The 105,979-nt window shown below is 62.4% G+C and carries 90 protein-coding genes and 1 pseudogene; 32 read left to right on the forward strand and 59 right to left on the reverse strand.

Translation table 11 applies throughout. From position 1 onward, the window contains the following. Positions 1 to 63: 63 nt before the first annotated feature. The 23 genes and pseudogenes from ureC to cbiE all read right to left on the reverse strand — a co-directional run bounded on the left by ureC (position 64) and on the right by cbiE (position 22,685). Entirely contained in the window at positions 64 to 1,764 is a 1,701-nt protein-coding gene (ureC, locus tag V7773_RS18275) for an urease subunit alpha (protein ID WP_092147020.1), read from the reverse strand. A 141-nt stretch (positions 1,765 to 1,905) separates the two neighbouring features. Then, positions 1,906 to 2,214 carry an urease subunit beta gene (locus tag V7773_RS18280; RefSeq protein ID WP_003186307.1) on the reverse strand — a complete coding sequence of 103 codons (309 nt, stop codon included), beginning with the start codon at positions 2,212 to 2,214 and terminating at the stop codon, positions 1,906 to 1,908. Further along, entirely contained in the window at positions 2,211 to 2,744 is a 534-nt protein-coding gene (locus V7773_RS18285; protein WP_072340210.1) for a GNAT family N-acetyltransferase, read from the reverse strand. The genes V7773_RS18280 and V7773_RS18285 overlap by 4 nt, the downstream gene beginning before the upstream one ends. Positions 2,745 to 2,749: 5 nt before the next feature. Beyond that, on the reverse strand, positions 2,750 to 3,283 hold the full coding sequence (locus tag V7773_RS18290; protein ID WP_336074359.1) for a GNAT family N-acetyltransferase: 534 nt from the start codon (positions 3,281 to 3,283) through the stop codon (positions 2,750 to 2,752). Positions 3,284 to 3,292: 9 nt separating this feature from the next. Then, a complete protein-coding gene (gene ureA, locus V7773_RS18295; protein ID WP_003197350.1) occupies positions 3,293 to 3,595 on the reverse strand; it encodes an urease subunit gamma in 303 nt (100 codons plus the stop codon). Between the two features lie 89 nt (positions 3,596 to 3,684). Then, positions 3,685 to 4,536 carry an urease accessory protein UreD gene (locus tag V7773_RS18300; protein ID WP_336074360.1) on the reverse strand — a complete coding sequence of 284 codons (852 nt, stop codon included), beginning with the start codon at positions 4,534 to 4,536 and terminating at the stop codon, positions 3,685 to 3,687. A gap of 30 nt (positions 4,537 to 4,566) precedes the next feature. Then, entirely contained in the window at positions 4,567 to 5,265 is a 699-nt protein-coding gene (gene urtE / locus V7773_RS18305) for an urea ABC transporter ATP-binding subunit UrtE (RefSeq protein WP_063323142.1), read from the reverse strand. Positions 5,266 to 5,398: 133 nt separating this feature from the next. After that, positions 5,399 to 6,268: an urea ABC transporter ATP-binding protein UrtD gene (gene urtD, locus V7773_RS18310; RefSeq protein ID WP_092347260.1), complete on the reverse strand. Its 870-nt coding sequence runs from the start codon at positions 6,266 to 6,268 to the stop codon at positions 5,399 to 5,401. Next, complete coding sequence (gene urtC, locus V7773_RS18315; RefSeq protein WP_336074361.1) at positions 6,265 to 7,344, reverse strand: urea ABC transporter permease subunit UrtC; 1,080 nt, start codon at positions 7,342 to 7,344, stop codon at positions 6,265 to 6,267. The genes urtD and urtC overlap by 4 nt, the downstream gene beginning before the upstream one ends. Beyond that, the gene (gene urtB / locus V7773_RS18320) at positions 7,344 to 8,846 is read right to left on the reverse strand and encodes an urea ABC transporter permease subunit UrtB (RefSeq protein WP_063323139.1); all 1,503 of its coding nucleotides are present in this window, start codon (positions 8,844 to 8,846) and stop codon (positions 7,344 to 7,346) included. The genes urtC and urtB overlap by 1 nt, the downstream gene beginning before the upstream one ends. A 158-nt stretch (positions 8,847 to 9,004) precedes the next feature. Further along, the gene (urtA, locus tag V7773_RS18325; RefSeq protein ID WP_063323138.1) at positions 9,005 to 10,270 is read right to left on the reverse strand and encodes an urea ABC transporter substrate-binding protein; all 1,266 of its coding nucleotides are present in this window, start codon (positions 10,268 to 10,270) and stop codon (positions 9,005 to 9,007) included. Positions 10,271 to 10,652: 382 nt separating this feature from the next. Continuing rightward, complete coding sequence (locus V7773_RS18330) at positions 10,653 to 11,663, reverse strand: FecCD family ABC transporter permease (RefSeq protein WP_092222474.1); 1,011 nt, start codon at positions 11,661 to 11,663, stop codon at positions 10,653 to 10,655. After that, positions 11,660 to 12,607, reverse strand: coding sequence for an ABC transporter substrate-binding protein (locus tag V7773_RS18335; protein ID WP_336074363.1), 948 nt, complete (start codon positions 12,605 to 12,607; stop codon positions 11,660 to 11,662). The genes V7773_RS18330 and V7773_RS18335 overlap by 4 nt, the downstream gene beginning before the upstream one ends. Next, the gene (locus tag V7773_RS18340; protein WP_336074364.1) at positions 12,604 to 13,392 is read right to left on the reverse strand and encodes an ABC transporter ATP-binding protein; all 789 of its coding nucleotides are present in this window, start codon (positions 13,390 to 13,392) and stop codon (positions 12,604 to 12,606) included. The genes V7773_RS18335 and V7773_RS18340 overlap by 4 nt, the downstream gene beginning before the upstream one ends. A 115-nt stretch (positions 13,393 to 13,507) precedes the next feature. Further along, a complete protein-coding gene (locus tag V7773_RS18345; protein ID WP_336074365.1) occupies positions 13,508 to 14,887 on the reverse strand; it encodes a PepSY-associated TM helix domain-containing protein in 1,380 nt (459 codons plus the stop codon). Between the two features lie 203 nt (positions 14,888 to 15,090). Continuing rightward, positions 15,091 to 17,217, reverse strand: coding sequence for a TonB-dependent copper receptor (locus tag V7773_RS18350; RefSeq protein ID WP_336074367.1), 2,127 nt, complete (start codon positions 17,215 to 17,217; stop codon positions 15,091 to 15,093). 162 nt (positions 17,218 to 17,379) lie between these two features. Continuing rightward, positions 17,380 to 17,829 (reverse strand): DUF2946 domain-containing protein, encoded by a 450-nt coding sequence (locus tag V7773_RS18355; RefSeq protein WP_256572774.1) that lies wholly within the window; start codon positions 17,827 to 17,829, stop codon positions 17,380 to 17,382. A gap of 12 nt (positions 17,830 to 17,841) precedes the next feature. Next, entirely contained in the window at positions 17,842 to 18,321 is a 480-nt protein-coding gene (locus tag V7773_RS18360; protein ID WP_336074368.1) for a copper chaperone PCu(A)C, read from the reverse strand. A 47-nt stretch (positions 18,322 to 18,368) separates the two neighbouring features. After that, positions 18,369 to 18,767: a DUF2946 domain-containing protein gene (locus V7773_RS18365; protein ID WP_336074370.1), complete on the reverse strand. Its 399-nt coding sequence runs from the start codon at positions 18,765 to 18,767 to the stop codon at positions 18,369 to 18,371. Positions 18,768 to 19,078: 311 nt separating this feature from the next. After that, positions 19,079 to 19,189, reverse strand: a pseudogene (locus tag V7773_RS30515) (addiction module antidote protein); the annotation flags it as partial. Positions 19,190 to 19,664: 475 nt separating this feature from the next. After that, positions 19,665 to 20,387: a cobalt-precorrin-6A reductase gene (locus V7773_RS18370; RefSeq protein ID WP_336074371.1), complete on the reverse strand. Its 723-nt coding sequence runs from the start codon at positions 20,385 to 20,387 to the stop codon at positions 19,665 to 19,667. Further along, a complete protein-coding gene (locus tag V7773_RS18375; protein ID WP_336074372.1) occupies positions 20,384 to 21,481 on the reverse strand; it encodes a cobalt-precorrin-5B (C(1))-methyltransferase in 1,098 nt (365 codons plus the stop codon). The genes V7773_RS18370 and V7773_RS18375 overlap by 4 nt, the downstream gene beginning before the upstream one ends. Further along, positions 21,474 to 22,685: a precorrin-6y C5,15-methyltransferase (decarboxylating) subunit CbiE gene (cbiE, locus tag V7773_RS18380; RefSeq protein ID WP_336074373.1), complete on the reverse strand. Its 1,212-nt coding sequence runs from the start codon at positions 22,683 to 22,685 to the stop codon at positions 21,474 to 21,476. Before cbiE ends, V7773_RS18375 begins: the two co-directional genes overlap by 8 nt. Positions 22,686 to 23,024: 339 nt before the next feature. On the opposite strand from cbiE, the gene cobG reads away from it, so the two are divergent. From cobG to V7773_RS18405, 5 genes are all read left to right on the forward strand, one after another. Next, positions 23,025 to 24,344 carry a precorrin-3B synthase gene (gene cobG / locus V7773_RS18385; RefSeq protein WP_336074374.1) on the forward strand — a complete coding sequence of 440 codons (1,320 nt, stop codon included), beginning with the start codon at positions 23,025 to 23,027 and terminating at the stop codon, positions 24,342 to 24,344. Continuing rightward, positions 24,337 to 24,963 (forward strand): precorrin-8X methylmutase, encoded by a 627-nt coding sequence (locus V7773_RS18390; protein WP_092147054.1) that lies wholly within the window; start codon positions 24,337 to 24,339, stop codon positions 24,961 to 24,963. The genes cobG and V7773_RS18390 overlap by 8 nt, the downstream gene beginning before the upstream one ends. Further along, entirely contained in the window at positions 24,963 to 25,694 is a 732-nt protein-coding gene (locus tag V7773_RS18395) for a precorrin-2 C(20)-methyltransferase (protein WP_060739361.1), read from the forward strand. Before V7773_RS18390 ends, V7773_RS18395 begins: the two co-directional genes overlap by 1 nt. Continuing rightward, complete coding sequence (cobJ, locus tag V7773_RS18400; RefSeq protein ID WP_336074375.1) at positions 25,694 to 27,382, forward strand: precorrin-3B C(17)-methyltransferase; 1,689 nt, start codon at positions 25,694 to 25,696, stop codon at positions 27,380 to 27,382. The genes V7773_RS18395 and cobJ overlap by 1 nt, the downstream gene beginning before the upstream one ends. Positions 27,383 to 27,803: 421 nt before the next feature. Next, entirely contained in the window at positions 27,804 to 34,874 is a 7,071-nt protein-coding gene (locus tag V7773_RS18405) for a TcdA/TcdB pore-forming domain-containing protein (RefSeq protein ID WP_336074376.1), read from the forward strand. A gap of 132 nt (positions 34,875 to 35,006) precedes the next feature. Here the strand turns inward: V7773_RS18405 and V7773_RS18410 are convergent, their stop codons facing one another. Next, positions 35,007 to 35,657 carry a hypothetical protein gene (locus tag V7773_RS18410; RefSeq protein ID WP_336074378.1) on the reverse strand — a complete coding sequence of 217 codons (651 nt, stop codon included), beginning with the start codon at positions 35,655 to 35,657 and terminating at the stop codon, positions 35,007 to 35,009. A 217-nt stretch (positions 35,658 to 35,874) separates the two neighbouring features. Here V7773_RS18410 and V7773_RS18415 point away from each other — a divergent pair, with 217 nt between their 5' ends. After that, positions 35,875 to 36,714: a hypothetical protein gene (locus tag V7773_RS18415; RefSeq protein WP_063323122.1), complete on the forward strand. Its 840-nt coding sequence runs from the start codon at positions 35,875 to 35,877 to the stop codon at positions 36,712 to 36,714. A gap of 3 nt (positions 36,715 to 36,717) precedes the next feature. Here V7773_RS18415 and V7773_RS18420 read toward each other — a convergent pair whose 3' ends face one another. Further along, positions 36,718 to 37,314, reverse strand: a complete 597-nt coding sequence (locus V7773_RS18420) for a MarC family protein (RefSeq protein ID WP_014336378.1) — start codon at positions 37,312 to 37,314, stop codon at positions 36,718 to 36,720. A gap of 234 nt (positions 37,315 to 37,548) precedes the next feature. On the opposite strand from V7773_RS18420, the gene V7773_RS18425 reads away from it, so the two are divergent. The 3 genes from V7773_RS18425 to V7773_RS18435 all read left to right on the forward strand — a co-directional run bounded on the left by V7773_RS18425 (position 37,549) and on the right by V7773_RS18435 (position 39,813). Continuing rightward, entirely contained in the window at positions 37,549 to 38,358 is an 810-nt protein-coding gene (locus V7773_RS18425; RefSeq protein WP_336074382.1) for a hypothetical protein, read from the forward strand. A gap of 64 nt (positions 38,359 to 38,422) precedes the next feature. Continuing rightward, positions 38,423 to 39,139: a hypothetical protein gene (locus V7773_RS18430; protein ID WP_336074384.1), complete on the forward strand. Its 717-nt coding sequence runs from the start codon at positions 38,423 to 38,425 to the stop codon at positions 39,137 to 39,139. Beyond that, on the forward strand, positions 39,136 to 39,813 hold the full coding sequence (locus V7773_RS18435; protein WP_092147066.1) for a hypothetical protein: 678 nt from the start codon (positions 39,136 to 39,138) through the stop codon (positions 39,811 to 39,813). The genes V7773_RS18430 and V7773_RS18435 overlap by 4 nt, the downstream gene beginning before the upstream one ends. Before the next feature lie 15 nt (positions 39,814 to 39,828). On the opposite strand, the gene V7773_RS18440 is transcribed toward V7773_RS18435, so the two are convergent. The 7 genes from V7773_RS18440 to prmA form a co-directional block, all read right to left on the reverse strand. Then, entirely contained in the window at positions 39,829 to 42,618 is a 2,790-nt protein-coding gene (locus V7773_RS18440) for a hybrid sensor histidine kinase/response regulator (RefSeq protein ID WP_336074387.1), read from the reverse strand. A 99-nt stretch (positions 42,619 to 42,717) separates the two neighbouring features. After that, positions 42,718 to 44,013: a phosphoribosylamine--glycine ligase gene (purD, locus tag V7773_RS18445; protein ID WP_063323117.1), complete on the reverse strand. Its 1,296-nt coding sequence runs from the start codon at positions 44,011 to 44,013 to the stop codon at positions 42,718 to 42,720. A gap of 140 nt (positions 44,014 to 44,153) precedes the next feature. Next, positions 44,154 to 45,761: a bifunctional phosphoribosylaminoimidazolecarboxamide formyltransferase/IMP cyclohydrolase gene (purH, locus tag V7773_RS18450; protein ID WP_336074389.1), complete on the reverse strand. Its 1,608-nt coding sequence runs from the start codon at positions 45,759 to 45,761 to the stop codon at positions 44,154 to 44,156. Between the two features lie 82 nt (positions 45,762 to 45,843). Beyond that, complete coding sequence (gene fis / locus V7773_RS18455; RefSeq protein WP_003186237.1) at positions 45,844 to 46,164, reverse strand: DNA-binding transcriptional regulator Fis; 321 nt, start codon at positions 46,162 to 46,164, stop codon at positions 45,844 to 45,846. Then, entirely contained in the window at positions 46,161 to 47,168 is a 1,008-nt protein-coding gene (gene dusB / locus V7773_RS18460) for a tRNA dihydrouridine synthase DusB (RefSeq protein WP_092147068.1), read from the reverse strand. Before dusB ends, fis begins: the two co-directional genes overlap by 4 nt. A gap of 185 nt (positions 47,169 to 47,353) precedes the next feature. Next, entirely contained in the window at positions 47,354 to 48,580 is a 1,227-nt protein-coding gene (locus tag V7773_RS18465; RefSeq protein WP_092147070.1) for a DUF3426 domain-containing protein, read from the reverse strand. A 30-nt stretch (positions 48,581 to 48,610) separates the two neighbouring features. Then, positions 48,611 to 49,489: a 50S ribosomal protein L11 methyltransferase gene (prmA, locus tag V7773_RS18470; RefSeq protein ID WP_336074396.1), complete on the reverse strand. Its 879-nt coding sequence runs from the start codon at positions 49,487 to 49,489 to the stop codon at positions 48,611 to 48,613. A gap of 193 nt (positions 49,490 to 49,682) precedes the next feature. Between prmA and V7773_RS18475 the strand changes: the two genes are divergently transcribed. Next, on the forward strand, positions 49,683 to 53,651 hold the full coding sequence (locus V7773_RS18475; protein WP_336074397.1) for a dermonecrotic toxin domain-containing protein: 3,969 nt from the start codon (positions 49,683 to 49,685) through the stop codon (positions 53,649 to 53,651). A gap of 81 nt (positions 53,652 to 53,732) precedes the next feature. Here the strand turns inward: V7773_RS18475 and accC are convergent, their stop codons facing one another. From accC to V7773_RS18500, 5 genes are all read right to left on the reverse strand, one after another. Beyond that, positions 53,733 to 55,088 carry an acetyl-CoA carboxylase biotin carboxylase subunit gene (gene accC / locus V7773_RS18480; protein ID WP_003197421.1) on the reverse strand — a complete coding sequence of 452 codons (1,356 nt, stop codon included), beginning with the start codon at positions 55,086 to 55,088 and terminating at the stop codon, positions 53,733 to 53,735. Positions 55,089 to 55,105: 17 nt separating this feature from the next. Next, positions 55,106 to 55,570 (reverse strand): acetyl-CoA carboxylase biotin carboxyl carrier protein, encoded by a 465-nt coding sequence (accB, locus tag V7773_RS18485; protein WP_003197423.1) that lies wholly within the window; start codon positions 55,568 to 55,570, stop codon positions 55,106 to 55,108. A gap of 47 nt (positions 55,571 to 55,617) precedes the next feature. Beyond that, complete coding sequence (gene aroQ, locus V7773_RS18490) at positions 55,618 to 56,070, reverse strand: type II 3-dehydroquinate dehydratase (RefSeq protein ID WP_063323112.1); 453 nt, start codon at positions 56,068 to 56,070, stop codon at positions 55,618 to 55,620. Positions 56,071 to 56,306: 236 nt separating this feature from the next. Beyond that, positions 56,307 to 58,253 (reverse strand): methyl-accepting chemotaxis protein, encoded by a 1,947-nt coding sequence (locus V7773_RS18495; RefSeq protein ID WP_336074402.1) that lies wholly within the window; start codon positions 58,251 to 58,253, stop codon positions 56,307 to 56,309. A gap of 52 nt (positions 58,254 to 58,305) precedes the next feature. Beyond that, complete coding sequence (locus V7773_RS18500; protein WP_092147078.1) at positions 58,306 to 59,976, reverse strand: GGDEF domain-containing response regulator; 1,671 nt, start codon at positions 59,974 to 59,976, stop codon at positions 58,306 to 58,308. 284 nt (positions 59,977 to 60,260) lie between these two features. Here V7773_RS18500 and V7773_RS18505 point away from each other — a divergent pair, with 284 nt between their 5' ends. From V7773_RS18505 to V7773_RS18530, 6 genes are all read left to right on the forward strand, one after another. Next, a complete protein-coding gene (locus V7773_RS18505; RefSeq protein WP_003197431.1) occupies positions 60,261 to 61,328 on the forward strand; it encodes a DUF2333 family protein in 1,068 nt (355 codons plus the stop codon). Between the two features lie 3 nt (positions 61,329 to 61,331). After that, complete coding sequence (locus V7773_RS18510; RefSeq protein WP_336074404.1) at positions 61,332 to 61,889, forward strand: NUDIX hydrolase; 558 nt, start codon at positions 61,332 to 61,334, stop codon at positions 61,887 to 61,889. A gap of 168 nt (positions 61,890 to 62,057) precedes the next feature. Further along, a complete protein-coding gene (locus V7773_RS18515) occupies positions 62,058 to 62,429 on the forward strand; it encodes a translation initiation factor Sui1 (RefSeq protein WP_003197435.1) in 372 nt (123 codons plus the stop codon). 211 nt (positions 62,430 to 62,640) lie between these two features. Then, positions 62,641 to 64,554, forward strand: a complete 1,914-nt coding sequence (gene speA, locus V7773_RS18520; RefSeq protein ID WP_014336393.1) for an arginine decarboxylase — start codon at positions 62,641 to 62,643, stop codon at positions 64,552 to 64,554. A gap of 373 nt (positions 64,555 to 64,927) precedes the next feature. Continuing rightward, positions 64,928 to 66,235 (forward strand): type VI secretion system Vgr family protein, encoded by a 1,308-nt coding sequence (locus tag V7773_RS18525; protein ID WP_092413218.1) that lies wholly within the window; start codon positions 64,928 to 64,930, stop codon positions 66,233 to 66,235. Further along, positions 66,232 to 67,029 carry a DUF4123 domain-containing protein gene (locus V7773_RS18530; RefSeq protein WP_092147082.1) on the forward strand — a complete coding sequence of 266 codons (798 nt, stop codon included), beginning with the start codon at positions 66,232 to 66,234 and terminating at the stop codon, positions 67,027 to 67,029. The genes V7773_RS18525 and V7773_RS18530 overlap by 4 nt, the downstream gene beginning before the upstream one ends. A gap of 3 nt (positions 67,030 to 67,032) precedes the next feature. Here V7773_RS18530 and V7773_RS18535 read toward each other — a convergent pair whose 3' ends face one another. Both V7773_RS18535 and V7773_RS18540 read right to left on the reverse strand, forming a co-directional pair. After that, positions 67,033 to 68,382, reverse strand: coding sequence for an MATE family efflux transporter (locus tag V7773_RS18535; RefSeq protein ID WP_336074407.1), 1,350 nt, complete (start codon positions 68,380 to 68,382; stop codon positions 67,033 to 67,035). Between the two features lie 277 nt (positions 68,383 to 68,659). After that, positions 68,660 to 68,953 (reverse strand): hypothetical protein, encoded by a 294-nt coding sequence (locus V7773_RS18540; RefSeq protein WP_018607618.1) that lies wholly within the window; start codon positions 68,951 to 68,953, stop codon positions 68,660 to 68,662. A 164-nt stretch (positions 68,954 to 69,117) separates the two neighbouring features. On the opposite strand from V7773_RS18540, the gene V7773_RS18545 reads away from it, so the two are divergent. From V7773_RS18545 to V7773_RS18560, 4 genes are read left to right on the forward strand one after another with little or no spacing between them, the layout of a single operon-like run. Beyond that, positions 69,118 to 69,423 (forward strand): MazG-like family protein, encoded by a 306-nt coding sequence (locus V7773_RS18545; protein ID WP_003186192.1) that lies wholly within the window; start codon positions 69,118 to 69,120, stop codon positions 69,421 to 69,423. Beyond that, complete coding sequence (locus V7773_RS18550) at positions 69,420 to 70,169, forward strand: methyltransferase (protein ID WP_063323105.1); 750 nt, start codon at positions 69,420 to 69,422, stop codon at positions 70,167 to 70,169. The genes V7773_RS18545 and V7773_RS18550 overlap by 4 nt, the downstream gene beginning before the upstream one ends. A gap of 12 nt (positions 70,170 to 70,181) precedes the next feature. Beyond that, complete coding sequence (locus V7773_RS18555) at positions 70,182 to 70,799, forward strand: DUF4136 domain-containing protein (RefSeq protein WP_336074410.1); 618 nt, start codon at positions 70,182 to 70,184, stop codon at positions 70,797 to 70,799. A 20-nt stretch (positions 70,800 to 70,819) separates the two neighbouring features. Further along, positions 70,820 to 71,374: a DUF4136 domain-containing protein gene (locus V7773_RS18560; RefSeq protein ID WP_092147088.1), complete on the forward strand. Its 555-nt coding sequence runs from the start codon at positions 70,820 to 70,822 to the stop codon at positions 71,372 to 71,374. A 77-nt stretch (positions 71,375 to 71,451) separates the two neighbouring features. Here V7773_RS18560 and V7773_RS18565 read toward each other — a convergent pair whose 3' ends face one another. Both V7773_RS18565 and V7773_RS18570 read right to left on the reverse strand, forming a co-directional pair. Beyond that, positions 71,452 to 72,306 (reverse strand): MaoC family dehydratase, encoded by an 855-nt coding sequence (locus tag V7773_RS18565; RefSeq protein ID WP_336074412.1) that lies wholly within the window; start codon positions 72,304 to 72,306, stop codon positions 71,452 to 71,454. A gap of 2 nt (positions 72,307 to 72,308) precedes the next feature. After that, complete coding sequence (locus tag V7773_RS18570; RefSeq protein ID WP_336074414.1) at positions 72,309 to 73,661, reverse strand: 3-oxoacyl-ACP reductase; 1,353 nt, start codon at positions 73,659 to 73,661, stop codon at positions 72,309 to 72,311. A gap of 194 nt (positions 73,662 to 73,855) precedes the next feature. Here V7773_RS18570 and V7773_RS18575 point away from each other — a divergent pair, with 194 nt between their 5' ends. Further along, a complete protein-coding gene (locus tag V7773_RS18575; RefSeq protein WP_063323100.1) occupies positions 73,856 to 75,133 on the forward strand; it encodes an acetyl-CoA C-acetyltransferase in 1,278 nt (425 codons plus the stop codon). Here the strand turns inward: V7773_RS18575 and V7773_RS18580 are convergent. Next, positions 75,120 to 76,148 carry a bile acid:sodium symporter family protein gene (locus V7773_RS18580; protein ID WP_092347207.1) on the reverse strand — a complete coding sequence of 343 codons (1,029 nt, stop codon included), beginning with the start codon at positions 76,146 to 76,148 and terminating at the stop codon, positions 75,120 to 75,122. The genes V7773_RS18575 and V7773_RS18580 overlap by 14 nt on opposite strands. Positions 76,149 to 76,227: 79 nt before the next feature. Here V7773_RS18580 and V7773_RS18585 point away from each other — a divergent pair, with 79 nt between their 5' ends. Both V7773_RS18585 and V7773_RS18590 read left to right on the forward strand, forming a co-directional pair. Beyond that, the gene (locus tag V7773_RS18585; protein WP_336074416.1) at positions 76,228 to 77,019 is read left to right on the forward strand and encodes an AraC family transcriptional regulator; all 792 of its coding nucleotides are present in this window, start codon (positions 76,228 to 76,230) and stop codon (positions 77,017 to 77,019) included. A 239-nt stretch (positions 77,020 to 77,258) separates the two neighbouring features. Then, positions 77,259 to 78,152, forward strand: a complete 894-nt coding sequence (locus V7773_RS18590; RefSeq protein WP_109752290.1) for a PA4780 family RIO1-like protein kinase — start codon at positions 77,259 to 77,261, stop codon at positions 78,150 to 78,152. 292 nt (positions 78,153 to 78,444) lie between these two features. Here the strand turns inward: V7773_RS18590 and cueR are convergent, their stop codons facing one another. The 3 genes from cueR to V7773_RS18605 all read right to left on the reverse strand — a co-directional run bounded on the left by cueR (position 78,445) and on the right by V7773_RS18605 (position 81,736). Beyond that, a complete protein-coding gene (gene cueR / locus V7773_RS18595) occupies positions 78,445 to 78,858 on the reverse strand; it encodes a Cu(I)-responsive transcriptional regulator (protein WP_063323097.1) in 414 nt (137 codons plus the stop codon). Beyond that, positions 78,855 to 81,248, reverse strand: a complete 2,394-nt coding sequence (locus tag V7773_RS18600) for a heavy metal translocating P-type ATPase (protein WP_336074419.1) — start codon at positions 81,246 to 81,248, stop codon at positions 78,855 to 78,857. The genes cueR and V7773_RS18600 overlap by 4 nt, the downstream gene beginning before the upstream one ends. A 104-nt stretch (positions 81,249 to 81,352) precedes the next feature. Then, positions 81,353 to 81,736, reverse strand: coding sequence for a hypothetical protein (locus tag V7773_RS18605; RefSeq protein ID WP_336074421.1), 384 nt, complete (start codon positions 81,734 to 81,736; stop codon positions 81,353 to 81,355). Between the two features lie 148 nt (positions 81,737 to 81,884). Between V7773_RS18605 and V7773_RS18610 the strand changes: the two genes are divergently transcribed. Next, positions 81,885 to 82,082: a heavy-metal-associated domain-containing protein gene (locus tag V7773_RS18610; protein WP_092413210.1), complete on the forward strand. Its 198-nt coding sequence runs from the start codon at positions 81,885 to 81,887 to the stop codon at positions 82,080 to 82,082. A 95-nt stretch (positions 82,083 to 82,177) separates the two neighbouring features. After that, positions 82,178 to 83,380, forward strand: coding sequence for a multidrug effflux MFS transporter (locus V7773_RS18615; RefSeq protein WP_336074423.1), 1,203 nt, complete (start codon positions 82,178 to 82,180; stop codon positions 83,378 to 83,380). Between the two features lies 1 nt (position 83,381). On the opposite strand, the gene V7773_RS18620 is transcribed toward V7773_RS18615, so the two are convergent. Both V7773_RS18620 and V7773_RS18625 read right to left on the reverse strand, forming a co-directional pair. Beyond that, positions 83,382 to 83,552 carry a hypothetical protein gene (locus V7773_RS18620; RefSeq protein ID WP_170845930.1) on the reverse strand — a complete coding sequence of 57 codons (171 nt, stop codon included), beginning with the start codon at positions 83,550 to 83,552 and terminating at the stop codon, positions 83,382 to 83,384. Between the two features lie 174 nt (positions 83,553 to 83,726). Continuing rightward, a complete protein-coding gene (locus tag V7773_RS18625; protein WP_092147105.1) occupies positions 83,727 to 84,740 on the reverse strand; it encodes a zinc-binding alcohol dehydrogenase family protein in 1,014 nt (337 codons plus the stop codon). A gap of 113 nt (positions 84,741 to 84,853) precedes the next feature. Here V7773_RS18625 and V7773_RS18630 point away from each other — a divergent pair, with 113 nt between their 5' ends. The 3 genes from V7773_RS18630 to V7773_RS18640 all read left to right on the forward strand — a co-directional run bounded on the left by V7773_RS18630 (position 84,854) and on the right by V7773_RS18640 (position 88,146). Next, positions 84,854 to 85,783: a LysR family transcriptional regulator gene (locus V7773_RS18630; RefSeq protein ID WP_092147108.1), complete on the forward strand. Its 930-nt coding sequence runs from the start codon at positions 84,854 to 84,856 to the stop codon at positions 85,781 to 85,783. Positions 85,784 to 85,924: 141 nt separating this feature from the next. After that, on the forward strand, positions 85,925 to 86,659 hold the full coding sequence (locus V7773_RS18635) for an ArsR/SmtB family transcription factor (protein WP_092147111.1): 735 nt from the start codon (positions 85,925 to 85,927) through the stop codon (positions 86,657 to 86,659). Between the two features lie 110 nt (positions 86,660 to 86,769). Then, positions 86,770 to 88,146: an MFS transporter gene (locus V7773_RS18640; protein WP_092347192.1), complete on the forward strand. Its 1,377-nt coding sequence runs from the start codon at positions 86,770 to 86,772 to the stop codon at positions 88,144 to 88,146. A gap of 170 nt (positions 88,147 to 88,316) precedes the next feature. On the opposite strand, the gene V7773_RS18645 is transcribed toward V7773_RS18640, so the two are convergent. From V7773_RS18645 to V7773_RS18655, 3 genes are all read right to left on the reverse strand, one after another. Beyond that, entirely contained in the window at positions 88,317 to 89,270 is a 954-nt protein-coding gene (locus V7773_RS18645; protein WP_003197486.1) for an adenosine deaminase, read from the reverse strand. 83 nt (positions 89,271 to 89,353) lie between these two features. After that, positions 89,354 to 90,319 carry a 2-oxoglutarate and iron-dependent oxygenase domain-containing protein gene (locus V7773_RS18650; protein WP_336074428.1) on the reverse strand — a complete coding sequence of 322 codons (966 nt, stop codon included), beginning with the start codon at positions 90,317 to 90,319 and terminating at the stop codon, positions 89,354 to 89,356. A gap of 84 nt (positions 90,320 to 90,403) precedes the next feature. Continuing rightward, the gene (locus V7773_RS18655; RefSeq protein ID WP_063323087.1) at positions 90,404 to 91,486 is read right to left on the reverse strand and encodes a BMP family ABC transporter substrate-binding protein; all 1,083 of its coding nucleotides are present in this window, start codon (positions 91,484 to 91,486) and stop codon (positions 90,404 to 90,406) included. Positions 91,487 to 91,800: 314 nt separating this feature from the next. Here V7773_RS18655 and V7773_RS18660 point away from each other — a divergent pair, with 314 nt between their 5' ends. Then, a complete protein-coding gene (locus V7773_RS18660) occupies positions 91,801 to 92,892 on the forward strand; it encodes a calcium:proton antiporter (RefSeq protein ID WP_336074431.1) in 1,092 nt (363 codons plus the stop codon). A 243-nt stretch (positions 92,893 to 93,135) separates the two neighbouring features. Here V7773_RS18660 and V7773_RS18665 read toward each other — a convergent pair whose 3' ends face one another. The 3 genes from V7773_RS18665 to V7773_RS18675 all read right to left on the reverse strand — a co-directional run bounded on the left by V7773_RS18665 (position 93,136) and on the right by V7773_RS18675 (position 95,804). Beyond that, positions 93,136 to 94,494: an 8-oxoguanine deaminase gene (locus V7773_RS18665; RefSeq protein ID WP_336074433.1), complete on the reverse strand. Its 1,359-nt coding sequence runs from the start codon at positions 94,492 to 94,494 to the stop codon at positions 93,136 to 93,138. 247 nt (positions 94,495 to 94,741) lie between these two features. Continuing rightward, entirely contained in the window at positions 94,742 to 95,428 is a 687-nt protein-coding gene (locus V7773_RS18670; protein ID WP_063323084.1) for an SDR family oxidoreductase, read from the reverse strand. A gap of 25 nt (positions 95,429 to 95,453) precedes the next feature. Next, positions 95,454 to 95,804: a MerR family transcriptional regulator gene (locus V7773_RS18675; RefSeq protein ID WP_053118143.1), complete on the reverse strand. Its 351-nt coding sequence runs from the start codon at positions 95,802 to 95,804 to the stop codon at positions 95,454 to 95,456. Between the two features lie 81 nt (positions 95,805 to 95,885). Between V7773_RS18675 and V7773_RS18680 the strand changes: the two genes are divergently transcribed. After that, entirely contained in the window at positions 95,886 to 96,323 is a 438-nt protein-coding gene (locus V7773_RS18680) for a hypothetical protein (RefSeq protein ID WP_063323082.1), read from the forward strand. Positions 96,324 to 96,375: 52 nt separating this feature from the next. On the opposite strand, the gene V7773_RS18685 is transcribed toward V7773_RS18680, so the two are convergent. From V7773_RS18685 to V7773_RS18710, 6 genes are all read right to left on the reverse strand, one after another. Continuing rightward, positions 96,376 to 97,302, reverse strand: coding sequence for an ABC transporter permease (locus V7773_RS18685; RefSeq protein WP_063323081.1), 927 nt, complete (start codon positions 97,300 to 97,302; stop codon positions 96,376 to 96,378). After that, positions 97,302 to 98,408, reverse strand: coding sequence for an ABC transporter permease (locus V7773_RS18690; RefSeq protein ID WP_063323080.1), 1,107 nt, complete (start codon positions 98,406 to 98,408; stop codon positions 97,302 to 97,304). The genes V7773_RS18685 and V7773_RS18690 overlap by 1 nt, the downstream gene beginning before the upstream one ends. A gap of 12 nt (positions 98,409 to 98,420) precedes the next feature. After that, a complete protein-coding gene (locus V7773_RS18695) occupies positions 98,421 to 99,974 on the reverse strand; it encodes an ABC transporter ATP-binding protein (protein WP_336074439.1) in 1,554 nt (517 codons plus the stop codon). 532 nt (positions 99,975 to 100,506) lie between these two features. Further along, complete coding sequence (locus tag V7773_RS18700; protein WP_336074440.1) at positions 100,507 to 101,088, reverse strand: IMPACT family protein; 582 nt, start codon at positions 101,086 to 101,088, stop codon at positions 100,507 to 100,509. A gap of 7 nt (positions 101,089 to 101,095) precedes the next feature. Beyond that, positions 101,096 to 101,746, reverse strand: coding sequence for a TetR/AcrR family transcriptional regulator (locus V7773_RS18705; RefSeq protein WP_063323077.1), 651 nt, complete (start codon positions 101,744 to 101,746; stop codon positions 101,096 to 101,098). A gap of 197 nt (positions 101,747 to 101,943) precedes the next feature. After that, the gene (locus V7773_RS18710) at positions 101,944 to 102,864 is read right to left on the reverse strand and encodes a LysR family transcriptional regulator (protein ID WP_092147139.1); all 921 of its coding nucleotides are present in this window, start codon (positions 102,862 to 102,864) and stop codon (positions 101,944 to 101,946) included. A gap of 122 nt (positions 102,865 to 102,986) precedes the next feature. Between V7773_RS18710 and V7773_RS18715 the strand changes: the two genes are divergently transcribed. Both V7773_RS18715 and V7773_RS18720 read left to right on the forward strand, forming a co-directional pair. Continuing rightward, the gene (locus V7773_RS18715; RefSeq protein WP_003197518.1) at positions 102,987 to 104,336 is read left to right on the forward strand and encodes an aspartate aminotransferase family protein; all 1,350 of its coding nucleotides are present in this window, start codon (positions 102,987 to 102,989) and stop codon (positions 104,334 to 104,336) included. A 71-nt stretch (positions 104,337 to 104,407) separates the two neighbouring features. Continuing rightward, positions 104,408 to 105,901, forward strand: a complete 1,494-nt coding sequence (locus V7773_RS18720; protein ID WP_336074443.1) for a CoA-acylating methylmalonate-semialdehyde dehydrogenase — start codon at positions 104,408 to 104,410, stop codon at positions 105,899 to 105,901. Positions 105,902 to 105,979: the final 78 nt, after the last annotated feature.

Consider the following 105,979-nt stretch of genomic DNA (forward strand, 5'->3'; position numbering starts at 1 on the left):
AGCGGGAGCAAGCTCCCTCGCCACAGGTTCAAGTGTTTGGCCAGGTATGCTTTTTGATTCACCTCAAAACAGAAAATACCGCTGCGCCATCGGCAGCACCTCAGCCGGTTCACACCACAGCAACACCCCATCGGCCTTGACCTGGTACGTCTGTGGATCAACGTCGATGCTCGGCAGGTAGTCGTTGTGGATCAAGTCGGTCTTTTGCACATCGCGACAGCCCTTGACCACGGCGATTCTCTTCTTCAAGCCCAATTGCTCCGGTAGCCCAGCCTCGGCGGCGGCCTGGCTGATGAAGGTCAGGCTGGTGGCGTGCCGCGAGCCGCCAAAGCTTGCGAACATCGGTCGGTAGTGCACCGGTTGCGGCGTCGGGATCGAGGCGTTGGCGTCGCCCATCAGGCTGGCGGCGATGGCCCCGCCTTTGAGGATCAGGGTTGGCTTGACGCCGAAGAACGCCGGCCGCCACAGCACCAGGTCGGCCCACTTGCCCACTTCGATGGAGCCCACTTCATGGCTGATGCCGTGGGTGATCGCCGGGTTGATGGTGTACTTGGCGATGTAGCGCTTGATGCGGAAATTGTCGTTGCCTTCGCCGTCGTCGGGCAGGGCGCCGCGTTGCTTCTTCATCTTGTCGGCGGTCTGCCAGGTGCGGGTGATGACTTCGCCGACGCGGCCCATGGCCTGGCTGTCGGAGCTGATCATCGAGAAGGCGCCGAGGTCGTGGAGAATGTCTTCGGCGGCGATGGTCTCGCGGCGGATGCGGCTTTCGGCGAAGGCCACGTCTTCGGCAATGCTCGGGTCCAGGTGATGGCAGACCATCAGCATGTCCAGGTGTTCGTCGATGGTGTTGCGGGTGAACGGCCGGGTCGGGTTGGTGGAGCTGGGCAGCACGTTGGGGAAGCCGCAGGCCTTGATGATGTCCGGTGCATGACCGCCGCCAGCGCCTTCGGTGTGGTAGGTGTGGATGGTGCGGCCCTTGAACGCGGCGAGGGTGGTTTCGACGAAACCGGACTCGTTGAGGGTGTCGGTGTGAATCGCCACCTGGACGTCATACTGGTCGGCCACGCTCAGGCAATTGTCGATGGCCGCGGGCGTGGTACCCCAGTCTTCGTGCAGTTTCAGGCCGATGGCTCCGGCCTTGACCTGTTCGATCAGCGGCTCCGGCAGGCTGGCGTTGCCCTTGCCGGTGAAGCCGATGTTCATCGGGAACGCGTCGGCGGCCTGGAGCATGCGCGCCAGGTGCCACGGCCCGGAGGTGCAAGTGGTGGCGTTGGTCCCGGTGGCCGGGCCCGTGCCGCCGCCGATCATGGTGGTCACGCCGCTCATCAATGCTTCTTCGATTTGCTGCGGGCAGATGAAGTGGATGTGGGTGTCGATACCGCCGGCGGTGAGGATCATGCCTTCGCCGGCGATCACTTCGGTGCTGGCACCGATGGCGATGGTCACGTCGGGCTGGATGTCCGGGTTGCCGGCCTTGCCGATGGCCGCGATGCGCCCGTCCTTGAGGCCGACATCGGCCTTGACGATGCCCCAGTGGTCGATGATCAGCGCGTTGGTGATCAAGGTGTCGACGACCTCGGCGGCCAGCAGCTGGCTCTGGCCCATGCCGTCGCGAATCACCTTGCCGCCGCCGAATTTCACTTCTTCACCGTAGGTGGTGAAATCCTTTTCCACTTCGATCCACAACTCGGTGTCGGCCAGGCGGACCTTGTCACCGACGGTGGGGCCGAACATGTCGGCGTAGGCTTGTCTCGAAATTTTCATGTGCTTGCCTTGGAATTCAAAATCGAAATGTGCGATCCACTGTGGCGAGGGAGCTTGCTCCCGCTGGGCTGCGCAGCAGACCCCAAAAACAGGGCCGCTACGCGCCCCAGCGGGAGCAAGCTCCCTCGCCACAAGAGCGTGTCAATCCAGGTCGCCCATCACCCGCCCGGCAAACCCGAACACCCGCCGATGCCCGGCCAGGTCCACCAGCTCTACCTCGCGACTCTGGCCCGGCTCGAAGCGCACCGCGGTGCCGGCCGGGATGTTCAGGCGCATGCCACGGCTGGCGGCGCGGTCGAAGGTCAGGGCGTCGTTGGTCTCGAAAAAGTGATAGTGCGAGCCGACCTGGATCGGCCGATCGCCGCTGTTGGCAACGTTCAGCGTGAGGGTGCGGCGGCCGACGTTGAGTTCGATGTCGCCAGGCTGGACCTGGTATTGCCCTGGAATCATTGCGGTTGCCCCAAAGTCTTGTAGTAGATGGCGGTCGGTGTGTAGGTCCCGTCCGGGCTCTGGCAGTAGTCCGGCAGTTCACCGACGCGGGTGTAGCCCATGGCCCGGTAGAACGCCTCGGCCTCGGAACCGGCCTCGGTGTCGAGGTACAGCAGGCCGCGCTTGTGCTGACGGGCGCCGAGTTCCAGGGCATTCATCAATTGCTGGCCGAGGCCCCGGCGGCGCGCCTCGCCGCGGACCAGCAGCTTCTGCACTTCGGCGCGATTGAGGCCGTTGGGCTTCTGGCACAGGGCAAGCTGGACGCTGGCCTGCACCTGTTCATCCTTGACCACCACCCACAGCAGCAAGTGGCCCTGGTTGAGGCTGGCCTGGACCTCGTCGAAATAGGCGCGGGCCTGGACCGCATCGAGGTCGGCCATGAACCCCACGCTGGCGCCATAGCCGACGGCATCGAGCAACAGATCGATCAGGCCCTGGCGATAATGCGCAAAGCTTTCAGCGTGGACTCGACGCAACTGGGCGGGGTTCATAGGCATCACTCCTTGTCAAAGGCAGGCGGTTGCGCCCCGGGATCGAGGACCAACTGCATGAAAGTCAGGTCCAGCCAGCGACCGAACTTGGTACCCACCTGGGGCATTTGCCCGGTGGTGATGAAACCGGCTCGCTCGTGCAAGCGAATCGAGGCGGTGTTGCCGCTTTCAATGGCGGCGACCATGACGTGTTTGGCGCAGGCCCTGGCGCGCTCGACCAGCGTGGTCATCAGGCGTGGACCGAGGCCGTTGCCGCGCTGATCGCTGCGTACGTACACCGAATGCTCCACGGTGTGCCGGAAACCGTCGAAAGGCCGCCAGTCGCCGAATGAAGCGTAGCCGAGCACGTTCTCCTCGGCGTCGACCACCACCAGCACCGGGTAGCCTTGGGCTTGCCGGGCGCTGAACCAGGCCTGGCGATTGCCCAGGTCCACGGCCTGTTCGTTCCAGATCGCGGTGGTGTTCAGCACCGCGTCGTTGTAGATGTCGCGGATCGCTGGCAGGTCGGTCGGCTGGGCGTCGCGCACGAGATAGGTCATGGCATGGCCTCAGGCGATCGGTTGATGGACGGTGACCAGTTTGGTGCCGTCGGGAAACGTCGCCTCGACCTGGATCTCGGGGATCATTTCCGGGATGCCTTCCATCACCTGTTCGCGGCTCAGCAGCGTGGTGCCGTAGTGCATCAGCTCGGCCACGGTCTGGCCGTCACGGGCGCCTTCGAGCAGGGCCGCGGAGATATAGGCCATGGCCTCCGGGTAATTGAGTTTCAAGCCACGGGCCAACCGTCGTTCGGCGACGAGGCCGGCGGTGAAGATCAGCAGCTTGTCTTTTTCGCGTGGGGTCAGGTCCATGTGCAATCCATAAGGGCAGATAAATAGTTTTCGCTGTAAACACATCCCCCTGTGGGAGCGAGCTTGCTCGCGCCCACAGGAAAGCAAATTCAGGTGCTCCAGATTCTCGGGGGGACGGCCTCCCGACCGAGCAGCGCCGGGCGCAGGAGCCGCCACAACGCAATCAACCACCCCCGCGCCAGCAACGCCTCGCTCGCCAGGCACCGCGCCACGACCAGGCCGGGCAACTGGGTCAGGTCACCGCGCACGGCATGGCCCAGGGAGCGGCACTGCTCCAACAGCTCGCTGTCGATCTCGCCGGTCACCCATAACGTGGCAAACACCGGATCCCCGCCCAGGCCGATGGGCGAGTTGAGCAAGCCATCACCGCCCACAATGCGCTGGCGCTCATGCCACAGCAACTGGCCGTCGCGACGAATGTCCAGCCGCGACTGGAAATGCCCCAGGTCGAACCGCTCGCCGCTGGCCGGTCGGCCGAGGGCAACCATGTCCCAGTAGAACAAACGCCCGTCGCCCTGCAGGTCTATGCAGGTGCTGAGTTCGGCCTGGGCCGCGCTGAAGACGATGGTTTCCTGGGGCAGCCATTCCAGGGTCGCGCCGGGAGCCACGCTCAGGGTCAACTGCTGGTACGCCGGGCCGGCGGCGCGATACCACTTGGCTGCGCCGGGGCTGGTTAACTGCGCCCAGGCGTCCGGGCCGACGTGGGCCGAAATGTCCAAGCGGTCACCGCCGGCTATCCCACCGGGCGGGTGGACGATGATGTGCTGGCACACCTCGGGGCCTTCGGCATACAAGTGCTTCTGCACCCGCAGCGGGCCTTTATGGCGGCGCTGTACCGGGCGTGTGCAGTCGCCAAAACGGGCGTAGCTCAGTTCCAGCTCGGCATGCCAGCTAGGGGTGAACACGCCTGAAGGCGCCAACGAAGAGACAGGTAGATTCATGATTTTCAATGATCGTCAGGACGCTACAGACTAGATCGTAACCAGGCCGCGCACACCCTCGGCTTCCATATTTTCTCCACGCCCTTGCTGCACGATCTCGCCCCGGGACATCACCAGGTATTGATCGGCCAGCTCGGCGGCGAAGTCGTAGAACTGCTCCACCAGCAGAATCGCCATGTCGCCCCGGGCCGCCAGCTTCTTGATGACCGCGCCGATCTCCTTGATCACCGACGGCTGGATGCCTTCGGTGGGCTCGTCGAGAATCAGCAGGCGCGGACGGCTGGCCAGGGCCCGGCCGATGGCGAGTTGCTGCTGCTGGCCGCCGGACAGGTCACCGCCACGGCGCTGCTTCATCTGCAGCAGCACCGGGAACAGTTCGTAGATAAACGCCGGTACCTCCTTGGCCTCGGAGCCGGGAAACCGCGACAGGCCCATCAGCAGGTTTTCTTCCACCGTCAGCCGCCCGAAAATCTCCCGGCCCTGGGGCACGTAGGCGATGCCGGCATGCACCCGCTGGTGCGGCTTGAACGTGGTGATGGCTTTGCCTTCCCAATTCACCGCACCTTCCTTGGCCGGCAACAGGCCCATCAGGCATTTGAGCAGGGTGGTCTTGCCCACGCCGTTGCGACCCAGCAGGCACGTCACCTCGCCGACCTTCACGTCGAACGACAGGCCCCGAAGGATGTGGCTACCGCCGTAGTACTGGTGCAGCTTGTCGACTTGCAGCATCTTCCAGAATCTCCTCAAGTTCCCTGTGGGAGCGAGCTTGCTCGCGATAGCGTTGGGTCAGCTTGCTTAGGTGCTGAATGTGTCGCCGCCATCGCGAGCAAGCTCGCTCCCACAGGGAACAGCATTTGTCGCCCTAGCGACCGAGGTACACCTCGATTACCCGCTCATTGTCCTGCACCTGTTCCAGCGACCCTTCGGCCAGCACGCTGCCCTGGTGCAGCACGGTGACGTGGTCGGCAATCGCGCCGACGAAACCCATGTCGTGTTCCACCACCATCAGCGAGTGCTTGCCCGCCAGGGACTTGAACAGCTCGGCGGTGAACTCTGTCTCGGCGTCGGTCATGCCCGCCACCGGTTCGTCGAGCAACAGCAGTTGCGGGTCCTGCACCAGCAGCATGCCGATCTCCAGGAATTGCTTCTGCCCGTGGGACAGCAACCCGGCGGCGCGGTTGACCGAGTGGGTGAGGCGGATGGTCTCGAGCACTTCGCTGATGCGATCGTGCTGCTCGCCAGTGAGTTTCGCCCGCAGGCTGGCCCACACCGATTTGTCGGTCTTGAGCGCCAGCTCCAGGTTTTCGAACACGCTCAACGCTTCGAACACCGTGGGTTTCTGGAACTTGCGCCCGATGCCGGCCTGGGCGATCTGCACTTCGCTCATGCTGGTCAGGTCCAGGGTCTCGCCGAACCAGGCCTTGCCGTGGCTGGGGCGGGTCTTGCCGGTGATCACGTCCATCAACGTGGTCTTGCCCGCGCCGTTGGGGCCGATGATGCAGCGCAATTCGCCGACGCCGATGTACAGGTTCAAATCGTTCAAGGCCTTGAAGCCGTCGAAGCTGACGCTGATGTCTTCCAGGGTCAGGATGGTGCCGTGGCGGGTGTTCAGGCCAACGCCTGCCGCCTGGCCGAGGCCGATGGCGTCGCGGCTGCTGCCGGCGTCCTGGTTGGGTTCCGGCGGAAAGAAAGCAGGTTCGAGCATGAATTCGGCACTCGCTGTGATTCTCATTGTTCACCTCGTTTCTTCAGCAACCCGATCACGCCCTTGGGCAAGTACAGGGTCACGACGATGAACAGCGCACCGAGGAAGAACAGCCAGTACTCAGGGAAGGCCACGGTGAACCAGCTCTTCATGCCATTGACTACGCCGGCACCCAGTAGCGGTCCGATTAGCGTGCCGCGCCCGCCAAGGGCGACCCACACGGCGGCTTCGATGGAGTTGGTCGGCGACATTTCGCTGGGGTTGATGATGCCCACCTGCGGCACGTACAAGGCCCCGGCCAGGCCGCACAGCACCGCGCTCAATACCCAGACGAACAGCTTGAAGCCACGGGGATCGTAACCGCAGAACATCAGTCGGTTTTCCGCATCGCGCAGGGCGGTCAGCACCCGGCCGAATTTGCTGCGGGCCAGGCGCCAGCCGATGAACAGGCTCGCCACCAGCAGCAACACCGTGGCGAAAAACAGCACGGCCCGGGTGCCTGGCTCGGTGATGCCAAAGCCCAGGATCGAGCGGAAATTGGTGAAGCCGTTGTTGCCACCGAACCCGGTTTCGTTGCGGAAGAACAGCAGCATCCCGGCGAAGGTCAGGGCCTGGGTCATGATCGAGAAATACACGCCCTTGATCCGCGAACGGAAGGCGAAGAAGCCGAACACCAGCGCCAGCAGCCCCGGCGCGAGCACCACCAGGCACAGGGCCCAGAGAAAACTGTCGGTGCCGGCCCAGTACCAGGGCAATTCGGTCCACGACAGGAAGGTCATGAACGCCGGCAAACCATCACCGGCGGCCTGGCGCATCAGGTACATGCCCATGGCATATCCGCCCAGGGCGAAGAACAGGCCGTGACCCAGGGACAACAAACCGGCGTAGCCCCAGACCAGGTCCAACGCCAGGGCGACGATGGCGTAGCAGAGGATCTTGCCTACCAGGGTCAAGGTATAGGCCGAGACGTGCAGTGGATGGTCCGCCGCCAACAGCGACAGCAGCGGCAGGCTCAGCAGCACCGCCAGGATTACCGCGCCGACGGCGAGGGTGAGTTTGGGACCGGCCTTTTGCGTGGCCGTGAGCATCAGGGGCTGGTTCATCAGTCGATTACCCGTCCTTTGAGCGCGAAGAGGCCTTGCGGACGCTTCTGGATGAACAGAATGATCAGCGCGAGGATCAGGATCTTGCCGAGCACGGCGCCGATCTGCGGTTCGAGGATCTTGTTGGCGATGCCCAGGCCGAACGCGGCGAACACGCTACCGGCCAACTGGCCGACGCCGCCGAGCACCACCACCAGGAACGAGTCGATGATGTAGCTCTGGCCCAGGTCCGGACCGACGTTGCCGATCTGGCTCAGGGCCACGCCACCGAGCCCGGCGATGCCCGAGCCGAGGCCGAAGGCGAGCATGTCGACCCGGCCGGTGGGCACGCCGCAGCAGGCGGCCATGTTGCGGTTCTGGGTCACCGCGCGCACGTTCAGGCCCAGGCGGGTCTTGTTCAGCAGCAGCCAGGTCAGCACCACCACGAACAGTGCGAAGGCAATGATCACGATGCGGTTGTATGGGAGCACCAGGTTCGGCAATACCTGAATCCCGCCTGAGAGCCAGGCCGGGTTGGCGACTTCGACGTTCTGCGCGCCGAACACCAGGCGCACCAGTTGGATCAGCATCAGGCTGATGCCCCAGGTGGCGAGCAGGGTTTCCAGTGGGCGCCCATAGAGATGGCGGATCACCGTGCGCTCCAGGGCCATGCCGATGGCGGCCGTGATGAAAAACGCCACCGGCAGGGCGATCAGCGGGTAGAACTCGATGGCGTTCGGGGCGAAGCGCTGGAACAGCATCTGCACCACATACGTGGAATAGGCGCCGAGCATGAGCATCTCGCCGTGGGCCATGTTGATCACCCCCAGCAGGCCAAACGTGATGGCCAGGCCGAGGGCGGCGAGCAGCAGGATCGAACCCAGGGACATGCCGCTGAAGGCTTGGCCCAGCAGCTCGCCCACCAGGAGTTTGCGTTTGACTTGGGCAAGGCTGGTTTCGGCGGCGGTGCGCACGTTGGCATCGGTTTCGACGCCGGGCTCAAGCAAACCTTCCAGGCGTGTACGGGCCAGCGGATCGCCGGTTTCCCCCAGCAGGCGGACGGCGGCCAGGCGCACGTTCGGGTTGGTGTCCACCAGTTGCAGGTTCGCCAGGGCCAGGCTCAGGGCGGCATGCACATCTTCGTCCTGTTCGCCGGCCAGTTGCCGATCGAGAAACGCCAGTTGCGCCGGGCGGGCAGTTTTTTGCAGCTGCTGCGCGGCACCCAGGCGTACGCGGGCATCCACGGCGAGCAGTTGATGGCTGGCGAGGGCGGTTTCGATCAGCCCGCGCAAGCGGTTGTTCAGGCGCAGGGTCTTGGGTTGGCCGTCGACGGTCAACTGGCCCTGTTGCAGGGCATTGATCAGTTCGACGCGCTCAGGCTCCGGCTGCGCGGCCCAGGTTTCCAGGAGCTTGGCTTGCTGGGTCGGGTTGGCGGCGACGAAGTCTTCGGCGTCACCGGCATGGGCCTCCAGTGGCAACAGCAGCACCAGGGCGAGGATGAGGCGGTAGAGGGCGGTGGGCATATGCTAGGCCTTGCGCAGTGCTTTTTGTGGGAGCGAGCTTGCTCGCGATAGCGGTGTGTCAGTCACTGTTCTTCTGGCTGATCCACCGCTATCGCGAGCAAGCTCGCTCCCACAGGGGTTGTGTGTCGGCCCGGGGATTGGGGCCGACACCCATGGGCTCAGTTGCTCTTCACCGCATAGTCAGGCTTCTTGTCGTTGCCGGCGATGAACGGGCTCCACGGCTGGGCGCGGATCGGGCCTTCGGTCTGCCAGACCACGTTGAACTGACCGTCGGCCTGGATCTCGCCGATCATCACTGGCTTGTGCAGGTGATGGTTGGTCTTGTCCATGGTCAGGGTGTAGCCCGACGGTGCGGCGAAGGTCTGGCCGGCCAGGGCTTCGCGGACTTTGTCGACGTCGGTGGACTTGGCTTTTTCCACGGCTTGCGCCCACATGTGAATGCCGACATAGGTGGCTTCCATCGGGTCGTTGGTCACCGCTTTGTCGGCGCCTGGCAGGTTCTTGGCCTTGGCGTAGGCTTTCCAGGACTCGACGAATTTCTTGTTCGCCGGGTTATCCACGGACTCGAAGTAGTTCCACGCCGCCAGGTTGCCCACCAGTGGCTTGGTGTCGATGCCGCGTAGTTCCTCCTCGCCCACCGAGAACGCCACGACCGGCACGTCGGTGGCTTTCAGGCCCTGGTTCGCCAGTTCTTTATAGAACGGCACGTTGGAGTCGCCGTTGACCGTGGAGATGACCGCAGTCTTGCCGCCGGCCGAGAACTTTTTGATGTTGGCCACGATGGTCTGGTAGTCGCTGTGGCCGAACGGGGTGTAGACCTCTTCGATGTCTTTGTCTGCCACGCCTTTGGAGTGCAGGAACGAGCGCAGGATCTTGTTGGTGGTGCGCGGGTAGACGTAGTCGGTGCCCAGCAGGAAGTAGCGCTTGGCACTGCCACCTTCTTCGCTCATCAGGTATTCCACCGCCGGAATCGCCTGTTGGTTCGGCGCCGCGCCGGTATAGAACACGTTTGGCGACATCTCTTCGCCTTCGTACTGCACGGGGTAGAACAGCAGGCCGTTGAGTTCTTCGAACACCGGCAATACGGATTTACGCGACACCGACGTCCAGCAGCCGAACACCACCGCGACTTTGTCCTGGGTCAGCAGTTGACGGCCCTTCTCGGCGAACAGCGGCCAATTCGACGCTGGGTCCACGACCACCGCTTCAAGCTTCTTGCCGTTCACACCGCCCTTGGCGTTGATCTCATCGATGGTCATCAGCGCCATGTCCTTGAGGGACGTCTCGGAGATCGCCATGGTGCCGGACAGCGAATGCAGGATGCCGACCTTGATGGTTTCGGCGGCCTGGACGGTCCAGGCCATGCCCATCGCGGCAATGCTTGCCGAGAGTGTAAAAGCCTTGATCAAGCTACGACGCTTCATTGTGCGATCTCCGTGGACTTATGAATTTTTTTTGAGGGCAGATGCAAACGCTGAAAGCGCTTTTGCAAGGGGTGTGCCCGGTCGGAAAAAAGGCCCGGAAACAGGGGGGTGGTGGGGGGAGGGCAAAGCCTGGTGCACCATGAGTGATCGCGTCATGGGGTTTGGTGCGAGGGATGCGCCACATTGGAGCGTGGGGTTGAAGCCTTGCCGAGACTCTGCTTGTGAATACACCCTGTGGCGAGGGAGCTTGCTCCCGCTGGGCTGCGAAGCAGGCCCATTCGGCAAGTCATCAGCGAACACCTCAGGACTCAGAATCCGGGGGGGCGCTTCGCACCCCAGCGGGAGCAAGCTCCCTCGCCACAGGTTGGAGTCAGTCTCCTTTTTATCGGCGGCGCATCAGGCCGATGAAGAACAACCCGCCGATGGCGGCTGTCGCCACACCGATCGGCAAGTCTTCCGGCGCGATCAAGGTCCGGGCGGCCACATCCACCCACACCAGGAACAGGCTGCCAAGCAGCACACAAACCGGCAGCAACCGACGATGCTCTGCACCCACCAGGCGCCGGGCAATGTGCGGCACCATCAGCCCGACAAAACCAATCGAACCGCTGATGGACACCAGCACACCGGTCATCAGCGAGGCGATCAAGAAGATCCACAAGCGCACCTTCGCCGCGTTCAGGCCCAGGGTCACGGCGGTCTGTTCGCCGGCCATCAGCGCGTTCAGCGGCCGGGCCATGCCCAGCAGCAACACCAGCCCCAGCACCACACTGGCCGCCGGCACCGCCAGCAGCTCCCAACGGGCCAGGCCCAGGCCGCCGAGCATCCAGAACATCACCGCCGAACTGGCGCGATGGTCACCGAGGAACAACAACAGGTTGGCCGCCGCCATCATCACGAAGGACACCGCCACGCCGCACAACAACAGGCGATCACTTTCCAGACGACCCTGGCGGGCAGCGATGGTCAGCACCAGCAGCATGCTCAACAGCGCACCGATGAACGCCGCCAGCGGCAGGGTCAGCAGGCCGACAATCTCGCCGACATGCAGCACCACGATGACCGCCCCCAGCGTCGCGCCAGAGGTGACGCCCAGCAGGTGCGGGTCCGCCAGCGGGTTGCGCGTGACTGCTTGCAGCACTGCACCGATCAACGCCAGCCCGGCGCCCACCAGGGCACCGAGCAGCAGGCGCGGCACGCGGATCAGCCACACGATGTGTTCCTGGCCAGGCGACCAATAGGCGCTGCCGACACCGAAGGCCTTGTTCAACAGGATGTCCCAGACCACGGCCACCGGCACCCGCGCCGGCCCGAAGCCCAGGGACACCACGCACGACACCAGCAGCAGTGCACCGAGGAACATCAGCAGGGCGCCGTAGCGACGACCGTTCATTGGCCGTGAAAACCCTGCGCCAGGGTTTGCACCGCCAGCACGTTATCGATGCCTGGCGTGGCCTGGACGTAGGGGATCACGATGAAGCGCCGATGCTTGATCGCCGCCACCGATTGCAGGGCCGGGTTGTTCAGCAGGAATTGTTGCTTCTGCTCGGCGCTGACTTCGCCGTAGTCGACGATCACGATCACCTCGGGGTTGCGCTCCACTACGTTCTCCCAGTTCACCCGCGTCCAGCTGGTTTCCAGGTCATCGAGAATATTGCGTCCACCGGCCGCGTCGATCAGCGCCTGGGGCATGCCAAGACGGCCGGAGGTCATGGCGCGGTCTTCGCCGCTGTCGTAGAGGAATACGCGGGGTAGACCGGGCGGCAGGTGCTTGCGCACTTGCGCCACTTGGGCCTGCATCTGGGCGATCAGTGCGTTGGCACGATCCTGCACGTCGAAGATCTTCCCGAGGTTGCGCAGGTCGTTGTAGGTATCCTCCAGCGAGGCCGCTGGACGCTTCATCACGAACGCACAGGATTCGGTCAGTTCGTAGACATTGATGCCCAGCGGTTGCAGGGTCTGCGGCGTCAGGTCGCCGCCCACGCGCATGCCGTAGTCCCAACCGGCGAAGAAGAAATCCACATTGGCATCGAGCAGGGTTTCCACCGACGGGTACTTGGCGGCCAGTTCCGGCAGGCCATCAAGGATCTTCGCCATCTCGGGCGTCACCGATTTCCAGCCACTGATGCCGCTGTAGCCGACCATGCGCGGCTTGAGGCCCAGGGCGAGCATCATCTGGGTCATGTTGATGTCATGGCTGACAGCGTGCCGAGGTGCCTCGTTGAACACCACCTGGCGATTGCAGCTCTGGACTGTCAATGGATAGTGGGTGGCTTCGGCCAAGGCATGGGCGCTGCCCAGCAGCAGGGGCAGCAACAGCAGGGAACGCAAGGTCATGGTTGGGTTATCCAGGTGATTCGTGGGTAGCCGGACAGCGGGTGTTCATCCACCAGGGCTTCGATGCCGAACACCTCGCGCAACAGCTCGACGGTCAGGACGTCCCTGGGCGTGCCGCTGGCGACAATGCGCCCGTGTTCGATCACGTACAGGCGGTCGCAGAAGGCGGCGGCCAGGTTCAGGTCGTGAAGGCTGGCAAGGGTGCCGATGCCCAGGCCCTTGATCAGTTGCAGCAATTGCAATTGATAGTGGGGATCGAGGTGGTTGGTCGGTTCATCGAGGATCAACAACTGCGGTTGCTGGGCCAGGGCCCGGGCCAGGATCACCCGTTGCTTTTCACCGCCCGAGAGGGTCGCGAATGCATGGTCGCCAAAGCCTTCAAGGCCTGCCGATGCCAGGGCTTGGCGCACAAGCCGTCGATCTTCGTGATTGTCGCCGTCGAACAGGCCTTTATGCGGTGTGCGGCCCATGGCGACCACTTCTTCCACCGTCAGGCCGAAGGCGTCGGGAAACTCTTGCAGCACCACGGCGATGCGTTGGGCGCTCCAGCGCGAGGACTGTTGCCAGACGTTGTGATGGGCAAGCTTTACCTCGCCCTGTTCCGGCCGGCTGAAGCGATAGGCGCAGCGCAACAGGCTGGTCTTGCCACTGCCGTTGGGGCCGATCAATCCGACAAACTCCCCGGCCGCCACCTGCAACGTCACGTCACGCAGCTGGAACTGGTGATGACAATGGCCATGGCCCAGGGGTGTCCAGGCGAGGTGGGAGAGGGTTAGAGAGGTCATGCGTACACTCAATTATTGGGCCGAAACACAATCCCATTGTGGGAGCGGTGTTCACCGCTCGAAAGGCGGGCGCGATTGTAGAGGTTTCGCGCCGCCTTCCGTTAACGCACTGTCTTCAGTTTGAAGATGAGGCAATCTCAGGCTGACGATTGAGCCGGGTGACGAGCCGATCCAGCAACCACACCACCACCAGCGACGCCCCCACCATCGGAAACACCACCGCCAGGGCCAGCATGATGAACACCCCGGTCTTCCACGTCGGCAAGTCGTGACGCAGCGGCGGTACGCCGAACTTGCCTTCTGGCCGGCGCTTCCACCAGATCACCAGGCCACTCACGGCGCTGAGCAGGATCATCAGGCAAATCAGCAGCACGATGATCTGGTTCAGCGGGCCGAACATTTTGCCTTCGTGCAGCATTACCCCGGTTTCGGTGGCGCGAGCCACGACGCCGTAATGCTCCCAGCGCACATCGGCCAGGACCTTGCCGGTATATTGGTCCACGTGCAGGGTGGCATCGTTGCGCGGGTCGTCGGCAAACACGGCGACGGTGAACACGCCGGTGGCCGTGGTCGGCAGGGTGATGCTGTAGCCGGGCGTGACCTGGCGTTCGGTGGCGATGTCCTGCACCGCTTGCAGGCTGACAGCCGGGGCGGCGGGGCCTTCGTGCATACCGCCGTGGCCCATGTGCTCGGCATGGTCGCCGGACATCGGCATCGGTGTGTTTTCCACGGCCCACGGCACGGTCTGGCGATGGGCGTTGTTGAGGCTGCCGGCCTCGACGTCGGACTTGGGCACGTCATTCCACATCGCCGCCGGGAAGCGGTTCCAGAGGTTGGCGTATTGCTTGCCCCAGAAACCGGTCCAGGTCATGCCGCTGAGCAGCATCACCAGCAGCAAGGCTGCGCCCCAGAAACCGACGACCACGTGCAGGTCACGCCAGAACAGCCGACCGCGCGCGCTCCAGCGCGGCCACAGCACGCCGGCTGACGATTGCCCACGGGGCCACCACAGGTACAGCCCGGAGACCACTAGCACCACGCCCCAACCGGCGGCCATTTCCACCAGCCGGTCACCGACGGTGCCGATCAGCAGTTCGCCGTGGATGGCCCGGGCCATGGCTTGCAGGTTGTTCTTCGCATCCTGCTCGCCGAGGACATCGCCATGGTACGGGTCGATGAACACGTTCAGTTCCCGGCCTTTGTCGATCACCACGAACTGCGCGCTGCGCTCGGCGTTGGCCGGTGGCAGGTACTGTTTGACCTGGCCTTGGGGGTAGGCCTGGTGGACCTGCTTGAGCAAGTCGTCCGCCGCCAGGGTGTGATGCCCGGCGGGTACATTCAGCAGGCTGCCGTACATCAGGGGATCGAGTTGTGGCTTGAACAGATAGATGATGCCGGTCAGGGATAGCATCACCATGAACGGCGCCACGAACAGCCCGGCATAAAAATGCCAGCGCCAGGCCAGGTTGTAGAAATTCGGTTTCGGTTGGCTCATCAGAAAGCGCTCCGCAGGGCAAATGTGATCGTTATGTTTTTTGCGGTTTGGGCAAAGCCTTGTTTGGACACAAAACCTGTGGCGAGGGAGCTTGCTCCCGCTCGGTTGCGTAGCGACCGCATCAAAGAAGGACTGCTGCGCAGCCCAGCGGGAGCAAGCTCCCTCGCCACAGGGTCAGGTGTCAGGCCTTGCCTGCGATGGTGTTAGAAACTCATGTCCACCTTGGTCCAGAGGGTGCGCCCCGGTTCGTTGATGGCTTGCGGGTCGCTCGCCGGGTAGCCGAACCCGGCGTTGCCCGCCAGGTTCAAGTGCTCGGCGTAGGCTTTGCCGAACAGGTTGTCGACGCCGCTGCTGACCTTCCAGTGCTTGTTGATGCGGTAGGCGCCGTTGAGTGAGAACACGCCGAAGCCCGAACTCTTGCCGTAGTCTTTGCCGACCACGTTGCCTTTGTTCTCGTCGACCCGGTGCTGCGCTGCCACCACACGCCACAGGGCGCCGGCGCTCCAGCGATCTTCGCTGTAGGTCAGGCCCAGGCGTGCGTCCAGCGGCGGCATTTGCGCCAGGGCGCTGCCGTCGCTGCTGTTCTTGCCCCAGGCGTAGGCCAGGGTGGCGTCGGCTTTCCAGCGCTCGCTCAGCTTGTAGGCCGCACCCAATTCACCGCCCATGATCCGCGCATCGATGTTCTCGGCCCGGGAGGTGGTGCCCATCATCCCGGGGGTGTAGTCGAACAGGATGTAGTCGCGCACCTGACCGACATAACCCGACGCCCAGGCTTCGAGGGTTTCGGTCTTGTACTGCAGGCCGAAGTCGAGCTGGGTGGTTTTTTCCGGCTTGATCGCGTCGAAGGCATTCAGCGAGCCGCTGGGGCCGACGTTCGCCGAGAACAGCTCCCAGTAGTCCGGGAAGCGTTGTGCGTGACCCACGCCTGCATAGAGGGTAGCGGGGCTGTCGTCCAGGTCGTGTTCGTAGCGGACGAAACCGCTGGGCAGCGTGTCGGCGCGAGTGTCATCGGCGGTGGGATTGGGTCGGGCCGACATGCCGGAACCGGTGCTCTGGCGGTAGTCCTTGGCCGAGGCACGGTCGAGCCGGGCGCCGCTGATCACTCGGTCGCGGTCGGCGGCGTACCAGGTCAACTCGCCGAACACCCCGTAATTGTGGAAGTCGGCGTCTTTGGTGTACGGCAGGTCCTTGTAGGTGTCGACGCCCATGCTGCTGCGCTGGCGATGCTCGTTGGTCTGGGCGTCCAGGCCGCTGATCAACTGCACATCGGCCCAGCGCCAGGTGGCCTTGATACGCGCACCCAGGGTGCGGCGGTCGACGTTGGAGGCCATGGGCCCGGCCATCATCCCGGTGCCGGACGGCGTGCGCAGGGTGTAGTTGTCCATCACATGGTCGGCGTAGTTGTAGTAGACCTGGGCCTCGACCTTGTCCAGCACCTCGCCGATGTTCGAGCGCTCGAAACGCAGCCCGAGGCTTTCGCGCTTGAACTGCGAGCCGTCCATGCCGCGCCCGGCGTAGCGCGCTTCACCGTCGCCCTTGCCGGCCGTCAATTCCAGCAGGGTATCGGCGTCCGGGGTCCAGCCGAGGGTGACGTCGCCGTTCCACTTGTCGTAGCGCGACGGCACGCTGTCGTTGTTGCCATCGCGGTAATCGTCCGAGTGGGCGGTGTTGCCGATCACTCGTACATACCCCAGCGGCCCACCGGCGGCGGCATCCACCACTTTGTCGAAACGGCCGTTGGAGCCGGCCAGCACACTGGCGTTGACCCGGGTGCCCAATTCGCCGAACTGTTCCGGCTCGCGCTCGAACAGCACGGTCCCGGCCGATGCGCCGGGGCCCCAGAGCACGGTCTGCGGGCCTTTGATGACAGTGAGCTTGTCGTAGGTTTCCGGCGATATATAGGACGTCGGCGCGTCCATCCGGCCAGGGCAAGCACCCAACAGCATGCTGCCGTTGGTGAGGATGTTCAGCCGCGAGCCGAACATGCCGCGCAACACCGGGTCGCCATTGGTGCCACCGTTGCGCACCAGGGCGAAGCCGGGGATGGTCTTGAGGTAGTCGCCGCCGTCACTGGCCGGCACCGGTTGACGCGGGTCCTTGGGGTTGGTGACGACAGTCAGGGGGGAACTGGGGGCGATGGCGGTGATGACCGTCGGGCTCAGTTCTTCGACCTGATGGTCGTGATGCTCGTGCTCGTCGGCCAGCGCGAGAGGAGTGAGCAGCAGGCCGCACAGTGCGGCAATGGTTTGGCGTAAACGAACCCGTGGTTCGTTCAGGGGGCAGCGAACCTGGGCAGAGCCCAAAGCGGTGCCAGCAGAAAACCTGGACATGATGATTCCATCGAACAGACGTAGACGACACGGTCGGGCAGCCTAGTGGCATGTGTGGCTAGTTTGTTAGCTCAAATTCGGATGCCAGAAGTTGACTAACACAACTAGCTACACATGCCACTGAGGCTGTCTTGTGCGACCGGGTTGGGTAAGTGTCGGGGGTTACGCGTCGAGGGGCGGTGCGCGGGTACGGGCACCCGGGAAAAACGCGGGCCGGGCATGGCCCAGGCGTGGGGAAGGACTGGTGTAGGTGTTGGTGTGGGGTGTGACGAAGACCGCGAACGTGTGACCGCCAGGCAGCGCGGGGCAATTGAACAGCAGGTTGCAATAGCCGCACTTTTCCCACAGTGCGTGGTGTTCGCTCTGGGGCGGGCAGTGTTCGTCGGCTGATGCCTCATGTTCGGCTTGGGCTCCCGCCGGCATGTCCATGCTCATGTCCATCGACATGCTCATGCTCATGCTCACAGGCATGCGCTGATCCATCGGCATCGACTGAGAAATCAGTGGACCGATAAAGATCATCAACATGGCGAACAGGCTGATCCAACTGCCGCGTGCCAGGCTCAAGGGCTGGCGGCGGGGTATGGCGGACCTGTTGCGAGGAAGACCCATGGGCAGGTGCTATCAGTGCATGTGCATTTGGGTTTTGCTGCCGTCGGGGGCTTTTTTCTGCACCGCAACGTCGACCGTGACATCCCCCGCTTTTTCAAAATGCAGGGTCATGGAGAAGCGCTTGCCATCGCTGAGCAGGCTGCGGTCTTTCAGGTCCAGCAGCATCACGTGATACGCCATCGGCGCGAAGGTGACGGTCGCACCGGGGGCGATATCCACGACGGGCACCGGTTGCATTTTCATCAGGTCGTTTTGCATCACATGCTCATGGAGCTCGGCCTTGCCAGCAATCGGCGAGTCGACGCTGAGCAGCTTGTCGGCGGTCGTGCCGCCGTTGTGAATCACGAAATACGCGGCCACGGTCGGTGCGTTGGGCGGCAACTCCTGGGACCACGGATGGGCGATCTCAAGCTCGCCCACCTTGTATTGGTGCGCTTGGGCAAAGCCGACGGGAAGCAGCAGGGCAGCCAGCAGGATAAGTCTGTTCAACATGGGTGATTCTCCAGAACGATTCGAGGCGCAGTCTTGTGCGGAAAGAATCAGGCCAGAGGCGAGGCGCGGGGGTTGAGGCTTGGCCATTGCTGGCGTGGCGTGGGGCTGTCGAGCTTCGAATGGGCAATGCCGCGATGATGGGGCCGAGCATCCAGATACAACTGCGGGGCATGGCCGGTGAGCGCCACCAGCGACGCGGAGCCGGCGCAGCACCAGCAATGCTGCATCGTCGAGTGAGTGTCCTTCTGCGGCGTGCCCTGTTCGAGCTTGCCCAGGGACACCGCGACCATTTTCGTGCCGCTGGACGAGCAGAAACTGCCCCACAGCAGTTGCTCGGCTGGCGAATTGGCAGCCGCGCCACCGCTGTTGGAAAGCGGCATGGCAAGCATGTTGAACAGCACTGCGAAGCAGGCGATCCAGGCAAATGCAAGCCGTTGTCGGGACATGGGCGAATCCGCTCGGTTGGGCGATCAAGTGGCGGTATTTAGCCTGATCGGGGTTGAGAAGTAAAAAAGGCGCATGCGGTATAGGGTCGCAGGGTTTGCACTAACAGTAGCAACAGTTTTTGTAAGTGGATGCTTTCGTGGCGAGGGAGCTTGCTCCCGCTGGGGCGCGAAGCGGCCCTGAATATCAAGTTGCGAGGTGTGTCAGGAGAATGGCGGCGATCCTTTTTGGGGCTGCTGCGCAGCCCAGCGGGAGCAAGCTCCCTCGCCACGGAGAATGTTGTTGATCAGTCGATATTCGATTGTTCCCAATCTGCATCGTAGTCCATCTGTGTCATATCTTTTGCCCGAGCGATATCGTCAAAGGATGCTCGAATCAGTACCCCGTCCCCCGTGTCTTCTTCGAGACAAGCATCTAGATAAGCCTGCGTAGTTTTTGTGGCGAGGGGATTTATCCCCGCTGGGCTGCGAAGCAGTCCCAAAAGCCGGCACCTCGCAGCATCAGCCTAACCCCGTGCTGTCGTTCAGGGGCTGCTATGCAGCCCAACGGGGATAAATCCCCTCGCCACAGGGCGGCGGCTGTACGCAGGTTAGTCGACCGGGGAGTCCAGCATTACCGGCGCGCCCGAGGGCGCCCTGCGCACAACCACCATCAAGTGCAGGAGTGGATACCTGACTGGACGGAGCTTGTGAACCTGCTGAAACCACCGAGCGACTAAACCCGATCACTGAAGGGCAGTGACGGGAATCAAGTTACCGGCGGCCTCCAAGGCGCACAAGCCGGCGGATTCTGGCGAAGTTGTAGGCTGCGGCGCAAGACGATGTAGCCTGCTGTCGTAGTTCCTACGGGACAGGGCTGTAGGGATATGTAGGCCTTCAGCGTTGCAGCAAAAAAGACTGTCAGACCAGATGTCGCAAGCCCTGCAATACCTCATCCACGGTCCCAAACTCCCGATCCACCTCCGCCAACACCGGCCGCTGCAAAATCAACACCGGCACCCCCCGCTCCCGCGCCACCTCCAGCTTCGGCTCAGTCGCCGTGCTGCCGCTGTTCTTGCTGACCAACACATCGATCCGCCGACGCTCGAACAGCTCGCGCTCGCCTTCGATGTGGAACGGCCCGCGGGCGCCGATGACTTCGCAGCGTTCATTGCCGGGATAAATGTCCAGGGCGCGCAGGGTCCAGAATTGCTCTGGCGGAATTTCGTGCAGGTGTTGCAGTGGTTCGCGGCCGAGGGTGAACAGCGGGCGGCGGAAGGGTTTCAGGGCTTGGATCAGTTCGGCCCAATCGGCCACTTCGCGCCAGTCATCCCCGGCCTGGGGCTGCCAGGCCGGACGGCGCAGGGCCCAGCAGGGGATGGCGCAGGCGCGGGCGGCGTGGGCGGCGTTGTGGCTGATTTGTGCGGCGTAGGGGTGAGTGGCGTCCAGCAGCAGGTCGATGCCTTCGGCGTGGATGAAGTGCGCCAACCCTTCGGCGCCGCCGTAGCCGCCGACGCGCACCTGGCAGGTCAGGTCGGTGGGGACGCGGCCGATGCCTGCCAGGCTGTAGATGTGTTGGGGGCCGAGGGTGCGGGCGATGGCCAGGGCTTCGGTGACGCCGCCCAGCAGGAGGATGCGTTTCATCGAAGCTCTCCGGCGTGGCCGACGATCCCGCCCTGGCGATCGATGGCGAAGACTTCGACCTGGACCTGGGCCGGCACCACGCTGCGGGCGAAGGCCAACGCGTGTGCGCACACCGCGTTGCCGAGGGCGATGCCAGCGGCGCTGGCCATTGCCAGGGCTTGCTGGCTGGTGTTGGCCGCGCGGATGCCTTGCTGCAACGCCTCATCGGCACCGATAGCGGCGGCCCACTCGGCCAGTTGTGGCAGGTCGATGCTCGAGTGACGGCTGTGCAGGTCCATGTGGCCGGCGGCGAGTTTGCTGATTTTGCCAAAGCCGCCGCACAGGCTGAGTTTTTCCACCGGGACCTTGCGCACATGCTTGAGCACGGCACCGACGAAGTCGCCCATTTCGATCAGGGCGATTTCCGGCAGGTTGTAGACCCGACGCATGGTGTCTTCGCTGGCGTTGCCGGTGCAGGCGGCGATGTGCAGATAGCCGTTGGTTTTTGCCACGTCGATGCCCTGGTGGATCGAGGCAATGTAGGCCGCGCAGGAGAACGGCCGGACGATGCCGCTGGTGCCGAGGATCGACAGGCCACCCAGAATCCCCAGGCGTGGATTCATGGTTTTCAGCGCCAGGGCTTCGCCGCCCTCGACATTGACCGTGACCTCGAAGCCGCCAGCATATCCGCTGTCTTGCGCCAGACGGGCCAGGTGATCGTTGATCATCTTGCGCGGCACCGGGTTGATCGCCGGCTCACCGACCTCCAGCACCAGGCCGGGGCGCGTCACCGTACCGACGCCACGACCAGCGACGAAACGTACACCGGGCTCGGCGATCAAGCGTACCTGGGAAAACAACAGGGCGCCGTGGGTCACGTCCGGGTCGTCGCCCGCGTCTTTGATCGTCCCGGCTTCGGCACCTCGTTCGGTCAGCCGGCAGAACTCCAGGCGCATCTGCACGTGCTTGCCCTTGGGCAGTACGATTTCCACGGCATCGGCTTCGGTGCCGCGCAGCAGGAGTCGAGCGGCCGCCAGGCTCGTGGCCGTGGCGCAACTGCCGGTGGTCAGGCCGCTGCGCAAGGGGGCGGGTTGTTCGGCGGTTTCGTCACGCATCGAGAGGCTTCGTCAGGTCGAGCAAGGTGATCGGCAAGGCCTGGCGCCAGGTGTCGAACTCGCCCAAGGGCTGGGCCTGGGCGATGTGGATGCGGGTCAGTTCACCGCCGTGACGTTCGCGCCAGTGCATCAGGGTCGTTTCGCTTTGCAGAGTCACGGCGTTGGCGACGAGCCGGCCGCCGGGCTTGAGTTGGGCCCAGCAAGCCTCAAGCACTCCTTCACGGGTGACACCGCCGCCGATGAACACCGCGTCGGGCCGCTCCAGGCCTTCCAGTGCCTGTGGGGCTTTGCCGCGAATCAGTTGCAGGCCGGGCACGCCGAGGCTGTCGCGGTTACGTTCGATCAAGGCCTGGCGACCTTCGTCGGCTTCGATGGCCAGGGCCCGGCAACTGGGGTGGGTGCGCATCCATTCGATGCCGATGGAGCCGCTGCCGGCGCCGACATCCCAGAGCAGCTCGCCAGGGGTTGGCGCAAGACGGGCGAGGGTGATGGCGCGCACGTCGCGTTTGGTCAACTGGCCGTCATGTTCGAACGCGCTGTCCGGCAAACCGGCCAGACGAGACAGGCGTAACGTTGAAGGTTCGGCCCGGCATTCGATAGCGATCAGGTTCAGGTCGGCGACGGTGTCATCGGACCATTGCGCGGCGCAACCGTCGATCCGTCGTTCTGCCGCACCGCCCAAATGTTCCAGCACGGTCATGACGCTCGGGCCGAACCCCCGCTCGCGCAGCAACGTCGCCACGGCGGCAGGGCTGTGGCGGTCATTGCTCAGCAGCAACAGCCTGACGCCTGTGGATAAATGAGCGCTGAGTGCCGCCAGGGGGCGCGCCACCAGCGACAGCGTGACCACCTCCTGCAACGGCCAGCCCAGGCGCGCCGCCGCCAGTGAACAGGAGGATGGCGCCGGTATCACCAGCATCTGGTCGCCAGGCAGCTGTTTCGCCAGGCTCGCGCCCACGCCATAGAACATCGGATCGCCGCTGGCCAGTACACACACCGACTCGCCCTGTCGCGCCAGCAGCGGCTCCAGGGAAAACGGGCTGGGCCACAGTTCCCGTTCGCCGCGGATGCACACCGGCAACAATGCCAGTTGCCGGTCGCTGCCGACAATGCGCGACGCCCGCAGCAAGGCATGGCGGGCCGTCCGGCCCAGGCCCTTGAAGCCGTCTTCGCCGATGCCCACTACGGTCAGCCAGGGTGTCATCTGTGTTCCTCGAATCGATGGGGTTGATTCCCGGGGGCCTATGCCCGCGAACCGGGCCGCCATCATACCGCGCCCCTTCACTTAAGACTTGTGTGAGTCATTGTGGCGAGGGAGCTTGCTCCCGCTGGGCTGCGCAGCAGCCCTTTTGGTGAGCGCTTCGCCTGGAGCGCCAGCCCGGTCAAGCGGGAGCAAGCTCCCTCGCCACGGGCTCATCTACTTTCAGTGAACAACATTGCCTGTCGTCCGCAATCCGACCGGCAAGCTTTTCATGACCCCCGGCAAAGCAGGCATAATGGCGCTCCTTCGCCGTCGTGGCGTGCCTTGTCTAGCGGTTATCCCTTGAACGAACGTCCATCAACCAACGTCATACGCCCCTCGGGTTGTCCGGGTTTGTTGCGTGTCGTCCAGGCATTGGACGGTGGGATCTGCCGGATCAAGCTCGATGGCGGTTCCATCCGGGCGGACCAGGCCGACGCCGTGGCGGCCGCAGCCGAGCGGTTTGCCGGTGGCGTGATCGAGGCGACCAACCGCGGCAACCTGCAAATCCGCGGCATCGGTCCTGAGCACGGCGCGCTGATCGAACAATTGCTGGCCGCCGGGCTTGGGCCCCGAACCCCGGCTGGCGATGACGTGCGCAACCTGATGCTCAGCCCCTCAGCCGGGACCGACAGGCAGATGTTGTTGGATACTCGTCCGTTGGCCGCGCAGATCCTCGTCACCCTGCAAACCCATGAGCGCTTCCATGAACTGTCGGCCAAGTTCGCCGTGCAACTGGACGGTGGGGAAGCGTTGGCGATGCTCGAACATCACCACGACTTGTGGCTCTCGGCCCTTGTCCGTAACGGCGAGCCCTGGTTGGCCTTCGGCTTGGCCGGTTCCCCATTGGATAAACCGGCAGGCAAGGTGCCCCTGACCCAGGGGCATGCCTTGGTGGTGGCGGTGCTGGAGTTGTTCCTCGACTTGGCCCGCCCGGACCAGATCCGCATGCGCCACTTGCTGGCTGAAGTCTCTGTGGATGAGTTCATGACCCGGCTGGCCCGTCGTGTGCCCCTGCAAGCGTGCCTGGATTGGCAGCGGGACGCGTCCATCGATGGACTGCACCTCGGTGTTCATCCCCAGCACGACGACCGTGTCTACGTCGGCGCGGCGGCGCCCCTGGGGCGGCTCGATGCGGTCATGCTGCGGGGAGCGGCGCAATTGGCGCGGGAGAAGGGCGACGAAAGCCTTCGTTTCACCCCTTGGCAGAGCTTGCTGCTGCCCAATGTGCGCAGCGAGGACGCCGACCAAGTGCTGGCGCGGCTTGAAGGATTGGGCCTGTTGTGCTCGCTCGATCAACCCCTGGCGCAGCTCATCGCCTGCACCGGCTCCAGTGGCTGTGGCAAAGCCCTGGCCGACACCAAGGCCGATGCCCGCCAACTGGCCGAGCTGCTGCAACGCCAGGGCCAGACCCTGAAAGTCCATCTGTCGGGCTGCTCGCGTTCCTGTGCGGCAGCCCATGTCGCGCCTGCCACCTTGCTGGCGGTCGCCCCCGGTCGTTACGACCTGTATGTTCGCGATGCCACGCTGCCGGGTTTCGGCGCGTTGCAGGCACACAATCTATCTATTGAAGCGCTCGGCCACTGGCTCGACGCTCGCCCCCGGAGCCCCCTTGATGCTTGATTACATCCGCGACGGTCAGGAGATCTATCGCAACTCCTTCGCGATCATTCGCGCCGAGGCCAACCTGGCGCGTATCCCGGCCGACCTGGAAAAACTCGCGGTGCGGGTGATCCACGCCTGCGGCATGGTCGAGGCCGTCGACGGCCTGCAGTTTTCCGAGGGCGCAGGCACGGCCGGGCGCCAGGCGCTGGCCGCCGGTGCGCCGATCCTGTGTGATGCGCGGATGGTCTCCGAAGGCGTGACCCGGGCTCGCCTGCCGGCCAACAACCCGGTGATCTGCACCCTGCGCGACGAAAGCGTGCCGGCGTTGGCCCTTGAGCTGGGCAACACCCGTTCGGCCGCCGCCCTGGAGCTGTGGCGCCCGCACCTGGAAGGCAGCGTCGTGGTCATCGGCAACGCACCGACCGCGCTGTTCTATCTGCTGGAAATGCTCGATGCCGGCGCACCGAAACCGGCATTGATCCTCGGCTTTCCGGTGGGTTTCGTCGGGGCTGCCGAGTCCAAGGCGATGCTGGCGGCCGACAGCCGTGGTGTGCCGTTCGTGATCATGCAAGGCCGTCTCGGCGGCAGCGCCATGGCCGCCGCGGCCGTCAATGCCCTCGCCACGGAGATTGAATGATGCAGCAGCCTGGACGTCTGATCGGCCTCGGCGTGGGCCCCGGTGACCCGGAACTGATTACGGTCAAGGCCCTGCGCCTGCTGCGCGAATCGCCCGTGGTGGCGTATTTCGTCGCCAAGGGCAAGAAGGGCAACGCCTTCGGCATCATCGAGGCCCATTTGCAGGACGCGCAGACATTGCTGCCATTGGTCTACCCGGTCACCACCGAGGTGCTGCCTGCGCCGCTGTCCTATGAACAGGTGATCGCCGATTTCTACGACACCGCCGCCGAGCAGCTGGCCGTGCACCTGGATGCCGGTCGCGACGTGGCGGTAATCTGTGAGGGCGACCCGTTCTTCTACGGCTCCTACATGTACCTGCATGATCGCCTGGCCGAGCGCTATGAGGCCCAAGTCATTCCCGGCGTCTGCTCGATGCTCGGCGGCGCTTCGGTGCTCGGCGCGCCGCTGGTCTATCGCAACCAGAGCCTGTCGGTGCTCTCCGGTGTCTTGCCCCACGACGATCTCAAACGCCGCCTGGCCGACGCCGACGCGGCGGTGATCATGAAGCTGGGGCGCAATTTCCCCAAGGTTCGCCAGGTGCTTCAGGAACTGGGCATGGACGGGCGAGCGCTGTACGTCGAGCGAGCGACCATGGCCAACCAGAAAATCGTGCCGTTGGATGAAGTCGAGCCGATGTCTTCGCCGTACTTCTCGTTGATCATCGTGCCGGGCGAACGGTGGCAGGGTTGATGGCCGCCAAGACGCCGGCCATCGTCATCCTCGGCCCCGGCAGCCTGGCAACCGCCCGACGGATTCAGCAGCGTTACCCCGACGCCCTGATCCATGGCCTGGCCGGACGGGTCGAGGGTGATCGGCAATACCTTGAGTTTGGCGCGACGATGCGTGAACTCTACCAACAGGACACACCGATCATTGCCTTGTGCGCGGCGGGTATTGTCATCCGTACCCTGGCGCCGCTGCTGCTGGAAAAAGGCGCCGAGCCGCCGGTGCTGGCGGTGGCCGAGGACGGCAGTGCCGTGGTGCCACTGCTGGGCGGCCTGGGCGGGGTCAATGTCATGGCCCGCGAGATTGCGCAGACGCTGCATGTCGCGCCGGCGATCACCACCAGTGGTGAATTGCGGTTTGGTACTTGCCTGCTCAATCCGCCGAGCGGCTACAGCCTTGGCGATCTGGAGCAGGGCAAGCGTTTCGTGTCCGATCTGCTCGCTGGCGAATCGGTACGCATCGAGGGGGCCGCGCCGTGGCTGGACCAGGCGCAGTTGCCCGAGGATGAACAGGCCCGGCTGGCGATCCGCATCGACAGCGCCGCGGGCACGCCTGCGGCGGATGAGCTGCGTATTTATCCGCGCAATGTCGTCGTGGCGATCAGCGCGGGGGCGTCGCCGGCCATTGGCGAGACTCTGCGTGAAGCCGGCCTCGCCATGCAGTCGCTGGCATGCCTGTTGGCGGCGGACAGCGACATGGCCCGGCCAGAGTTGCATGAAGCCGCATCGGCCTTGAACGTGCCGCTGCGTTTCGCGCCGGTCGTTGGTGACGTCGGCCAATGGCTGAACGAAGCCCTCGTCCAACCCGGGTCAATTCGCATATTGGGCGAGCATGCCGTCGCTGTGACCGAGCAGCCCCTCGACCCTCGACAGGTCGGCCGCCTGCGCGGGCGCCTGGCGGTGATCGGTCTTGGTCCCGGCGCTGCCGAGTTGATGGTGCCGGCGGTACGCGCCGAACTCGACCGCGCCACCGATGTGCTGGGCTACGAAACCTACGTGCGCATGGCTGGGCCGTTCCGGGCCGATCAGGTGCAGCACTGCACCGACAACCGCGAAGAAATGCAGCGCGCCCGCCATGCCTTCGAACTGGCGGCCCAGGGCCGCTCCGTGGTGGTGGTGTCCTCCGGTGACCCAGGGGTATTTGCCATGGCCGCCGCTGTGCTCGAAGCGTTGCACGAATCGACGGATGCCCAATGGCACGCCGTCGACCTGCAAATCCTTCCCGGCGTCTCGGCCTCCCTGGCCACCGCCGCCCAGGCTGGGGCGCCGCTGGGCCATGACTTTTGCGTGATGTCGCTGTCGGACAACCTCAAGCCCTGGTCGATCATCGAAAAACGCCTGGACCTGGCCGCCGAGGCGGATTTGGCCCTGGCGTTCTACAACCCGATCTCGCGCTCTCGACCCTGGCAATTGGGGCGGGCGCTGGAAATCGTCGCGCACCATCGTACGGCGCAGACGCCGGTGGTGTTGGGACGCGACATCGGACGCCCGGGCCAGACGCTGCGCGTCACGACGCTGGGGCAGTTGACCCCGGATCAGGTGGACATGCGCACCATGGTGCTGATCGGCTCTTCCACGACCTGTGTCTTCCCTCGTGCCGAAGGCGGCGACTGGGTGTACACACCGCGCTGGTACGGCAGTAAACCGCTCTGATGAACTCCGGTGGCCTGCCTGGGCCACCGCTTCCTGATTCCCGCCCCTGACTGCACCCGGGTATTGGTCTGCGTGCCTGTATCCGGTTTTTTCGGAATGTAATAAGTCCTGACGTTAGTTGGCTGATTTATTGGCAGCAGGTCGAAAGTTCTAATGTTTCGAATGCCAAGTTGTGAGGAAATAAGATGAACGTTCACCGTTGGACATTTATTGAATTCCTTAGTGGTTGAGCGCGGTCTTGATGAGGGTTATGTTCGTTTTGACTTTGCGGGTCGTCACGGCCCTGGATAAGGTCAGTTAATTAATCAGACCACTGATTCATGGGTTGTCAGCGCATGGATGCGTGTCGTTCAACTTGTTGATGTTCAGGCGCCTGAGGGCTGTCCTGGCTATTTACATACAATAAATGGAAGTGTTGTTCATGAGTGAATCTGGAATTTCATCGACGGGCAGCTACGTCGATTTTGTGGGGTTGTTGAGGCTTAAGGATCTTGAACAGGCATTAATAACCCACAAGGGCACCGATGAATATGAAGCGGTGTTGCGCTATTACTTCGGTTGTATCGCCTTGCTCGATTCTCCACAAATGTTGGAGCCATTAGGGTTGCTCAAACAGGCCGTGGGGGCCTTGCGGGGAAACAGCAGGCGGCGGCGTACGCCTGAGTTGCCGGAAGTTGCCGAGGCTACGGATCTGGCGCACGCCTACAACAAGATAGAGGGTTTCGAAACGCGCCTGCGCAATAGCGTCGAACAATTGAAAGTGCCCGCCACCGAGGTGCCAAAAAAACTGCATTTGGTCTGGCTGGGCGGCGGCGTCGGAGCGATCCAGCGTGACTACATCAATGTCTGGAAACAGGTGCTGGGCCCGGAGGGTTATCGCATCAGTCTCTGGTATGACAGCGATGCACTGCTGGCCTATGAAACCAACCGGATCATTGTCGAAGCGGCCAAGGCTGATGCCATGCTCAATGGCGCAGAAAACAGTGTCGATCCATTCATGTTGGGCGACCGTTACGAAGAACGCGCCATCGTCCTGAAGCAGCAGATGTACGCCCATATCACCGAGGCGGTGAAAAACGGCGGCAGCGCCGATGACGCGAGAATCGATCTGCTGGTTCGGGCTTACGGCCAGGACAAGGCACGACTGGTGGCCCTGAGGCGCGATAACCGGCTCAGCCTTGAAGCGTTGGCCGAGGGTAGCCTGGCATTGCGCGATCTTGCCAGCGGTGAATTGCCACTGCATCTGCAGGATGCCTACGAACGCGAGATCAGTCTGCGTGGCATGCTTGCCGGGGGCTCCGATATCGTGCGTGTCGAAGCCTTGTTCGCCGAGGGTGGCAGCTACGCTGATGTCGATGGCCTGCCGCCCTTGGCGGAAAAGCTGGGCGAGGTGGACATCCGGGCGTTCCAGACGGATGCGCGGCTGGGCGTGCTGCAGCTGCTGCTGGATCGAAACCCCGAATGGATGCCCGGCCGTCAGGCCCAGCGCAATAAGTACACGGACTACGTCAACGAGATTCCAGCCGAGCATCGCGAAGCGCTCGAGCGTTTCGCTAAAAGCGGACCGGCGTTGAACCGCGTCTTTCGCCCCCCGGTGGAGCGCCTGGCCCGACCGGACGAATTGCGTGCTGTCGTCGAACAGCACTTGGTGAGCAACGCATTCCTGATGGCCCACCCTGGGGCGGCGATGCTCAAGAGCGTGATCGAGCGTTTGCGGCTCAACTATGAAATCGTCGACGCCACCGCGCGCCTGGCCGATGAGCAAAACGTCAGCCTGGTCGACGTCGAGGCCATGAGCGATCTGGCGGGCCAGGCCGCGACGCAGGCGTTCGGTGCGTTTCATGAGCTGCCACCGGAAATTGAACTGGCCGTGGCTTTTCTGGTGCAGGCGGCCGCCGCCTACTACAGCGATGGCATCCGCCCCCAGAGCGAAGGCACGATCTATCTCACCGGTCCCGCCGCCATGCGCCAGGGAATGGCGGACTACCAACGCACCCACTTCACCCCTCAAACCGCCGAACAGTGGCAGGCTGAGGTGGCGATCACGGCCGTCGCCACGGTCAACCGGGCGACGGAGGAGGAGCTGGATCACTCCTGGAAAGAGAACGCGCGTGACACCGCGCAATGGCTGATCGACGAAAAAAAACGCTGGCAGGAGGGGCAGTTCAAGGCCCGTTATGCGGGTGATATGGCAGAGCTGCTCAAATACCGCGCCCTCCAGTTCGATGAAGGCTGGCCGGTGATCGAGGGGCGGCATGTACTGTCTACCGAGCTGTTGCAGCATCTGGCCGATGAGCTGGGTGAGCCGTTCATGCAGATGATGAGCCAGCGCCATAACGGTGAGGTGATCTTCGATAAGCCCATCCCGCTGGGTTTTGATGAGCGTCAGTCGATCCGCGATCAAAGCGCCTATGCGTTGCCGCCCGCATCGGTGAGCGATTCGCGGACGCGACAGCTGTCGATCGCTGAACTGCTGGAGCGCCTGGCCAGCGACCGTTTCGAAGTCGCTCGGCTGAGCCCTTTGCAGCGTCTGCTGCTGGGAGGCTTGAGTGGCGCGAAGGCGTTGGATAACCGCAGCTTCGACGCGGCTCGGCCATCATTGGACAACCTGGCCAACAACCTCGCCACGCACGGAACCGCTGGCCGTTATGCGGCGATCGAACAAGCGTTGCTCCAGCGTCAGGCGCCGGCCTTCCTGGCCGGGTTGGCCAGTGCTACCGATGCGTTACCGAGGCATGGCGAAACCGCCTTGAGCTTGAAGAAAACCGCGTTGGAGCAGCCGTTGACGTTGCGCCAATGGGGCCAGCACGTGGCCCGGATTCGTCAGGTGGCGCAGCTTGAGTATCGCGTCCGGATCATCGAACGCCTTGGTACTGTTCTGAACGGTTTCGAGGCCGCCACGAACAAGCTTGTACCGCAGGATCTGCTGCTCCAGGGTGAGGGTGACAGGGTCGGCGGACGTTGCTATCCCCTGGCCCTCGCCATGGCGGCGGCCGTGTCGCAAGGCAAGGCTGCGGTCAACACCTTGCGTGAGCGTTTCTACCTCGCGGTGCTCGAACCGGGTGCAAGCGATTCGGTGGCCTTCCTCAACAGCGTGGAGGCGTTGCGCGATGTGCAGCTCGGCGATGTGGGCAGTGCGCTGGCGCGCTCGGACCTGAGTGAGGTCGTGGATATCCTGCAAGCCAGGACAACCACCAGCACGCTGATGCTCAACTCCGATAACCACGCCATGCTGGTGGCCAAGACCGTGGAGGGTGAGCGCAGCACCTATCACTTTTACGATCCGAATTTTGGTGTGTTTGAGTTCGAGCATTCGACCCTGTTCAGGCAGGCGCTGGAGCGGTTTTTTCTCCAGCAGGACATGGCCAGCCATTACGCGGCGTATGGCGATGCGGCGCGGCCGACTTTCGACCTGGTCGAACTGGAAGGTGCACGGGTGTCGAGGCAGGTATTGCCAGGCGCGATTGAGGTTTCGAAACTGCTGCAACCCGGCGCCTTGCCTGGGCAGTCGCAACGCCCTGTGAGGCAGCGGTTGGCCAGCGCCCGTGGACAGTCGCTGCAAAACAATCCTCGACTGGGCAGCTGTCTGCTGGCGCTGGATGGCCATTGGTGGAGCCAGCAGATCGAGCAAGCGACGAGCCGCCTCCAGCAGGAAAACCAGCTGGCGGCGCACCTTGTGCCGTTGTTCGATACCCTGGAGGTCTCACCGGACGGGGCGTACCGGGTGAGCCTGATCGATCCGGCCAATCCTGAGCAACTGGTACGGGTGGTCACGGATGACCATCGGCTCCTGCGGATAAAAAGCTACCTCTCGGAACAGTTTTCAGCCTTGGCCAACAAACCTTCCGTGCCGAGCGACCCCACCGAAGTAGGGGGCGTCCACACGCTGAACGCCGGCTTCGCCATACAAGCCTTGATGAACGCGTTGCGCGGCCAGGAAGGATCGGGTCGGCCCCTGACCCTGGCGGTGCGCTTGCACGCCTATGTCAACTACGCGCAGTTGGTGCATGGCGTCGTGGCGGATATCGCCGGCCTGGTCGGCCTGGTTCGGCAGGCGCTGGCCGAAGAGAAACTGATTGCCCGTACCGTCGCGCCAGTGGTCAAGGCGGCGCTGGGGTCCAGTGTCAGTGAAGCCACAGGGGGGCTGCTGCAACTGGCCAATGTCGGGTTTGACATCTACCAGTTGGCGACGGCCCACAACGACGTCGAACGCGCTCAGTTCGGCACCCAGCTGGCTTTCGACTCCGCCAGCCTGGTGTTGTCGGTGAGCGCCTATGCGGTTGGCGCCACGACGGCCGGCGCAATGCTGGGCGGCGCCGCGGTGATGCTCGGTGGGTTGGCGGTGGGGGTCGCGGCATTGGCCCGGGGCTTCGCCACCATTGCCGAAGAAGCCAAAGAGGTCGGGTTGTTATTCGATGAAATCGCCAAGGCTCATCTGCAGGCGTACCACTTTGATGCCAGGCAGGGTGCATGGCTGCCGCGCTCGTCGTTGATCGTCCAGGCGCTGGATCTGACTCGGGGCGCATTGATGTTGGACAGCCCCAAGCTCTATCCGCAACGCGATCACTTTGGGGTGCCGACGATAGAACTCGATTACGACCGGGCCATTAACATCCGTCGAGATCTAGGTCTGCCGGGTCAAGTTGCATTCAAGCCACCCGCCGGCCAAGTCATCGTACTGCCCTGCACACCGCAAACCTGTTACCGCTATGAGTACATTGCCCTGCCATTCGCGACATCGCGTCATGACACCGGGTTCGACACGGCACGGCGCCTGGAGAAAAGAAAAGCGGACGGCAGTTGGCAATTTCAGTTTTCCTTTTATTCGTTTCCCAGTGAATACATCGTCCGTCGCATGGTTCCCGATTATCGGCCAACGGTGATCGACGTGTTGCTCGATAGTGCTGACCGTTCACTGGTGGTGCCACTCATTCCCCCGATTTGGCACAACATGATCGCTTATAAAATCCAGGGGGCCGGCAAACGATGCGCATTGGTCGTTCATCCCGGCGTGAAGCTGAGCCTGGAGTCGACGAGCCTGCAGGTGTCCACTTGGTTTATGGACGCCTCTTGGGCCTCGGAGAAAGAGATCAGGATTGAGCGTCACGATCAGTTCTTCATCGACGACGTTCAGGTAACGATCATTGGAGGGTGGCGTCACGAAATTTTACTCCGGCTTGCCGACAATCAAGTATTCAAGGTTGATGTGGCCAACCGCACGCTCGTGCTTTTGGAACTGGACGCACCGCCCGACATGGATCAGCAAACGTTGCAGGATCATTTCAAGGCCCTGGCTCGAGACCACCGTCTAGCGATGGCGTACACACCGATTCACCACCACCTCATTCCGTTTGAGGACCCGGACGAGCCTCGCTACGTCACGGCCTGGTATGACGCGAAGGAGGACCGCTTTCTTTACATTCGCGACGATCTGCTGGGTGTCGAGGACGCGGTGCTGAGGGCAGTGGTCGGCGACTCTTGCTATTTCTACGACCCGCAGAACGTGATCATCTGGCAAGTCGATGCAGTCACTGGGTTGGTGAGCCATCGTTACTGGTTGCGCAGTACGAGCAACCTGGCAAGCACCATCAAGAGCGTCGAGGCGGACGCGCAGGGGGTGATTCATGTCGTCCAGCAAAACACCCGCGCGGACCAGAGCGTCGATGTGCTGGTGTATCTGATCCATGACGGGCAACTGCTGCTCAGTTCGATTACGCGAGAGTTGGATCTGGCGATGGAACCGATCTTGAGTGCCAGCGAGACGCTGGCCGACTGGTCGCAGGTACTGGGTGACAGGCTGCCCTTCACACCGAGTACCCATTCTGAGGACTCGTTCGTCACCGTCAATTGGCAACCGGCCCCCTTCGTTTCGATCTGCTGGAAGTCCGATGCGCAGTGGCGGGACATGGCCTGGGTTCGCCGCAGTGACTGCTTGATCATTCGTCCTTCGCCGCGACGAGACCAGCCACGTGGATGGCCCGACTCGATCAAGAACATGACCGACTTGACGCTGCTCGCACCGCCGGACGACAGCGATGTGTTTGTCATCTATGACCGGCTCAAACAGGAACTGTGCGGCAGGTGGCGTACGCTGGTAGAGGGCCGGGGACATTGGGCCAACCGGTGGGCGCGTGTCCCCGGCCTGGAGGATGTCATCGCCGTTGACGGTGGCTACGTGGCGCTGACCTCGGGTGGCGTGTTCTACAACCTGAGTGGCCGAGGCGACCTGGCGCTGGGCGGCGTCAGGGAGCAGTGGTTCAAGGACCGGGCACAATGGTGGACGGCCCTGGATGCGCTGGTCCTGCAGCACAGGAACAAAACGCTTGCCCTGATCGGTTTGACCAACCTCAGTGGTGACGAGCGGTTGTGCGCCTGGTACGTCGGCAACCGGTTGCTGCTGGCTGACCTGGGCAGCACCAAGGAGCTGCGGTTGCTGGGCGCAACCCCGGACGGCGAGGCCGCCTGGTTGCTCGACGTGGCGAGCGGCGAGGTCTATCGCCAGGCCTTTATCGATCCGCAGAAGCTGGACGCTGCCTTTGGCCAGGGTTCGCAATTATTGAAGGCTGACGTACTGCCCCACCCCCAGCGTGAGTGGTCGCCCTGGCAGTTTGTCGAGTTGACGGCCGATGGCGCGGGCCTGCGCGGCGTGACATTCGAAGGCGTGGAGGTCCTGCTGCGTGACCAGGCGCCGGCGCTGGTGACCGGTGTCACTCAGGAATGGGTCGTCACTCAAGGGGGGCGGGAGATCGAGGGGCTCAGGCAATTGACCGCCCGTGCGTTCTCCAGCCCACTGCTGTCGGTGGGCGATCCCGATGACCTGAAGTGGTATGTCGCCGGGACTGAACGTGTCATCCGGGTTCCCAAGGCCGCCATCCCTGAATCTTTCGAGGTACTGGGGACCCAGCGGCAGACCAACGTCCTGTTGCACGAAAGCAGGAGCGGAACGCTATTGTCCTTGCCAGGCATGGGGCATGGCGGACCGCTCAGCTATGTCCAGCGTGAAGGCGAGGTGATGGTCGTCGAGGGGCACGAAGCGAAGATCGATGATCTGCTGCCGTTGATGCCGGATGACGTCAAGATCCTGATCCTGCGCATGGGGCAGGGCGCGGTGAGTTACCGGTTGTCAAAAGCAGCCTGGTTGAGAGTCAAGTCGGTGGTCCTCGACTGCCGACATCCCCTGGGCAACGCGGTGACCATCCCCGGCAAGTTGATCTGGGAGCTGGATGAGCCGGACCAGTTATGGCTGAGCAAGGTTCATGAGCACTTGGTGATCATCGATCCGAACAGCGGTCACAGTGTGATTTTTCGAGAGGTGTATGCGGCCGATGTCAATTTGCGTGGCGACGTGTTGCTCAGCTTCGGCGGGGGGCAACACTATGCCGTTTCGACACTGATGCAGCGCCTGGATGCCCTGCCGGATCTCCAGAATGGTGTCCTGCTGCAAGCGTTGTCGGATGAAACGTATGCGGTGGAGAGCAACACGGTGGGTTGAACCAAGGCCGTTATCCAGGGTTAGGTTTTAAGTAAAAAAGGAGTTGTCGGTGTGTTAGTCGACAACTCTTTTTTGATTGGCCGTCATTCCGTAAAGACGTTGCGCCACGCCAGGCCTGGAAGTATCAATGTTTCACGAGACGTTCCTTCTCAAGGTAAAACGTCTCATCAAGTGTTCATCCAGGACTTTGTTGATAAGTGTCCTTTTGTTGTCGAGTTCGCTTCGGTCCAATTTCAGGAACGCTTTGCGTTGAACGATCCTGGCTGAACGCTCCCCCCAGTTCCAGAACAGGAAGCTGCGCCTCTTTACCTCGACGCTCAGTTCGAGTTTGAACAGGGCGATATGAAGGTTGCCTTGTGAGTCGTAGCGGGCCGGGACGACTTGAAAGGTCTCGCCTTCCTGGGTTTCGTTGTCAAAGGACAGGATGGCCGGGTGATTGGTTTTTAGTGTGTCGAGAGTATCGATCATTGCGTTGGCCTGCTGTGCATCCCTCATGGCGTGGGCGCTCTGCACCAGGAAATCCGCCACGGAGCCCGAGACGAGATGTTGTGTGCGTGTATGGATGGCGTCGCCATACAGCGACCAGCCGAGGAAACTCAAGGTGCGGGCATATTCTTCGAACCAGCCCCTGGGATTTACATAGCGATGATGGCCGAGGTCGGCTGATCGGGTAGCGATATTGTTGCAATCGGCGATGTCATCGTGGTCTTGCAGGGAGGGTGCGCCGATATACGAAAACAGGTTAGGGCCGGTGACCAATCCGGTTAATAATTCATTGCTCATAATATTTCCGCCAAGAGTAAGTGTGTTGTTTGGCTTGTTGGAAGTGCAATGATGAACGTGGGTCTTGATTAAGTCGGCAGTGGAATTGAGTCTGGATATTTGAAGGTATGCGCGGGTTAATATTCTGCAATCAGTCAGTGTTGTTGTTCCTGAAAATAATAAATTAGATTGAAGCCGGTCCGCAGGAGCGGGCTTATATATAACCAAGGAGGTTTTTATGGAACAGTTCGAAAGTGGAGCCAGTGTGGCGCAAAGTGTTGAGTTGATCCAGGCACGTATCAACAAGCGTAAGGCGCTGGCCACTGCGGGTCGACGTGTACGCAGGTCCGTGGTGCAGATGCATGACAATCCGAACAAGGACCTGGATGCACTCATGTTGGGGGATGCGCTCGTGGGCTATGGCAACAACATGTCGCTCAACAATATGGCGATCATGGAGAACCTGATGACCATGGCGATGATGGAGGCCAACTTTGAAGTTCCTGGCGGCAAAAATACGCGGGCGTGGTACGACGCGTTTATCCAATGCCTGCAAGACCTCGGGTGTTTCGTTGCCGATGACGGTTACACCCGTTACTCCGAGAGTTCCCGGCGGGTGGACATGGACTTCGTGATCAGCGATATCGTCAAGGGCATCATCGATGGCGTGAAGGCCAGCGTTCCGGCGGCGACGGTGCTGGGTACCGTGGTGAGCACCACGATTGACGGTTTGAAGCGGGATGAGGAGACCATGCGTCTGTTCAACAGCCAGGTCAAGGTGGCTGAAGGCGCGCGTTTGTCGGTCATTCCTTGCGAGCAGTTGGCCAACGGAATCCTGATCGCCTCGTCCGCCTCGATCAAACAGTCCGGTACTTCGAGTAACGGCGGTGTGGTTTTCGTGAACTGGCAATCTTCGGCGCGGGAGATCTTCCGCGGAAAATCGTTCGTGACCTTCAACCCCGCGCGTTATGAAGCGTTCAGGCAGGACATCGAGGAATATCTGGGCGTACATCGCCGGGAGGTGCTGAGCAGGAGGTTCAGCCGGCGCAAGCCCAAGGTGCGCTTGAGCATGCCGTGATGGCTACGGCACCAGGTAGCCTCTCACGCCGGTAAAGATGATCTGCGCCGCCAGCGCACAGACAAACAAACCCATCAGCCGGCTGACGATCTGCAAGCCCTGGTCACCCAGGATCCGCTCGATGCGGCTGGACAGGTAAAGCACCACGCCGACGGTGAAACTGGCCAGGGCGATGCTGATGATGGCCATGAGTTTGTCGTCCCAGTGCGGCTGGCTCACGCCCATCACGAGCAGGGCACCGATGGTGCCGGGGCCGACGGTCAACGGTATGGTCAGTGGGACGATGGTCACGTCCTGCTGCACGTTGTCGGTCTGTACGGCCGACTTGCCCTGGGCCATGCCCAGGGCCGAAATGAACAGCACACTGCCAGCGCCGATACGGAAGGCGTCCACGGTGATGCCGAACACGCTGAAAATCACCCGCCCGAACAAATACAGCAACACGCTGGAGACCAGCGTCGCGGTCGCAACCTTCCAGGCCAGGCGGCGTTGTTCCTTGCGCGAATAGCCGCGAGTCAGGCCGATAAAACACGACAGCACGAAGAAGGGGCTATAGAGCACCAGCATCTTCAGGTAAACGCTGAACAGCACATGGAGCATGGTTGAGGCTCGCGACGAATGAATTTGACGTGGAGTCTATCAGGCGTCGGGATGTCTGTCGGCTCGTGGCAAGGGCGAGATGCAAGTCCAGGAAAATGCCACTTCATTACAGGTGATTGTACGCCATTGAATTTGATTATTTACGGTTACAGTTGCGCGCTTGTTGTGATGAGGTGGGTTGCGTAAGTTCAACTCTCGGATCCAAGGATGATCTTGATTAAATAAGGAAATAGTATGAACGTTAAATATGATTCTGTTGTAACCCTGGCTGATCGTCTGGAGCGCTTGAGTGCTTATGATGTTGAGCCGGAGGCGTTTGAGTTGTCGACGCGTGCTTTTATTGTGCGTCCTGGCGAGACGGCTGACTATCCGGAAAAACCGGATCGCGCTTCGATTGTGGGTGACGGTATCCTGGCTTTTGTTTCGGGAATGTCCGAACAGAACCAGGCGGATATCCAGCACTCTTATCTGTTTGCTTCGTTAGTGGCTAATAAGCGCTACCCACGTGATGAGCAGGGTAAGGAGTGGTATCAACTTTTCCTGCAAGTGATGCAGGATTGCGGCTGGACGGTCCTGCAGAAGTACTATGACGCGGTTGTCGCCTCGGGCAAGAGCTTCAAGATGGACCAACTGGTGCTGAAGATCCTGGGGTCGGCGGTGACGGCCGCCGCGGTGCCCGGGCCGGCGTCACTGCTGATGCTCAAGGTCGCCAGCGATGCCATCGCGGCCTTGCAAACCCGTGACAGGCCGCTCCGGGTGTTTGACCAGAACATCCAGGAGTCTGGTGCGGGAGGGTTTGGCGTCGCCGCCTGCCATGAGACGCCGCATGGCGAAGTCATCATGGCACTGGGAGCCGTGCGTTTCATCAAGCGCACGAACCAGACCCAGGTCTTGTTCGTTAATTGGGACAGCAGTTCGGTCGACTTGTATCGCGGTGAAAGCCACATGACCATGGTGCCGTCCGTTATTAACCGTACACGTGCGACCATTATCGAACGACTCGGCGATCGAGCACAGAAGAAAATCGAAGCATACGAACTCTGATCTTGTGAATCCACCTGGCGACTACACCGTAGTCGCCAATCATAAAAATAACTAGGTGATTGCAATGAATGATGGTTATTCGGTTTTTATTAATGCTGGCGCTGTCGTGATAGTGTCTCCGGATATGGCCGGGCAGGAAAAAAGCGATGTGTTGGATTCGGTATTGTTCGCGCAGTTGGTCGCCAACAAGAAGTATCCGGCTTATACCCAGGCACAAATATGGTATGACGAGTACCGTGACGTCTTGAAGAACGGTTGGTTGCAAAAGACTGCAGCATGGGACAACTTCACCCTCGATGAGCAATCCAACTTCAATGCGGCGCACTGGCTAGGGTGTCGACTGGGGGAGTATGTCGATCCTACAGTGGCCGATGAAGTCACTCGCCTGTTGAACCGTGTCGCGCAGTTGCCCGGTACCCTGCCGGCCATCGAGCAACTGCGCGAGCAGACCTGCAAGCGCAAGGAGCCCGTGCCACCGTCAGAGACCGATGAAGTCGTTGGCAGGGTCTGCCTGCAAGTGATTCTGGCCCGGCGAGCCCCCTTGCTGAGCAGCGTTTCCCTGAGCTATGAGACCACGCAACTGGCAATCTCCAACCCCCTCGGTCAGTGCCTGTCCGTCGCCAATGTGGTCGGTAATCTTCAGTCCAGATGCTTTCAGGCCAACTTATCGAAAGAGCTTTACGCTCCCCTGCGCGGTGCGATCGTACGGAAGCTGGGTGATAAGCCAACGAAGCATGTCTTTGATATTTCTGACGACGTTGAACGGGGGGCCGCGCGATGAATAGCGAACGCCTACAGGCCGGCGAGCGCCTGTTTCACAGCAGCGATCCCGCGCCGGCTGCGGTCGTGGGGGCAAGCCTCGTGTCGTTCGGCCAGGGGCTGTCTCCCCAGGATCGCGAAGACATCTGTCTGAGCAACCTGTATGCCCAGTTGGCAACGCGGTCGGCTTATCAGGACGGTTTGGTGGGCAGTTGGTTCAACTACTACAGGAACACGCTCAGGTACCTGGGGTGGGATTCGGCGCGTCCCCTCAGGCCTGGACAGGCGGGCGAGGGGTCAATGGCCGAGAGTGTTGCCCGGCAAATCTCCCAGTCATTCGATGAACGCTTTGCGCGCTCGGCGACTGATTCGATTGGCGCCCTGAAGCGCCACCCCAATGCCCTTGCGGCATTCGAACGGGCAAGCCTGCAGCATGATTCGGCGTTCTTCCAGGTGGTTCCCTGCCTGCCGAAATCGCCTGGGCGAATAGAGGTCGCGCTTTACCACAAGCAATTCAGCATTCGTAAAACGCTCTCGACCTTCCTTTTTTGGCCGATAGAGGAGGTTGTGCAAACCAGCCATGAAGAAATGGCGGTCGTGACGTTCAACACGCTGCATTACTCAATGTTCCGGGAAAAAGTCCTGCGCGCCGTTATCGCCGAGACGACCCGTAATATTCATGCGTTGAAATGTTGAACAGGGCTCCGGGCGTCAGCGGACGCCCTCGGACGAATGCGCGACGGTCTGGTTCTGCTGGTCACGCTGGGCCACCCAATGCTCGATCAGCTCGCGTAGCTGCGACAACTCCACCGGCTTGGCCATGTGCCCGTCCATCCCGGCTTGGCGGGCGCGTTCCTTGTGCTCGGCCAGGATGTGGGCGGTGAGCGCCACCACGGGAGTGCGGGTCCGCTGGTTGCCCATTTCCCAGGCGCGCAATTGCTGGGTGGCGGAAAACCCGTCGAGGATCGGCATTTCGCAGTCCATCAGGACCAGGTCGTAACGCTGCTCCTTCATGGCCTTGAGGGCTTCTTCGCCGTTGCTGGCGGTGTCGGGTTGCAGGTTGAGCTTGCCGAGCATGCCGCGGATGACCTTGGTGGAGATGCTGTTGTCCTCGGCCACCAGGATGCGGAAATCGCTCGGCACTTTCACCGGGAGGGGAGGGCCGGCGTTCACCTGTACATTCGTCGCCTGGCCCCGGTTGCGCTGGTTCAGCTCGTCCGCCAGGGTGGTCTTGAGGGTATAGCCGGCCACCGGTTTGGCGAGGATGCGCTTGACCCCGCTGTTGCGTGCCACGATCTTGCTCGGTGCATTGCTGATACCGGTGAGCATGATCAACAGGATGTCGTGGTTCAGGCTCGGGTCTTCCTTGATCTTGGCCGCCAGTTGCATGCCGGTCATGCCTGGCATGTTCTGGTCCAGCAACACCACGTCGAAATAATCGCGCAGGTGCGCCTTGGTGCGCAGCAGCGCCAGGGCTTCCTTGCCCGATGGCACGGCACTGACGTTCAGGCCCCAGGCGCTGCACTGTTGCACCAGTACTTTGCGGCAGGTGTCGTTGTCGTCGACGATCAATACCCGCGCCCCTTGCAGCGGGCCATCGAGGTCGGCAGTCGGATGTTCGAGGCGATCCGGGTCCAGCGGCAAGGTCAGCCACAAGGTACTGCCCTGGTTGCTGCCGCTTTTGATACCGAATTCCCCGTGCATCAGGATGATCAACTGACGGGCGATGACCAGGCCCAGGTTGCCCCCCAGGCGCGTGGCCGACAGGAAATTCTTGCTATGCAGCTCGGCGTGCATCAGCGTGTCGCGCTCTTCGGCGTCCATCGGCGTCCCGCTGTCCTGCACGGCGATGCGCAGGCGCGGCTGATTGCTGCGCTCGTCGAGGGCGACGACGATCAGCACTTCGCCCTCGTCGGTTTTCTTCAGGGCGTTTTCCAGCAGGCTCAGCAGCGCCTGGCGCAGTCGCGTCGGGTCACCGCTGATCACTCGCGGCACCTGGGGCTGGATGAAACTGATCAGCTCGACATTCTGCTGTTCGGCCTTGGCGCGGAAGATACTCAGGCAATCCTCGATCAGTGCATTGAGGTCGAACTGCACGTCGTCCAGTTCGATCTGCCCGGATTCGAGCCGGGAGATGTCGAGGATCTCGTTGATCAGGGTCAGCAGTTCATTGCCGGCGCTGTGGATCGTCTGCACGTAGTCGCGTTGCTTGACCGACAACGGCGTGCCCAGCAGCAGTTCGGTCATGCCCAGCACGCCGTTCATCGGGGTGCGGATCTCGTGGCTGATCTTGGCCAGGAACTCGGCCTTGGCATTGATCTCGGCATTGCTCGCCGCCAGGTCGCGGCTGATGCTGAACCGGCTTTCGTTGATCGAGCGCTGGCGCTCGCCCAGGGCGACACTCATCAACAGGCCGCTGATGCAGATGAAGATCAGCAGGGTGATGATCAAGCCCTGGGGAGGAACCTCCGTGAGCCCTTGCAGTGCCGGAAGGATGATCAGCGTGCCCAGGTTGAAGACCACCATGGCCGCGACGAACAGCCGGGCTGGGCGGTAGCCCTTTTGCCAGTGCCAGGCGCTGACGAGCAGCATGCTCAGGCCGGCCAGGGCCACGAGGGCATAGGTCATGATATTGAGCGGCAGCGTATTGACGAACAACAGCAACAGGCTGCACAGCATGACGAGCACGATGTCCCCCAGCAGCAGCCGATTCAACGGGTGCGGCCCCAGGGGCGCGAAGAAACGGTAGGCGAACATCAGGCCGCAGGGCGCCGTCAGCAACAAGGCCAGGTAGGCTCCGGGCGTCTGGACGGCTGGCCAGTCGGGCAGCCAGGCTCCGGCCAGATTCAGCAACAGCGCCAGGCTGAGCATCAGCAGTCCTTCACAGGCTGCCAGCCACAGGCAACTGCGTGAACGGGTGTAGGCGTAGCGGGTAAGGTTGTGCAGCACCAGCATGGCGATGCAGCCGAACAGCAACCCATAGATCAGTGTCTGGTTCTGATCGGCCGCGGCCACGACTGCCGATTGCAAGGTGATGTAGGGGCGCAGTTCATGGCGCGAGGACAGCCGCAGGTAGACGTCCAGCGATTTGTCGCTGCGTGGCAGGGGTAGCATCAAATCGTTGCTGGGGACCGCAGGTTCGGTGTGCGGCGTGGCATTGCCGCTGACTTGCTGGTCAACCAGGGCATCGCCGTCCAGCACGTAGAGGTTCAGGCGCGACAGGTCGGGCGCGAAGATGCGCAGGATCTGTTCATGCCGGTCGGGGGCCAGGCGGAAACGCAACCACAATGCCCCGCCGGGCTCGGCGGCCTGGAGACGGTCCAGGTCGATGGGGCTGAATTGATTGGTGTAGCGGGCAGAACGGATGTCGCTCAGCGTCAGGTCGCCCTGTTCGTCGAGCAATACGGCCCAGCCACTGCCTGGCGCGGCCTGGGCCGGGAGCATGCAGAGCAACGTCAGCAAGGTGACGGTAAGGCCTATGGCAATCCTGAGCCAGCGCACGGCGAAATCCCTTCGTAGGTTGATGCCAGAGTATAACTATGCGCGGCGCCGGAACAGTCAGGCAAGGGCCGCAGACCCTTGCCTGGCTGAATGGCTGGGTTATTCCAGATTTTCGCCACGCTCGCGGGCAATGGCGCGGTAGCCAATGTCCTTGCGGTAGAAGCAACCTTCCCAGTCGATCTCGGCGGCAAGCTTGTAGGCCTGCTGCTGAGCTTCGTCGACACTGGCGCCCATGGCGGTGGCGCAAAGCACGCGACCGCCGGCGGTGACCACTTGCCCGTCCTTCAACGCCGTGCCTGCATGGAAGACCTTGCCTTCCAGGCGGGCCGCGGCATCCAGGCCCTGGATCGCGCTACCCTTGGCGTAGTCGCCGGGGTATCCGCCAGCCGCCAATACGACACCGACGCTTGGGCGCGGGTCCCATTGGGCTTCGACCTTGTCCAGTGCCTGGGCCAGTGCGGCCTCGACCAGCAGGACCAGGCTCGATTGCAGGCGCAGCATCACCGGCTGGGTCTCAGGATCGCCGAAACGGCAGTTGAATTCGATGACTTTTGGGTTACCAGCCTTGTCGATCATCAGGCCGGCATAGAGGAAACCGGTGTAGACGTTGCCTTCCTCGGCCATGCCGCGCACGGTCGGCCAGATCACCTGGTCCATGACACGCTGGTGTACTTGGGCGGTCACCACCGGGGCCGGGGAGTAGGCACCCATGCCGCCGGTGTTCGGGCCGCTGTCGCCGTCGCCGACACGCTTGTGGTCCTGGCTGGTGGCCATTGGCAGGACGTTCTTGCCATCGACCATAACGATGAAGCTGGCTTCCTCGCCGTCGAGGAACTCTTCGATCACCACGCGGGAACCGGCATCACCGAAGGCGTTGCCGGCGAGCATGTCGCGCACGGCGTCTTCGGCTTCGGCCAGGGTCATGGCAACGATCACGCCTTTACCGGCAGCCAGGCCGTCGGCCTTGATCACGATCGGTGCGCCTTTCTCGCGCAGGTACGCCAGGGCCGGTTCGATTTCGGTGAAGTTCTGGTAGTCGGCGGTCGGGATCTTGTGACGCGCCAGGAAATCCTTGGTGAACGCTTTTGAGCCTTCCAACTGCGCGGCACCGGCGGTCGGGCCGAAGCAGTCCAGGCCACGGGAGCGGAACAGATCGACCACGCCGGCGACCAGCGGCACTTCCGGGCCGACGATGGTCAGCGAGACGTTCTTTTCGGCGAAGTCGGCCAGTTGTTCCAGGGCCAGCACGTCGATGGCGACGTTTTCGCATTTGGCTTCGATGGCGGTGCCGGCATTGCCCGGTGCCACGAAAACCTTCTGCACGCGTGGATCCTGGGCCACTTTCCAGGCCAGGGCGTGTTCGCGGCCACCGCTGCCAATGATCAAAACATTCATTTCAAAAACCTCGGATGACGCTGATGGGGCTGATCGTTCCCACGCTCTGCGTGGGAATGCCTCTACGGACGCTCTGCGTCCAGGGACACAGAGCGTCCCGGGCTGCGTACCCACGCAGAGCGTGGGTACGATCAAGCAAATTAGTGACGGAAGTGGCGCATGCCGGTGAATACCATCGCAATCCCTGCCTCATCAGCAGCGGCGATCACTTCGTTGTCACGCATCGAACCACCCGGCTGGATCACGGCGGTGATGCCGACCTTGGCCGCGTTGTCGATGCCGTCGCGGAACGGGAAGAACGCATCGGAGGCCATGACCGCGCCTTGCACCTGCAAACCGGCGTGCTCAGCCTTGATGGCGGCGATGCGGGCCGAGTTCACACGGCTCATCTGGCCGGCGCCGACACCGATGGTCTGGCGGTTCTTGGCGTAGACGATGGCGTTGGATTTTACGTACTTGGCGACTTTCCAGGCGAAGATCAGGTCGTTGATTTCCTGCTCGCTCGGGGCCCGCTTGGTCACTACTTTCAGGTCTTCGCTGCCGATCATGCCAATGTCGCGGCTCTGGACCAGCAGGCCGCCATTGACGCGCTTGTAGTCCCAGGCCGGCACACGGTCGGCCGACCATTGGCCGCAGGCCAGCAGGCGAACGTTGGCCTTGGCGGCAACGATGGCGCGGGCTTCTTCAGTGACCGAAGGGGCGATGATCACTTCGACGAACTGGCGCTCGACGATGGCCTTGGCGGTCTCGGCGTCCAGCTCACGGTTGAAGGCGATGATGCCGCCGAAGGCCGATTCGGTGTCGGTGGCGTAGGCCAGTTCGTAGGCCTGGCGGATGCCGCCCTCGGCGTCCGGGCTCACCGCCACGCCGCACGGGTTGGCGTGCTTGACGATCACGCAGGCGGGCTTGACGAAGCTCTTCACGCATTCCAGCGCGGCGTCGGTGTCGGCCACGTTGTTGAACGACAGTTCCTTGCCTTGCAACTGGGTGGCGGTGGCAATGCCGACTTCGGCAGGCTTGGCTTCCACGTAGAACGCGGCGCTCTGGTGCGGGTTCTCGCCGTAGCGCATTTCCTGGGCCTTGACGAACTGGGTGTTGAAGGTGCGCGGGAATTCGCTGCGGCCTTCGGTCGACAGGGTTTCAGCGGCCTGGTTCACGGTGCCCATGTAGTTGGCGATCATGCCGTCGTAGGCGGCGGTGTGTTCGAAGGCCTTGAGCATCAGGTCGAAACGCTGAGCGTAGGTCAGGCCGCCGGCTTTGAGGTTTTCCAGCACGCTGGCGTAGTCGCTGGCGTTGACCACGATGGCCACGTCCTTGTGATTCTTGGCCGCCGAGCGGACCATGGTCGGGCCGCCGATGTCGATGTTCTCGATGGCCGTCGGCAGGTCGCAGCCGGGCTTGTTGATGGTGGCTTCGAACGGGTAGAGGTTGACCGCTACCAGGTCGATCGGCTTGATGCCGTGTTCGTTCATGATGGCGTCGTCGATGCCGCGACGGCCCAGGATCCCGCCGTGGATTTTCGGGTGCAGGGTCTTGACCCGACCGTCCATCATTTCTGCAAAACCGGTGTAGTCCGCGACTTCCACTGCGGCGACGCCGTTGTCCTGCAGCAGCTTGAAGGTCCCGCCGGTGGAGAGAATCTCGACGCCCAGCTGTTGCAGCTCGCGGGCGAATTCGAGGATCCCGGTCTTGTCGGAGACGCTGATCAAGGCGCGGCGGATCGGCAGGCGGGTGGTCTGGTCGGTCATTTCAATTTCCATCAAAAGCAAGGGAAGTCAGCAAAAAAGGCGACCGTTTTTACGCGGGCGCCTTTCTGGTTTGATTGAATGCTTACAGCAGATCGTACTGCTTGAGTTTCTTGCGCAGGGTGCCGCGGTTCAGGCCCAGCAGCTCACTGGCTTTGGTCTGGTTGCCCTTGACGTAGTTCATCACGCTTTCGAGCAGAGGCGCCTCGACTTCGGAAAGCACCAGGTTGTACACATCCGTGACGGCAGCGCCCTCAAGGTGGGCGAAATAATTGTGCAGCGCCTTCTCGACACTCCCGCGAAGGGTCTGGCCTTCTTCGCTGGGCGTATTGAGGTGCTGTTTCAAATTCACGTTGTCGCTCACGGGTGTTGTTCCACTCACTAAAGTCTCGGTCATCATCGTCATGCGGCCACCCCTTCGTCCCCTGTCAGGCTCTTGTAACGCTCAGCGAAGAACGCCTGAACGTCGGCGCATTGTGCTTGCGTACCATCCAAACGATTGAAACGGGCGCGAAACTCCCTGGCGCCCGGCAGGGTTGCGAGATACCAGCCCACATGCTTGCGAGCGATGCGTACGCCCATGACTTCTCCGTAGAAGGCATGTAGCGCGGCCAGATGCTCTAGCAGAATACGTTCCACCTCGGACAACTGCGGAGCCGCGAGCTTTTCGCCCGTGCGCAGGAAGTGTTCGATCTCACGAAAAATCCATGGCCGCCCCTGGGCGGCCCGGCCGATCAACAGGCCATCGGCACCGGTCGCGTCGAGCACGTACCGGGCCTTCTCGGGCGAATCGATGTCGCCATTGGCAAACACCGGAATCGACACCGCCTGCTTGATCGCGGCGATGGTGTCGTACTCGGCATCGCCGGTGTACAGGTCGGCTCGGGTGCGGCCGTGGACCGCCAGCGCCGTGATGCCCGCCTGTTCGGCGATCTTCGCCACCACCAGGCCATTCTTGTTCTCCCGGTCCCACCCGGTGCGGATCTTCAGGGTCACCGGCACATCGACCGCGGCGACGACCGCCTGCAGGATCTCGGTGACCAGTGCTTCATCTTTCAACAGTGCCGAGCCTGCGGCCTTGTTGCAGACTTTTTTTGCCGGGCAACCCATGTTGATGTCGATGATCTGCGCCCCCAGCTCGACGTTCGCCCGGGCCGCTTCCGCCAGCATCTGTGCGTCGCCACCGGCGATCTGTACCGAGCGGGGCTCGGGATCACCTTCGTGGATCATGCGCAGACGCGATTTGCGGGTGTTCCACAAACTCATGTCGCTGGTGACCATTTCCGAAACCACCAATCCTGCACCCAGTCGCTTGCACAGCTGACGAAAGGGCTGGTCGGTGACCCCCGCCATAGGGGCGAGAATCAGGCCGTTCTGCAATGTATATGGGCCGATGCGTACCGCCGACATAGGACTTCCCTGAAGTGGGGTCGGATCATGAGACTTCGAAAAAGGGTTGGCATGATACCCGCTCTCGATGACTGGATAAAGATCGAATTGGATAAAATCTGAACAGCTATTTTGTTATCGCCAGCGGTTTGGTCTGGGTAGGGTCAGTCAGAAAGTTGCCGTCAATTGGCCGACCCTGGCCGGCTTCATTCCGGGGAATGGAAGCTCAGACTGTAGTTCACCGCTTTGGGGCCAGGGTCCAGGATATCCAGCGCGATGTGAATGGGCGTCTGGGGCGGCATTTCGCCGCGGTCCTCGAGGTCGCCACCCAGGTACTCGCCGGGCTTGAAGCGACGGCTGGCGATCAGGTGTCCGTTGAGGTCGGCAAAGCGCAGTTCCAGCAACGGAAAAGGTTGGGAGAAGGGCGCACGGTTGTAGATGATCGCGTCCACCACCAGGGCACCGCTGAACTCCGGATGGCTGCGCACCACCAGGTTGCTGCTCTTGATCTTGGCGATGTCGACCTTGGACGGTACTTCGCAGCCGATGGTCGGACAGATTTGCAGGAACCACGGCCGGTACTGGTCCTGGCGGGCCAGTTCTTCGAAATGGTAGGCGATGTACTGGCCGCCCAGGGCCGCGCTGGCGAGCAGTATCAGCAGGCCCCACAACAAGCGTCGGCCCCAGGGCGAGCGGCGTTTGCGCCAGTCCAGTTGCAACGGGTCGTCGTCCAGGTCGTGGAGGGCTTCGGCGCGTATCCCCGGCTCCTGGCGTTCCCGTGACTTGCGCAACGGTGCCAACTGCTCGGGTTCGTCGTCGTGGTCGTCGGTGGCGGACAGGCGCTCGAGGTGTTCGTCGGGCTCGTCGTCCGGCGCCAGGTGGAGAGGGGCGACAGGCTCGTCGTCCGGTTCCAGTGGTTCAAGGGCCAGGGATAGCGACGGCTCGGTGCGCGGTGGCCGGGCCGGTTCGTGGGGTTCGAACGGTTCGATGGTGTCCTGGAGGACGGCTTCGGCGCGCTCGCTGGAAGATTCGCTGTACAGGCTGTCGGGCCAGGCTTGCTGTTCGCTGGAGAGCGAGTCGCGTTGCGCGCTGAGGTTGTCTTCCCGGCGCCGGCCGGTATTTCCTGGCGCGCGATTGTCGCGCCGCTCCAGGCGCGCCAGTTCCTTGTCCAGATCATCCAGATCCAGCTCGGCAGCGCTCCATTGTTTCTGGCTGATCGCCCGGGGCGGGGCTTCGACCGCCGGCTTGGAGGTCGGCACGACGGCAGGCGCCGCTTGTTTGGCAGTGCGTTGTTCCAGCAACTGTCGTGCGGCATTGAACACTTGCAGGCACGAGCCGCAACGAACCACCCCGCGGGCCACGCTCAATTGAGCATGGCTGACGCGAAAACGGGTATGGCAATGCGGGCACTGGGTGACGAAACTGTCAGTCATGCGGCAATCCGGTGGATACAGGCGGTCATTCTAGCGCCGACGTCCGGTGATGCGCACCCAGCCATCGCGATTGGCGATCGGGTCCAGGTCAAAGTCCGCGGCATAAGCGGCGGCGACTTCTTCACCCTGTTCGGCCAAGATGCCTGACAGTGCCAGGCGTCCGCTCGGCTTGACCAGGCTCGACAGTTGCGGCGCCAGGGACACCAGCGGGCCGGCGAGGATGTTGGCCACCAGGACGTCGGCCTGGACCTGTGGCAAGTCCTGCGGCAAGTACAGCGGGAACGATGCTTCGGCAATGTTGTTTCGCCCGGCGTTGTCGCGGGACGCTTCCAGGGCCTGGACGTCGATGTCGGTGCCTACCGCTTCCCTGGCGCCCAACAGCAGCGCGGCAATCGCCAGGATCCCCGAACCGCAGCCGAAGTCGAGTACGTTGCAGCCCTTCAGGTCCTGGCCGTCGAGCCATTCCAGGCACAGTGCGGTGGTCGGGTGGGTGCCGGTGCCGAACGCCAGGCCCGGATCCAGCAGCAGGTTGACAGCGTCCGGCTCTGGCGCGGCGTGCCAGCTCGGGACGATCCACAGGCGCTGGCCGAAACGCATCGGCTGGAAATTGTCCATCCAGCTGCGTTCCCAGTCCTGGTCCTCGATCACTTCGCTGTGATGCTCGGGCAGCGGGCTGCCGGTCAGCAGCTCGAGGTGGGCCAGCACGCTGGCCGCCTCGGTGCCGCCTTCGAACAGGGCCAGCAGGTGGGTGTGGGACCACAGCGGGGTGGTGTTGAGCTCCGGCTCGAAGATCGGCTGGTCTTCGGCGTCCATGAAGGTTACCGATACGGCGCCTACTTCAAGAAACGCGTCTTCGTAGGTTTCGGCTTGTTCCGGGCTGATGGCCAGACGTACTTGCAGCCAAGGCATGGCGGGCACCTTTGGAAAAAATCTACAGGGGGCAGCGCAGGGCTGCAAAGGCGCGCAGTGTACGCCAGGTCGCCGCCAAAGTGGATAAGCGAGTCTCGCGCCATCCGGGTGGGTGTTTCGATATATATATGTATGCCATGGGCGTATCGCCGGGCGGATAAGGTGCCGGTCCACACAGCAGGGAGGAATGTGTATGGACATCACTGCCGAACGGCAAAGCAACATGGCGCGCACGGGGTCGGTCTCTTCCCCGCAGGCGGCGACTGTACAAATGACCCTGGAGAGATTGACGCGTTGGCAGGAGGCTATCGACGCGCGACTGCAAACCCAGATGAGCTTGCTGGAGGTACTGGAGGAGTACCTGCTGGTCGAGCTGCGCACCCATTATCACCAAGGCAACATCGATCCTCACTTCATTGACACCCTGCTCGACACGGTGTTGCAGCGCATGATCGATCAGAAACCACTGGTTAGCGATGAAGAGCAGGATGCGCCCTATCGCTGGCCGGACGGGGCTGACCTGGGTTTCCCGACTGAGCGCCAGGCGGTTATCGTCCAGGCGGTGGAGAGTGTCGCCTCGGGTTTTATTTATCACTACAAAGACTATTTACGACGTCATTGGCGAATGGCGGAGCGCGACGCCTCGCTTGAAGCGCTGCTCGGGCACAAGCTCGATGAGCACATGGCTGCAGTCGAACTGCTGTTCCAGCCTGGTCCGCTGGAGGGCCAGGGGGGCGATGAGCTCAGGGAGAAAATCGAAGCGCTCCAGCATCGCTGGCGGCAGATGAGTCAATTGACCGCATTGGCGACGACGCAGGAGCGTCAAGACCTCGAGGCCATCGCGCGTTTGCAGTTGCCTGATTGGTTGCGAGGGCTAGGCGAAGTTGATCGTAAAAAGCTGAAGGCTTTCCAGGACCAGACTACCCAGGCCCAGGCGTTGCTGGATGGTCGGCTCGATGGCCTGGCTTCGCTGCAGGCTTTTGCCCGGCACCTGGCCAAGGACTATGTCCGACGTGAACGGGACATGGAGGTCGAGCCGGACAGCATTCGAGTGCAGTTGCAATGGCGAAGTGTAATGGGGCAGCCGGTGCAAACCCGCAGCCTGAGCGAGCTGCTGGCGGCCGGTCCAGTCAGGCCGGACGCCGTGTCGGTGTTCCTGGTGGAAAACGGCGCCATGCTGCGTAACCAGCCGCTTTCCCCGGCGTTCATCAGCCAAATGCTGGCAGAGCTCGATGCCCCGGCCGGGTACCGGCAGGCATTGGTCGAGCGGTATGGCCGAGGGGATCTGAAAGACGCCATGCTCGATTGGTTCACGGCACGCTTGCAGCAAAGTGCGTTCATTGCCCGCTGTGCGGGTCACTTGACGGTGGCCAACCATGAGGCCGTCAAGGCGCTATGGGAGGGCGAGGCTTCGGCATCGCCCGTCGGCGTTCTACGGGTCAGTTGCCTGGTACTTCCAAACGCGTTGAAGTGTGCCGATTTTCTCCTGTTCCATCGCCAGGACCTGCAAGGCGACCTGCTGCTGTACGCCCCCGACAAACCGGATGGCCAGGAGTGGATCGAATTGCCCTCGCTTTGGGCCGTGAGTGTGGAGATAGGTGCCTGGACCCGCAGCGAAGCCGGCCGCGAGTACCTGCTGCAACGGATTTCTCCAGCGGACCGAAGCGTGGCCCGGGAGTACTTTACCCGCGTGGCAGACAAGCCGGCGACATGGGATTCAAGCCAGGATCCCAGGGGCGCGGTGGAAGGTTTCAGGGCATGCCTTGAAGACATCGTAGCAAGGGGCCTGGACAACAACCTGGCGCAAGTGGAACTGGACGAATCGCCCCGCTGGTACGCCGTCCTGCCGCTCGATGCGCGGCGAAACATCAGCACCTTGAGTCAGGAGCTGGTGGTCCATCAGCAGGTGTTCAATCAGCAGTTGGTGGGTTACGAAGTCTTCGTGGATTTCGCCAAGCGTATCGTCACGCAGGCGATTGCGCCTTACATGCGCAGCAAGGGCGTGCAGGCGCCGGTCGATCCTGCGACGGTGCTCATCGACTACAACCCGGGCTTGGCAGATGGCAAGACCGAAGTCGCCAGCCTGCTGGAGCTTGCCATCCACGGGTATGACGACAACTCGGGTATCGACAATCCCAGAAAAGGTGTGCGCTCGTCGGTGGGGCAGGACCTGGGGCAGGTCCGCAGTGCGGAGCTTGCGTCCTATATCCGGCGGGCATACCTGGGTGAGCAATATGCGCGACAGGTCCGCCGCAGGTTTCTCGATGCCCGTGCCCCGGAATACGCCCAGCGGCGCAATGCCTACCGCAACCTGCTGTTGACCCGGATGGACCGTGACCTGCGTGTCGCAACGGGCAAATCCCAGTTGGGTGCCAGTGAGTTCTGGTGGCTCACCCGGCAAGTCACCCTTCTGGGTGAGTCGGTGTCGGTGTCCGGTCCGGTGTATTCGGGGAGCGTCGTGCAGCGCGAAGGAGTGATCAGGTTTTCCATCGGCGGCCATATCGTGATGGGCGCCTATGTCTTTGCCTACTTCGACCCGAAGGGCGCCTATTGGCTGTACACGCCCGATGCTCCGGACGGAGTCACGTTTCGCCGGTACCAGGACTTTTCCGGGGCGGTCGCCACGCGCTTGCATGACTATGTGCTGGAACGGGTTGCCCTCGGTGCCCGCGCGGCCGTCAGGCGTTCATTGGCGGCGCTGGCGGCGACGAGCATTGGCGTCGACACATTGCGCGAGTTCAATCGAGTGAACGATATCCAGGCGGAGTTCGATGCCTACATCGAGCGCGCCATCAGCGATGTGGAAGACGTCACCAAGAGTCGCGCCGAGGTGATCAGGCGGCAGGTCATCAAGGGGCTGCTGTTTGCATCGGCTCCCGTGTGCCTGGTTTATCCGCCCTTCGCCTTGCTGCTGGATGTCGCCTTCATTGCCGTCAGCGTCAAACAGGCCGCCGAGGCGCATGGGCAGGGCGACACGGATCGTGCGTTGGGCCACTGGTTGATGGCTTCCTGGGGCCTATTGTTCGCAGCCTTGGGGGGCGGGACCCTTGCTCCGCTACTGGGGCGGGCAGCCAGGAGCCTGAAGCTTGTCGTGAAGCCTGTGTCACTGTCCGAGCAGCGCTTGAGACGCGTGACGCCGCTGATTGCCAAAGAGACCGGGCCAGTCATCCAGCCCATACATTTCAAGCCGAAACAGGCAGTTGGCAAAGCGCCTGAGAATCTGGAGCTGGTAACCGGGGAGAGCCTCTTTGAGGGCACCTATCGCAGCCCGTCCAGCGCATCGCAGCCACACACTACTTATTACATCCGCAGTAAAGGCAAGTACTACCAGGTGAAGGAAGACCCTTACTTCGGTGGTTTGTGCCTGGTGGATGCCAGTCGCCCCGGTGCCTTGTACAACCTGCCTATCCGCAGGGTGGGGAAGGGCAAGTGGGTACACAACGACGTCGGCTTGAAAGGAGGCAATGATCAAGTGCTTGTCCTCGGCCGAGTGAGCGATCTGCGGGAGGCGTTTCCCGCCCATGTCTTCCCGGACGTATCAAGGGGGGCGTTGCAGGGCGAGGCTGTGGTGGCAAGGTTCAGCGAGGCCGCGGCGGACAACTATCTGTTCTCCCTGAACGCGCAGACATGCGTGATCGCGTCGTTGTATAACCCGGCCACCAAGGCAGGGGCGGTTATCCATTTCGATCACAATATCCGCGCGCTGATCGAGCGCAGCCTCCGGGACGTGACGCAACGCCTGGGAGCCAGCGCAAAGGATATTCGTTCGACCCTGGTGGGTGGCGACTGGTTGACGGGGGCGGACATCGGCGGGCGGGTCAGGTCGGCGATGCGGCGCCAGGGGCTGCGGCCCACCTGGGATCACTGGTCGTATTCGTCCTGCTTCGGCAACACCTACGGTGTATCGCTGGATTTGCGCAATGGCGTGACGTCGGTTTTCAAGACGTCCCGCACCCAGGTCGAACGCTACTACATACCGGTGCTGGCGAGGGCGAAACAGGGTTCTGATCCGGTGTCGGTGCGGGCCCGTGGGTTCATGACGCGCGTGCGCAGCGAGCCGCTGGTGGCCAATGCCAGTGGTGCCGTGCTCACTCCGCAGGGGCGGCCAGCGACTGCGGCGCAGATCGAAGCCCACGCGTTCCCTACGGTGGCGCTGAGCTGATCCACTGGATTGTCATCTTGAAGAACAGGCAAAAAAAGACCCCGGCCAATGGACCGGGGTCTTTTTACATCACTTGGAATATCAGTGCTGGTTGCCCAGCTTGTGTTCCAGGTAATGGATGTTGACGCCGCCTTTGCAGAAGCCTTCGTCGCGTACGAGGTCGCGGTGCAGCGGGATGTTGGTCTTGATCCCGTCGACCACGATTTCGTCCAGCGCATTGCGCATGCGCGCCATGGCTTCGTCACGGGTCGCCCCGTAGGTGATCAGCTTGCCGATCAACGAATCGTAGTTCGGCGGAACGGCATAACCGCTGTACAGGTGCGAATCGACGCGAACGCCATTGCCGCCCGGGGCATGGAAATGCTTGACCGTGCCTGGGCTTGGCATGAAGGTTTTCGGGTCTTCGGCGTTGATCCGGCATTCCAGTGCGTGACCGCGGATGACCACGTCATCCTGGGTAAACGACAGCTTGTTGCCGGCGGCGATGCTGAGCATCTCCTTGACGATGTCGATACCAGTGACCATTTCCGAAACCGGGTGCTCCACCTGAACACGGGTGTTCATTTCGATGAAGTAGAAACGACCGTTCTCGTACAGGAACTCGAAGGTGCCGGCGCCGCGATAGCCGATGTCGATGCAGGCCTTGACGCAACGCGCCAGGACTTCCTCGCGAGCCTGCTCGTCGATGCCCGGTGCCGGCGCTTCTTCGAGGACTTTCTGGTGACGACGTTGCAGCGAGCAATCGCGGTCGCCCAGATGGATCGCATGGCCCTGCCCGTCGGACAGCACCTGGACTTCGACGTGGCGTGGGTTGGTCAGGAATTTTTCCAGGTAGACCATCGGGTTGCCAAACGCTGCGCCCGCTTCGGAGCGGGTCAGTTTCGCCGAGGAAATCAGGTCTTCTTCCTTGTGTACCACGCGCATGCCACGACCACCGCCGCCGCCAGCGGCCTTGATGATCACTGGATAACCAACTTCGCGACCGATGCGCAAAGCGGTTTCTTCGTCTTCAGGCAGCGGGCCGTCGGAACCCGGAACGGTTGGCACGCCCGCAGCGATCATGGCGTGTTTGGCCGAAACCTTGTCGCCCATCAGGCGGATGGTGTCGGCTTTCGGACCAATGAAGGCAAAACCGGAGTTTTCGACCTGTTCGGCGAAGTCGGCGTTTTCCGCCAGGAAACCGTAGCCCGGGTGAATGGCGGTGGCGCCGGTCACTTCGGCAGCGGCGATGATCGCCGGGATGTGCAGGTAGGAGTGCGCAGCCGACGCCGGACCGATGCAGACGGATTCGTCTGCCAGGCCCAGGTGCATCAGTTCTTTGTCGGCCTTGGAGTAAACGGCGACGGTCTTGATGCCCATCTCTTTGCAGGCACGCAGAATCCGCAGGGCGATCTCACCGCGGTTAGCGATCAGAACTTTTTCCAACTTCGCAGTCATCAAAGGCTCTCCGCGGTTCAAACGATGGTGAACAGCGGTTGGTCGTACTCAACCGGCTGGCCGTCTTCGACGAGGATGGACTCGATCACACCGCTGGTTTCAGCTTCGATGTGGTTCATCATCTTCATGGCTTCGACGATGCACAGGGTGTCGCCTTTCTTCACGGTCTGGCCGACTTCAACGAAGGACGGCGAGGATGGCGAAGACTTGCGATAGAACGTGCCCACCATTGGCGAACGGGCAACAGTGCCGTTGAGCGCTGGCGCAGCCGGTGCGGCGGGCGCGGCTGCGGCAACCGGCGCTGCTGCTGGAGCAGGCGCGGCGGCTGGAGCATGCATCGGTGCCGGTGCATAGAACTGCTGGGCCGGGGTCTTGCTGTGGCGGCTGATGCGTACGGACTCTTCGCCTTCCTTGATCTCAAGCTCGTCGATGCCGGACTCTTCCAGCAATTCGATCAATTTCTTAACTTTACGGATATCCATGAATCATCAACTCCCAAGGGTCGGTCAGGGGCGTTTAACGCTTGTTTTCAAGCTGTCGCCTGTCTTTCAAGCTGCTCTAGAGCGGCCTCCAGGGCCAGTCGGTAACCGCTGGCGCCAAGGCCGCAGATCACTCCCACCGCTACATCGGAGAAGTAAGAGTGATGGCGGAAAGGTTCGCGTTTGTGCACGTTAGACAAATGCACTTCGATGAATGGGATGCTCACCGCCAGCAGCGCGTCACGTAATGCGACGCTTGTGTGTGTAAAAGCTGCTGGATTGATCAAAATGAAGTCCACGCCTTCGCCACGCGCGGCATGGATACGGTCGATCAATTCATATTCGGCGTTGCTTTGCAGATAGAGCAAATGATGGCCGGCGGCGCGAGCCCGCTGTTCCAGGTCCTGGTTGATCTGGGCCAGTGTCACGGCGCCATAGACGCCCGGTTCACGGGTGCCCAGCAGGTTCAGGTTGGGTCCGTGCAGGACCAATAGGGTCGCCATCTGCTGTTCCTTGTTATCTGTGAGCAGGTATCAGAACCTGGCGACTATGCCGCAAAGCCTTTGTGACTGTCCAGTTCTCTGCAATAGCCAGCACGATGACCGATGTTTGCGCGAAATTTGTGACCGTGTCTCTTGATCCGGTCATCTGCGCTCGGAAAGCCTGCACGTGAGGACTGCGTGTCACGCAACAATGCAAACTGCCCCGCCGCTTTTGCCGCCAAGCCACGCTCCAGCCGTTACACCCGAAACGCCTGCACGGCGGTGTGCAAACGTCCGCCCAGCACCAGCAGGTTGTCACCCTGTTCCCGCCCCTGTCCGATGCGCAGCAGGTTATCCCCGCCCAATTGGTGAATACGCTCGCTATGGTCGCGGATTTCGCTGACGGCGCCGCTTTGTTGGGCGGTGACATCGGCGATGCGCACGGCGGTGTCGGCAATGGTCTGTATGGCGCCGACGATTTGGTCCAGCGCGCCGTCGGCCGCTTGCGCCTGGTTGGCGGTGGCTTCGGCGTGTTCGACCTGGGCGCGCATGCCGTCCACCGATTGGCGTGCGGCCTGTTGCAGACGGGCGATCAGTGTCTGGATTTCGGCGGTGGCACCGGCCGTGCGTTGGGCCAGGGAGCGGACTTCCTCGGCCACCACCGCGAAACCCCGGCCCATTTCCCCGGCACGGGCCGCTTCGATGGCGGCGTTGAGGGCCAGCAGGTTGGTCTGGTCGGCAATCGAGCGAATCACCGTCAGCACGCCACCGATGGTGGCCGACTCCTCGGCCAGTTGTTCGATCATCTGCGCGTTGCCTTGCACTTCGCCCACCAGCGCATGCAGGCCGGTGAGGCTCAGGCCAATGACCTTCTGCCCTTGTTCCACGGCATGCCCGGCGCTGCGGCTGGCGTCTGCGGCCTGGCTGGCATCGCCGGCCACCTGCTGGATCGTCGCTTCCAGTTCGCTGAGGGAGTCGCGGATCAGCGCCGTGTCGCTGGCCTGATCCTCGGCGCCGCCGTGCAGCTCGCCACTCAACTCGGCCAGGGCACGGCTGCTGCCGGCGACCTGTTCGGCGTTCACCCGAATGGTGCCCACCAGATCCACCAGATAAGCCCGCAGGCGATTGAGCGACGCTTCGATGTCTTGCAGTTCACGGTTGCTGGCGCCCACGTGGATGTCACGGCTGAAATCCCCTTCGGCCCAGGTCGACAGGGCCGGCGCCAGGTGCGTCAAGGTCCGCGCCAGGCGTCGCTGCAAGGTGTCGATGAGCAGGGCGATCAGCAGGATCAGGCCAATCATTACCCCTTGGATCAAGCGAACCTCTCCCTGGATCTGCCCATGCTGGGCGCGAACCGCAGGCTCCATCGTATCGATCGCCTGTTGCACATCGGCGATTTTCAGGTGCGTGGCGCTGCTCAGTTCGGTGCGTTTCTGGATCAGCTCGCGGGTGCGTCCCAGCTCGGCGGGGTAGCGGCTGAGCAGGCTGTTGAGTTCGCGTTTGAGAGCGATGCCAGCGTCGTCGGCGGCGGTTTTTTCCTGGGTTTGCAAACCCATCAGCGCGGCGAAATCATCGCTGCCTGATTCGCTGCTGACGGTGACGCCCAACAGTGGCAGGTTGTCGAGGCGTTCGGCCTCCACACGGATGCTCGCCAGTTCCCGCTCGACGTCGGCGGCCAATTCGCTGCGGCCACTGCTGACCAGTTTGTCCCGCGTGAGGGATAGGCGGCCCAGGTGCTGCGACGCGGCAAACAGCGCGGGCAAGTAGGCCGGGGCGCCATTGGCGTATTGGGCCAGTTGATCGAGGCTGGCGCTCAACTCTCGTTCGGCCTGTAGCAGCAAGGCCTGCGGATCACCGGCCAGTTTGCCGGCGGCCAGCAGATCGGTCTTGCTGAAGCTGTCGAGGTTCGCCAGGCTCGGGCGCAGGGTCTTGGCCAGTTCCGGGGGAAATTGATCCAGGTCTTTTTGCAGGGTTTCCAGCGCCTGGGTGGCGGTGCTCAAGCGCAGGGCATCGCCGCTGGCCAGATAGTCCTCGATGTTGCGCGCCACTTCGCCCTGGAATTGTCGCGACAGGCCCAGGTAGCGCTCCATCAGCAGATAGGGTCGCTCCAGGGCAATCTGCGACCACCACAGCGTGGCGCCGAGGCCGAGGCACACGGCAACTAAAAGAAGGGTATTGAGATTGGTCAGCAGCTTCAGGCGCATCAAGTGTCTACCAGGGGCAGAATCGTAAGCGCTTGAAGTTATTGCGTTTGCGTTACAGGTTTATGACCGAATCGGTCGATTCCGATGAAAAGGTGGCACTTTGCTTTGATTGGCGGGCGCTCTGTATCCGGTTGCGCCCGGCATGCTTGGCGCGATACAGCGCTTCATCCGCCTGGCTGGCCATCATCAGGCTGTCGGAGTCATCGCTCATCTCCACCACGCCGGCGCTGAAGGTGCACCACAAATCATGGGGCTGGGCTGGATAGTGGATTTCGGCAAAGCGCTGGCGAATTTCATCCAGCACTTTGCAGGCGGCGTCGATGTCGGTGTCGGGCATGACGATGGCGAACTCTTCGCCGCCGTAACGGCCGATGAAGTCGGTCTTGCGCAGGCGTTGCTTGAGAAACAGCGCCAGGCTCTTGATCACCCGGTCGCCCATGGGGTGGCCGTGGCTGTCATTGACCCGTTTGAAATGGTCGATATCGAGCATGGCAAAGCTCAGGGGCTTGCCTTCGCGACGAGCGCGAAAGCTGCAATCCTCGAGCAGTTGCAGGATATGGGTGTGGTTGTACAGGCCGGTGAGGCTGTCGCGCACCATCCGCGCCTTGAGGTTGCGCGCCCGGGCGGCACGGTTGCGCACCGTGGTGATCAGGTGCCGGGGCTTGATCGGTTTGGTCAGGAAGTCGTCGCCACCTTCGCTCATGGCATCGAGTTGCTTGTCCAGGTCGTCTTCGGCGGACAGGTAGATGATCGGCACGCTGACGTAGCGGTCGTTGTGACGTATCACCTTGGCCAGTTCCGTGCCGGTGCAGGCCGGCATGTACATGTCGAGAATGATCAGGTCGGGCTGGAAGTCCGCGAGTTCGGCCATGGCCTGGATCGGCTCGATCAGCGTGCGGGTGATGATGCCGGCGCTATTGAGCAAGCGTTCGGTATGCATGGCCTGGGCACGGGAGTCATCGATGATCAGCACTTTGTACGGATCGTACTGGGCAACGCAGGTCAGCACTTCGATCTTTTCCAGCAGGCTCGAGGCTTCGAGGGTGCCGGTGAGAAACTCCTGCCCACCGGCACGCACCGCGGCCAGGCGTGTCGGCGTGTCGGTTTCCAACAAACTGAAGAACAACAGCGGCAGCGGCTGCTCCAGGCCTTCCTGGGCTTCGGCGGCCAGTTTCAGGCCCGCGCCGGGTCCGCTGAAATCCACATCCATGACAATCGCCGCCGGCAGGCGCTCGACCATGGAGGCGCGGAACCCCGCGACGCTGTCCAGCGCCTGGGCGCCGAGGCCGAAGAACTCCAACTGCTTGGCCAGGCGCTCGGCGCGGTCATGATCTTGCAGCAACACGTAGATGGGTTTGCGCAGCGGCGGCAGGAAGGTTTGTTCGAGTTGGTCGCCATGACGCAGGCCGGTACGCGACAAGCGCTGCATCAAGCGGTTGATTTCGGTGATCAGGTGGCTGCTCAGGCGCCCACGATTGGCGTCCACCGCTTGCAGTGACTGGCTGATGCCTTGGGCCAACTGGGCGTGCTCGGGCTGTTCGAAGCGCTCGGCAAAGCGCAGCAGGCGCAGGTTGGCTTCGCTGAGCTCCGACAGGTCGGTGCTTGACCACTCACTGCGTTGCAGGCGCTGCCAAATCTCCAGGATCTGACGAGCCTGATGAATTACCCGCTGGGCAAAGTGGTGCTTGAGGCGCTCACGGCTGGGGTCTTCTGGCTCGGTCATATCCTGACTACTAGTTAGGGTGCATGCTGAGATCGACTGGTGGCTCTATGCTAGCACCTCTTTTCCTCTGCATGAGTGTCACACGTCAATATTCTGTCCAGTCGCGAAATTCAGTTTGTGACTGACCAGTCTCGTAGGCCGATGGCAACGCTTCCTTTATAGTGCTGTTCGATTGCCCTGTCGCGCCCGGCATGATGGGCGCCGCATTATCGCGTTTCAAATCAGGCACGATGGCGTAGGGTTGTGGTCGAACCGAGAACTCAAGTGATTGAAGGGATATCACCATGCTGGACTGGAAAAACCGCGCGGGCAGCGCGCCTGAACGTGCCGCCGAGCCGAAATCGGACACCCGCAGCTACCTGGGTGGGCTTTTTTTCAGCCGCGCACTGGCGACGCTGATCGGCCTTTACCTGCTGGTGACCATTGCCGTCGGCTGGTATTGGAGCCAGGAGCCCGCGCTGTTCCCTGTGCAGCAGAACGCCCAGGCCGCAGCCGAGAAAGATGGCCGGCAGATGGTGGTGGGCTACACCACGGTCGAGACGCTCAAGACGGTGGCCGGGACCCTGCTGAGCAAGCCGGGTGGCTACATCTCCAACGACCGCTTCCCACCTGGCCTGTGGATGGACAACATGCCGAGCTGGGAATACGGCGTGCTGGTGCAGGTCCGCGACCTGAGCCGTGCCCTGCGCAAGGACTTCGCCCGTTCCCAGTCCCAGTCCGCCGAGGACGCCGACCTGGCCAAGGCCGAACCGCGCTTCAACTTCGACAACCGCAGTTGGGTACTGCCCTCCAGCGAATCTGAATACCAGGAAGGCATCAATTCCCTGAGCCGCTATCAGGCGCGTCTGTCCGACCCAAGCCAGAAAAGCGCACTGTTCTACGCCCGCGCCGACAACCTGAACAACTGGCTGGGGGATGTCGGCACTCGCCTGGGTTCGTTGTCCCAGCGTCTGTCGGCCAGCGTTGGCCGGGTCAAGCTCAACACCTCGCTGAAAACCGAAGTCCCGGCCCCGGGCCAGGTGCCACAGGTGGATGAAGAGGTGGTCGAGACCCCGTGGCTGCAAATCGATAACGTGTTCTATGAGGCCCGTGGCCAGGCATGGGCGTTGTCGCACCTGCTGCGCGCCATCGAAGTGGACTTCGCCGATGTCCTGGCGAAAAAGAACGCCACGGTCAGCGTGCGACAGATCATCCGTGAACTGGAAGCGTCCCAGGAACCGGTCTGGAGCCCGATGATCCTCAACGGCAGCGGCTTCGGTGTATTGGCGAACCACTCGCTGGTCATGGCCAACTACATTTCCCGGGCCAACGCAGCGGTCATCGACTTGCGGCAACTGCTGAACCAGGGCTGATCCATGAGCGAAAGCCCCCGGGAGGTCGCTCACCGAGCGGCCTCGGATGCCGAGCTGATCGCGTGGGTCGACGAGCACGACAACCTGCTCGGCAGCCTGGTGCGTTCAGAGCTGCGCGAGCGTGGCCTGATCGGACGCGGCACCTACATCATGCTGTTCAATTCGTCCGGTGAGCTGTGTGTTCATCGGCGCACCCTGAGCAAGGCCATCTACCCGGGTTTCTGGGACGTGGCGGCGGGCGGTATGGTGCAGGCCGATGAGACCTACGCCGAATCGGCTGCCCGTGAGCTGGCGGAAGAACTGGGTGTGAGCGGCGTGGAACTGACCGCACACGACCATTTTTATTTCGAAGACCCTGGCAGTCGCCTGTGGTGCTCGGCGTTCTCGGCGGTGTGGGATGGCCCGTTGGTCTTGCAGCCCGAAGAAGTCCTCGAAGCGCGTTTCCTGCCCCTCGATCAGGTGCTTGATGAAATCCAGCGCAAGCCTTACTGCCCGGACTCTCTGGCGGCGCTTGAACGCTATTTGCGGGTCCATGGCGGCAGCGTCGCAAAGAAGCTATAAATTGGCGCTGATTGGCCCTTAGCAAGTCGGCTTTTTGCCGTTACACTGCGCGACTTTTCAAGCTGAACCGTGTCTGCGGTCCAGTAGCGCTGCCCCTGCCTGAGTGGGGTTTCGCGGTCGAGGCACATTCCCCCTCGACCAGTCTTTGTCCTCCCGAGAGGATTGCCGGTGGCCAAAAAAGCCGCATCCTTCGCCGCCCTGGGCGGCCTGGTATTTTCTACCGACGCCGGTCGTCATTGTCCTGATTGCCGTCAGCCGGTGGATGCCTGCATCTGCAAACAGACCGCCATCCCTGCCGGTGACGGCATAGCGCGCGTGCGCCGTGAAAGCAAAGGTCGCGGCGGCAAGACGGTGACCACGATCACTGGCGTGCCGTTGGCCGAAGACGCGCTCAAGGAGCTGGCCACTACGTTGAAGAAACGCTGTGGCACCGGTGGTGCGTTGAAAGACGGCATCATCGAGATCCAGGGCGATCACGTCGAGCTGCTGCTGGCGGAACTGGTCAAGCACGGCTTCAAGGCAAAGAAATCCGGCGGCTAGCAGCCTCTGTGAAAACCACCCTCGGCTTGACCCGAATCCAATGTTCGAGGTCGCCCGCATGGTTTTCACAGAGCCTGTTCTGAACGGGTTTCTAAACTCATCGCTGGGAGCAGGGTCTACCTTGCTAACAGGCAATTCGTCATTTTCACTCTCTAGACTGCCCCAGCCTCCGACCGGATGGTGCATTTTGACTTCTTTATAGGGGACTTCGATGTCCGTACGACGCACACGCAAAGACGATGGCAGCCAATGGACAGTTGCGGACAGCCGCAGTGTTTACGGGATTCGCCATTGGGGGGCCGGGTATTTCGCGATCAATGAAGCCGGTCGCGTCGAAGTCCGTCCGAACGGTCCCGACAGCTCGCCCATCGACCTGTTCGAGCAAGTCGATCAGTTGCGCCAGAGCGGCCTGTCGCTGCCCTTGCTGGTGCGCTTCCCCGACATCCTGCAAGACCGTGTGCGCCAGCTCACCGGCGCCTTCGACAGCAACATCGCGCGCCTGGAATACCAGAGCAAGTACACCGCGCTCTATCCGATCAAGGTCAACCAGCAGGAAGCGGTGATCGAGAACATCATTGCCACCCAGAACGTCTCCATCGGCCTGGAAGCCGGTTCCAAGCCGGAGCTGCTGGCGGTCCTGGCCCTGGCGCCGAAGGGCGGGACCATCGTCTGCAACGGCTACAAGGACCGCGAATTCATCCGTCTGGCGCTGATGGGCCAGAAGCTCGGTCACAACGTCTTCATCGTCATCGAGAAAGAGTCTGAAGTCGGCCTGGTGATCGAAGAGGCCGCAACGCTCAAGGTCAAGCCGCAGGTCGGCTTGCGCGTGCGCCTGTCATCCCTGGCGTCGAGCAAGTGGGCCGATACCGGTGGCGAGAAGTCCAAGTTCGGCTTGTCGGCCGCGCAACTGCTGTCGGTGGTCGAGCGTTTCCGTGCTGCCGGCCTGGACCAGGGCATTCGCCTGCTGCACTTCCACATGGGTTCGCAGATCGCCAACCTGGCGGACTACCAGCATGGCTTCAAGGAAGCGATCCGTTACTACGGTGAGCTGCGCAACCTCGGCCTGCCGGTGGATCACATCGACGTCGGCGGTGGCCTGGGCGTGGACTACGACGGCACGCACTCGCGCAATGCCAGCTCGATCAACTACGACATGGACGATTACGCCGGTGTCGTGGTCGGCATGCTCAAGGAGTTCTGCGATGCCCAGAGCCTGCCGCATCCGAACATCTTCTCCGAAAGCGGCCGCTCGCTGACCGCTCACCACGCCATGCTGGTGGTGCAAGTGACCGACGTCGAGAAACACAACGACGACGTGCCGGTGATCGACAACAAGCAGGAACTGCCGGAAACAGTGCAATGGCTGGTTGACCTGCTGGGCCCGACCGATATCGAGATGGTCACCGAGACTTACTGGCGCGCCACCCACTACATGAGCGACGTGGCGACCCAATATGCCGACGGCAAGCTGACCCTGGCCGAAAAAGCCTTGGCCGAGCAATGCTATTTCGCGGTGTGCCGTCGCCTGCACAACTCGTTGAAGGCGCGCCAGCGCTCGCACCGCCAGGTGCTGGATGAGCTCAACGACAAGTTGGCCGACAAATACATCTGCAACTTCTCGGTGTTCCAGAGCCTGCCGGACACCTGGGCCATCGGCCAGGTGTTGCCGATCCTGCCGCTGCATCGCCTGGACGAAGAGCCGCTGCGCCGCGCCGTGCTGCAAGACCTGACCTGCGACTCGGACGGCAAGATCAAGCAGTACGTCGACGAGCAGAGCATCGAGACCAGCCTGCCGGTTCACGCTCTCAAGCCGGATGAAGACTATCTGCTGGGCATCTTCCTGGTGGGTGCCTACCAGGAAATCCTTGGTGACATGCACAACCTGTTCGGTGACACCGACTCGGTGAACATCTACCAGAACGCCGATGGCAGCGTGTACCACGCCGGTATCGAAACCCACGACACCATCGAGGACATGCTGCGCTACGTGCACCTGTCGCCGGAGGAGTTGATGACTCACTACCGCGACAAGTGCGCCAGCGCCCGTATCAGCGCCGCCGAACGTACCCAGTTCCTCGATGCCTTGCGCCTGGGGCTGACGCGTTCCTCCTACCTGTCGTCTTGATCGACTGATGCCGGTTCCGTGCCGGCGGACCTGTGGCGAGGGAGCTTGCTCCCGCTTGAGTGCGAAGCGCTCACAAAAGGGGGCTGCTACGCAGCCCAGCGGGAGCAAGCTCCCTCGCCACAGGGGCGCGTCTGTTCCACCGATTAACACCGCCCTCCAGGGCTGTCAGAAAAATACACCGCATGCTGCGGGTTTTTTCGGACAGTCCTGAAGGGCATTTTTATGTGTGCCGCCGCTGTTTCCGCACATCGGTGCGTTTAACCGGCGATGTCCTTATTTCGTGTAGTCCCTTTCCTAACTTGTACTTGGCCCCTCTACTCGGCCATGGCTCTCGGCGAGAATCCCCGACCGCCCCTCCTGTAGAGAAACGCCGATGTCCGATCCAGCCAGCGAGCCAGCCTTTCGTCTGGAGATAGCCGGTCTGCCCGAGCCTGTTGACGTCGTGGCCTTCACGGGTAGCGAAGCGATCAGCGAACCCTTCGTCTATGAAGCGCAGCTGTCGTTGCGCGACGCGAACCTGGACCTGGCGGGCCTGTTGTACCGCAGCGTCTGGTTGAGTTTCGGGGCCCCGGGCCGAGGTGTTCATGGGCAGCTTCATGAGTTGGTCCAACACAGTCATGGCGCCGGCTGCCAGGTGCGTATCGGGCCGAAGCTGGCCTGTCTGGCGCAGCGATTCAGCCAGCGGGTTTTCAGCGCCCGCTCGGTGCCGCAGATCATTCGCCAGGTGCTCAAGGCCCATGACATCATTGGCCGCAGCCTGTGCCTGGATTTGAGTGGCGATTATCCACCGCAGGATTTCTGTACCCAGTATCGAGAGTCGGACCTGCAGTTCCTGCAGCGCGTATGCGCCCAGGCGGGTATCCACTTTCATTTCGAACACACCCGGGACGGGCATTGCCTGGTGTTCGCTGATAATCCACACAGTTTTCCCCCTGCCGGTAAGGCGGTCTACGCGGACGACGACCCGATTGCCGCGGTGCGCTCGTTCAGCGTGCAAACCGATGTGTCGGAGGAGCAGGTCGCCCAGGGGCGCAGCGACTTGATGAGCCTGCACGGCGGTCAGGTGCTGAAGCTGACGGGCCATCCGTTTGCCGACTGGAACCGGCGCTGGCTGCTGACGAAGGTCGAGCACCGCGCACAGGCGGGGGTGTACGGCAATCATTTCAGGGCCATTCCCCGGGGCGTGCTGTTCGTGCCGGAGGAGGTCCCGGTAAAACCGCGCATGGTGAGCCGGCAACGTGGCTGGGTCGTGGCGGTGGACGAGCCGTCGGAGCTGGGAGCGGGGCGCGTGGCGGTGCAGTTTGACTGGCTCTACCAGGGCGAAGGCGCGAGCCCCAGTCATTGCTGGCTGCCTTTGGCGCCCGAACTGGTCCCGGGCGTGGCGGGCGCCTTGAGTGACGGCACCGAGGTGCTGGTGAGCTTTATCGAAGGCGATCCGGATCGGCCAATGATCAGTGCATTTCTGGATGCGCCTGCCTCAGTAGAGATTGTGGATGAGTCATCCACAGGCGAAACGCGTGGGCCATCGGTTGCCGATCCGTTTCTGTTGTCTGCAATCCGGGATGCCGAGCCGCTGGTCTTGTTGTGCTTGTTGCCCGAAGGCGGGCCTTTCAGCCCCTGCTCCCAGCCACTGTGCACCTGCCGTATGCTCATGCGGCGTGGCGCGAGTGTCGCTCGATGAACGCCGCGCCCCTGTCTGGATCACCGCCGCAATGGCTGCTGCTCGACGTACCGAGTGCGCCTGGCGCTGCGCGGCTGGTGCGCGCGCAGTTCGCCAAGGCCCGGTGCTTTGCCTTGTTTGAAAACACCGAGCTGCATGGGCTGCGAGAGCACGGTCCGCTGTTGGTGGATCTGCGCCATTCGCCTGCGCTGGCCAGCCTTTGTCACCTGGACCCAGGTTCCTGGCCGGGGCTGTTGTTGGTCAGCCCATCGCCTGCTGCGCAATTGCTGGCGCATCTGCGGCGCATGCTGACGGTGACCCTGGGTCTGCACCACAAAGCTTTGTTGAGCTATTACAATCCGTACATCGCCAGCTATTTCTTCGACGGTTGCGACCCTCAAGAACTCAGTTGCTGGCTGGGCCCGATCAGTTTGTTGCGCTGGTTTGGTGGCACCTGGGCCGACCGGGCGATCGGCAGCCAGGGTTGGCAACAACTGTCCAACCCTGGGCTGCCGGTGGCGGCGCTGGAGAAAGAGCATGGGCTCAGCGACCGGCAGCAGGACCAGTTGCAACGGTGCCTGCTGGAGCGTCACGCCTGGCAATGGTGCCGCTCCACCGGATGTAATTACCAGCGGCTCTGGGGGGATTTGCAGCAGGGCCTGACGCTGGGGTTTACCGAGCGGGCGGTGCTCGATGACTGGCTGTGGCTACGCCTGCAATACCCCGATGCCCGGCCAGTGCCTGGCCTGGTGGGTGGTTCGCAGCGCGAGCGGTTCGAGCATCTGCGCCGGCGCTGGCAGGGCAGCCAGGATTGAGCGTTAGTGGGCTGATGCGCCGAGCCAGCGATCGTGCCGCTGCAAGTGCCAGGCGAAAGCGCCGAGGGTCAGGCTGCGCAGGGCCATGAACAGCAGGAAGGTTATCCATAGCCCATGGTTGCCCAGCCCTTGCAGCGCCCAGGCGATGGGCAGCACCAGCAGCAGGGTCAGCAGCATGCCGTTGCGCATTTCCCGGGCACGGGTGGCGCCAATGAACAGCCCGTCGAGCAAGTAACTCCAGACCGCAATCAGCGGCAAGGCGGCCAGGTAGGGCAGGTAGTGATAAGCGGTGGCGCGCACGTCAGGAATATCGGTCTGCATGTCGATGAACAGGTGGCCGGCGAGCAGGAACAGCAGTGCAAAGCCCAGGCTTGCGATCAACGACCAGCCGCACGCCACCACCAGCGAGCGACGCAGCGCCAGGCGGTCGCGGGCGCCAATGGCATGGCCGCACAGCGCTTCGACGGCATGGGCCAGGCCGTCCAGGGCATGGGCTGTCAGCAACAGACCGTTGAGCAGCAAGGCATTGGCCGCCACGGTCGCATCCCCCAGGCGTGCGCCTTGCACGGTGATCAGGAAAAACACCGCTTGCAGCACCAGGCTGCGGATGAAAATGTCCCGGTTCACCGCCAGTAGCGGACGCCAGCTCTGCCACACCCCCAGGGCGCCCCAGACAATCTGTCCAGGCCAGGCGCGGAGTGTGTGACGAGCCAGGGCCAGGCCGACCAGCGCACCGGTCCACTCGGCGATCACCGACGCCCGGGCCGAACCGGTCACGCCCCAGTCCAGGCCGATCACGAACCACAGGTTCAGGGCGATGTTGATCAGGTTGGTTACCAACAGGATCGCCAGCGGGGCCCGGGCATTCTGGGCACCGAGGAACCAGCCCACCAGCGCATAACTGGCCAGCGCCGCCGGCAGGCCGAACAGCCGGGTGTGAAAGAAATCCTGGGTCAACTGGTTGAGCTCGGCGGACGGCTGCATGAAGTGCAACGCTACGTCGCTCAATGGCACGCCGACGGCAGCGAGCAGTACCGCCAACCCTATCGCCAACAGCAGCCCTTGCAGCAGCACTTGTCGCAACGCCGCCCCATCACCGCGCCCGGCAGCCTGGGCGGCGAACCCGGTGGTGCCCATGCGCAGGAAACCCATGGCCCACGCCAACACCGTATACAAACTCGCCCCGACCGCCACCGCGCCCAACTGATGGGCATGGGGCAAATGGCCGATGACGGTACTGTCCACCAAGGCCACCAGCGGTACGGAAATGTTCGAGAGAATCATTGGCGCAGCCAGCGCCCAGACCCGGCGATGGGTAAGGCGGTCGCGCCAGTCGGTGGTCAGGTTGGACATGCGGGCTCCTTGATGGAGCGCGATTGTAGCGGGTTCCTGAATTGATCGTGCCCGGTGCGGAGGGGAACACGCAATTCTCCAAAGTGACTTCGGACTCATTGTGGCGAGGGAGCTTTCTCCCGCTCGGCTGCGAAGCAGTCGTAAAGCCGGCTGGCGCGATGTGTCTGGAAGATTGCGTCAGCCCATTTGGGGCGGCTTCACCACCCAGCGGGAGCAAGCTCCCTCGCCACAGGTGCTGTGTCCGGCGCGGGCTCTGTGGTGGGGAGCGATCCGAGTGCTAGTGGATAATCCAGCTCAACAACCACAACCCCAGCACCAGCCAGATGATGCCCATGACGATCGAGGCCCGCATGAACGCGCGGATCGCCGAGTAAAGCAACATCAGCCCGAGGATCAGCGCGATGATGCTGATGATCGAGGTGTCCATGCCCAGGGTACGTGACAGCCCATCGACAAAATTGCCGCCGGCATTGGCCAGGGTGTTGAAGAGACCGCTGAGCAGGTCGACGATGAAACGGATCACCGAACCGAGCGCCTGGCCGAGCCATTCGAAAAAGCTTTCTGCCTGCATGTGTGCATCCTGATGGGAGGGGATCTGAGCTGAGCCGTTGGCTCCTGATTGTAGGAGCTGTAGCGGCCGAGTTGGTTCGATTATGGGGCAAACTGTCGCTTCGTACCGAGACTCTTGCCTTCCCAGGTCATCCCCCTGAAGCTATGCGCATTCAGGAGAAACCGATGAACCTTGTTGAACTGACCGAACGCCTGCATGCCATTCGTGACCGTAACGACTGGCGGCAATTCCACAGCCCGAAAAACCTCGCCATGGCCGCCAGTGTGGAAATGGCCGAACTGGTGGAGATTTTCCAGTGGCTGACCGAGGACCAGTCGCGCCAGTTGCCGGCGGACAAACTGGCCCACGCCGGGCAGGAGGTCGGTGACATCGTGTTGTACCTGTTGCTGCTTTGCAGCGAACTGGGCCTGGACATGGACGCCGTGGTGCGCAGCAAACTGGCTGACAGCGAACGGCGGTTCGGCCAATGAGCGACCGTCATTTCGATCAGCTCGCCACGCGTTTTGCCGAAAAAATCTACGGTGGGGCCAAGGGCGCGATCCGCCTGGCGGTGCTTCAGGCCGATCTGCTGGAAGCCTTGCCACAGCGTCCATTGCGCGTGCTGGACATCGGCGCCGGCCTGGGCCACATGTCGTTGTGGCTGGCCGAACGCGGTCACCAGGTGACCCTGGCTGAGCCGGCCGAGCCCATGCTCGAAGGCGCCCGCCAGCGCTTTGCCGAGGCGGGCCAGAGCGCCACGTTCATCCAGGCGCCGTGGCAGGACCTGCTCGGCCAGCTCACTGAACCTTACGACCTGGTGTTGTGTCACGCGGTGCTGGAATGGCTGGCCGAACCTCACGCGATCCTGCCAGTGCTGCATCAACTCACGGTCCCTGGCGGCTGGCTGTCCCTGGCATTCTACAACCGCGACGCGCTGGTCTATCGCAACCTGCTCAAGGGGCATTTTCGCAAGTTGCGCAAAAATGACATGGCCGGCGAAAAACAGAGCCTGACGCCGCAACAACCTCTTGATCCACGAGAGTTGGCGGCGCAACTTGAAGGCCTGTGGCAGGTCGAAAACCAGAGTGGCGTGCGGGTTTTCCATGACTATATGCCGGTGGAGTTCCAGGGCCGCGTGGAGCTTGCGCAGTTGCTGGAAATGGAACTGGCCCACCGTCGCCATCCGGCGTTTGCCGGGTTGGGACGTTATCTGCACTGGATCTGCCGTCCAGTGTGACCGGAGAGCGAAATGAAAGGTCGTTCAGGGTTGTTGATGCTGTGCCTGGGACTGGCGGCCTGCCAGGGCAGCAACCCCTATGTCGCCACGTCCAATCCACTGCCGCCGGCGCCGGCCGGGGCCGCCACGGTGTTCGACCGCAGCGCTTACCCTGCGCCGCCCCGTGACTATGGGCGCTATCGCAGTTGGGCCTGGCGCGACGGGCGCCTGCCGTCGGGTTCCGCCTGGGCGGATTCGGCCCAAGTGGCCGAAGCGGTGAGCAATGCCCTGGACCAGCGTGGCCTGCGCCCGCTGCATGACAACCGGCCCGCCGACCTGTTCGTCAGCGCCGACCTGCGTCTGGAAACCCGCGTGCGCCAGGTCCGCGACGACTACGATGCCGGTTACTACGGCGGCTATAACCGTTATGACCGCTATGGCCCGGGTTATGGGATGTACCATCCGGTGCCGATGGTGCGCACGTATCAGGAGCAGGTCGTGGTGGTGCGGGTGGATCTGTTCGATGCCCGCACGGGGCAACCGGTATGGAGCGCCAGCGCCGAGACCGGCCAGCGGGGCAGTCAAAGCGAGCGCACCGATGCCATTCGTGCCGCAGTGGAAAAAGCCATGTCGGCGTATCCTCCAAGTTGATTACGCAACGGAGAAAAACCATGTTTCGCCGTCTTGCTCTACTGGCCTTCACCCTATTGTTGGGCGCTTGTGCCTCTAATCAGGTCAACCATGATTTCGACACCAGCCGCGATTTCGCGGCGTATCGCAGTTGGAGCTGGAAAGACCCGGCGCTGCAATATCGCCCCGATGACCCTCGCATCAAGAGCGACCTGACCGAACAGCGGATCCGCCAGGCGGTTGCCGATCAACTCGACCAGCGCGGCTTGCGTCCGGCGGCTGGCGGGCATGGCGATGTGCTGGTCCAGGCCTATTTGATCGTCGAGGACCGCCAGCAGCAGGTCACCACCCACTACGGCGGCGGCTGGGGCGGCCCTTGGAATGGCTATTGGGGCGGGCCGATGTACAACGAAACCCGCAACATCAGCTACAAGGTCGCCACCGTGCAGATCGACCTGCTCGATGGCAAGGACGGCAAGCTGGTGTGGCGTGGCAGTGACGAACAACTGCTCAGCAATTCCCCCAACCCGGCTGACCGCAACACGGCCGTGCGCGAGACGGTTGGGCGAATCCTGTCCAACTACCCGCCGCGCTGAGCACGGCGAATTCAAGATGGGGGAGGCTGAGCCACTGCCATCGCGAGCAAGCTCGCTCCCACATTAGGGAAGGCTGCTCAGGTCACCGGCCGCCACTCTCCCACCATATGCTCCAGCGCTCCGGTCCCCACCAGTTGCAGCTGTCCACTGGAGCCCGCCGCACTCGCCAGCAGCGTCACCTCGCTGGGCAGGCGCACCGGTTTCTTGAAGGTCACTTCGATCTCGATGTTGGCCTCGGGCAAGTGATCGTCCAGTGCCGCGAGGGTCCTGGCCTTGTTCCACAGGCCATGGGCGATGGCGGTGGGGAAGCCGAACAACCGGGCGCTGATGCCGCTCAGGTGAATGGGGTTGTAGTCGCCAGACACTTTGGCATATTGCCGCCCGATGTCTGCCGGTGCGGTCCAGTGCGCGACTTCAATCAAGGGCCGGCTGGCCTGCGGTGAGTCCTCCACAAGTGCCCCGTCGAGCTGGACGCCTTTGCAAAGCATCTGGCTCTGGGCCTCCCATAGCGGCCCCAACTGATCATCGAGGCGGGTCACCAGGTCGAATACCGCGCCCTTGGGGTGGGCTTGAAGATTCTCGACATTGACGCTGGCACGCACTTGGCCAACCCCGCCCATGGGCCGCAATACACGAATGCGGTTGCTCAAGTGGATCAGCCCCAGCAGTGGGAATGGAAAGTTCCGCGCGGTGAGCAATTGCATTTGCAGGGCAAACGCCAAGACGTGGGGATAGGTCGGCGGCAGCAGTCCGTTATCGACGAACCCGCAGACTTTGCGATAGGCCGCCAGGCGTTGCGGGTCGACCTGAAGCACTTGACGCAGCCCTTCCTCGGGCAGGGTCGTTCCGGTGACCTTGCGCCGTGTCGCCGCTTTCGAATAAAGCCCGGACATGGAGGGCGGGCTGCTGACTTCATGCCATTGGATCGTCATGGTCACGCTCCCAGAAGGCTTTGCCCGCATACCCGCAGGGCCTGGCCGGTCACGGCACCCGTGCCCGGTTGCGCGAGCCAGGCCACGGCTTCGGCGACATCTTGAGGCAGGCCGCCCTGGCCGAGGGAGCTCATGCGTCGCCCGGCCTCGCGCAAAGCGAAGGGGATCTCGGCGGTCATGCGGGTTTCAATGAAGCCCGGTGCCACAGCGTTGATGCTGATGCCCCGGGGTTGCAGCAGTGGCGCCCAGGCCTGGGCCAGGCCGATCAGCCCGGCCTTGCTCGCCGCATAGTTGGTTTGCCCACGGTTGCCGGCAATGCCGCTGATGGAGGCCAGTAGCACGACCCGGCCATTGTCGCGCAGGGTGCCGCTGTCGAGCAGGGCCTTGGTCAGCACTTGCGGGGCGTTGAGGTTGACGGCCAACACGGCGTCCCAGAATTCCGGGGTCATGTTGGCGAGGGTCTTGTCCCGGGTGATGCCGGCGTTGTGCACCAGGATGTCGACGCCGTCGGGCAGGTGCTCGATCAACTGGGCGGCGGCATCTTCGGCGCAGATATCCAGTGTGACGCTGCGCCCGCTCAAGCGCGCCGCCAGGGCGTCGAGGTCGGTCTTGGCCTGCGGCACGTCCAGCAGGATCACGTCGGCGCCATCACGGGCCAGGGTTTCGGCGATGGAAGCGCCGATCCCACGGGCTGCACCGGTGACCAGTGCCTTGAGCCCAGTCAGTGGTCGGGTCCAGTCCTGGACCTGGGTGTCACAGGCGTTGAGGCGAATGACCTGCCCGGAGATGAAGGCGCTCTTGGGCGACAGGAAAAACCGCAGTGCGCCTTCCAACTGGGCTTCGGCGCCGTCGCCGACGTACAGCAGTTGCAGCGTCCCACCGTGGCGCAGCTCTTTGGCCAGGGAACGGCTGAAACCCTCCAACGCCCGCTGGGCACTGGCGGCGAATGGGTCGGCAAGACTTTCTGGCGCGCGACCGAGGATGACGACATGGGCGCTGTGGTCGAGGTTTTTCATCAGCGGCTGGAAAAATTCCCGCAACTGCTTGAGCTGGTCGACCTGCAGCAAATGGCTGGCGTCGTACACCACCGCCTTGATTTTCGGGCCATGGCCGGGGATCCACTCGGTGGCCAGGGTCGGCTCGCCGCCGTAGATGAAAATGCTGTCGGTCAGGCGCTTGGCAAACGTGCCGATCTGTTCGGTCAACGGCCCGCCGCCCAGTAGCAATGCGCCTTCGATCGGCCGCAGGCGCCCGGCCTGCCAGCGTTCCAGGCGCACCGGCGATGGCAGGCCGAGGGACCCGACCATGCGCCGGCCAATGGGCGAATTGGCGAAGTCGATATAACGGTCAGACATGGAACACACTCCGGCTGATGAGGTTCCAAGTGTGGACCATGATTGGCAATCAGTCGTTCGATTGGCGAGATAAAGCCTAAGCTTGAGCGGGAGCGCTTTTTCCAGGGCACCGAATTCCTGTGGGAGCAAAGTTTGCTCCCACAGCGTTCGGTTGAGTCTTCATAGGGCACTAGACCTACACAGGGGAGTTCTTCATGACACAACTACGCCGCGTCGCGATCATCGGTGGTAACCGCATTCCGTTCGCCCGCTCCAACGGGGCCTATGCCACCGCCAGCAACCAGGCGATGTTGACGGCTGCCCTCGAGGGGCTGATCGAACGCTACAACCTGCATGGCTTGCACATCGGCGAAGTGGCTGCCGGTGCGGTGCTCAAGCACTCCCGGGATATGAACATGACCCGCGAATGCGTGCTCGGCTCGCGGCTGTCACCGATGACGCCGGCCTATGACGTACAACAGGCCTGTGGCACCGGGCTGGAAACGGTGCTGCTGGTGGCCAACAAGATCGCCCTGGGGCAGATCGACAGCGGCATAGCCGGTGGCGTCGACACCACCTCGGATGCGCCGATCGCGGTCAATGAAGGCCTGCGCAGGATCCTGCTGCAAGCCAATCGCGCCAAGACCACCGCCGACAAGATCAAGACCTTCCTGCAACTGCGTCCCCAGCACCTCGTCCCCGACCTGCCGCGCATCAACGAACCGCGCACCGGCCTGAACATGGGGGAGCATTGCGAATTGATGGCCCAGACCTGGCAGATCCCCCGGGAGGCGCAAGACCAGTTGGCCCTGGAAAGCCATCAGAAAATGGCCGCGTCCTATGCCGAAGGTTGGCAGAACGACTTGATGACACCGTTTCTTGGCCTGACCCGGGACAACAACCTGCGCCCGGACCTGACCCTGGAAAAACTCGCTGCCCTCAAGCCGGCCTTCGAAAAAAGCGCCAAGGGCACAATGACGGCGGGCAACTCCACGCCACTGACCGATGGCGCTTCGTTGGTGCTGCTGGGCAGCGAAGAGTGGGCCAAGGCCCGAGGCCTGCCGATCCTGGCGTACCTGCGCGACGGCGAAACGGCGGCGGTGGATTTCGTCAATGGCGCCGAAGGACTGTTGATGGCCCCGGTCTACGCCGTGCCGCGGTTGCTGGCGCGCAACGGCTTGACCTTGCAGGACTTTGACTACTACGAGATCCATGAAGCGTTCGCCGCCCAAGTGTTATGCACGCTGAAGGCCTGGGAAGACCCGGACTACTGCAAGACGCGCCTGGGCCTCGACGCGCCACTCGGGTCCATCGACCGCAGCCGGTTGAACGTCAAGGGCAGTTCCCTGGCCGCCGGGCACCCGTTTGCCGCCACGGGCGGGCGCATTGTCGCCAACCTCGCCAAGTTGCTTGATGCCGCCGGGCGAGGTCGCGGCTTGATCTCCATCTGCGCCGCCGCAGGCCAGGGGGTGACGGCGATTATCGAGCGTTGAGGACCGCGCCGTCCTGGCGGGACGCCAGTTCCCGGTGATGGCTGGCGTAGCGCTCGGCGAGGATCGAGCAGACGATCAACTGCAGCGGGTGATAGATCATGATCGGCAGCAGGATCAGCCCCAGGCCGGGATGGTTGCCGAAAATCAACGCCGCCATGGGCACTCCGGCGGCGAGGGATTTCTTGCTGGCACAGAACACCGCGGCAACCTCATCGGCGCTGCTGAAGTGCAGGGCGCGGGCGGTGCGGGTGGTCGCCCACAAGATGATCGCCAACAGTACGGCACTGCCAAGCACAGCGCTCAAGAGCACACCGTGGCCTTGCTGTTGCCAGATGCCGGATACCATCGAGTTGCAGAACGCCGCGTAGACCAGCAGCAGGATCACCAGCTTGTCGATGATGCTGGTGTAGCGTTTATACCGACCGAAAAAGCCGGCCAGCCAACGCCGCAGGAACTGCCCCAGCACCAGTGGCAGCAGCAACATCAGGCACAGGTCGAGCAAGGTTGACCCCAGGTCGATACCTCCGGCGCCGCTGCCGACCACGAAACTGACCAGCAGCGGTGTCAGGAAAATCCCCAGTACGCTGGACAGGCTCGCGTTGAGAATCGCCGCCGGCACGTTACCTTTTGCACTGCCAGTCAGGGCCACCGAGGAAGAAATCGTCGAGGGCAGGGCGCACAGGTAGAAGAACCCCAGCATCAACAGCGCAGGCACATGGCTGCCGACTAGCCAGTGGCTGATCAGCCAGATCAATGGAAACACGCCAAAGGTGAAACCCTGCACCATCACATGCAGGCGGATGTTCTTCAAACCGTGGCGGATCTGTTCGCCGGACAGGTTGACCCCGTGCAGGAAGAACACCACGAAGATGCCGATGTTGACCACCCATTCGGCATGCATGGCACCGCCCGTGGCGCCAAAGGTGGGAAAGAAGTACGCCAGCAGCGTGGCGAGCACCATGCCGCACAGGAACCAGTCGGTCACCATGCGTTTGAGGTGTCTGAGGATATGCATAGGGCACCGCAAGTTGTAAGAAAAGTCGACTTAGCCTAACGTCGTCCTCACTAGTCGTCTTGCGACATAAGGCCAATCAATGCCGCCTAACGGACACCAGCAGCTGGAACGACGTATCCCCGACCTGGCGCAATTGCCGAGGCCGCTGTATGCCCGCGTCGAAAGCTTGAGCGCCGGTTCCTGGACGCAAGCCCATCGTCATGACTGGGTGCAATTTTCCTACGCCATCAGCGGCGTTCTCGGCGTACACACCGCCGCGGGTAGCTTCTTTGCCCCGCCACAACGGGGCATCTGGATCCCGGCCGACCTTGAACACCATGTGGTGACCTCCACTCGAGCGGAAATGCGCAGCTTGTATGTCCATCGTCACGCCTGCCCCTGGGCCGATGAACGCTGTCGGGTGCTGGAAGTCACGCCACTGGCCCGTGAGTTGATCAAGGTGTTCTGTCAGCTTCCGGTCGATTACCCGCAAGGCGATACCCAGGAACAACGGTTGGTGCAGGTGTTGCTGGACCAGCTGGCGGCCCTGCCGGAAGTGGGATTCTCCCTGCCGCTGCCGCGACATGCCCGTCTGCTGGGGCTGTGTAACGAGTTGATCGAACAGCCTGAGCAGAACGTCACCTTGCACGCCTGGGCTGAGCGTCTGGGTACGTCGGAAAAAACCCTGATGCGCCTGTTTCAGCGCGAGACCGGCCTGAGCTTTCGCGCCTGGCGCCAGCGCATGCGCCTGTTGTCGTCCCTGGGGTCGCTGGAGCAGGGCGACAGCGTCACCAGCGCTGCGTTGTCCTGTGGCTATGATTCAACGTCCGCGTTCATTGCCGCGTTCAAGGGGATGTTCGGCTTTACGCCGGGGGAACTGTTCAAGCATTGAGTCGTCGCATCGCTTACAACCGACGGTAGGCACGGCTGTCAGCTCTTGTCGCAAATGCCTTCGCATTCAGTTGCCAACGCCAAGTCCGGTCTCGGCTATGATTCGGCTCGGTCGATTAATCAGGCACATTGTGTGCATCGCAAGTTCATAGGTCGGCAACCCCTCCCCGTGGAGGAAGGATTGCCGTATAACGACTGTCATTCGCGTGTTTGGTAATAAAGGACCCACAATAAAAGCTGATGAAGACTCCAAAACGCATTGAACCCCTGATCGAGGACGGTCTGGTCGACGAGGTGCTGCGCCCACTCATGAGTGGTAAAGAAGCAGCTGTTTATGTGGTGCGCTGCGGCAACGAGCTACGTTGCGCGAAGGTCTACAAGGAGGCGAACAAGCGAAGTTTTCGTCAGGCGGCCGAATACCAGGAGGGCCGCAAGGTCCGCAACAGCCGTCAGGCCCGGGCCATGGCCAAGGGCTCGAAGTTCGGGCGCAAGGAAACCGAGGACGCCTGGCAGAATGCCGAAGTGGCGGCACTGTTCCGCCTGGCCAGCGCGGGTGTGCGCGTGCCCAAGCCGTACGACTTCCTTGAAGGCGTGCTGCTGATGGAACTGGTGGCCGACGAGTACGGCGATGCGGCGCCGCGTCTGAACGACGTGGTGCTGGAGCCGGACCAGGCCCGTGAATATCACGCCTATCTGATTTCCCAGATCGTGCTGATGTTGTGTACCGGTCTGGTGCACGGCGACCTGTCGGAGTTCAACGTCCTGCTCACGCCAACCGGGCCGGTGATCATCGACCTGCCTCAGGCCGTGGATGCGGCGGGTAACAACCATGCTTTCAGCATGTTGGAGCGGGACGTGGGCAACATGGCGTCCTACTTCGGCCGGTTCGCTCCGGAGCTCAAACGCACCAAGTACGCCAAGGAGATGTGGGCGTTGTACGAAGCCGGTACCCTACACCCGGCCAGCCTGCTGACCGGCGAGTTCGACGAGCCGGAAGAGCTGGCGGATGTCGGCGGGATCATGCGCGAGATCGAGGCCGCGCGCCTGGACGAGGAACGTCGCCAGGCCGTCCGCGCCGCCGATGATGCCCCGCCCGGCAAGACCGAAGAACCACCGCCGCCGTGGATGCAATGATCGGCTGAATGGAAACCCGGCCATGGCCGTAATGCTGTTCACTTAAGGCCATCGACAAAACCCGTGGCGAGGGAGCTTGCTCCCGCTGGGCCGCGAAGCGGCCCCTAAACCTGCCAAATGCGCAGCGTCAGACACACCGCTCCCGCCGGTTTACGACTGCTTCGCAGCCGAGCGGGAGCAAGCTCCCTCGCCACAGGTCCATCATTTTTCTTGAATGAATAGCATTAGGCCAAGGCCGGGTTTTTTGTAGGCACTGCAAAATCCTAGACCCACCGCGCTCCCACTGGGAATGTCAGAGGGGTGCGTTTTCCTGGCAACACCCCGACGCCAGTTCCTTGAGGATCGGGCAATCCGGACGGTGGTCGCCGTGACAGTGTTCCACCAGGTCCTGGAGGGTGTCGCGCAGTTCGGCCAGTTCGCGGATTTTCTGGTTCAGCTCATCGATGTGTTGCCGGGCCAGGGCCTTGACGTCGGCGCTGGCGCGCTGGCGGTCTTGCCAGAGGGTCAGCAATTTGCCGACCTCTTCCAGGGAAAACCCCAAGTCGCGGGAGCGCTTGATGAACGCCAGGGTGTGCAGGTCATCGGCGCCGTAGATCCGGTAGCCGCTGTCGGTGCGATGGGCGGCCTTGAGCAGGCCGATGGACTCGTAGTAACGGATCATCTTCGCGCTCAGGCCACTCTGGCGGGCCGCTTGGCCGATGTTCATCGCTTGTCCTCCAACTGCTTGGGTGTCCAGAACTTCAACAGTAACGCATTGCTGACCACGCTGACGCTCGACAACGCCATGGCCGCGCCGGCCAGCACCGGGTTGAGAAAACCGAACGCCGCCAGGGGGATGCCGATCAAGTTATAGACGAACGCCCAGAACAGGTTCTGGCGGATCTTGGCGTAGGTCTTGCGGCTGATATCCAGCGCCGCCGGCACCAGTCGCGGATCGCCGCGCATGAGGGTGATGCCCGCGGCATGCATCGCCACGTCGGTGCCGCCGCCCATGGCAATGCCGATATCGGCGGCGGCCAGGGCCGGGGCGTCGTTGATGCCGTCGCCGACCATCGCCACTACCGAGTGTGTTTTCAACTGCTGGACGATGGCGGACTTATCCGCCGGCAGCACTTCGGCATGGACCTGGGTGATCCCCAGCGCCTCGGCCACCACCCGGGCGCTACCCCGGTTATCGCCCGTGAGCAAGTGACTGGCGATGTGGCGCTCATTGAGGGCCTGTACGGCAGCGAGGGCGCCGGGCTTGAGCGTGTCACCGAAGGCGAACAGGCCCAGCACCCGAGGCGTCGCGCCTTGTTCGATCAGCCAGGACAACGTGCGGCCTTCGGTCTCCCAGGCCTGTGCCGACTCGGCCAGCGAGCCGGGGGCCAGGCCCAGTTCGTCCAGCAGGCGTCGATTGCCCAGGGCCAGGCAGCGTCCGTCGAGGCTGCCGGCGATACCGCGTCCAGCCAGGGACTGGCTGTCGCTGACATCCGGCACATCCAGGTCGCGCTCGGCGCAGGCATCCAGTACGGCTTTGGCGAGCGGGTGTTCGCTGCCGCGTTGCAGGGCGCCGGCCATTTTCAGCAGCGCGTCTTCATCACCTTCCAGGGCCGTCAAGTGGGCGATGCGCGGTGTGCCGGAGGTCAGGGTGCCGGTCTTGTCGAACACCACGGTGTTGACTTCATGGGCACGCTCCAGCGCCTCGGCGTCCTTGATCAGAATCCCGTGACGCGCGGCCACGCCGGTGCCGGCCATGATCGCCGTGGGCGTTGCCAGGCCCAAGGCGCAGGGGCAGGCGATCACTAGCACGGCGACGGCGTTGATCAGCGCGGTTTCCAGTGGCGCACCGTACAGCCACCAACCGATGAGCGTCGCCAGGGCCAGCACCAGCACCACCGGTACGAACACCTGGCTGACTTTATCCACCAGTTTCTGGATCGGGGCCTTGGCGGCCTGGGCGTCTTCTACCAGGCGGATGATGCGCGCCAGGACGGTTTCGGTACCCAGGGCCAGCGTGCGTACCAGCAGCCGACCTTCGCCGTTGATGGCGCCGCCGGTGACTTTGTCGCCGGGCTGCTTGGGCACCGGCAGGCTTTCACCGCTGATCAGCGCTTCGTCGGCGTGGCTCTGGCCTTCCAGTACTTCGCCGTCCACCGGGAAGCGTTCGCCGGGCTTGACCAGCACCAGGTCATTCAAGCGCAGGGCACTGATGGCAACATCCCGCTCCTGGCCATCGATCACCTGGATCGCCCGTTCCGGACGCAAGGCTTCGAGGGCGCGGATGGCGCTGGCGGTTTGTCGCTTGGCGCGGCTTTCCAGATATTTGCCGAGCAGTACCAGGGCGATCACTACGGCCGAGGCTTCGAAGTACAGGTGCGGCATGTCGCCAGGGCGGGCGATCACCCATTCATAAAGGCTCAAGCCGTAGCCGGCGCTGGTGCCCAGGGCCACCAGCAGGTCCATGTTCCCGGCACCGGCACGCACGGCCTTGAAGGCGGCGACGTAGAAACGCGCACCGAAGATGAATTGCACCGGCGTCGCCAGGGCGAACTGCACCCAGGCCGGGAGCATCCAGTGCACGCCGAACGGCTGCAGCAGCATGGGCAATACCAACGGCACCGACAGCGCAATCGCCAGCACCAATATCAGGCGCTCGCGGTTCAGACGGTTGGCCTGCGTGTCAGCGGGCTGTTCGGCCTGCCAGACAGTGGCGTCATAGCCGGCGCGCTTGACCGCATCGATCAGGTTTTGTGGATCCACCTGGCCGAGCAGTTCGAGGTGGGCCCGCTCATTGGCCAGGTTGACGCTGACCCTGTTCACACCGTCGACTTTGCCCAAGGCGCGTTCGACCCGGCCGACACAGGAAGCGCAGGTCATGCCTTCGATGTTCAGTTCCAAGGTGTGCACCGGAACGCTATAGCCTGCCTGTTCGACGGCCTGCTTCAAGGCCGGCAGGCTACCTTCGGGGGCCTGGACGCGCGCCAGTTCCGTCGCCAGGTTGACGCTGACGGCGCTGGCACCGGTGACTTTGCTCAAGGCCCGCTCGACCCGTCCGGCGCAGCTGGCGCAGGTCATGCCGGCAATGGGTAGATCGAATGTGGTGGATTCGGACATCGGTCACGCTCCCTGTAGTGAATGACTACAGGATCAACCTTGCCATGTTGGCAAGGTCAAGCGCCAATCCTCTGTGGGAGCGAGCCACAAGTTCAAGTGGCGTGTCAGTAACCGAGCCCCGCCTGCTTGAGGAACATGCCTTGTTCATTCATGGCGATGCGGAACTTCAGAATGTCACCGGCCTTGAGGGTGATGTTCTGCGACCCTGGCGCGAGCATGCCCGGGTTGCACCCCGGTGCCTGGCCTGGCAGCAACTTCAGGCGCAAGGAGAACTGGCCCGGCGGCAGGTTGAACGAGGTGCTTTGCTCCTGGAACAGCCTGGCCGAGAGCTGATCCTGGATGTAGATGCCGATTTCGCAACTGGTCGCCACTTCCAGGCGCTCGCGAGAAATGATCAACACGCCGTAGTCTTCGCCGGCGGCCGATGCCTGGGGCGTCACCGCTGAAAAACCGAGCATGCAAAACAGGCTGAACGCTGACCAGCGCATGGCTGAACCTCCGGTGTTAAATCCTTGATGTGTGCAGCTTGGCTGAGCGCGATGCCGATTGCCAGCCCGGCAGTTTTTGTCAGAACTTGACCTTGCCATGATGGCAAGCTTGAGACTGCTGGCAACCTCAATCCCAAGGAGTTATCTCATGCAAACTTTCAATGTCCAGGGCATGTCCTGCGGTCACTGTGTCAAGGCCATCACCCAGGCGCTCAAGTCCAAGGACCCGGCGGCCGATGTGCAAATCGACCTGGGCGCCAAGACTGTCCAGGTCCAGAGTTCGTTGCCGGCCGATGTCGTGCTCGCGGCCATCAAGGAGGAGGGCTATGAGGCCAGCCCTGCTTGAAGTTTTTTAATCGTTAGCGACCTATCGGAATGTTCAAGAGCGTCCGGCACGGCTAGACTGTCGGGCTGTCGAACGACGCCTGAGCTGGACGCCCGATGAACCTCCGTACCATTCTGATTCTTGGCGCCTTGAGCGCTTTCGGTCCCTTGGCGATCGACTTCTACCTGCCTGCCTTTCCGGCGATGGCCACGGCCTTTGGTACCGATGAAAAACACATCCAGTTGACCCTGGCGGCCTATTTCCTCGGCTTGTCCATCGGGCAACTGGCCTATGGGCCGGTGGCGGACCGGTTCGGGCGGCGCATTCCGCTGCTGACTGGCGTCGGCCTGTTCACTCTGGCCTCCCTGGCCTGCGCCTATGCGCCGAGCCTGGAATGGCTGATCGGCGCCCGTTTCGTCCAGGCCCTGGGTGGATGCGCCGGGATGGTGATCTCGCGGGCGGTGGTCAGCGACAAATGCGATGCGGTGGGTTCGGCCAAGGTGTTTTCGCAGTTGATGCTGGTGATGGGCCTGGCGCCGATTCTCGCGCCGATGCTGGGCGGGTTGCTGGTGAACCTGCATGGCTGGCAGTCGATTTTCATTGCCCTGACCCTGTTCAGTGCATTGGCGTCGACGGCGGTGGCCTTGTGGCTGCCGGAAAGTTTGCCGGACTATGTGCCTCGGCAACCGTTGTCGGGGGCGTTGCGCCAATATGGCCGGTTATTGACCGACGCTGTCTTCCTCGGCCATGCGCTGACGGGGGGGATCGCTATCGCTGGGATGTTTGCCTACATCGCCGGTTCGCCTTTCGTCTTTATCAAGCTCTACGGTGTACCGGCCGAACATTTCGGTTGGCTGTTCGGCACCAACGCGGCGGGCTTCATCCTGGTTGCGCAGGTCAACGCCCGGCTGCTGTCCAAGCGCGGCCCGGCGTTCCTGCTGAGCCGCGCGGTATGGGTCTACCTGGGCGCGGGGCTGAGCCTGCTGGCCGTCAGTTCATTGCAACCTGCGCAGTTGTGGCCGCTGCTGGTTCCACTGTTTATCTGCATCGCGAGCTTGGGTTGCATCCTTCCCAATGCCTCGGCCTGCGCCATGAACGGGCAGGGCGCCCGGGCCGGCAGTGCTTCGGCGATGCTGGGATGCCTGCAGTTTTCCGTCGCCGCCGGGGCAGCCGCGTTGGTGGCGGCGCTGCATAACGGCACCGCCGTGCCAATGGCTCTGGTCATCAGCCTTTGCGGGCTGTTGGTGGTGGGCGCAGCGATGCTGACTCGTCGCCTGCAAAATGCCCGGGCATTGGCCCAGGCCAGTCGCGAGGGCTGACTCAGCCGACCGCGCGCTGCTGTTGTTCGGGGAAATGATGGGGCGCGAGGATCCGCGCTTGCAGGGTGCTGGCGAAGGCCTGGGCTTCGGCCTCGGTACGGAAGGTGACGACGTGCTGGTCAAGGCGCACTTGCCACTGGGATTTTGCCACTTCTTTTATCAGGATCTTCATTGCTGACCTCCTCACGAAAAGATTGCGTTGCAAAGGCCTCGAGTGTAGACCCGAATGCGATCGCAATTGTGACAAGGATCAATTCTCGGACTGACGGTGCGGTCCCAAGTTAATGCAACACCTGTGGAGAGGGAGCAAGCTCCCTCTCCACAGGTGAAGTGTTTCGACCTGCCGTCAGAAGCCCTCGAGCACAATCTTGCCCTTGGACTTGCCGCTTTCCAGCAAGGCATGCGCCCGGCGCAGGTTCTCGGCGTTGATGGTGCCGAAATGTTCGCCAACCGTAGTCTTCAGTGTGCCTGCGTCGATCAGGGCGGCCACGCGGTTGAGCAGTTTGTGCTGTTCAAGCATGTCGGCCGTTTCGAACAGCGAGCGGGTGTACATGAATTCCCAATGCAACGACAGGCTCTTGCGCTTGAGCTTGGTTACGTCCAGCGCCTTGGGATCGTCGATCAGCGCCAGTTTGCCCTGGGGCGCGAGGGCTTCAACCAACTGGTCCAGATGCTGGTCGGTCTGGGTCAGGCTGGCGACGTGAGTCACCTGGGGCTGGCCCGCTTCTTTCAACACTTCGCTCAATGGCTGGCTGTGGTCGATCACCAGGTCGGCCCCCAGGCTGTGTACCCAATCCTGGGTCTGCACACGGGACGCGGTGCCAATCACCTTCAGCCCGGTGAGTTGGCTGGCCAGTTGCGTCAGGATCGAACCCACGCCTCCCGCCGCGCCGACGATCAACAGGCTCTGGCCCAGGTCGCTTTGGCCTTCCTGGATTTGCAGGCGCTCGAACAACAACTCCCAGGCGGTAATGGCCGTCAGCGGCAGCGCCGCCGCTTCGGCGAAACCGAGGGTCTTGGGCATGTGGCCGACGATGCGCTCATCCACCACGTGCAACTCGCTGTTGCCGCCGGCCCGGGCGATGGAGCCGGCATAGAACACCTGGTCCCCGGCCTTGAACAGCGTAACCTCGCTGCCCACCGCCTTGACCACTCCGGCCACGTCCCAGCCCAGCACCTTGGCTGCTCCGTCTTCGGGCTGGACGTTCTGGCGGACTTTGGTGTCCACCGGGTTGACCGAAATAGCCTTGACCTCCACCAGCAGGTCCCTGGGACCGGCGACCGGTTCTGGCAGCTCGATGTCCTGGAGCGATTGCGGGTCAGTGATAGGCAACGAGTGGTAGTAGGCGATGGCTTTCATGAAGCGGCTCCGTGAGATGAATTCGATGGAAGCCATGTTTAGCTATTTATCGTCGAGATAAAACCGGCTAAAAGAACAGGCTCTTTCAATGATTTTTTGATAATGGAGTCGTCATGCTTCGCTTCGATGACTTGCAGTTGTTTGTCCGGGCGGCGGACCTGGGCAGTCTTTCGGCTGCGGCCAGGGTCATGGACCTGTCGGCGGCGGTGGCCAGTGCCGCGTTGAAACGGATCGAGCAGCACCTCGGCGCGCGGCTGTTGGCCCGTTCCACCCGTAGCCTGCGCCTGACGGCCGAAGGCGAGGGCTTTCTCGAATATGCCCGGGCCGCATTGAGCAGCCTTGACGAGGGCCGGCGGTTGTTGACCAGTGGCCAGGACCAGGTCAGTGGGGTGTTGCAGTTGTCCGCACCGTCGGACCTGGGACGCAACCTGCTGCTGCCCTGGCTGGATGCGTTCCAGCGCGAGTACCCCGGGCTGACGGTGCGGCTGTTGCTGGGCGATCGCATAGCCGATCTGTTCAAGCAGCCGGTGGACATCGCCTTGCGTTATGGCGATCCGGAAGATTCGAGCCTGGTCGCCCTGCCCATTGCCCCGGATAACCGCCGGGTGCTGTGCGCATCGCCGGACTATCTGGCTCGCCACGGTGCACCCCATCAGTTGGAACAACTGGCCCAGCACAACTGCCTGTTGTACATGCTGGGCAGTCGGGTCCATGACCGGTGGGGTTTTCATGACGGCAAACGGGAAGTGAGCCTCACCGTCAGTGGCGACCGTTTCAGTGACGACGCCGATGTGGTGCGACGCTGGGCGGTGGCGGGTGCCGGGATTGCCTATAAATCGTGGCTGGATGTGTCCACGGACGTGCTGGCCGGACGCTTGAAAATCCTATTGCCGCACCTGCAATGCGAACGCGCGCCCCTCAATCTGCTGTGTGCCCACCGGGCGCAATTAAGCAAGCCCATCAACCTTTTGCGGGACATGCTCCAGGCCCGCTGCGGTGAGTTGACGGCTCGTTTTCCAGTCTTGACGGGGGCCGGCCATTAGTCGCGGGCAAATAGAGAATTTTCCCTCAGGAACAATCGCCTCCAAAGGTTTCCGGAGGACAGGAAAGCTCGACCGCCCCGCTTATACTATCGGCCGCCTGCGCCAGAGCAGTAGACGAATGATTCAACAGGGAGTGAATACATGGAACATGCACCTTGCATCAGCCAGATCGCCACGCTGCTGGCTGACCCCAAGCGCAGCGCAATGATGTGGGCCTTGATGGACGGCACGGCCCGCCAGGCCGAGGAGTTGGCATTGCTCGCCGGGTTGTCGCCGTCCTCGGCCAGCGCGCATCTGGGACGCCTGTCCGCTGGAGGCCTGTTGAAAGTCGAAGCCCGGGGCCGCAAGCGGTTTTTCCGCCTGGCAGCCCCTGAAATCGGTGCTGCCGTCGAAGCGCTGGCCAGCGCGACGCTGGTCAGTACGCCGCGCCAGATCCCGGACATCTTCAAGCGCCGGGTCATGCCGAGCAAAGCGCCGTCGGCTCCCACGTCGTTGATGCGGGCCAGACTTTGCGACGATCACCTGGGGGGCACCCTGGCGGCGGACCTGTATCAGCAGCTGCTGGATGCCGGGTGGATCGAGCAGTTCGAGCAGCGGGTGATCGTCACCCACAAAGGCGCCAATCAGTTGGCCGAACGTGGCCTGTTCATCCAGGCCCTGGCCCATCGCAACGCCCGCATTGCTTGTGCCTGCCCGGACTGGAGCGAGCGTCGTCCACACCTGGGGGGCGCGCTGGGGGCGGCCCTGCTGCAACTGTTCATGCAGTCGGGTTGGCTGAGCTTGCCGAACGATTCGCGAGCCCTGCAGGTGACGACGCTCGGCCAGCAGGAAATCCAGCGGTTCGCCCGGCAGGACACGGTGGAGATGGCAATCTAGAGAACGCTCGATGCGTCGCTCAGGGCTGTCGGCAGGTCGTATTCAGCAATAGCCACCTGCGAGGTTCGCGCACACTCGGTCCGGGGAATTATCGGATTGGGGGAGGCAGCATGGACACTCACGGCTACAGTGCGGCGGAACGATTGGAACGGTTACCCATCAGCGGTTACCACCGGGTCATCTTCATCATCATCGCCCTGGCGTTTTTCTTTGACTCCATGGACCTGGCGATGATGACGTTCCTGTTGGGATCGATCAAAGCCGAGTTCGGCCTGAGTACCGCCCAGGCCGGTTTGCTCGCCAGCTCCAGCTTCTTCGGCATGGTGGTGGGGGCGTCGCTGTCGGGCATGCTGGCCGATCGTTTCGGGCGCAAGCCGGTGTTCCAGTGGAGCATCGTGCTGTGGGGCATTGCCAGTTACTTGTGCTCCACGGCCCAGGACATCGAGACCTTGACGCTGTTTCGCATCCTGCTGGGTATCGGCATGGGCATGGAATTTCCGATTGCCCAGTCGATGCTTTCGGAGCTGATCCCGGCCAAGCGTCGGGGCCGCTACATCGCCTTGATGGACGGCTTCTGGCCGCTGGGTTTCGTGGCGGCGGGGGTGCTGTCGTATTTCCTGCTGCCGGTGGTCGGCTGGCGCGACATCTTTCTGGTGCTGGCGGTGCCGGCGGTGTTTGTCCTGGCGATTCGTTTCTTCATTCCCGAGTCGCCACGCTGGCTGGAGCAAGCCGGTCGGGGCGATGAAGCGGACGCGGTGCTCAAGCGAATCGAAGATAAGGTCCGGACCTCGCTGGGGCATCAGACCCTGCCGGAGCCGATCCGTTTGCCAAGGGTTGAGAGCACGCCAGGCAATTTCTTTTCGGCCCTGGCGCAGATCTGGTCGCCGCTGTATCGCCAGCGCACGATGATGATCTGGAGCGTCTGGTTCTTTGCCTTGCTCGGTTTCTACGGCCTGACGTCCTGGCTCAGCGCGTTGTTGCAGCAGTCGGGGTTCGCGGTGACCCAGTCGGTGTATTACACGGTGCTGATTTCCCTGGGCGGGATTCCCGGTTTCTTGATGGCGGCCTGGCTGGTGGAGCGCTGGGGGCGCAAACCGGTGTGCGTCATCACGCTGTTGGGCGGTGGGGCGATGGCGTTTCTGTATGGGCAGAGCGCGGTGTTTGGCGGCAACGTTGGCCTGTTGATCGGCACCGGGTTGCTGATGCAGTTTTTCCTGTTCGGCATGTGGGCGGTGCTCTACACCTACACGCCGGAGCTATACCCCACCTCGGCCCGGGCCACGGGCTCAGGCTTTGCTTCGGCGGTGGGACGCATCGGTTCGCTGCTCGGTCCGCTGGTGACCGGCCTGGTCTTTCCCATCACCGGCCAGGGTGGCGTGTTCGCCCTGGGCGCGTTGTGCTTCGCCGTGGCGGCGGGGGTGGTCTGGTTGTTCGGGATGGAGACCCGGGGCAAGACGTTGGAGGAGTTGAGCGAGGCGATAAGGTGATAGGCATTCCCGTGGCGAGGGAGCTTGCTCCCGCTGGGCTGCGTAGCAGTCCTCTCGTCACATGAACGAAACCCATCGGTTGCGACCGCTTCGCGCTCGAGCGGGAGCAAGCTCCCTCGCCACAGGTTGTTCTTTGTTCCCTGTGGTAAGGGCAGCTCATTTCCACAACGCTAAGGTTTTACCAGCCGTGCATCCAGGCTGTTCTGCGCCAGGCGCTTGGCCTGGTCCTGGGTCATGCCCAGATGGGTATACAGCGCGTGGAAGTTTTCGGTGACGTAGCCGCCGAAGTACGCCGGGTCATCGGAGTTCACCGTCACCTTCACACCGCGTTCGAGCATGTCGAGGATGTTGTGCTGCGACATGTCGTCGAACACGCACAGCTTGGTGTTGGACAGCGGGCACACGGTCAGCGGAATCTGCTCGTCGATGATCCGCTGCATCAGTCGCTCGTCTTCAATGGCTCGCACGCCATGGTCGATGCGCTGGATCTTCAGCAGGTCCAGGGCTTCCCAGATGTACTCGGGCGGACCTTCTTCGCCGGCGTGGGCGACAGTCAGGAAGCCTTCGTTGCGTGCGCGGTCGAAGACGCGCTGGAACTTGCTCGGCGGATGGCCCATTTCCGAGCTGTCCAGGCCCACGGCCACGAAGGCCTCGCGGAACGGCAGCGCCTGGTCGAGGGTCTTCTCGGCTTGTTCTTCGCTCAGGTGGCGCAGGAAACTCAGGATCAGGCCGCTGGTGATGCCCAGTTGCTGCTCACCGTCCTTGAGGGCGGCGGCGATGCCGTTGAGCACCACTTCGAACGGGATACCACGGTCGGTGTGGGTCTGCGGGTCGAAGAACGGTTCGGTGTGGATCACGTTCTGCGCCTTGCAACGCAACAGGTAGGCCCAGGTCAGGTCATAGAAGTCCTGGGAGGTGCGCAGCACATCGGCGCCCTGGTAATACAGGTCGAGGAATTCCTGCAGGTTGTTGAAGGCATAGGCCTTGCGCAGGGTATCGACGTCGCTCCACGGCAGGGCGATCTTGTTGCGTTCGGCCAGGGCGAACAGCAGTTCGGGCTCCAGCGAGCCTTCCAGGTGCAGGTGCAGTTCAGCCTTGGGCAGGGCGTTCAGCCAGTCGTACATGGTCTTTTCTCATCAGCGAATCGATGGCGGGCATTCTACAGGCGCTGGCCGCCCTGTCGGGTAAAACCTGACCGGCTGATCCACTACACGGCGAGCGACTCACGCCGATAAGCATAGGTGTCGGCGAAGCGCGACAGCAGGAATTCGGCGCAGGTCGTCGTTGGGTACTTTGGCGGGTGGGCGTCATCCTGGCAACCGGGCAGGCATTGGATCAGCGTGTCGGGGTGCGGCTCGGCAAAGAACGGCATCGAGTACCGGTCCATCCCCAGCGGGCTGATCACTCGATGCGGCGTCGACAGGTAACGGTCGTTGCTCCAGCGCGCCATCATGTCGCCGAGGTTGACCACGAAGGTGCCGTCGATGGGCGGCGCGTCGATCCATTGGCCGTCGACGTTGCGCACTTGCAGGCCGCCGGCGGCGTCCTGATAGAGCAAGGTGATGCAGCCATAATCGGTATGGGCGCCGGCTCCTTGCTGTTCGGCGCTACTGGCAGTGCGGCGGGGCGGGTAGTGGATCAGGCGCAGTACACTGACCGGCTCGTTGAAGCGCGTGTCGAAAAAGTCCCGTTCGATACCCAGGGCCAGGGTCATGGCCCGCAGCAGTGTTTGTGCAAGTGCCTGCATGTCGCGGTAATGCTGCTCCATCAAGCTTTCCCAGCCAATCAGGTCCGGGTGGCGGTTGGGGCCGCGCAGGGGTTTTTCCGCGAGGACTTCGGGATGATCGACCGGCAAGTGCAGGCCCATGTCGAAGGTTTCCTTCAGGTCGCTGGGCTTGGTCGGGTCCAGTTGTTCGGTGGCGACGGCGCCGTAGCCGCGGTGGTGGCGGGTCTGGGTGATGTCGATCTTGAGTTTTTCTTCGACGGGCAGGGCGAAGAAGCGTTGGGCACTGCCCAGCACCTCGGCGATACGCGCCGGGCTGATGGGATGACCCTTGATGTAGAAAAAGCCCCATTGGCGGCAGGCGTGGTCGATCTGCTCGGCGACGGTTTGCCAGGCGCTGGGCTCATCGCCGTAGAGCGGGCTGATGTCGATGATGGGCAGGCTGTTCATGCGGCTTTCCTGGCTTGGAATAGGAGCCCCATGTGGGAGCGAGCAAGCTCTCTCCCACAATAGGTTTTGGGTTGGTTTTGGGGACTATTTGGGAATCTCAGCCTTCATGCCTTCGACGTAATAATTCATCGACGCCAGTTCCGCGTTGGTGGCGCTCACGCCCGCCGGAATTTTCTCGACGCCGGCCTGGTCCTTGATCGGGCCGGTGAACGGATGGAAGGTCCCGCTCTCGATGTCAGCGATGATCTGTTCGGCTTCGCCCTTGACCGCTGCTGGCACCAGGTCGCTGATCGGCAGTTTCACCGTGCCTTCTTTCAGGCCACCCCAGTAGTCCTGGGATTTCCAGTTGTGGTCGAGCACGCTTTGGGTTGCCTGGATGTAATGCGGGCCCCAGTCATTGACGATGGACGTCAGCACCGCCTTGGGACCGAAGTGAGCCATGTCCGAAGCGTAGCCGACCGCATAGACGCCGCGTCGCTCGGCAGCCTGGATCGGCGCCGGGCTGTCGGTGTGCTGGAACACCACGTCCACGCCCTGGTCGATCAGCGCGTTGGCGGCGTCGGCTTCCTTGCCCGGGTCGAACCAGGAGTTGACCCACACCACTTTGATCTCGCTGCCGGGGTTGTACTTGTTCAGGGCCAGTTGGATGGCGTTGATGTCGCGGATGACTTCCGGGATCGGGAAGGAGGCGACGTAGCCGATCTTCTTGGTCTTGGTCATCTTGGCCGCGAGAAAACCACCGACGTAGCGGCCCTCATAGGTGCGAGCCAGGTACGTGCCCAGGTTCTTGTCCTGCTTGTAGCCGGTGGCGTGTTCGAAGATCACCTTGGGAAACTGCTTGGCGACTTTCAGTGTCGGGTTCATGTAGCCGAAGGAGGTGGTGAAGATCAGGTCGTATTTGTCCTTGGCCATGTTGCGGATCACCCGCTCGGCATCGGCACCCTCTGGCACGTTTTCCACGTAGTTGGTGGTGATCTGCTCGCCGAATTTCGCCGCCAGCTCCTTGCGCCCTTGTTCATGCTGATAGGTCCAGCCGTGATCGCCGATCGGACCGATGTAGACGAAGCCGACCTTCAGCGGGTCGGCGGCACTGGCATTCAGGCCGGCGCCCAGGCCGACGGCGGCGACGACGGCGCAAAGCAACTTCTTCAAGGGGCGTTTGTGCATGAACTCGAACTCCATTTTGTTGTGAGGTTGGCTGTACGGCACCAATGCAAAATGCTGACCAACAAGACAACTAATCGACACGGTCCAATTGTGGCGAGGGCGCTTGCTCCCGCTCGGTCGCGCAGCGGCTGTAAAAGCCGGGGGCCGCTGCGCGCCCCAGCGGGAGCAAGCTCCCTCGCCACAGTACGATCGTCCGGGCGATAAAGGTGCGCGCCGCCCGCCACTCGCCACCCCCTGGTGCATCACACCGAACGAAACGTTCACCGCCTCCTATAGTCAGTAATTCATGACCCGCCCACGCTGACAGGCCTGCGATGCTCACTTTGCTCAAGCAAGAAAAACTGCTGTTGCTGGCGCTGATCGCCGCGTGTATCGCCTATCCGCTGGAACATTGGCTATTGGGCAACGGGCAACTGGTCGCGTTGATCAGCGGCCTGGTGCTGATCGGCTTCATCGTCGCCGCCTCGATGCGCGTGGCTCATCACGCCGAACTGCTGGCGGAAAAGGTCGGTGATCCCTACGGCACGATGATCCTGACGCTGTCGGCGGTGCTGGTGGAGGTGGTGATCCTGGCGATCATGATGAGCAACGAAGCGTCATCGACACTGGTGCGGGACACGATCTACTCGGCGGTGATGCTCGACATCAACGGCATCCTCGGGCTCGCGGCGCTGATGGGCGGGATCAAGCATGGCGAGCAGGCCTACAACGACGATTCGGCGCGCACCTACAGCGTGATGATTCTCACCGCCATGGGGGTATCGATGGTGGTGCCGGAGTTCATTCCTCGCGAGAGCTGGAAAATGTATTCGGCCTTTACCATCGGCGCGATGATCGTGCTGTACACCTTGTTCCTGCGCATGCAGGTCGGGCCTCACAGTTACTTCTTCAGCTACAGCTACCCGGAAAAACGCCGCAAGAAAGAGCCGGTGGAAAACGAACCGGAACCCATCAGCCTGGCGCTTTCCATCGGTGCGCTGGTGTTTGGCGTGGTGGTGATCGGTGCCCTGGCCGAGGTCATGTCCAAGGCTATCGATCTCGGGCTGGAAGGCTCGGGCGCGCCGCCGGTGGTCACGGCGATCCTGGTGGCCGCCATCTCCGCCGCACCGGAAATCCTCACCGCCCTGCGCGCGGCCCTGGCGAACCGCATGCAGTCGGTGGTGAACATTGCATTGGGCGCTTCGCTGTCCACGGTGATTCTCACCGTGCCCGTGATGGAGGCCATGGCCCTTTATACCGGCCAGCCTTTCCAAATGGCCATGACGCCGGTGCAGACCGTGATGATCTTCATCACCCTGATCGTCAGCGCCATCAACCTCAACGATGGCGAAACCAATGCCATTGAAGGCATGACCCACTTTGTGTTGTTCGCGACGTTTATCATGTTGTCGTTGCTGGGACTCTAGGCTCTGCACAAAGCCAAACTGTGGGAGCGGGCTTGCTGTTCACTTAGGGCAATAGACAAACCCGTGGCGAGGGAGCTTGCTCCCGCTGGGCCGCGGAGCGGCCCCAAAACCTGCCAAATGCGGAGCATCGGACACACCGGTTTACGACTGCTTCGCAGCCGAGCGGGAGCAAGCTCCCTCGCCACAGGTCCATCATTTTTCTTAAATGAACCGCATTGGCTCCCACCGGGGATTTTGGCTGGATCAGGCTCCGGCGATCAGTTCCCGCGCCGCCTGGCTGTGATCGGCAATCAGGCCCTTCAAGTCCAACCCTTCGACCTCTCCATCGATCACCCGCCAGTGCCCGCCGATCATCACCCGATCCGCCCGATCCGCACCGCACAGCAGCAGCGCCGAGACCGGGTCGTGGCTGCCGGAAAAGCGCAGATCATCAAGCTTGAACAGCGCCAGGTCGGCTTGCTTGCCCACCTCCAATTCACCGATATCGCCGCGCCCGAGCAGTTGCGCCGAGCCCCGGGTTGCCCAGCCCAGTACGCGTTCCGGCGTGATCGCTTGCGCGCCATAGCGCAGGCGCTGGATGTACAGCGCCTGGCGGGTTTCGAGGATCATGTTCGAGGCATCGTTGGATGCCGAACCGTCTACCCCCAGGCCCACGGGAGCGCCGGCGGCGGTCAGGTCCAGGGTCGGGCAAATGCCCGAGGCCAGGCGCATGTTCGAACTGGGGCAGTGACAGATGCCGGTGCCAGCGGCGCCGAGACGAGCGATTTCATCCGGGTTGAAATGAATGCCGTGGGCCAGCCAGGTACGGGGGCCAAGCCAGCCGACGCTGTCCAGGTAATCCACGGTGCGCAGGCCGAAGCGTTGCAGGCAAAAGTCCTCTTCATCGAGGGTCTCGGCCAGATGCGTGTGCAGGCGTACGTCGAGTTTTTCCGCCAGCTCGGCGCTGGCTTGCATGATCTCGGGCGTGACCGAAAACGGTGAGCAGGGCGCCAGGGCAATCTGGATCCGGGCGCCGTCACCGCGCTCGTGGTACTGGCTGATCAAGCGCTGGCTGTCGTCGAGAATCACCTGGCCCTGCTGCACGGTCTGCTGCGGCGGCAAGCCACCGTCGGCCTCGCCCAGGCTCATGGAACCGCGGGTCAGCATCGCGCGCATGCCCAGTTCACGAACACTCTGCACCTGCACATCGATGGCATTTTCCAGGCCGTCGGGGAACAGGTAGTGGTGGTCGGCCGCCGTGGTGCAGCCTGACAGCAGCAACTCGGCCAAGGCCACTTTGCTGGCCAGGGCAAGTTTTTCCGGGGTCAGCCGCGCCCACACCGGGTAGAGGGTCTTCAACCAGGGAAACAACGGCTGGTTCACCACCGGCGCCCAGGCGCGGGTCAGGGTTTGGTAGAAGTGATGGTGGGTGTTGATCAACCCCGGCAGGATCACATGCTCGCGTGCATCGAAGATGTCGTCACAGGGCTGGGTGGGTTGTTGGCCGGCGCTCAGCAGTTCGACGATCACACCGTCCTGCAGGACGAGGCCGCCACGGGCATCGAGGTCGTTGGCGGTGAAAATGGCGAGGGGATTTTTTAACCAGGTACGGGTCGCAGGCATGGTGGCCGGCTCCTCTGAAAGTGGGTTCAGGTTAGCCAGCTCAGTGATGCCCTGTCTGCTGATCCAGGGTCGCCCGTTGGACAGGGCGAGGTGCGGAGTTTACTCAGGTTGCCGGGCGCAGATCCAGTGTCAGGTCGAGACCCCTGTGGGAGCGAGCTTGCTCGCGATATCGGTAGATCAGCGACATCAATCTTGGATGTAAGGCCGCCATCGCGAGCAAGCTCGCTCCCACCGAGAAAAGATGGGGTTACCAGGGAATCGTTTCGCCCCTGTAGTTGACGAAGTGATGCCCGCCCTTGCCGACGAAGGCATTCACTTGGTCGATCAACCCGCGGGTGCTGGTCTCGACATCGATGTCCGCGCCTTCACCGCCCATGTCGGTCTTGACCCAGCCCGGGTGCAGCGACAGCACGGTCAATGCCTGCTCGCCCAGTTGGCTGACAAAACTGTTGGTCATCGAATTGAGCGCCGCCTTGCTGGCCTTGTACAGCGCCAGTTCCGGGGCGTCGGGCATGGTCACGCTGCCCAGCACCGAGCTCATGAACGCCAGCACGCCGCTGCCGTCGCGGATCTGGCCGACAAAGCGCTGGGCCAGGTTGATCGGGGCCACGGCGTTGGTGAAGAACAACTGGCCGACTTCGGCCAGCGTCGCGCCGCCTGGGCTCTGGTTGTCCGGACCCTTGACGCCGGCGTTGACGAACAGCAGGTCGAAGGTTTCGCCCTTGAGTTGTTGACTCAGGGCGATGACCGCTTGCTGGTCGTCCATGTCGAGTCTTTCGATCCGCACCGGGCCCAGCGCCCTCAAAGCCTCTGCGTTCTGCGGGTTGCGCACGGTGGCGGTCACGTTCCAGCCATCGCTGAGCAGGGTCTTCACCAGACCAAGGCCCAGGCCCCGGGAGGCGCCGATGATCAATGCGTTTCTTGCCGAATTCATGAGAGGCATCCTTGAAAGAAAAAGGTCATGGATTTAATGGACAGCGTTGCCCGAGCCGTTGTTTCAGCTCGTGACGCAACGCGTCGAGTTCGGTCATACGGGTTTCGATCAGGTTCAGTTTGTCTTGCAGCAATTGCGTCACGGCGCAGTCCGGGTCGGGGGCGTTCCACAGGGCGGCGACGCTGGCGCCGATCTCGCCCAGGGTAAAGCCCAGGCGCTGGGCGGTCTTGATATAGAGCACCAGTTGGACCACGTCGGCGGGGTAGTCGCGATAGCCGTTAGCGCTGCGCGTCGCTGCGATCAGGCCCCGCTGCTCGTAGAAGCGCAGCGTGTCTCGACTGACGGCGCAGGCCTGGGCTAATTCACCGATGCGCATTGTGGAACTCCAGAGGACTTGACCTTGGAGCATACCCCAGGCTTTAGCCTTTTCGCTCCCCAATTATCTGGAGCAAAGTGTATGTGGACTTCGATGCAGTATCGCCGGGTGGTGCTCGGCAGTGCCTGGTACGACCTGATCGTGTCGGCCGCGCTGGTCACGCCGTGGAGCTTTGCGGCGCTGCATGGTGTGTTGATGAGCTTGGCTCAGCTATTCGACCTGCCTGGAGAACTGCCGCCGTTTGCGCCGGCGCATGTGCTGATGGTGAATCTGCTGGGCTCGATTGTCTGCGTGTGGGCGGTGCTGCGGATTCGGGATCCGCAGCCGCTGTATGGGCGTTATGACGCGACGGGGCGGTTTCTGTTTGCCGCCTGGATGCTGTATGCGCTGCTTCATGGGGCCAGCGCGGTGTTGTGGGTTTTCCTGTTTTTCGAGGTGGTGTGGGGCGTCGTGCAGACACTGCCCGTCCGTGGCGAGGGAGCTTGCTCCCGTTCGACTGCGCAGCAGTCGCCTTCCTAAGAGGGACGCTGCGCGCCCCAGCGGGAGCAAGCTCCCTCGCCACAGGTGTACTTCAATGCCCCGACTGCCAAGGTTGCCCCAAGGACACCGGCGCATACAGTCGGGTGCGCACGGCGTCCCGGGACAGCAGCACCAGCACCACAATGGTCGCGGCATACGGCAACATCGCCAGCAAGCTCGATGGAATCGCCAGCCCCAAGCCCTGGGCCACCAGGTGCAGGATGCTGGCGAGGCCGAACAGGTAGGCACCCAGCAGCAGGCGCCACACCCGCCAACTGGCGAACACCACCAGCGCCAGGGCGATCCAGCCGCGCCCGGCGCTCATGTTCTCGGCCCACATCGGCGTGTAGGCCAACGACAGATAGGCGCCGGCCAACCCGGCCATGGCGCCGCCGAACAGCACCGCCAGGGTCCGCACCCTTAACACCGGCAGGCCCATGGCGCTGGCGGCATCGGGGTTTTCCCCGACGGCCTGGATGATCAACCCGACGCGACTTTTCACAATCATCCACGCCACCAGGGCAAACAGCGCGAAGGACAGGTAAACCAGCAGATCCTGGGCAAACAGCATCCGCCCGATCAACGGAATGTCACTCAGGTAAGGAATGGCCAGCGGCTCGAACCCCGCCAGTGGTTTGCCGACCCAGGCCGCGCCGACAAAACTCGACAGGCCCACGCCGAAAATCGTCAACGCCAGCCCGGTGGCCACCTGATTGGCGTTGAATACCAGCGCCACCAACGCGAACAGCGCCGACAACAGCATGCCGGCAGCCATCGCTAGCAGCACGCCGAGCCAGAGGTTGCCGCTGTTGAAGGCGACGATAAAACCGATCACCGCACCGAACAGCATCATGCCTTCCTGGCCCAGGTTGAGGACGCCGCTTTTTTCGCAGACCAATTCACCCAAGGCCACCAGCAGTAACGGCGTACCGCAGCGGACCATGGCGTAGAAAATATTGCTCAACAGGTCGATATCCATCACAGCGCTCCTGCCTGTACGGCGGTGGTTCGGGTGCGCCGGGCCCAGCGTAGGTTGAGGCGTGGCCGGTAGAGGATTAGCACGTCGCAGGCCAACAGGAAAAACAGCATCATTCCCTGGAACAACTGGGTGATTGCCTGGGGAAGGTTCAGCGACATCTGCGCGCTCTCGCCGCCGATATACAGCAACGCCATCAACAGGCTGGAAAACAGAATGCCGATGGGATTGAGCCGTCCCAGGAACGCCACGGTAATTGCCGCATAGCCGTAGCCCGGCGACACCTGCGGCACCAGTTGGCCGATCGGCCCGGTCACTTCGCAGACGCCGGCCAGCCCGGCCAGCGCCCCGCTGATCAACAGCGCCAGCCACACCAGCGGCTTCTGGCGAAAACCGGCGAAACCAGCGGCGCGGGCATCGAGGCCCAGCACCTTGATTTGAAAGCCGACGAAGCTTTTCTGCAGCAACACCCACACCGCCACCAGCGCCAGCAGGGCGAAATATAGCCCGGCATGGACCCGACCATCTTCCAGCAACAACGGCAGGCGACTGGCCTCGCCGAACATCGCCGACTCCGGGAAATTGAAACCCGCTGGGTCTTTCAACGGTCCGTGAACGCAAAACAACAGCAGGTTCAGGGCGATGTAATTGAGCATGATGCTGGTGAGGATTTCGTTGGCATTGAAGCGCGTGCGCAGCCACGCTGTGAGCCCGGCCCAGGCCGCACCGGCCAGGGTGCCGGTCAGCAGGATCAGCACCAGTGCCCAGCGGCTTTGCACGTCGATGATGTTCACCGCCAAGGCACTGCCGGCCAAGGCGCCCAGCAACAGCTGGCCTTCAGCGCCGATGTTCCAGATTCGCGCCTGATAGGCCACTGCCAGGCCGAGGGCGCACAGCAGGATCGGCAAGGTCTTGACCAGCCACTCGGACACGCCGTACAGATCGCTGATCGGGGCGATCAACAGGGTGTACAGCGTTTGCAGCGGGTCATGCCCCAGGGCGATAAACAGCAGCGAGCCACAGGCCAGGGTCAACACGGCGGCCAGTAGCGGCGAGCACCAGAGCATCAGGCGCGATTGTTGGCCGCGAGGTTCGAGAGAAAGCAGCATGTAGAACTCCGTTTAAACCGGTGCGGGGGCAGGGGATCGAGGGGCGTCGAACTGGCCGGCCATCCAGCCGCCGACGTCACTGAGACGGGTTTCGACGGTGGGTCTCAAGGCCGACAGACGCCCGCCGCACAAGGCGCCGAGGCGATCGCTGATCTGGAACAGTTCGTCGAGGTCTTCGGAGATCACCAGAATCGCCGCGCCCGCATCGCGCAGGGCGATCAGGGCGCGATGGATGGTCGCGGCCGCGCCGACGTCCACGCCCCAGGTCGGGTGAGCGGCCACCAGCAGCTTCGGCTGTTGCAGGATTTCCCGGCCAAGAATGAATTTCTGCAGGTTGCCCCCCGAAAGGCTGCGCGCCGGGGTTTTGGTATCGCGTGTCTTCACGCCAAAGCGACGGATGATCTCCTCGGCCAGGTGTTCGACCTTGCTGCGGCGAATCAGTCCGTGGCTGACCAGGCCCTGTTGGAAAGCGCTGAGCAAGGCGTTATCCGCCAGGCTCAATTGCGGCACGGCGCCATGGCCCAGGCGCTCGGCGGGGACAAATGCCAGCCCGAGCCGGCGACGGGCGTCGGGGCGTAGATGAGCCACGGGTTGCCCGTCGAATCGGATCGTTTCGCCTTGCGGGCGGGCAAGCGGAGTCTCTCCGCTGAGCAACGCCAGCCATTCGTCCTGACCATTGCCCGCCACCCCGGCGATGCCGACGATTTCGCCGCTGCGCACCTCCAGGTCGATCTCCCGCAACGAGCAGCCGAACGGGTCCGGGTTGTGCCAGGACAGCTTGTCGATCTGCAGGAAGGCTTTGTCGGCGCTGACCTTGGGATAATCCGTGATCAGCCCGGCCGCTTCGCCGACCATCAGTTGCGCCAACTCCCGGTCCGAGCAATGCGCCGGGGTGCAATGCCCCGACACCCGTCCTGCGCGCAGCACCGTGGCGCTGTGGCACAACGCTCGCACTTCCCCAAGCTTGTGGCTGATAAACAAGATGCTGCAGCCCTCGCTCGCCAGACGGCGCAGGGTCACGAACAGCTCTTCGGCTTCAACGGGCGTGAGCACCGAGGTTGGTTCGTCGAGAATCAGCAGGCGAATGTCCTGCATCAGGCAGCGAATGATTTCCACCCGTTGCCGCTCGCCAATCGACAGGCTGTGGACCAGCCGCTGCGGCTCCAGCGCCATGCCGTAGCGCCGGGAAACCTCGCGGATCCGGGGTTCCAGCTGCGCCGGCGTACCGGCTGCCGCGCCCATTGCCAGGGCAATGTTTTGCGCAACGGTGAGCGTTTCGAACAACGAGAAATGCTGGAACACCATGCCGATTCCCAGGCTGCGGGCCTGGGCCGGGTTGCGCAGGTTGACGCGCTGGCCTTGCCAGATCACCTCGCCCGAATCGGCAGGGGTGACGCCGTAGATAATCTTCATCAGGGTGCTTTTACCCGCACCATTTTCCCCGAGCAGGGCGTGGATCTCGCCGGGTTGGATGCTCAGGTCGATGGCGTCGTTGGCCAGGCAACCGGGGTAGCGTTTGCTGATGTTGCGCAATTGCAGGCGCGCGATGGAGTCGGGGTTGGACATGACAGGCTCGGGCCGATGGACAGGAATGCCTGTGGATAAAGCAATTTCCTGGCCATCAGGTCAGGAAATCGCCTCGGCCCGCACCGCCAAGGCTCTTTGCAGGTAGCCTGGGCATCTGCCATAGGAAAATTCTGCACCGGTTTGGAGCGCGCAAGTTTTGCGCAGGCATCGGTTTGCCCTGAAATGGGTGGTTAAAAATTGAGCAAGCGGCTGCGAGCCATGCCCTCCTTGGGGTAGCAGGAGCCATGAACGGGTTATCCACAGGTTGCTCCACAGTTATTGTGTGCAAGCCGGAAACTCGGGCATAAGCACTGCGGGGCTTTCTTCTAAAGGTGATAAACCGCCGCAAGCGTTTGTTTTATGGATGGATTTGTCGATTCGACGGGACTTTGGCTGAAAAATGAGCAACTCTCTGAAACCCGCATGACAGAAGGGTTACAGAGGGATTTGCTCAGGTTATCCACAGTCGGGCCCACAGTGGATGTGGGCAAGTTGAACGATTGCGGGCGCCCTGAAAGGTCGCAGGATGATCTCAACGTGCCAGCATAATCCGGCCACGACTCAGGTCGGCCAGGTGCGTCTGCAATGTTTCGATCTGCGCTTCACCCACGGCCAGTTGAAGGTCGACGCCATTGGCCGTAAAGCGTTCTTCATTGACCAACCCGTCGCATTCGGCGACGCGCAGTTTCACCAGGGCCAGTTCGGCGAATTCGCAGGAACAGCGCAACGCCACGCGACTGATCAATTCGATTTTCTCGGCGTTTTGCAGGCATTTGTTCGCGCCGCCGCCATAAGCCCGGGCCAGCCCGCCCGTGCCCAGTTGAATCCCGCCGTACCAGCGGATCACCAGCACCGCGACCTGGTCGCAGGCTTGTGCTTCGATCGCGGCCAGGATCGGCCGCCCGGCGGTGCCTCCCGGCTCGCCATCGTCGTTGCTGCGGTATTGGTCGCCGAGTTTCCAGGCCCAGCAATTGTGCGAGGCATTCAGGTCGCTGTGCTGGTCGATAAAGGCCTGGGCGTCGGCGGGGCTGCTGATGGGCGCGGCGAACGTGATGAAGCGGCTTTTGCGAATTTCTTCGCGGTATTCGCAAAAGCCGGCAAGGGTAAAGGGCATGGCGATCTTAGAGGGCAGGTGTCAGGCCGCAGCCCTTGAGAATGATGCGGATCAGGTTATCGCCAGCCTCGACCATGTCCTGCTTGGTCAACTTGCTGCGACCGGTCACGCGACAGATCTGGGTGGCGAAGTCGGCGTAATGCTGGGTACTGCCCCACAACAGGAAAATGAGGTGAACCGGGTCGATCGGGTCCATCTTGCCGGCATCGATCCAGGCTTGGAATACGGCCGCCCGACCATTGAACCAGGTGCGATAATCCTGGTTGAAATACTCGCTCAGGCATTCGCCACCGCTGATCACTTCCATGGCAAACAACCGCGACGCCTGGGGTTGGCGACGAGAGAACTCCATCTTGGCGCGGATATAGCGGGTCAAGGCTTCGGCCGGATCATCCTCGGCGGTGAGGGTGTTGAAGGTGCTGTCCCACAATTCGATGATGTTGCTCAGCACCGCCACGTACAAGCCGAGTTTATTGGTGAAGTAATAATGCAGGTTCGCCTTGGGCAGCCCGGCCTTAAGGGCGATGGCATTCATGCTGGTGCCTTTGAACCCGTGACGGGCGAATTCATCTTCGGCAGCCTTGAGGATCGTCTCTTCGTTCTTTTGACGAATGCGACTGGTGGGCTTGCCACCGTGGGCAGGGACTTCAAAGGTCATGAGCGTTTCCGAGCAGGGTCTGTGGGCAAGCAAATGCGTTGATAGCGCACCGGCATCAATCCGACAAGTGCCATCACACTAAAAGCCCGACTAAACACCTGTGGGAGCTTGCTCGCGATAGCAGTGGATCCGTCACATCTTTATTGACTGAATAACCGCTATCGCGAGCAAGCTCGCTCCCACAAAGAGCAAAAGGGTTAACGGGTGGCCGCCAGGCTTTCGAGAAAACTCTCCAGCACCAGATGAGGCCGACGCCCCTTGCGGGTGACCGACGCCAGGCTCAGGTCATAGAAACGTGCCGAGGGCTTCAAGGCCCGCAGCCGACCTTGCTGGACCCAGAGGCTGGCGTAGTGATCGGGCAAGTAACCGATGTAGCGTCCGGTGAGGATCAGGAACGCCATGCCTTCGCGGTCCGATGCGCTCGCGGTGCAATTGAGCGCCTGGTAATGGGCCTGTATGTCGGCTGGCAGGCGGAAGGTCGGCGCGATGGCGTCCTGGCTGTTGAGGCGAGCGTCCTCAAGTTGCTGGTCATCGACATAAAACAGCGGATGCCCGACCGCGCAGTACAGCAGCGATCGTTCACTGTACAGCGGTTGATATTCCAGCCCGGACAGGGCACTGGCCTGGGGAACCACGCCGACGTGCAAACGCCCGTCGAGCACGCCTTGCTCGACTTCGTTGGGGGCGATCATGCGAATCTGGATCTGCACGTCGGGCCCGCGTTCCTTCAATTGCGCCAAAGCGTGGGTGATGCGCATGTGGGGCAGGGTGACCAGGTTGTCGGTCAGGCCGATGGTCAGTTCGCCGCGCAGATGCTGGTGCAAGCCGTTAACCTCGGTGCGAAAGCTTTCCAGTGCGCTCAAGAGCTGCAACGCCGATTGATACACCTCGCGACCTTCCTCGGTCAGGGAAAAGCCCGCGCGCCCGCGCTGGCACAGGCGCAGGCCGAGACGTTGTTCGAGGTCGCTCATCTGCTGGCTGATGGCCGACCGGCCGATGCCAAGCACGGTTTCCGCTGCGGAGAAACCACCACATTCCACCACGCTGCGGAAAATGCGCAGCAGGCGAATATCAAAGTCGCTGACCTGGGCCAGTGGATCGGGACGACGAGCGCTCATAGTTTAGTGATCCGCCGACTGAAGGTTACAAAAGTTGGATTTCACCGACTTTATCGTCGTGGCAACTTAGCTGCAAGAACGCTTTCGATCCCCTGTCGCTTATGACCTGCGAGGTTTTGTCGATGAACATGCCCGAACACGCTGCCGGTTCCCTGGCCAGCCAGCTCAAGCTGGATGCCCACTGGATGCCTTACACCGCCAACCGCAATTTCCAGCGCGATCCGCGCCTGATCGTCGCTGCCGAAGGCAGTTGGCTAGTGGATGACAAGGGGCGCAAGGTGTACGACTCGTTGTCGGGCCTGTGGACATGCGGCGCCGGGCACACCCGCAAGGAAATCCAGGAAGCGGTCGCCAAGCAGCTGGGCACCCTCGATTACTCGCCGGGGTTCCAGTATGGCCATCCGCTGTCGTTCCAACTGGCGGAAAAAATCACCAGCCTGACCCCGGGCAATCTCAATCATGTGTTCTTTACCGACTCCGGCTCCGAGTGCGCGGATACGGCGGTGAAGATGGTCCGCGCCTACTGGCGTCTCAAGGGGCAGGCGACCAAGACCAAGATGATTGGTCGTGCTCGTGGCTATCACGGCGTGAACATCGCGGGCACCAGCCTCGGCGGTGTCAACGGCAACCGCAAACTGTTCGGCCAGGCCATGATGGACGTCGACCACTTGCCGCACACCTTGCTGGCCAGCAATGCCTATTCCCGTGGCATGCCAAAAGAGGGTGGCATCGCCTTGGCCGATGAGCTGTTGAAGCTGATCGAGCTGCACGATGCTTCCAACATCGCGGCGGTGTTCGTCGAACCGATGGCCGGCTCGGCTGGCGTGCTGGTTCCGCCAGAGGGTTATCTCAAGCGTCTGCGGGAAATCTGCGACCAGCACAGCATCCTGCTGGTGTTCGACGAAGTGATCACCGGTTTCGGCCGCACCGGTTCGATGTTCGGTGCCGACAGCTTTGGTGTGACCCCCGACCTGATGTGCATCGCCAAGCAAGTCACCAATGGCGCGATCCCCATGGGCGCAGTGATTGCCAGCTCCGAGATCTACCAGACGTTCATGAACCAGCCGACACCTGAGTACGCGGTGGAGTTTCCCCACGGCTACACCTACTCGGCTCACCCGGTGGCCTGCGCGGCGGGCCTGGCGGCGCTGGACCTGCTGCAGAAGGAAAACCTGGTACAGAGCGTGGCCGAAATTGCCCCGCATTTCGAGAACGCGTTGCACGGTTTGAAGGGCGCGAAGAACGTCATCGACATTCGTAACTATGGCCTGGCCGGCGCGATCCAGATCGCCGGGCGCGACGGCGATGCCATCGTGCGTCCATTCGAGGCCGGCATGGCGTTGTGGAAAGCCGGGTTCTATGTGCGGTTCGGCGGCGACACCCTGCAGTTCGGGCCGACGTTCAACAGCAAGCCGCAGGACCTGGATCGCCTGTTCGACGCGGTCGGTGAAGTGCTGAACAAGCTCGACTGATCCGTTCTTCCATATAGCTTTCAATAACAGGCGTCCGTTCACGGGCGCCTGTGGATAATTCTGGAGTCCCCATGAGCCTCATCCCGCATTTGATCAATGGCGAACTGCTGAGCGACAGCGCTCGCACCGCCGATGTGTTCAACCCTTCCACTGGCCAGGCCATCCATAAAGTACCGTTGGCTGATCGCGCGACCATCCAGCAGGCCATCGACGCCGCGAAGGCGGCTTTCCCGGCTTGGCGCAATACACCTGCGGCCAAGCGTGCGCAGGTGATGTTTCGTTTCAAGCAATTGCTGGAGCAAAACGAGTCGCGTATCGCCCAGTTGATCAGTGAAGAACACGGCAAGACACTGGAAGACGCGGCCGGTGAGCTCAAGCGTGGCATCGAGAACGTCGAATTCGCCTGCGCAGCGCCGGAAATCCTGAAGGGCGAATACAGCCGTAACGTAGGACCGAACATCGACGCCTGGTCAGACTTTCAGCCTCTGGGCGTGGTGGCGGGCATCACGCCGTTCAACTTTCCGGCGATGGTGCCGCTGTGGATGTATCCGCTGGCGATCGTTTGCGGCAACTGCTTCATCCTCAAACCATCCGAGCGCGACCCAAGTTCGACATTGCTGATCGCCCAGTTGCTGTTGGAAGCCGGTTTGCCCAAAGGTGTGTTGAGCGTTGTGCATGGCGACAAGGTCGCCGTGGACGCACTGATCGAAGCGCCGGAAGTGAAGGCATTGAGTTTTGTCGGTTCGACGCCGATTGCCGAATACATCTATGCCGAGGGCACTCGACGTGGCAAACGCGTCCAGGCACTGGGCGGGGCGAAGAACCATGCGGTGCTGATGCCGGATGCCGATCTGGACAATGCCGTCAGCGCACTGATGGGCGCGGCCTACGGTTCGTGCGGCGAACGTTGCATGGCGATTTCGGTGGCGGTGTGTGTCGGCGACCAGGTGGCGGATGCGCTGGTGTCCAAGCTGGTGCCGCAGATCAAGGCGCTGAAGATTGGCGCCGGTACATCCTGTGGGCTGGACATGGGGCCGTTGGTGACGGGGCAGCACCGGGACAAGGTCAGTGGCTATATAGAAGAGGGTGTGGCGGCGGGTGCCTCGCTGATTGTCGATGGTCGCGGCTTGAGTGTGACGGGTCATGAGGAGGGCTTCTTCCTCGGTGGCTGCCTGTTCGATCGTGTGACCCCCGAGATGCGCATCTACAAGGAAGAGATCTTTGGGCCGGTGCTGTGCATCGTCCGGGTCAACAGCCTGGAAGAGGCGATGCAGTTGATCAACGATCATGAGTATGGCAACGGCACCTGCATCTTTACCCGCGATGGCGAGGCGGCGCGGTTGTTCTGCGATGAGATTGAAGTCGGCATGGTGGGCGTCAACGTTCCATTACCGGTGCCGGTTGCCTATCACAGCTTTGGCGGCTGGAAGCGCTCACTGTTCGGCGACCTGCACGCCTACGGCCCGGACGGCGTGCGTTTCTATACCCGTCGCAAAGCGATTACCCAGCGTTGGCCGCAGCGTGCCAGCCATGAGGCTTCGCAGTTTGCGTTCCCCAGCTTGTAACCGGTAAGTGAAGAGGCCGGCGCCCTTGGGCGCCGGCCTCTGTGTTTGCGGGGCTTTTTGACTGATGTGACAGAATTG

The organism is Pseudomonas sp. 3JA (genome assembly GCF_036961705.1).
Taxonomy (GTDB): domain Bacteria; phylum Pseudomonadota; class Gammaproteobacteria; order Pseudomonadales; family Pseudomonadaceae; genus Aquipseudomonas; species Aquipseudomonas fluorescens_Q.

Bases quoted from the DNA above. Each gene is read 5' to 3' on its own strand.
- V7773_RS18590 (WP_109752290.1), top strand. From the start codon at position 77,259: ATGAAGACTCCAAAACGCATTGAACCCCTGATCGAGGACGGTCTGGTC.
- V7773_RS18545 (WP_003186192.1), top strand. From the start codon at position 69,118: ATGAACCTTGTTGAACTGACCGAACGCCTGCATGCCATTCGTGACCGT.
- V7773_RS18620 (WP_170845930.1), bottom strand. From the start codon at position 83,552: ATGAAGATCCTGATAAAAGAAGTGGCAAAATCCCAGTGGCAAGTGCGC.
- cbiE (WP_336074373.1), bottom strand. From the start codon at position 22,685: ATGACACCCTGGCTGACCGTAGTGGGCATCGGCGAAGACGGCTTCAAG.
- V7773_RS18655 (WP_063323087.1), bottom strand. From the start codon at position 91,486: ATGCACAAACGCCCCTTGAAGAAGTTGCTTTGCGCCGTCGTCGCCGCC.
- V7773_RS18565 (WP_336074412.1), bottom strand. From the start codon at position 72,306: ATGACGATCCAATGGCATGAAGTCAGCAGCCCGCCCTCCATGTCCGGG.
- V7773_RS18300 (WP_336074360.1), bottom strand. From the start codon at position 4,536: ATGAATCTACCTGTCTCTTCGTTGGCGCCTTCAGGCGTGTTCACCCCT.
- V7773_RS18530 (WP_092147082.1), top strand. From the start codon at position 66,232: ATGAACGCCGCGCCCCTGTCTGGATCACCGCCGCAATGGCTGCTGCTC.
- V7773_RS18695 (WP_336074439.1), bottom strand. From the start codon at position 99,974: ATGTCCAACCCCGACTCCATCGCGCGCCTGCAATTGCGCAACATCAGC.
- V7773_RS18405 (WP_336074376.1), top strand. From the start codon at position 27,804: ATGAGTGAATCTGGAATTTCATCGACGGGCAGCTACGTCGATTTTGTG.
- V7773_RS18665 (WP_336074433.1), bottom strand. From the start codon at position 94,494: ATGCCTGCGACCCGTACCTGGTTAAAAAATCCCCTCGCCATTTTCACC.
- V7773_RS18600 (WP_336074419.1), bottom strand. From the start codon at position 81,248: ATGTCCGAATCCACCACATTCGATCTACCCATTGCCGGCATGACCTGC.
- V7773_RS18465 (WP_092147070.1), bottom strand. From the start codon at position 48,580: ATGACTGACAGTTTCGTCACCCAGTGCCCGCATTGCCATACCCGTTTT.
- purD (WP_063323117.1), bottom strand. From the start codon at position 44,013: ATGAATGTTTTGATCATTGGCAGCGGTGGCCGCGAACACGCCCTGGCC.
- V7773_RS18290 (WP_336074359.1), bottom strand. From the start codon at position 3,283: ATGACCTATCTCGTGCGCGACGCCCAGCCGACCGACCTGCCAGCGATC.
- V7773_RS18605 (WP_336074421.1), bottom strand. From the start codon at position 81,736: ATGCGCTGGTCAGCGTTCAGCCTGTTTTGCATGCTCGGTTTTTCAGCG.
- V7773_RS18410 (WP_336074378.1), bottom strand. From the start codon at position 35,657: ATGAGCAATGAATTATTAACCGGATTGGTCACCGGCCCTAACCTGTTT.
- urtB (WP_063323139.1), bottom strand. From the start codon at position 8,846: ATGCCCACCGCCCTCTACCGCCTCATCCTCGCCCTGGTGCTGCTGTTG.
- V7773_RS18635 (WP_092147111.1), top strand. From the start codon at position 85,925: ATGGAACATGCACCTTGCATCAGCCAGATCGCCACGCTGCTGGCTGAC.
- V7773_RS18685 (WP_063323081.1), bottom strand. From the start codon at position 97,302: ATGGATATCGACCTGTTGAGCAATATTTTCTACGCCATGGTCCGCTGC.
- V7773_RS18675 (WP_053118143.1), bottom strand. From the start codon at position 95,804: ATGCGCATCGGTGAATTAGCCCAGGCCTGCGCCGTCAGTCGAGACACG.
- ureC (WP_092147020.1), bottom strand. From the start codon at position 1,764: ATGAAAATTTCGAGACAAGCCTACGCCGACATGTTCGGCCCCACCGTC.
- V7773_RS18375 (WP_336074372.1), bottom strand. From the start codon at position 21,481: ATGCGTGACGAAACCGCCGAACAACCCGCCCCCTTGCGCAGCGGCCTG.
- V7773_RS18335 (WP_336074363.1), bottom strand. From the start codon at position 12,607: ATGACCTTGCGTTCCCTGCTGTTGCTGCCCCTGCTGCTGGGCAGCGCC.
- V7773_RS18365 (WP_336074370.1), bottom strand. From the start codon at position 18,767: ATGTCCCGACAACGGCTTGCATTTGCCTGGATCGCCTGCTTCGCAGTG.
- V7773_RS18650 (WP_336074428.1), bottom strand. From the start codon at position 90,319: ATGAACAGCCTGCCCATCATCGACATCAGCCCGCTCTACGGCGATGAG.
- V7773_RS18285 (WP_072340210.1), bottom strand. From the start codon at position 2,744: ATGAACCCCGCCCAGTTGCGTCGAGTCCACGCTGAAAGCTTTGCGCAT.
- V7773_RS18700 (WP_336074440.1), bottom strand. From the start codon at position 101,088: ATGCCCTTTACCCTTGCCGGCTTTTGCGAATACCGCGAAGAAATTCGC.
- V7773_RS18420 (WP_014336378.1), bottom strand. From the start codon at position 37,314: ATGCTCCATGTGCTGTTCAGCGTTTACCTGAAGATGCTGGTGCTCTAT.
- V7773_RS18500 (WP_092147078.1), bottom strand. From the start codon at position 59,976: ATGACCGAGCCAGAAGACCCCAGCCGTGAGCGCCTCAAGCACCACTTT.
- V7773_RS18430 (WP_336074384.1), top strand. From the start codon at position 38,423: ATGAATGATGGTTATTCGGTTTTTATTAATGCTGGCGCTGTCGTGATA.
- ureA (WP_003197350.1), bottom strand. From the start codon at position 3,595: ATGGACCTGACCCCACGCGAAAAAGACAAGCTGCTGATCTTCACCGCC.
- prmA (WP_336074396.1), bottom strand. From the start codon at position 49,489: ATGCCTTGGCTGCAAGTACGTCTGGCCATCAGCCCGGAACAAGCCGAA.
- V7773_RS18670 (WP_063323084.1), bottom strand. From the start codon at position 95,428: ATGAATTCGGCAAGAAACGCATTGATCATCGGCGCCTCCCGGGGCCTG.
- V7773_RS18510 (WP_336074404.1), top strand. From the start codon at position 61,332: ATGAGCGAAAGCCCCCGGGAGGTCGCTCACCGAGCGGCCTCGGATGCC.
- V7773_RS18360 (WP_336074368.1), bottom strand. From the start codon at position 18,321: ATGTTGAACAGACTTATCCTGCTGGCTGCCCTGCTGCTTCCCGTCGGC.
- V7773_RS18540 (WP_018607618.1), bottom strand. From the start codon at position 68,953: ATGCAGGCAGAAAGCTTTTTCGAATGGCTCGGCCAGGCGCTCGGTTCG.
- V7773_RS18425 (WP_336074382.1), top strand. From the start codon at position 37,549: ATGAACGTTAAATATGATTCTGTTGTAACCCTGGCTGATCGTCTGGAG.
- accB (WP_003197423.1), bottom strand. From the start codon at position 55,570: ATGGATATCCGTAAAGTTAAGAAATTGATCGAATTGCTGGAAGAGTCC.
- V7773_RS18680 (WP_063323082.1), top strand. From the start codon at position 95,886: ATGTGGACTTCGATGCAGTATCGCCGGGTGGTGCTCGGCAGTGCCTGG.
- cueR (WP_063323097.1), bottom strand. From the start codon at position 78,858: ATGAACATCGGCCAAGCGGCCCGCCAGAGTGGCCTGAGCGCGAAGATG.
- V7773_RS18370 (WP_336074371.1), bottom strand. From the start codon at position 20,387: ATGAAACGCATCCTCCTGCTGGGCGGCGTCACCGAAGCCCTGGCCATC.
- V7773_RS18690 (WP_063323080.1), bottom strand. From the start codon at position 98,408: ATGCTGCTTTCTCTCGAACCTCGCGGCCAACAATCGCGCCTGATGCTC.
- V7773_RS18710 (WP_092147139.1), bottom strand. From the start codon at position 102,864: ATGAGCGCTCGTCGTCCCGATCCACTGGCCCAGGTCAGCGACTTTGAT.
- V7773_RS18415 (WP_063323122.1), top strand. From the start codon at position 35,875: ATGGAACAGTTCGAAAGTGGAGCCAGTGTGGCGCAAAGTGTTGAGTTG.
- V7773_RS18330 (WP_092222474.1), bottom strand. From the start codon at position 11,663: ATGAACGGTCGTCGCTACGGCGCCCTGCTGATGTTCCTCGGTGCACTG.
- aroQ (WP_063323112.1), bottom strand. From the start codon at position 56,070: ATGGCGACCCTATTGGTCCTGCACGGACCCAACCTGAACCTGCTGGGC.
- V7773_RS18280 (WP_003186307.1), bottom strand. From the start codon at position 2,214: ATGATTCCAGGGCAATACCAGGTCCAGCCTGGCGACATCGAACTCAAC.
- V7773_RS18660 (WP_336074431.1), top strand. From the start codon at position 91,801: ATGCTCACTTTGCTCAAGCAAGAAAAACTGCTGTTGCTGGCGCTGATC.
- V7773_RS18350 (WP_336074367.1), bottom strand. From the start codon at position 17,217: ATGTCCAGGTTTTCTGCTGGCACCGCTTTGGGCTCTGCCCAGGTTCGC.
- urtD (WP_092347260.1), bottom strand. From the start codon at position 6,268: ATGAGAATCACAGCGAGTGCCGAATTCATGCTCGAACCTGCTTTCTTT.
- V7773_RS18720 (WP_336074443.1), top strand. From the start codon at position 104,408: ATGAGCCTCATCCCGCATTTGATCAATGGCGAACTGCTGAGCGACAGC.
- V7773_RS18705 (WP_063323077.1), bottom strand. From the start codon at position 101,746: ATGACCTTTGAAGTCCCTGCCCACGGTGGCAAGCCCACCAGTCGCATT.
- V7773_RS18575 (WP_063323100.1), top strand. From the start codon at position 73,856: ATGACACAACTACGCCGCGTCGCGATCATCGGTGGTAACCGCATTCCG.
- V7773_RS18610 (WP_092413210.1), top strand. From the start codon at position 81,885: ATGCAAACTTTCAATGTCCAGGGCATGTCCTGCGGTCACTGTGTCAAG.
- V7773_RS18585 (WP_336074416.1), top strand. From the start codon at position 76,228: ATGCCGCCTAACGGACACCAGCAGCTGGAACGACGTATCCCCGACCTG.
- dusB (WP_092147068.1), bottom strand. From the start codon at position 47,168: ATGTCGGCGGTACGCATCGGCCCATATACATTGCAGAACGGCCTGATT.
- purH (WP_336074389.1), bottom strand. From the start codon at position 45,761: ATGACCGACCAGACCACCCGCCTGCCGATCCGCCGCGCCTTGATCAGC.
- cobJ (WP_336074375.1), top strand. From the start codon at position 25,694: ATGGCCGCCAAGACGCCGGCCATCGTCATCCTCGGCCCCGGCAGCCTG.
- V7773_RS18340 (WP_336074364.1), bottom strand. From the start codon at position 13,392: ATGACCTCTCTAACCCTCTCCCACCTCGCCTGGACACCCCTGGGCCAT.
- V7773_RS18555 (WP_336074410.1), top strand. From the start codon at position 70,182: ATGAAAGGTCGTTCAGGGTTGTTGATGCTGTGCCTGGGACTGGCGGCC.
- V7773_RS18395 (WP_060739361.1), top strand. From the start codon at position 24,963: ATGCAGCAGCCTGGACGTCTGATCGGCCTCGGCGTGGGCCCCGGTGAC.
- V7773_RS18505 (WP_003197431.1), top strand. From the start codon at position 60,261: ATGCTGGACTGGAAAAACCGCGCGGGCAGCGCGCCTGAACGTGCCGCC.
- V7773_RS18615 (WP_336074423.1), top strand. From the start codon at position 82,178: ATGAACCTCCGTACCATTCTGATTCTTGGCGCCTTGAGCGCTTTCGGT.
- V7773_RS18640 (WP_092347192.1), top strand. From the start codon at position 86,770: ATGGACACTCACGGCTACAGTGCGGCGGAACGATTGGAACGGTTACCC.
- V7773_RS18475 (WP_336074397.1), top strand. From the start codon at position 49,683: ATGGACATCACTGCCGAACGGCAAAGCAACATGGCGCGCACGGGGTCG.
- speA (WP_014336393.1), top strand. From the start codon at position 62,641: ATGTCCGTACGACGCACACGCAAAGACGATGGCAGCCAATGGACAGTT.
- V7773_RS18495 (WP_336074402.1), bottom strand. From the start codon at position 58,253: ATGCGCCTGAAGCTGCTGACCAATCTCAATACCCTTCTTTTAGTTGCC.
- V7773_RS18630 (WP_092147108.1), top strand. From the start codon at position 84,854: ATGCTTCGCTTCGATGACTTGCAGTTGTTTGTCCGGGCGGCGGACCTG.
- urtA (WP_063323138.1), bottom strand. From the start codon at position 10,270: ATGAAGCGTCGTAGCTTGATCAAGGCTTTTACACTCTCGGCAAGCATT.
- V7773_RS18580 (WP_092347207.1), bottom strand. From the start codon at position 76,148: ATGCATATCCTCAGACACCTCAAACGCATGGTGACCGACTGGTTCCTG.
- V7773_RS18570 (WP_336074414.1), bottom strand. From the start codon at position 73,661: ATGTCTGACCGTTATATCGACTTCGCCAATTCGCCCATTGGCCGGCGC.
- fis (WP_003186237.1), bottom strand. From the start codon at position 46,164: ATGACGATGATGACCGAGACTTTAGTGAGTGGAACAACACCCGTGAGC.
- V7773_RS18535 (WP_336074407.1), bottom strand. From the start codon at position 68,382: ATGTCCAACCTGACCACCGACTGGCGCGACCGCCTTACCCATCGCCGG.
- V7773_RS18390 (WP_092147054.1), top strand. From the start codon at position 24,337: ATGCTTGATTACATCCGCGACGGTCAGGAGATCTATCGCAACTCCTTC.
- V7773_RS18355 (WP_256572774.1), bottom strand. From the start codon at position 17,829: ATGGGTCTTCCTCGCAACAGGTCCGCCATACCCCGCCGCCAGCCCTTG.
- V7773_RS18645 (WP_003197486.1), bottom strand. From the start codon at position 89,270: ATGTACGACTGGCTGAACGCCCTGCCCAAGGCTGAACTGCACCTGCAC.
- V7773_RS18525 (WP_092413218.1), top strand. From the start codon at position 64,928: ATGTCCGATCCAGCCAGCGAGCCAGCCTTTCGTCTGGAGATAGCCGGT.
- accC (WP_003197421.1), bottom strand. From the start codon at position 55,088: ATGACTGCGAAGTTGGAAAAAGTTCTGATCGCTAACCGCGGTGAGATC.
- V7773_RS18345 (WP_336074365.1), bottom strand. From the start codon at position 14,887: ATGAGCCAACCGAAACCGAATTTCTACAACCTGGCCTGGCGCTGGCAT.
- urtC (WP_336074361.1), bottom strand. From the start codon at position 7,344: ATGAACCAGCCCCTGATGCTCACGGCCACGCAAAAGGCCGGTCCCAAA.
- V7773_RS18715 (WP_003197518.1), top strand. From the start codon at position 102,987: ATGAACATGCCCGAACACGCTGCCGGTTCCCTGGCCAGCCAGCTCAAG.
- V7773_RS18550 (WP_063323105.1), top strand. From the start codon at position 69,420: ATGAGCGACCGTCATTTCGATCAGCTCGCCACGCGTTTTGCCGAAAAA.
- V7773_RS18625 (WP_092147105.1), bottom strand. From the start codon at position 84,740: ATGAAAGCCATCGCCTACTACCACTCGTTGCCTATCACTGACCCGCAA.
- V7773_RS18560 (WP_092147088.1), top strand. From the start codon at position 70,820: ATGTTTCGCCGTCTTGCTCTACTGGCCTTCACCCTATTGTTGGGCGCT.
- V7773_RS18435 (WP_092147066.1), top strand. From the start codon at position 39,136: ATGAATAGCGAACGCCTACAGGCCGGCGAGCGCCTGTTTCACAGCAGC.
- urtE (WP_063323142.1), bottom strand. From the start codon at position 5,265: ATGCTGCAAGTCGACAAGCTGCACCAGTACTACGGCGGTAGCCACATC.